Source organism: Bacillus sp. AK124, assembly GCF_053903085.1.
In genome coordinates, this window is sequence record NZ_CP096378.1 from 1060001 (window position 1) to 1175343 (window position 115343).

Here is a 115343-nt window from a genome sequence, read left to right on the forward strand (position 1 = left end):
TTTCATTGCAGTATTGGAGCCATTAGCTCAGTTGGTAGAGCATCTGACTTTTAATCAGAGGGTCGAAGGTTCGAGTCCTTCATGGCTCACCATTTTCATGCGGATGTGGCGGAATTGGCAGACGCGCTAGAATCAGGCTCTAGTGTCTTTTAAAGACGTGGGGGTTCAAGTCCCTTCATCCGCATTGCCAATCTATTTTGCGGAAGTAGTTCAGTGGTAGAACACCACCTTGCCAAGGTGGGGGTCGCGGGTTCGAATCCCGTCTTCCGCTTGATCATCTATGCGCCCGTAGCTCAATTGGATAGAGCGTTTGACTACGGATCAAAAGGTTAGGGGTTCGACTCCTCTCGGGCGCGCCATTATATAACGGGAAGTAGCTCAGCTTGGTAGAGCACATGGTTTGGGACCATGGGGTCGCAGGTTCGAATCCTGTCTTCCCGACCATTATTTGGGGCCTTAGCTCAGCTGGGAGAGCGCCTGCTTTGCACGCAGGAGGTCAGCGGTTCGATCCCGCTAGGCTCCACTTTGTTATCTTTAATATTCACCATGGCGGTGTAGCTCAGCTGGCTAGAGCGTACGGTTCATACCCGTGAGGTCGGGGGTTCGATTCCCTCCGCCGCTATTAAAGGACCTTTAGCTCAGTTGGTTAGAGCAGACGGCTCATAACCGTCCGGTCGTAGGTTCGAGTCCTACAAGGTCCACCATTGTTACGGAGGAATACCCAAGTCTGGCTGAAGGGATCGGTCTTGAAAACCGACAGGGGTGTCAAAGCCCGCGGGGGTTCGAATCCCTCTTCCTCCGCCATATATCTATTATTGTTTTGATCATCGCGGGGTGGAGCAGTTCGGTAGCTCGTCGGGCTCATAACCCGAAGGTCGCAGGTTCAAATCCTGCCCCCGCAACCAAATTTAAATTCATTGCCAAAATGGTCCGGTAGTTCAGTTGGTTAGAATGCCTGCCTGTCACGCAGGAGGTCGCGGGTTCGAGTCCCGTCCGGACCGCCATTTAATAAAGGCTCGGTAGCTCAGTTGGTAGAGCAACGGACTGAAAATCCGTGTGTCGGCGGTTCGATTCCGTCCCGAGCCACCATTTTACAATTTTATATATTGCGGCGGTTGTGGCGAAGTGGTTAACGCACCAGATTGTGGCTCTGGCATTCGTGGGTTCGATTCCCATCAACCGCCCCATGCGAAATGCGGGTGTAGTTTAGTGGTAAAACCTCAGCCTTCCAAGCTGATGTCGTGGGTTCGATTCCCATCACCCGCTCCATTTGCATATCATGGGCCTGTAGCTCAGCTGGTTAGAGCGCACGCCTGATAAGCGTGAGGTCGATGGTTCGAGTCCATTCAGGCCCACCATGATATTCCGCAGTAGCTCAGTGGTAGAGCTATCGGCTGTTAACCGATCGGTCGCAGGTTCGAATCCTGCCTGCGGAGCCATGGAGAAGTACTCAAGTGGCTGAAGAGGCGCCCCTGCTAAGGGTGTAGGTCGCGTAAGCGGCGCGAGGGTTCAAATCCCTCCTTCTCCGCCATTTTTTTAATAAGGCCCGTTGGTCAAGTGGTTAAGACACCGCCCTTTCACGGCGGTAACACGGGTTCGAATCCCGTACGGGTCATCATGTTAAACTCTGCATCATTATGATGCGGAGTTTTTTTATGCCTGTATGACTTCAGTCAATGTTCAAAAAGGATATTGTTGAACTTTGTCAATAAAAAGAAGCGCTTTCATGAAAGGGATCAAGCCATATTATGCGAATAAAAGAGTAATCTTTAAATATAGTGGCAGAAAGGATGAAATCAATGGCTGGTGTGAGTGCCTCGGATATTAAAGCGCATCTCTTTCATGACGGTCGGCTTTATGAATGCTACAGATTTTTCGGCGCTCATCAAATGGAACAGGACGGTCGCCAAGGTTTTCGCTTCTGTGTTTGGGCCCCTCATGCGAAGGAAGTTCGAATCGCCGGAACGTTTAACGGCTGGTCCGGTGCCCGGCATCAAATGGAGAAGCGTCATCAGGAAGGCATATGGGAACTGTTTATCCCCGGCATCGGAGAAGGGGAGCTGTATAAATATGAAATGATCACAGCCGCAAATGAAACAAAATTGAAGGCCGATCCCTATGCTTTTTTTTCTGAAGTCAGGCCGAAAACGGCATCGATCACTTATCAATTGGCCGGATACCCATGGGGCGACCGAAAGTGGCAAAAGAAAAAGAAACAAAAAAACGTATATGAAAAACCGATTTCCATCTACGAGCTTCATGTCGGTTCGTGGAAAAAGAAAGCGGATGGGCGTTTTTTCACATACCGGGAACTGAGCGAAACAGTCATTCCTTACGTTAAAGAACACGGATTCACACATATCGAGCTGATGCCGTTGACAGAGCACCCGTTTGACCGTTCATGGGGCTATCAGACAACGGGGTACTACAGTCCGACGAGCAGATATGGCGAACCGCATGACTTGATGTATTTTATCGACCAGTGCCATCAGCATGAAATCGGCGTCATTATGGATTGGGTTCCCGGCCATTTCTGCAAAGATGACCACGGCTTGTATTTGTTTGACGGTATGCCGCTGTATGAATATTCACATGAGCATGACAGGGAAAATTGGGAATGGGGGACCGCCAATTTTGACCTCGGAAAACGAGAAGTTCGCAGTTTTTTAATCTCGAATGCGTTGTATTGGATCGAGATGTATCACATAGATGGATTTCGAGTCGATGCAGTTGCAAACCTCCTGTATTGGCCAAACCGTCCTCAGGCTGAAGCGAACGGCTTTGCCGTCGAATTTATTCAAACTTTAAATGAACAGGTTTTTGCAAAAGATCCCCACTTTTTAATGATTGCTGAGGACTCCACAGACTGGCCGCTTGTGACGCATCCGACCTATGCAGGCGGTCTCGGGTTTAATTATAAGTGGAATATGGGTTGGATGAACGATGTATTAACCTATATGGAAGCTTCCCCAGAACAAAGAAAACACCTGCATCATCTTGTTTCATTCTCCTTAATGTATGCCTACTCAGAAAATTACATCCTGCCGTTCTCCCATGATGAAGTGGTATACGGCAAAAAGTCTCTGCTTCATAAGATGCCCGGCGATTACTGGCAGAAATTCGCCCAGTACCGCCTGCTGATCAGTTATTTTACGCTGCACCCGGGAAAAAAACTTCTCTTTATGGGCGGTGAGTTTGCTCAATTTGATGAATGGAAAGACGAAGAAGAGCTCGATTGGTTCTTGGACGATTTTGACATGCACCGCAAGGCCCGGATGTTTACAAAGGAGGCTCTTCACCTCTACAAAAAAAGCCGTATTCTGTATGAAAATGATCATCGGCAGCAAGGATTCGAGTGGATTGACGTCAACAATGCGGAACAGTCGATTGTATCGTTTATCCGCTATGGAAAACAGCCCGGTGAAGCGTTGATTATCGTCTGCAATTTTACGCCTTCCGTTTATCACGAATATCAGGTCGGCGTCCCTTTTCAAACCGGATATATCGAAGTGCTTAACAGCGATGATGCAAAATACGGAGGTTCACACCAAATCAACCCGAAACGCCTTCAAGCAAAAGCAGGCGTTCTGCATGGCAAACCATACAGCATCAGCATGACAGTCCCTCCGCTGGGAGCTGCGGTTTTCAGAGCAGTCAAAAAGAGAGGAGCGAAAAAGGGATGAAAGAACAATGTGTGGCTATGCTTTTGGCTGGCGGCAAGGGAAGCAGGCTGAATGCCTTAACGAAAAACCTCGCAAAACCGGCCGTTCCATTTGGCGGCAAGTACAGAATCATCGATTTTGCCCTCAGCAACTGCGCCAACTCGGGAATTCATCATGTCGGTGTGCTGACTCAATACCAACCGCTTTTATTAAACTCATATATCGGCATCGGCGAGCCATGGGATCTTGACCGCAATGACGGCGGGGTCTCCATTTTGTCCCCTTATGCAGAAGCGTCAGAAGTGAAGTGGTACAAAGGAACGGCAAGCGCGATTTATGAAAACCGCCATTTTTTAAAAGAGCTTCAGCCTGAACATGTACTCATCCTATCAGGAGATCATATCTACAAAATGGATTACGGAAAAATGCTCGAATACCACGTGGAGAAACAGGCTGACGCCACCATTGCCGTCATCGAAGTGAGCTGGGCAGAAGCCGGCCGTTTCGGTATCCTTCATACGAATGACAAGATGGAGATTACAAGCTTTGAGGAAAAGCCGAAATACCCGAAGAGCAACTTGGCATCGATGGGTGTCTACGTTTTCAAATGGAGCGTGCTTGAAGAGGCGCTTGAACGCGATGAAAAAAAATCCGGCTCAAGCCACGATTTCGGTAAAGATATCATACCGGCTCTTCTCGAGGAAAAGAAGCAGCTGAACGCTTATCCGTTTAAAGGGTACTGGAAGGATGTCGGTACGGTCAGAAGTTTATGGGAAGCTAATATGGATCTGCTTGGAGATCATCCTCCACTTGACCTGTTCGAACGGAACTGGCGGATTTATTCCGTCGCTCCGAACCTACCGCCGCAGTTTGTTGCCGAGCAGGCGGACATCAAAGAATCGCTCATTAGCGAAGGGTGCGCCGTATATGGGGCTGTCACCCGTTCGGTTATCTTTCAGCGCGTTGCAATCGGCAGACATTCCGCAATCAAACGTTCAGTCGTGATGCATGACGTTTCTATTGGAGAGCATGTTGAGATCGAAAATGCTATTGTATCGGCAGGAATTCGAATTCCGGACGGTTTTCACGCGAAGGCGGAAGATGGCGAAGTCCTGCTGATCACAGAGGAATATGTCAAAAAACATAAGGTTGTTTAAACAACACGGAGAGGCGGATGGTGCCAATGAATAAACAAATGCTGGGAATTATTGATGCAGCTGTCAACCAGCACTCTCTTCAGGATTTAACGGCCGGACGTTCGATCGGAGCCGTTCCATTTGCAGGAAGGTACCGGCTGATCGATTTTGCATTGTCAGGAATGGTTCATGCAGGCATTCGGAGTGTCGCTGTATTTTCCAAGTCTCCGTACCGTTCCTTGATGGATCATTTAGGATCGGGAAAAGAGTGGGATTTAAACAGGAAAAGGGACGGTCTTTTCTTTCTTCCGTCTTCGATTCCCCATGACGAGCATGTCGGGCTTGGTTCGTTTCGGCAATTTGCCGAGCATCTCGATTATTTTCAAAGAAGTACTCAGCCATATGCTGCTGTGGCAAACAGCTATACGGTCTGCCACATTCCTTTTCAAGAAGTGCTCAAACAGCACCTTGAATCCGGGTGTGATCTGACTGAAGTTTGTCAAGAAGGAAAACCTTTAGGTTTGTATGTCACGAAAAAAAGTCTGTTGAGAGAGATGGTTGAAGGGCATTGCGCCGGAGGAGCGCAATCTTTTGAGGAAGTCTGCCGGAAAGAGCGTGGTTCGCTATCCGTCAACAGCTATGAGCATTCGGGGTATACCGCCGTGATCGATTCCCCGGAAAGCTATCTCTTTCATAGTTTGAACCTCATTCAGCCCGTGTTTCGGGAGCAAATCTTTCATATGGGCCAGCCTGTCTACACAAAAATAAAAAACGATCCTCCTGTAAAATACGCTAAAAACAGCAGGGTAAAGCAATCGATTATCGCTAACGGCTGCGTCATCGAAGGTGAAGTTGAGAATTCGGTCTTGTTCAGAGGAGTTCACGTAGGAAAAGGAACGATCATTAAAAACAGCGTGATTATGCAAAAAACAAGGATTGGAGAAAACTGCCGGCTGGAGCACGTCATTTGCGACAAGGATGTCAAAATCGGCCATCATATCGAAATGTCCGGCACTATGAGCCTCCCTTTCATCATAAAAAAAGGAGCCGTACAAGGAGCGCTGATGAACTCTTGAAAGTCTTATTCGCTGTCTCTGAATGTGTGCCGTTTGTTAAATCAGGCGGGCTCGCCGATGTCGCCGGTGCGCTCCCGAAAGAACTCGCCCTTTTAGGAATAGAAACGGCTGTCATGATGCCGAAATACAGCTTGATTGCGGAAGATTTCAGAAGAAGGATGGTTAAAACGGCTGAATGCGAAGTTCGCGTCGGGTGGCGCAGGCAGTTTTGCGGCATTGAACACCTTGAACATGACGGAATTTCTTATTATTTTCTAGATCATGAGTATTATTTTAACCGGGATTCCCTCTACGGCCATTATGATGATGGAGAACGGTTTGCTTTTTTCTCGCGGGCCGTTTTGGAAGCATTATACGCGCTGAATTTTGATGCTGATGTCATCCATACCCATGATTGGCACGCAGGGATGATCAATTATTTATTAAAAGAGGAATATCAAAAAAAACCGTTCTATCAGCGCATGAAAAGCGTATTCACCATTCATAACCTTCAATTTCAGGGAATTTTTCCGAAGGAAGCGGTCCATGACTTGCTCGGCCTTGACATTTCCCACTTCACAACGGAAAAGCTCGAGTTTTATGGACACATCAATTATATGAAAGGCGGCATTATTGCCGCTGATCAGGTGACAACGGTCAGTCCGACGTACAGCAATGAAATTTTGACTCCATACTACGGCGAGCGGCTTGAAGGGGTGCTGGCAGACAAGAAGGATGTGCTGACCGGCATTTTAAACGGGATTGATGATGAGCTGTACGACCCTTTAAATGATCCTCACATCGATTATCATTACGATGCCGTCAACCGTGACGGAAAACGGAAAAATAAAGCTGTGATCCAGAAGACATTCGGTCTGCCGGTGAATGAAGACATTCCGCTCATCAGCATGGTGACAAGGCTGACGAAGCAAAAAGGCATCGATTTGATCAAGCGGGTATTGCACGAACTGTTTCAAGAAGAAGACATGCAGCTGCTCGTTTTAGGAACCGGAGAAGCGGAATATGAAAATTATTTTCGCTATATGGAGCAGGCTTTTCCGGAGCGGTGCAAGGCGTATATCGGTTTTCATGAACCGCTCAGCCGCAAGATTTATGCCGGCAGCGATCTTTTCCTGATGCCTTCAAAATTCGAGCCGTGCGGTCTTGGGCAGCTGATTGCCCTTAGATACGGAGCGGTTCCGGTTGTCAGGGAAACAGGCGGGCTTCACGATACAGTGACCGCTTACCAGGAAACAAACGGTGAAGGCAACGGTTTTACGTTCGCCCATTTTAACGCCCATGATATGAAGTATACGATTAAAAGAGCACTGTCTATATATCACCGGAAAGAAGAATGGGGCAGCATCGTTCAAAAAGCCATGACACATGATGTCAGCTGGGCTTTGTCAGCCCGTCAGTATCAGCAGTTATACAGCCGGGAGATAAAGGGGGAAGCGCCATGTTCTCGTGTAAAGAAGGCTTTAAACAATGCTTTTTGAAGCGTCTTGAACGGTTGTGCGGAAAAAGCTTTCGGGACTCTTCTACGCTTGACCAGTATCAGACGCTCGGCATCATGGTCAGGGAACATATCAGCGCAAACTGGATCAGGACCAATGAAAGGAGCCGCTCCAACCAAAATAAACAGACCTATTATTTATCGATTGAATTTCTTCTGGGCAGACTGCTCGGCCAAAACCTGCTCAACCTCGGCGTCCGTGAAGTTGTCCAAGAAGGTCTTTCCGAGCTTGGCATTTGTCTTGAAGACATCGAAGAGGCCGAAATGGATGCAGGCCTTGGCAATGGCGGATTGGGCAGGCTCGCGGCGTGCTTTTTGGATTCACTGGCTTCGCTCGACCTTCCCGGGCATGGGATGGGGATTCGCTACAAGCATGGCTTTTTCGAACAAAAAATCGTTGACGGTCATCAAGTCGAACTGCCTGAACAATGGCTCAAACATGGGTACGTCTGGGAAATCCGCAACGCCGATCAGGCTGTTTGTGTTCGTTTCGGCGGGCGGGTCAAGATGGCGCAGGAAGGAGGGCGCCTCCGCTTTTGGCAGGAAGAAGCGGAAGTGATGACAGCCGTGCCTTACGACATTCCGATCATCGGCTATGAGACCGAGACGGTCAATACCCTCCGGCTGTGGAATGCGGAGCCTTGCTCGCTCCATCATGAACCGAATATTTTGAAGTATAAGCGCGAGACAGAAGCTGTATCTGAATGCCTGTATCCGGATGACACGCATGACGAAGGCAAGATTCTCCGTTTGAAACAGCAATATTTTTTAGTATCGGCAAGCCTGCAAAGCATTGTGAAATGCTATAAGAAAAATCACCCGTCACTCCATGATTTTCATCAAAAAGTTGCGATCCATATCAATGACACCCACCCCGCTCTGGCTGTGCCGGAATTGATGAGAATTTTGCTTGATGAAGAAAAAATGACGTGGGATGAAGCGTGGCATGTTACCGTACATACGATTTCATATACGAATCATACGACGCTTGCCGAAGCGCTGGAAAAATGGAGGATCGATTTAATTCAACCGCTTCTGCCGAGAATTTTTATGATCATTGAGGAGATCAATGAGCAGTTTTGCGGCTGGCTGTGGGAAAAATACCCGGGTGAATGGGGAAGGATCGAAAAGCTAGCCGTCATCGCCCACGGCGAAGTGAAAATGGCCCATCTGGCGATCGTCGGAAGCTACAGTGTTAACGGCGTAGCCAACATTCATTCAACCATATTAAAAGAGCGGGAAATGAACGACTTTTATTCTGTATTCCCTTTTAAATTCAATAATAAAACGAATGGCATCTCACATAGAAGGTGGCTGTTAAAGGCAAATCCGCCGCTGGCGAACCTGATAACTGAAGCGATAGGAGACAGGTGGCTGAAAGAACCGGAAAGCCTCTTGGATCTTCGTCCGTTTGTGCACGATTCCGCGTTTCTTGAAGCATTTCAGCGCATCAAAAGGGAACGAAAGCAGCTTTTGGCAGACATGATGAAAGGCAGCATCGGATTCGCCATTAATCCTGACAGCATCTTCGATGTTCAAGTCAAGCGTCTCCACGCTTATAAGCGCCAGCTTTTAAATGTGCTCCATATCATGTATTTGTACAACAGGCTGAAGGAAGACAAAGGCTTTGCCATTTATCCGCAAACATTTATTTTCGGGGCAAAAGCATCGCCGACTTATCATTATGCCAAAAAGGTGATCAAGCTGATCCATTCAGTCGCAGATAAAATCAATCATGATCCGGATGTCAGACAATCGATCAATGTCATCTTTCTGGAAAATTACCGGGTATCAACCGCCGAGCGTATCTTTCCGGCGTCAGATGTCAGCGAGCAAATATCTGCGGCAAGCAAAGAAGCCTCCGGTACAGGAAACATGAAGTTCATGATCAATGGGGCTTTGACGATCGGCACGCATGACGGCGCCAATATTGAAATGCTTGAGAGGGTGGGGCCAGAGTGTATTTACACGTTCGGTTTAAAGGCGGATGAAGTGCTGAACTACACTGAAAAAGGCGGCTATCTGTCAAGGGAATACTATCAGCATGATGCAAGGATCAGACAAACGGCCGATCAGCTGATCAATGGTTTTTTCGAAGGGGAAGCCGGCGAATTTGAGCCGATTTATGACTCGCTGATCGCTTATAATGATGAATACTTTGTTTTAAAAGATTTTGCTTCTTATATTGAAGCGCAGGAACGGATTCAAAAAGACTACTTGAATAAGCGTTTTTGGGCCGAAAAAGCCGTCACAAACATCGCGCATGCCGGATATTTTTCAAGTGACCGCACGATCAGGGAGTATGCGGAAGACATTTGGAAAATTGAGCCGTATCACCGCCGAATTTAAAAACGCTAAGCCCCTGACCCGCGGGGCTTAGTCTTCTTCAGTATAAGGATCCTTTTCATAAGCCGGGAGATCACCGAAAGAGGTCATGATGCCTTCTTCATCAAGAAGGTCTTCATATTTTTCGTGTTCTTTCGTCGGGTAGACGGTTACTTCTTTTCCGGTAATGTCTGTTGCGGCATAGTTTTCGTAATCTTCGACATATCCGAGCGGCTCTTCATATTCCATGTACATCTGCCTGTATGAAAGCGGCGGAACGGCCAGATCCTGAGGTGTTTCAGAATTGCCGTAGCGTTCGACGTCCTGGTAAGCGTCTTCTGAATCGTATGCGACGTTTTCGTCGTCTTCGTCTTTTTCAAAATGTCCGAACGGGGGGTTCAGCACTTCTTCTTCAATCGGACGGTCTTTTGAAACGGAGACGGTTGACGAATGTTCGCTGCATGTCGTTGCGGTTGGCAGTACGGACAGCCTTTCATACGGGATATCCTTTCCGCATACCTCACAGCGGCCGTATGTTCCTTTTTCGATCAAAGCCAGAGCATGTTCGATATCGTGCAAATGCTCTCTTTCATGTTCAAAAAGAGCAAGATCTTTTTCGCGTTCGTACAGTTCTGTACCTTCATCTCCTGGATGGTTGTCATAAGCCGAAAGATCGCCCGTCGAGTTGAACGGATGCGTCACATCGATGCCAAAATGTCCGTTTTCTTTAAAGCGGCTGACGATCTGTTCTTTCCCGGCTTTCAGTTCATTTTCGAGTTTTGTCAACTGTTCTTTTGTTAGCACATGCATCGCCTCGTTTCTTTAAAGTGCTCGCGTTTTTAGTATGAACGAATTCAAACAGAACTTTCTTGTAAATAAAAGCAAAAAAAAGAGCCATAAAGGCTCCTTTTTTAAAAAATATACTGAATGAGCAGGGCAATGGCGAGCAAAAGGCCGAAAAAGGTGTTTGTCTGCGCCGTTGATTTCATGGCGACCATCAGATCCGCCGGTTTTTCTTTTTCCTTGAACTCCTGGATGGCTTTAATCGGTTTCGGCAGGCTTAATAGAACAATACAGCTCCACAGAGAAACGATCTCAAAGCCGATGTATATACCGATCAATATATAGGAAACAGCAAAAACCCAGCTCAAAATCTGTACGGCATTTTTTCTTCCAGCCAAAATCGGCAGCGTCTTCCTTCCGTTTTCTTTATCTCCGACCATATCGCGGATATTATTGGAAAGATTGATGCCTCCGACTAAAATCGTAATCGGAAGGGAGATCAGAAAGACGTTCCAAGTCAGCCCGCCAGTCTGAATATAATATGAAATCAGAATGATGACCATTCCCATAAAAACGCCCGACATAATTTCACCGAACGGCGTATAGGAGATTGGAAACGGTCCGCCCGTATAAAGATAGCCGACGGCCATGCATACCAATCCGATCAACGCAAGCCACCAGCTTGAAGAAGCGCAGATGTACAGGCCGAGTAAAACGGCTGCTCCAAAAAGTCCGTATGCCAGGTATAATACCGTCTTTGGCTTCATTCCATAGCGGACGATAGCACCGCCGATGCCGACCGAGTTTTCATTATCAAGTCCTCGTACAAAATCAAAATACTCATTGAATAAGTTCGTTCCGATTTGAATTAATATTGATGCGGCCAGCATAGCTAAAAACAGCCAGATATCAATTTTTCCCGATTCAAGGGACATTACGGTCCCGAGCGTTACAGGGACAAAGGCTGCTGTCAGTGTATGGGGTCTTGTTAACATCCACCATACGCGCCATTTTTCCGGCTTTATTTCAGAAACACTCCCTGAAAGTGATTGATGCTGCATATAGTATGACTCCTTTAGTTTTAATACGTACACGTCCATACTAAGTTTAGAAAAAGTTAAAAAAGGTGTCAATATAATGGGTGATATTGTTAGAAAAAAAGCGGCCGTCCAGCAATTCAAAAATATTAAATGACCTTGTCTTTTTCAATCGGCCGATTACGTTTATAATAGGTAAGGGCAGTTGTTAATAAAGTGTCGTTTTGTTGACACATACCGTTCACAGGTGTATGGTTATAAAAGCATTTTACGGATTTTGGAGGAATGTATCATGGTGACAACAGTGCAGCGCACTTTCCTAAGGGAAGCGCCTGAAGCATTAAACATCGTCAAAAAAGTCAACCATGCTGTTTTAATAAGTTATTCCAGAAAAATTGAGAGCATAGATGCTCTTTCCTTTTTCATAAATGGGGAAGAACAATTTGCCGGGAAACGGTTCTTCTGGTCTGATCCTGACGGCGGACTGACGCTTGTCGGATTGGGAAAGGAAATTTCGGTTTCCACAGACCTGAAGGATGCCGGACGTTATCAGGCTGTACATGAAAAATGGGAGCGCTTAAAAGAGAAAACCTTTCACTTCCACGAAGATCAATGCACGAGTCAGGCAGCGGTGGGGCCATTGCTGTTTGGCGGTTTTTCATTTGATCCGCTGGAAGATCGCAAGCAGCATTGGAACGGCTACCAGGAAGGCGCTTTTTTTATTCCTACCGCTATGCTGACACAGGACGGAGAGGAAACGTTCATTACGGTCAATAGATGGAAGGCTCCTGAAGAGGATGTGCGCAAAGTACTTGAAGAAATAAAGGGCGCTGCTTCACAGCTGATCAAGGCGGACGCTTCCCGTTATCCCGAAAACGGTCATGCGCGATTTACCGCCAAGGAGGAGCTTGATGTTCCTGAATGGCTTGAAGCGGTCCGGCGGGCGACTGACGACATTAAAAACGGGAAGTACGATAAAGTTGTGCTCGCCAGAGAGATCCTTTTAACGTTCGACCAGCCAGTCGAACTTCACAGAGTATTATTCAATCTGATGTCTGAACAAAAAACGAGCTATATATTCGCTATTGAAGAAAACGGCAAAAGTTTTGTCGGCGCGTCACCTGAACGACTGGTCAAAAAAGACGGAGACAACGTGCTGTCGACCTGCCTTGCCGGTTCAATCAAGAGAGGCGAAAGTGAGCAGGAGGACCGGATGCTCGGTCTTGAGCTGTTAAACGATGAAAAAAACCTTATCGAACACGACATTGTCGTCAATATGATCCATCAGGCGCTATTGTCAAATTGCAGCAATATCAAAAAGCCGGCCAAGCCGGGACTATACAAAACAAAAAATGTGCAGCATTTGTATACGCCGATTGTCGGCAAAATGAATGCGGAGTCCTCGCTTTTTGATTTAATCGAGAAGCTTCATCCAACTCCTGCACTTGGAGGAGCGCCTCAGCAAAAAGCGATTGAGGTCATCAGAGTGTTGGAGCCGATGTCAAGGGGCTGGTATGCGGCACCGGCGGGCTGGATCGACATGTCCGGCAATGGGGAATTTGCGGTGGCGATCAGGTCAGGACTTATCGATTCAAAAGAGGCCAGAATTTTTGCCGGCTGCGGGGTTGTGGCTGATTCCGATCCTCATATGGAATACGAAGAAACGCAAATTAAGATGAAGCCGATGCTGTCTGCACTTGGAGGCGATATCCGTTGACTGAAAATCCAATTACAAAATATATAGGGAATTTTATTGATGAGCTTTCTCTTGCAGGCGTGACAGAAGCGGTTATCTGCCCGGGATCAAGATCGACGCCCCTTGCGATTTTGGCCGCGAGTCATCCGGACATCAATGTTCATATTCATGTGGATGAAAGATCCGCTGCGTTTTTTGCAATGGGCATGGCAAAAGCTATGCGGAAGCCTGTCGCATTGATCTGTACATCCGGAACAGCTGCGGCGAATTTCTACCCGGCTGTGATCGAAGCTCATTATTCAAGAATACCGCTTATCATCTTAACGGCTGATCGGCCGCATGAACTGAGAGAAGTAGGAGCACCTCAGGCGATTGATCAGCAATTCTTATTCGGAAACTTTGTTAAGTTTTTCACAGACTCGGCTTTGCCTGACAGTCATCCCGAAATGCTGGCGTACATCCGTTCTTTGGCAGCACGCGCAGCCGGAGAAGCCAAAAAAGCGCCGCGCGGACCCGTGCATATCAACTTTCCGCTGAGAGAGCCGCTCATGCCGAACCTTGAGGATGAACCGTTTCAAAGGTTGAGAAACGGCAGTCATGTGGCGGTTGAAAGCGGCCGCTTTCGTGCTGACCGGCATCAGCTTGAAGCGCTGAGCGCTCTGATCAAAGAGACGGAAAAAGGCATGATCGTCTGCGGAGAGCTGCAAGATGATAACGCCAAAGCACATATTGTATCTCTCTCTCAGGCAGCGGGATATCCGATTTTGGCTGACCCGCTTTCAAACTTGAGAAACGGCAGCCATTCAAAAGAAACCATCATCGATGGATACGATTCATTATTGAAAGAAGAACAGCTGAAACGGGAGCTCATGCCTGAGCTAGTCATCCGCTTCGGCGCGATGCCGGTTTCAAAGCCGCTTTTTCAGCTGCTAAAGCAAAATCCGAGCATCAGGCAAATCGTTGTTGACCCAGATGGAGGGTGGCGCGATCCGACTCAGCTCAGTGCACATATGCTGCATTGCGCGGAAGAAGAGATTGCGGCTGCTGTGGCTTCCGCTGTCCATTCAGAAAAAAGATCAGACAGCTGGCTGGAGAAATGGCGGTTTGCCAACAGCCGCTTCCGAGCTCTTTTAAGAAATCTTGAAGCTGAGGATCTTACCTTTGAAGGAAATATCTACCGGAACCTGCAGCATTTGATTCCGGAAAACAGTTCCCTGTTTGTCGGAAACAGCATGCCGATCCGCGATGCGGATACATTTTTTGAAAATCAGGAGCGATCATTCCGGATTTTCGCCAATAGAGGGGCAAACGGGATTGACGGCGTTGTCTCGACTGCGCTGGGCATATATGCCGCAACGAAAGAACCGGTAACTCTTGTCATCGGCGATCTGTCTTTTTATCACGATTTAAACGGCCTTCTTGTCAGCAAAACGCTCGACATTCCGCTGACTGTCGTTCTCGTCAACAATGACGGCGGCGGCATTTTCTCATTTCTTCCCCAATCTGCTGAAGAAAGGTACTTCGAGCTCTTGTTCGGAACGCCGACGGGGCTCGAATTCGAGCATGCCGCCAAGCTGTATGGGGGACGCTATGTATGCCCTGAGTCATCCGCTCATTTTGCCGATGCGTATTTGTCCTCCGTCAACCGCCGCGGCTTGGATATCATTGAGGTGAAAACGAAGCGCGATGATCGTGTAGAGCAGCATCGCCGAATGCTTGATTCCGCAATGTATGAAATAAGAAAAGAGTGGCCGTTTTGAAATTAACACTGAAAGACGGCGTTTCCTATAAAATAGAAGACAATGGCCTGTCTGCGGAAAAAACGGCGGTGTTTTTGCATGGCTTTACAGGAAGTGCGGCAACATGGGACGGGATAGACGGCTATTTTCAGGGGCTGCGTCTGATCAAGCTGAACCTGCTCGGACACGGCGGAACAGACTCGCCGGCAGACAGCAGCCGCTACACAACAGAGAAGCAGGCAGCCGATCTGATCGAGATTTTTGATCAGTTAAATGTGAAACAGGCTTACCTCATCGGTTATTCAATGGGCGGCCGGCTTGCCTTATCAGTGGCGATGATTCATCCGGAGCGTGTGTCCGGTCTTGTGCTGGAAAGCAGTTCTCCGGGGCTTGATTCGCCGGAAGAAAGAAAAATGCGCAGGGAGCAGGACAGCCGGCTCAGCAGACGGATACTTGAAGAAGGAATCGAGTCTTTCGTAGATTATTGGGAAGGCATTCCGCTGTTTGCATCCCAGCTGTCAATGGACCCTTCGAAAAGAAAAAAAGTGCGTGAAGAACGTCTGAACAACAATCCGGTCGGGCTTCGAGGCAGCTTAATCGGAATGGGAACCGGATCACAGCCGTCCTGGTGGAACAGATTGAGCGGAATCGATGATCCGGTGCTTCTCATTGCGGGGAGCCTGGATCGGAAATTTATCGCGATCAATGAAAGCATGGCAAAGCGAATTCCAACTGCCCGCCTCGAGATTGTTGAACATACCGGTCATGCGGTTCATGTGGAAGAGCCCGATTTTTTTGGTAAAATAGTAAGTGAATTTATTTTAAAATAGGAGGTACACATCTATGACTGTAGAATGGAAAAGCGAACGTCAATACGAAGATGTATTATATGAAACATATAACGGCATCGCCAAAATCACGATCAATCGCCCTGAGGTACATAACGCATTTCGTCCAAAAACGGTTTCTGAACTGATCGATGCGTTTGCATATGCACGGGATGATGCCAATATCGGTGTCATTATCCTTGCAGGGGCCGGCGATAAAGCGTTTTGTTCAGGAGGAGACCAGAAGGTAAGAGGACACGGCGGCTATGTTGGCGAAGACGAGATTCCACGTCTGAACGTTCTTGATCTTCAGCGGCTGATCCGCGTCATTCCGAAGCCTGTTGTTGCGATGGTGTCAGGCTATGCGATTGGCGGCGGCCATGTGCTCCACATCGTATGCGATTTGACGATTGCTGCAGACAACGCAATTTTCGGACAAACAGGGCCGAAAGTCGGCAGCTTTGATGCAGGCTACGGATCAGGCTATCTGGCGCGTATCGTCGGTCATAAAAAAGCGCGTGAAATCTGGTATCTGTGCCGTCAATACAACGCTCAGGAAGCTAAGGAAATGGGCCTTGTCAATACGGTTGTACCGCTTGAAAAGCTTGAAGAAGAAACGATTCAATGGTGTGAAGAAATGCTTGAGAAAAGCCCGACAGCACTCAGATTTCTTAAAGCGGCCTTTAATGCCGACACGGACGGGCTTGCCGGCATCCAGCAGTTTGCCGGAGATGCGACACTGCTTTATTACACAACAGATGAAGCGAAAGAAGGCCGCGATGCGTTTAAAGAAAAACGCCGTCCAGATTTCGGACAGTTCCCGCGTTTTCCTTAAAAGACGGAAGAGAGAAACAGCTTAGTGCGACTGAGCTGTTTCTTTTATCATTCAAGATATTTTTTGGAGATGATGATATGCTGATGGACCATCCGAATTGGCTTAAACAGCGAGCAGAGCTGACTCCTGACAGGATGGCTGTGATTCAGGGGGATCACAAGCTGACTTTTAATCAATTATTTCATGAAGCAAAAAAAACGGCCGGGCAGCTGAAGAGCTTTGGTCTGAGGAAAGGGGATACAACAGCTGTACTTCTCACCAACCGGCTGGAGATGGTTATCGCCGTCCATGCCTGTTTTATTCTCGGAGTTCGCATCGTTTTGCTGAATACGAAGCTGTCAATGGCCGAACGAACATATCAAATTGAACACTCGGAAGCAAAGCTATTGCTTACAGAACAGCCTTTCCTGGAAGAGCATAGAGAGGGCAAGCCGGCCCGCGCTGTTGACATTGAAGACGTTCAAAACGCCGCCGCCCCTCCGGTTACGAAAATCGAGAGCATTCATTTGGACGATGCAGCCACAATTATGTATACGTCCGGAACGACAGGACGGCCGAAAGGGGTTATGCAGACATTTGCCAACCATTATTTCAGCGCGGTTTCATCCGCTTTGAATTTGGGGCTCCAAGAACACGATCGCTGGCTGATCGCCTTGCCGCTTTTCCACATCAGCGGCTTATCGGCTCTTTTTAAATCGGTCATTTACGGAATGACAGTTGTTTTACATCAAAGGTTTGACGCGGAAGAAGTTCTCCGTTCGATCAAAGACAATCAAGTAACGATTGCATCGGTCGTTCAGACGATGCTGTCAAGGCTTGCGGCAAAAGTCGACAGCCGCCCCGAATCATTAAGGTGCCTGTTACTGGGCGGAGGGCCTGCTCCGCTTTCTCTCCTTGAGGAATGCAAAAGAAAGAGGCTGCCTGTCGTACAGTCATACGGAATGACTGAAACGTGCTCACAGATTGCCACCCTCGCCCCAGAATACTCGATTGAAAAGCTCGGTTCAGCCGGCAAGCCGCTGTTTGCATCAAGCATTAAAATCGAAAAGAACGGCACGGAATGCCAACCCGGAGAACATGGAGAAATAACCGTAAAAGGGCCGACCGTTATGAAGGGCTACTTAAAAAATGAGGCGGCAGACAAAGCCTCATTCAATGATGGCTGGTTTAAAACCGGTGATATCGGGTATCTTGACGTTGACGGATTTTTATACGTGCTGGACAGGCGTTCAGACTTAATCATATCAGGGGGAGAAAACATCTATCCGGCTGAAGTCGAGGCCGTTCTTCTGTCACACCCCAAAGTTGCGGAAGCGGGGGTAAAAGGGGTCGATGACAAAACTTGGGGAAAGGTTCCCCACGCCTATCTTGTCGCCGCCAGCCCTGTTGATGAAGAGGAGCTGAGCGACTTTTGCAAAGAACGGCTTGCTTCCTATAAAGTGCCTAAAGCCTTTCATTTTGTCGGCAAGCTGCCGAGAAATGCTTCGAATAAACTGATGAGACATCAATTGTAGAAGGAGAGCGCCATGATTCAAATCAAACAGCTGACATTGTACCATCTCAGCATGCGGCTGAAAAAGCCTTTTAAATCAAGCTTGGAAACCTTTCAGGATCGCAAGTTTATCATCATAGAAGCTGCTGACCGGGAAGGGGTGACAGGCTGGGGGGAAGTATCCGCTTTTTCATCTCCGTGGTATACAGAAGAAACAACGGAGACATGTTACCACATGCTAAAAGATTTTTTGATTCCGGCTGTGCTGCGCGAATCATTCACACACCCTTCAGAAGTGCCCGAGACGCTTCGCGGATTCAAAGGCAACAGAATGGCAAAGGCCGGCCTTGAAGCCGCCTTTTGGGACATTTACGCCAGGAAAAAAGGGATCTCTTTAAGAGAGGCGCTGGGCGGAGTAAAAACAGAAGTTCCTGCCGGGGTCGTCGTCGGTCTTGCTCCATTGGATGATATGCTTGAGGAAATTGAACAATATGTAAAAGAAGGTTATCAAAGAATAAAAATCAAAATTCAGCCGGGGCAGGATATAGAGCTTTTAAAGGAAATACGCCGGCATTTTCCGAAGGTGCCGCTGATGGCGGATGCCAACTCTTCTTATGAATTAAAAGACATCAGCCGGATTAAAGAGCTTGACGCATTTAAATTAATGATGATCGAACAGCCTTTGGCGGATGATGATATCGTAGACCACCGCCATCTGCAAAAACATATCAAAACATCAATTTGTCTTGACGAAAGCATCCGTTCTGCTGATGATGCGCGAAAGGCAATCGAGCTCGGCAGCTGCAAAATTATCAATATTAAGCCGTCCCGAGTCGGCGGTTTGACAGAAGCTCTGAAAATCCATGACATCTGCAAAGAACATCAAATGCCTGTCTGGTGCGGCGGCATGTTTGAAACCGGTATTTCAAGAGCACACAATCTTGCGCTGAGTTCTCTTCCGCAGTTTTTGATTCCCGGGGATCTTTCTTCATCCTCAAGGTATTGGGAAGAGGATATCGTAAAACCGGAAATCCGCATCGAAGGCGGCTATATTCAGGTTCCAAGCCAACCGGGAATGGGCTTTGAAGTGGATACTCATGTTTTAAGAGAGAATTCATCTAAAATAGATGTTTTCAAACAGTAAAGGCTGTTTTAAACGCTGATTTCCAGATTTTCAAGCTTTGTTAAATGGAAGGCTTCTCATGTATATTAAAGCTGTACATTATTCCCTTCTCGTTTGGACCGGCTTTCAAGCCGGTTTTTTTAAAAATATGAAAAGAGCTGCCTTAATAGCAGCCCTTTCCTTTAATCGCCCAAAAGCAAATCTTCGTGTACGATCTGTCCGATCAGCCGGTCCGCTTGATCAGGCAGCCCGTCCAGACAGCCGTATTCATAATCCCATAAGTTCATGAAGGAGCAGGCGGCTTTTTGAAATGCGGTTTCGTCCGCCCCGTGGATTTCCTGATAAAAAGCCTGTAGCAGCGACTCTTTATTCATGACTGTCCCTCCTTCATTCATCCGCTTTAATGATGTTCAGGTTTAAATGTTTTACAATCCGTTTCTTCACTATTAGAAGCTTTTTCACCTTCAGCATGACTGACGACATAAATGGCGTCGGCTGTGCACTTGTTTCCCTGTCCCCAATAAGTGCAGTTGCTGACTTCACACAGTATTTTTTGTTCCATATCATTTTGGCCCCCTTTAAAAGTTGTACACATTTAGCTTAACCTTATTCATGCTGTTTGATGTACCTCTTGTCCTTCATGAACAATTTCCAGAAATAATAAAAGCCGGGGAATAAAATAATAAAACCGACGATATAGGAGATGAACAGCGCCCTGAATGTCTCCGGCGCGGTGAAGCCTGATTGAATCGTGACATCAGGATAGACCATGTAAGGAAGGTGCGCTCTCCCGTACACATAGCTCGCCGTAAAATACTGCAGCGTAATGGCGATGACGGCGAGGCGAGGCTTTCCCTGCCGGTCGCTGTTATGTCTGTTTGGCAGAAACAAAGCCGCAAATGCGACGAGAAACAGCAAAAACGATAAAATCAGCCACGGAAGCCCGTCCATCATTTTTGTATAAAGCCAGCGGGCTTCCGTCCTCATGGTCATCATGATGCTGAATGACATAAGCAAAGCGAGCGGGCCGGTGATTAAAGCGTTTCGGCGGTAGACCTGATACGCGTCTTTTTCTCCGGCTACATTTGAAAAATCAGCCAGCAGCAATGAAGACAGAAACAGCGTGCTGAAAATGGCAAAGCCCATAAAAGAATAGGCATGAGGGCTTAAAAACAAATTAATAAAATCCAATTGGTGGTTTCCGTCTACCTGATATACGAAGTTGCCGTGTGTCACGGGCAAGACAAGGATTAAAACAGCCGGAATGATAAAGCCGCTGATCCCTGAAACGTAAGTCAACGCCCTTTCATAATCTTTTGCAGCGTGCGAAAAGACCAAAAATCCGCTTCGAATCGCCAAAAGCAATAAAATAATGCTGCCAGGAAGCAAAAGCACCGTTCCCAGCACAAAAGTGCCGCCCGGGAAAAAGCTGAAAAGGGCCACGACGATTCCGACGATGAAAACATTGGTCACTTCCCAGGTCGGGGAAAGGTAGCGGTTTGCAATATTGGTTGCTTTCAGCTGTTTTTTATTCATATAGATCATCGACCAAAATCCCGCTCCAAAATCCATTGACGCCATCACAGCGTAGATAAATATAAATCCCCAGACGATCGAAATAGCCAGCAGGGCATCTGTTGTTCCATCCAGTTGCATCATATGACTTCCCTTCTGTTTTTTTGTGCATTCAGCTGCTTTTTAAATCTTCTTCGACAGGGTGGCGTTTAAAGTAATATTGCAATACGAACACCACCGCTGCTCCTAAAATGATGTAGACGATAAAGAACAAAAGAAACAATATGCCGATCGAGCCGGAGGATGTCACTACTTCGGACGTTTTCTGCATATGGTAAATGACCCAAGGCTGCCTTCCGGTGCAAGCGAACACCCAGCCCAATTCGATTGCAAGCAAAGCGAGCGGGCCGCCGGTTATAAACACGGCCAGCATCCAGCGGGGAAAGCGGTCTTTTTTCATGACTTTTCTCCAAATAAAACCGATAGCGGCATAAACAATCAAAAGGCTGCCGATAAAAACCATGCCGTTGAACAAAGTATGAATGAACAGAGGAGGCCACTCATCCCTTGGAAAGTCATTCAGTCCTTTTACAACGGTGTCAAAGCGGTTGTCGGCCAAAAAGCTTAAAGCCCAAGGAATCTCAATCGCCCATTTGACCGATTGCGTCTTTTCATCAGTAAATCCGCCGATCGCAAGTGGAGCGTGGGACTGAGTTTCAAAAAGCCCTTCTGCGCCCGCCAGTTTTTCAGGCTGGTAGCGGTGAAGAAGCTGTGCGGATTCGTGACCGCTCAGAGCCGTGACCAGAGAAAACGCTCCTCCGACAATCAGCCCGAGCAGCAGCGCTTTTCTATGAAGGGCGTAGACTTTTTCATCACCGCGGTTTCGGAGCATTTTGTAGGCGGCTATCGTCGCAATAATAAACGCGCCCGTCATAAAAGCGGAGACGACAACGTGTCCTGCTGTAGCCACAAAACTTTTGTTGAAGAACGCCGTCCACGGCTGAACATCTGTAATTTCGCCGTTCACGATTTTGAAGCCTTCAGGCGTTCCCTGGAAAGCGTGCACATTTGTAATTAAGATGGCTGATGCGGCTGCTCCGATAACGATAAAAATGACAGCTGTAATTCTCATAAGGGGAGTCAGCCGATCGGCTGCGTAAACATAAATGGACATAAATAATGCCTCAATAAAAAAAGCGTAGATTTCAATTTGAAATGGGAGGGACATGACTTTCCCGATCACTTCCATGAATCCCGGCCAAAGCAAGGCGAGCTGCGTTCCGGCAATGGTTCCGGTCGGTATGGCGACCCCGAGCAACACGGCCTGTGCCTTCGTCCATCTTTTTGCCATAATGGCGTAGTGGGGATCTTTCGTTCTTTGATAGATCAGCTCGGCCAGCAAAATCATTAAAGGAATTCCGACACCGAGCGAGGCGAAAATAATATGGAACCCCATCGTTGTTCCGAAAAGGCTTCTTGCAAAAATCAAGTCATTCATCCGGAAAACCACCTTTCATTTACACCATTTTGCTTTTTATTGTTTACCGCCTTTTTTAGATTATTCTTCCTGTGAGCGGTTAAAATGGATAAGGTGATCAAAACATGGCAAATGAACATTCATTTTTGACACAAACATATGAAAGGTATATAATAAAACGTAATTATTACGTTTTGTTAGGAGGAATGGCATATGAAACCAAATATTCATCCGAAAACTTATCAAGTGATCTTTCAGGATGTAAACAGCGGGTACCGTTTTTTAAGCCGCTCAACTAAAACTTCCGATGAGACGGCCGAGTGGGAAGACGGCAAGACGTATCCCGTTATAAAAGTTGAGGTAAGCTCAGACACCCATCCGTTTTATACCGGAAGACAGAAATTCAACGAAAGAGGCGGAAGGGTCGAACAGTTCAAGAAAAGATTTAATATGGATTAAATGAAAAAGACCGGATGTTTCCGGTCTTTTTTCGTCCATATAAAAAAAACAAGCGCATGAGGTCTCATGCGCTTGATCTTTGTTATTTGTTTGATAAAGCTTTTTTCAAGACGGTCAGGTTTTCTTTCATGATGGTAGTATAATCTTTGCCGCTTTCAATGTCTTCTTTTGTTACAGATTCAAGGTTTTTCATCGTCAGACTTTCGGCTCCGATTTCTTTTTTGATGATCTCGGAGATTTTGCTGCTGACATTGCTTTCAAAAATGACGTATTTAATATTATGTTCTTTCGCTGTTTTAACAATGTTTTCAAGCTGCTTTTGTGAAGGTTCCTCAGTAGGCGAAAGGCCGAGAACGCTTATTTGTTTAATGCCGTAGCGTTTTTCCCAGTAGCCGTAGGCGGCATGTGAGACGAGAATTTCTTTTTTATCAGCTTTGTCAACGGTTTGTTTAAAGTCTTTGTCAAGCTGCTCCAAATCTTTTTTTAGAGACTCATAGTTTTTCGTAAACGTTTTTTCGTGTTCCGGATCTAATTTTACTAGTTGGTCTTTAATGTTTTCGGCCATTTTTTCAGCAAGGACAGGATCAAGCCATACGTGCGGGTCATGATCTCCATGGTCGTGATGATGATCATGGCCTTCGGCTTCTCCGTGTTCATGTTCTTCTTCGTGAGCATGCTCATCGTGGTCACCATGTTCTTCTTCATGTGCATGGTCATCGTGTTCGCCTTCTTCTTCACGTGACAGAAGGTCAATGCCCTCTCCGGCTTTGACGATTTTGACGTTGCTGTTTTTTAATGTGTTTACAGCTTTGTCTGCGAATCCTTCTACACCGACTCCAGAGTATATAAAGGCATCCGAGTCGGAAATTTCCGCCATCGTTTTTGAGCTTGGCTCGTAAGTGTGCGCTTCAACGTTTGGCGGGTAAACACTTTTGACGTTCACATATTCTCCGCCGATCTTTTTGGTGAAGTCTTCAAGCGGATAAATGGTTGTATAGATATCCAGCGTGTCTTTATTTTCTTTTTGTTCACTGGAAGTGCCGTTGCTTGAACAACCGGCTGCTAATCCGGCAGCAAGAATGAATGCAGATGCTAATCCGAATGTTTTTTTCATGGTATTTCTCCTCTCAATGAAAAACTGTAATGGTTCCGATTTAATGGTCCTGTATCATTGTATCGTAATAATTACGATTTGAAAAGAGGAAATGATAGTTAAATATACTCAGGCAGTGAATCATGGAAGGCCGACCAGTCTGAATTCATTTCTTTATCTGTAAGAAGGGTCTGATCCAGGGAGCGGATCACGTCTTCCTGATTCATGTCAATGCCGATAAAAACGATTTCCGTTTTCCGGTCTCCGTATGTTTCATCCCAGTCCGTTTTTAAATGGGGATCCTCTTCAAACGCGAGCTTTTGTTCTTCCTCGGGAGACGCTGCAATCCAGGGGCCTGCGCTTTGGATCATCAGAGAAGAGCCTGCCTGGGACAGAAGGCCTGCTGTGTCATTTCGAGAAGCAAGCCAGAAGAAGCCTTTTGCTCTGATAATATGAGGCGGCCAGTTTTCAAGCCAGCGCTTCAGTCTTTCAGGATGGAAAGGCCTTTGTTTTTGATAGACGAAGGAAGAAATTCCGAATTCCTCTGTTTCAGGTGTGTGCTCTTCATTCAGTTCTTTGATCCACCCCGCTGATTGACTCGATTTTTCAAAATCGAACGATTTCGTATTCATGATGGCCGAAATCGGTACTTTTGCGAATGTCGAGGAAATGATTCTGCAGTCCGGATTCAGTTTTGTCAGAGACCAGAAAAGCTTTTCTTGCTCTTCTTTATTGAGTAAATCAGTTTTATTCAAAATGAGGACATCGGCAAATTCGATTTGCTCAATTAAAAGATCGGCCACTTCACGGCTGTCTGTTTCATCTGCCGCTTGTTTCCGTTCCAAAAGGCTTTCCCCCGAAGCGAAGTCCTCAAAAAAACGGCTGCCGTCGACGACGGTGACCATTGTATCAAGCCTGCAATATTTGCTTAAATCAATATCCAGCTCCTCATCTTTGTAAGTAAAGGTTTGGGCAACGGGAATCGGCTCGCTGATACCGGAAGATTCGATGAGAATATAATCGATTCCGCCGTTCTCCGCCAGCTTTTGGACTTCGATGAGCAGATCGTCTCTCAGCGTACAGCAAATGCAGCCGTTCTGCATTTCGACAAGCTTTTCATCCGTGCGGATAAGATCCCCTTTTTTCACGAGGGAGCCGTCGATATTAATTTCACTCATGTCATTGACGATCACGGCGATTTTCATGCCGTGCGCTTCATGCAGGACATGCTGCAGCAGCGTCGTTTTCCCGGACCCGAGATAGCCGCTTAAAACAGTGACAGGAATCAGGTTTTGCATCATGTTTTCACTTCCTTTAAAACGTAATTATTTCGATTTGCACAATGGAAATCTTACTTGACTTATGAAAAAAATACAAGAAATATGTTATATTTAGATATAAAAAGCGTTTAGAAAGGAAATGAGCCATGAAACTTTTGGAGAACATTCTACAGTTCAATCAACAGTTTGTTGAGCGGCAGGACTATCAAAAATACCAAACAAGCAAGTTTCCCGATAAGAGAATGGTGATTCTGTCTTGCATGGACACAAGGCTTGTCGAGCTGCTTCCTCATGCCATGAATATGCGGAACGGGGACGTGAAGATCGTTAAGAGCGCGGGTGCACTCGTGGCTCATCCTTTCGGGAGTATTATGCGGAGCATTCTCGTTGCGGTATACGAACTGAACGCTGATGAAGTATGCGTGATCGGCCACCATGACTGCGGAATGAGCAAGCTGAGCTGCGACAGCTTTTTGGATAAAGTCGTTAAGCGAGGCATTCCAAAAGAACGGATTGAGACGCTTGAGTACTCCGGCGTCGATTTTGAACAATGGCTGAAAAGCTTTGATTCTGTAGAGGACAGCGTCAGGGATAGTGTAAGCGTGATTCGAAACCATCCGCTGATGCCGGAGGAAGTACCTGTTCACGGACTTGTCATCAATCCGGAAACAGGCAGACTGGATCTTATTGTCAACGGATATCCGGAAGAGCGTTAATCCTTTTGCTTTTTTTCCGGAACGGGATCTATCCCGCCGGGATGGAACGGATGGCATTTCAGAATCCGCTTAATGGTGAGCCATCCGCCTTTACATGCGCCGTGCTTTTCGATCGCTTCACGGCCGTAATTGGAGCATGTCGGATAAAAACGGCATGTCGGCGGAAGAGCCGGTGATATCCATTTTTGATAAAAGCGGATGAGCAGCAGGAATAAGGTTTTCATGTTTTTCGCACCTTTTTTGTTTTGATCTTATTATAATATAAGCAAAAAACTCATAAAAAGGAAAAGCATTGACCTGAAAACTTATCGGTAAAGTATGATATAATACAAAAAGACCGATTAGAGGGGAGAGAGGAACCATGCCTTCAGTTGAAAGTTTTGAACTTGACCATAATGCAGTAAAAGCGCCTTACGTCAGACACTGCGGCGTCCATAAAGTGGGATCGGACGGCGTCGTCAACAAGTTTGACATCCGTTTTTGCCAGCCGAATAAACAGGCGATGAAACCTGATACAATTCATACTTTGGAGCATCTTCTTGCATTTACGATCCGCACGTATGCGGAAAAATATGACCACTTTGATATTATCGACATTTCGCCGATGGGCTGCCAAACAGGCTATTACCTGGTGGTGAGCGGTGAACCGAAAGTGGAAGAAATCGTTGATTTGCTTGAGGATACGTTCAAAGAAGCCGTTGAAGTGACTGAAATTCCGGCGGCTAACGAAAAACAGTGCGGCCAGGCAAAGCTTCACGATCTAGAGGGCGCAAAGCGCATGATGCGTTTTTGGCTTTCGCAAAATAAAGAAGATCTGCTCAAAGTGTTTGGATAAAACGTTTGAAAAAAACCGGCTCAGAAAAGAGCCGGTTTTCATTTTTTGTTCACAAAGAAAATAATGCCATATATCCCTGAACTTTGCTACACTTTATATTGTAATACATATCATAGAAGAAGGGTGATAGGATGCGTTTGGGAAAATGGTTTATTCTCTTATGTTTAGCAGTCGGTCTTTCAGCCTGCAGCCAGGGGGACAAGCAGGCGGCATCGGATGAGGAGCCCAAAGTGCTGACGGCAAAACTGGCGGCTCCAGAAGCGGCGGCCAAAAATGAAAAGGCTGTCATAAAAGCGACCGTGCGCTATGGGGACGAGCCTGTTGCAGATGCCGATGATGTGGAGTTTGAATGCTGGAAGGCCGGGAGCAAGGAAGATAGCGAGCTAATCAAAGCGAAGAATGAAGGAAAAGGCGTATACAGCATTGAAAAAGCATTTCCTGAAGATGGCCATTACAAAGTTCAAGTCCATGTCACGGCGAAAAAACAGCATACAATGCCGGTTGCAGACATTAAGGTAGGGAAAGCAACGGATGTGACTGAAGAAGATGAAAAAGAAGAAGCCCACCATCACTGATGAGGCTGTTCTTCTTCCCGCGACGGAAGGGGATCGACTTCATGCTTGTAGTCATAAGCTTTTGATGTTGTGACAAGCGATACGGCCAGAACGGCGCCTGTAATCAGAATTCCTACAATAATCCAAAAGAGGATCATCACTTACCTCCGAATAGCTTTTTCCAACAGTTTACCATATCAGGCAAAGAAAATCATGATAAAGAGTAAAAGAAATGTTTCCTGCACAAGCTAAACGGGTAAATCAAAAGTAAACGAAAAGGAGGACGACCTTATGTCTGAAAAATTGAAAGCAACCGTCAACAAACAAGTCGCAAACTGGACCGTTCTATATGTAAAGCTACATAATTATCATTGGTATGTGAAAGGGAAAGATTTCTTTACGCTGCATGAAAAATTTGAGGAACTTTACACAGAAGCTGCAGAGCATATCGATGATTTGGCTGAACGCCTTTTGGCTATACAGGGCTCCCCGGTCGGAACGATGAAGGAATGCCTGGAAATGTCCGCGATTAAAGAAGCGGACGGAAGCGAGTCTGCTGAACAAATGGTGCAAAATATTTATAATGACTTTTTAACGGTGGCTGAGGAGCTGAAAAGCGGAATGGAGCTTGCCGATGAAGTCAATGATGAAACGACGGGAGACATGCTGCTCGCGATTCATCAATCGATCGAAAAACACAACTGGATGCTGAAAGCCTACTTAGGGTAAGAATAGCTCGGGCAATGCCTGAGCTTTTTTTATTTTCGTTCTTTTTAAAGCCTTTTTTAGAAATTGTCAAACAATTCATCCAAGCCTTTCAAAGTCTTTTTTCATAGGATAAGCTATGAAAAGTCTTTTTTGAAAGGATGTTGAAGCATATGTTTAAGGACTTAAGCATCTTTTCGCTCTTTACAATCGGTTTATCAGCCATCGGATTTTTGTTTGGCCGAATCGAATATTTATTTATGATCTTAATAACGCTCATGGGAATTGAATTTGTCAGCAAAAGCTTGAACGAATGTGTGGAAGATCGCTTTACAATGAAGAGGCTGTTTACAAGGCTGGCGAAAAAATTGGTGACGCTCTTTCTTATATCCGTTGCCCACCTTTTTGATCAGATGCTGCAAACAGGCAGTTCGATCCGCGATTTTTCTATTATGTTTTATATTTTATATGAAGCGTTTCAAATCATAAGCACGGCTCATTCGTTAGGAATCCCCGTGCCGCAGATGTTATTGGATATTTTAAATACCATAAAGGAAAAACTCCGGGGAAAGCCGTAACATTTTAACACAACTGGTCATACTAACACGAAAAAGGATGATTGGCTTTGGAAAAAAGGACATACTATGTTTCGGTGCAAGATGGAATGATTTCACAGAGCTCAGACGCTTCCCCGTGGGAATTTCAAATTTCAGCGACAGATGATGACATCATTATATTAAGGGAATATTTTGATCAGCTGTATTCAGAAGACTGGATAAACTTTTTCAGAGCTCACGTGCCGGCAGTCGAATACCATTATGACAGTGCAAATGACAAAATGGACGAACTGCGCAAAGACATTTACTCGATGCTTTACCGTCTGGGCAATGAAGAAACCAAGTCGTTTATCAGTGAAAACGGCCTTGCTGAACTCAATTCAGCAGATTAAACGAAGCACCATCAAGCACGGAGTTACCCAGCCTTGCTGCCTTCTCACTCAGAAATGGACACTGAAGTTCCCGAGGGAACGATAAAATTACTGAGCTGAACTGGACAAAAACTCTACCGAAAGAACCAATATATGATATGATGAGTGGAAGAAGCAAGGAAACGGATAAGAGGGATTAGGATGTACGAATTTAAAGATTTTTACCGTAATACGGTTCAGCTTTCTTTTGAAAAGGAACCTTTTTCAAAAGAACCAAAGCATGTATGGGTGATCTGCCGTTACGAAGATCAATGGCTGTTGACAAATCATAAAGACAGGGGCCGTGAATTCCCAGGCGGCAAAGTCGAACCAAGCGAAAATGCTGAGGAAGCGGCTTTGCGGGAAGTAAAGGAAGAAACAGGCGCTGTCGTAAGAAAGCTGACCTATCTCGGACAATATAAAGTTCTTGGCAGAGAGAAAGTGATCGTCAAAAATATTTATTTTGCCGATATCGAAAAGATCGAAAAACAGCAGACATACTATGAGACAAATGGCCCTGTTTTGCTGAAGAGCCTCCCGAAAGATATCGCTAAAAACAGAAATTACAGTTTTATAATGAAAGATTCCGTCCTGACGATCAGTCTTGAAAAGCTGAAAAAGGCCGGCATCATCAAATAAAAAGCCCTGCATTTGCAGGGTTTTTTCATGTTATACTCTGCCTTTCATCCACTTTCTTTCCAACAGCTCGACACCCTGATACATCAATGTTGCAAAGACGGCGATGATCAGGAGGCTCAGCATGACGAGGTTGAAATTAAAGACTTGAAAGCCGTAGATGATCATATAGCCGAGGCCTTGAGCCGACACTAAAAATTCTCCTACGATGACGCCGACCCAGCTTAAGCCGACATTGACCTTCAGTGTAGATATGATTGTCGGAATGGAAGCGGGCAGAATGACTTCTTTGAAAATCTCGCGTTTCGTTGCACCGAATGTTTTCATGACTTTTAAATAGTTTTCATCGATTTCTTGAAAGGACGTGTAGACGACGATTGTCGTAATGATAACGCTGATGATGGCGCCCATTGCAATAATACTCGTCAAGCTGGGGCCGATCGCCACGATGAGAATGGGGCCTAGCGCCACTTTCGGCATCGCATTTAAGACGACAAGATACGGATCCAATATTTTGGAGAGCCTCGGGAACCACCATAGGAGGGCGGCCAGAAAAGTTCCAAGCAATGTTCCGGCCAGAAAGCCGAGGATGGTTTCAAATACGGTGACACCGATATGCCCCGGCAATGATCCGTCTCCCATCTTTTCGAGGAAAAGCGCCCAGACGGCTGAAGGAGAGCTGAAGATCAGCGGATCGATCCACGCCAGACGGCTTGCGGTTTCCCACAGTGAAAAGAAAACGATGAAAATCACGATTTGATAAAAGCGGACCCGCCTTTTTTCGGCTTGCTGCTCCTTTAAAAAATCCTCATGAAGGAAGTCAATTTTTGATTTCAGATGTTTGTTATTCAAGGTCATTGAGCTCCTTCCATATGTTCTGAAAGAGGGGCTGAAATTCCGGTTCCTGTCTCGCTTCAAACGGTGTCAGCTTCCTGATCGCTTCAGGAACGGCAAATGTTTTATGGATGGTGCCCGGCTGCTTTGAAAATAGCAATATCCGATCGCTCATCGCGATCGCTTCACCGATATCATGAGTCACGAGCACCGCTGTTTTTTGATACGTCTTTAACGTGTTGAACACCAAATCTTCGAGGTTTAGTTTTGTCTGATAGTCAAGGGCTGAAAAAGGTTCATCAAGCAGGAGGATATCGGGGTCGACAGCGAGTGTGCGGGCAAGCGCCGCCCTTTGTCTCATACCGCCTGAGAGCTCTTTTGGATACTTTTTTTCAACCTCGTAAAGCCCGAATTTTTTCAGCAGGCCGAGAGCGGTCTCCTTTGTTTCCGGTCCGAATTTTTTGGAAATATGCAAACCGATTAAGACGTTTTCCTCAATGGTTTTCCAGGGAAATAAATAATCCTGCTGGAGCATATAACCGATGTGCCGATCCTCTTCGTCAGGCGTGCGCCCTTCCACCAAGATGCGTCCTTCCGTGGGGGAAACGATGCCGGCGATGATCGATAAAAGTGTTGTTTTGCCGCATCCGCTTGGGCCGAGAAACGAAACAAATTCGCCCTTTTCGACTTCAATGCTGACGTTTTCCAGCGCTGCTGTTTTTTCCTTTAATGAAAAGTAAGTATGTGTGACATCCTGAACTTGCAAAAAAGACACTGCGGCCACCTCCTAGTGATTTTTTGTGACCTTTTCGGCGATCTTTGTATTGACCAGCTCTTGATGAGGGGTGCGCTTCGGCAGCTCGCCGGCTTCATCCATGATGGTTTGAAGCTGGTTCCATTCTTTTTCAGCCAAAACAGGCTCAAGGGCAAAAGACCGTTGTTGTTTATACCGTTCGATTGAAGATTCAATGATTGAAAGCTCGGTATCTTTAAAATAATCTTGAATGCTTTCGGCAGCTTCTTTTGCAGAGTGCGTCTCTACCCACTGCTGCGCTTTGTAAACCGCGCGGGTGAACTTTTCGACCGCTTCTTCGTTTTTTGTTAAGTAGCTTTGTTTAGCCATGAATGTCGTATATGGAATTCGGCCCGATTCTTTTCCGAAGGAGGCGACAATGCGGCCGATGCCTTCTCTTTCAAAAATGGAGGCCTGGGGTTCAAATAATTGAACATAATCGCCTGTACCAGATGCAAAGCTGTTTGCGATATTCGCGAAATCAATCGTTTGGATCAGGTCCACATCCTTTTTGGGATCAATGCCTTTCTGTTTCAGGACAAATTCGCCCGCCATCTGCGGCATTCCGCCTTTGCGCTGGCCAAGGAACGTTTTGTTTTTCAAATCATCCCAGCTGAAATGCCCCGCATCGTTCCTGGCGACGAGGAATGTTCCGTCCGTCTGGGTAAGCTGTGCAAAATTAATCACCGGATCGCTTGCGCCCTGGGCATTCACGTATATTGACGTTTCCGAGCCGACAAGCGCAATATCGGCACCGTTTGACAGAAGGGCAGTCATCGTTTTATCTCCACCCCATGTCGTTTTCAGTTCAACATCAAGGCCTTCTTCTTTAAACAAACCTTCAGACAAGGCGATATATAAAGGCGTATAGAAAACGGAACGGGTCACTTCCGCGAGACGGATCTTTTCGGGCTTTTGACCGCCGCATGAAGCGAGGATAAACAGCATCATAATGAAGGATAATATGGTAAAAAAGAAACGCTTCAAACCGATTTCCCTCCTTTGATTTCGGTTATTTTCGGCATAAAATAGTTTATGTTATATACTAAACAGGTGTGAGAGGCAGCTGCGGATTAAAAAAGAGGTGACGTGACGAATGTGGTTAGAAAAAAGAAGGTTTCCATCGCCGAACAAAAAGGTGCGTCTGTTTTCCGGCACATACCTTTCACAAGGACTCAAGGTTAAGGGGCTCTTGGCGGAACCGGCCGCTCCCGGACATTATGACGGATTTTTGTATTTGCGCGGCGGAATTAAAAACGTCGGGATGGTCAGACCGGGCCGAATCGTCCAGTTCGCTTCACAGGGCTTTGTCGTTCTTGCTCCGTTTTACAGAGGCAATCAAGGAGGAGAAGGCGATGAAGACTTTGCGGGTGATGACCGGGAAGATGCTTTTGCCGCTTTTCGTCTTCTGCAGAAGCATGACCTGGTAAAAGACGGACGCGTACACATTTTTGGCTTTTCCCGCGGCGGGATCATGGGTATCTTAACGGCAATCGAAATGAAAGAAGCTGCAGCTTCGTTTGTGTCTTGGGGCGGTGTCAGCGATATGGTTATGACCTATCGCGAACGCAAAGATTTGCGGCGGATGATGAAGCGGGTCATCGGCGGGACGCCTGAAAAGGTTCCTGAAGCGTACGAATGGAGGACGCCTTTTGACGAGCTGGAGAAGATCGAAGCGCCCGTGCTTTTGATCCACGGAGCAAACGATGAAAATGTCTCCATCGAGCATGCGCGGCGTCTAGAACGCGAACTTCTGCAAAGAAACAAGTCTGTGGATACGTGGTATTTCAGTCGATATACCCACTATTTTCCTCCGCGGGAAAATAGGCGGATTGTAAGAGAATTGTCTCAATGGATGAAAAGCCGGCCTTGGACAAGTTATGGTAAACTAAAAGAAAAGAGAAAGGGAGGGGGACTTTAGGTGGGAATGCCAGTTGAATTTAATACAATGATTGTGACAAAAGGAAAAGAAACACGGGTTGAGGAAAATGTGTTTACACTTGAAAAAGAAGGTTATCGGGTTTACCCTCTTCATGTGCCGCTTGAAGTCAGAAAGACTAAGCGGGGCGACATTACCGGCACCGCGCAGGCGGAGCGCCTTGAATGGTCAGACGGACGGACTCATTTAACATACAGGCTCGTATCATTAAATTCGACGAATTAAAGAAAGCCAAGGCGCGGATAGCGTCCTTGGCTTTTCTGTATTATGCAGGCACATCTTCCTCTTTTCCGATTCCTTTTTTGGAAGTCAGCCTGTGAATCAGCATGGTGAGAGCGCCGTCTCCTGTCACGTTCGTTGCTGTACCCAAGCTGTCCTGAGCAAGGTAAAGTGCGATCATCAATGATACGCTGGTTTCATTAAAGCCGAGCATCGACTGCAGCAGTCCGGCCGCGGCCATAACGGCACCCCCCGGGGCACCGGGCGCTGCGACCATTGTGACGCCAAGCATTAAAATGAACGGCATCATGATCGAAAAAGTCGGTGTTTGACCGTTTAGAATCATTACGCCCATTGCGCAGCTCGTCAGTGTAATCGTGCTACCTGACAAATGAATATTGGCCAGGAGCGGAACGGCGAAGTCAGCCACTTTTTGGCTTGCTCCCGTTTTTCTGACTTGTCTCAACGTGACGGGAATCGTTGCCGCTGACGATTGTGTGCCGAGCGCAGTGAAGTATGCCGGCGCCACGATTTTCAACAGCGACAGCGGATTTCTGCCGTTTGCAGCGCCCGCAACGGAGTACTGAATCAAAAGTATGACGAGGTGAAGCACGATAATCATCACGAAAACTTTAGCAAATACGGATAAGATTGTCTGCACCTGACCGCCGAACGTCATATTGGTGAAAATACCGAAAATATGAACAGGCAGTAACGGAATAATAATATATGATATCAGCTTTTCAACGATCGTTTGAAATTCATCGAATGCGTTTTTTAATGTTTTTCCGGGCAGATAAGCGATTCCGATTCCCATGATGAAAGCAAAAATCAGTGCGCTCATCACGCTCATAAACGGCGTCATTTCAATGGTGAAAAATCCTGCTTGCAAAACTTCTTCCGGATTTTTAAATTCCTGCAGCTGATGGCCGGAAATGATCGCGGGGAGAAGATTTGATCCGACAAGGTACGCCAGGAGGCCGGCAAAAATGGTTGACGTGTAGGCGATACCTGCTGTAATGCCAAGGATTTTTCCGGCGCCGCGGCCGATTTGTCCGATGCCGGGAATAATAAAAGCGATAATAATAAAAGGAATGACGAATTTAATGAAGTTTCCAAAAATATCATTGAAAGTAGCGGCTGTTTTGACAAACCAAAGCGGAGCAAAGCTTCCGACGATAACACCAAGAACAATTGCCGTCATAATTCTCGGCAGTAATCCAAATTTCATAGATGTGTCCTCCTGATATATACAAATGTTTTTATCATATTATCATATGAAAGATTTCTTTTGTTAAAAATAAAAAAAGTCTGTATTTTCAAATAATAACAGCCGCGAATTGGAAGCGTTTTATCACAGGCCGTGCTTGATTGTCGTTTTAATCATTGTCCAGAAAATGGCATCGGCCGCTGACAGGCGAAGCGGATTTTTAATAAACTGCAGCAGCGCAGAATACCTGCGCTGCTGCAAGCGGGTTGAGTTATACGAGCGGTCCTCCGGCTTTTTCAATGTTTTCGGTATTAGAGAATTTTTTGAAATTCTTTTTGAATGCATTCGCCAAGTGGATCGCTTTTTCCTCGTATTCGTTTTCATCTGTCCAAGTTTTAGCCGGGTCAAGCACTTGATCAGGCACACCCGGAACATGGACCGGTGAATGAAGTCCGAAAATGCGGTCAGTCTTCATTTCGGCGTTATCCAGTTCTCCTTCTATCGCAGCCTGAACCATCGCTCTCGTATAAGCGAGGCTCATTCTTTCCCCTGTTCCGTATCCGCCGCCGGTCCAGCCTGTATTGACGAGAAAGACGCTGACGCCGTGTTCATCGATTTTTCTTCCGAGCATTTCAGCGTACACATGTGCAGGGAGCGGAAGGAACGGGGAACCGAAGCAGGTCGAGAATGTGGCTTCAGGAGCGGTGATCCCGCGTTCGGTGCCGGCGAGCTTGCTTGTATATCCGCTCAGGAAATGATACATGGCTTGTTCTTTCGTTAACTTGCTGATCGGAGGAAGCACGCCGAAAGCATCTGCCGTCAGAAATACAATGGTCTGCGGGTGTGCTGCGATGCTCGGCTTGACGATGTTGTCAATCGCATCAATCGGGTAAGCCGCTCTCGTGTTTTCCGTATAGAATGCGTCGGAATAGTCCGGCTCCCCGGTTTTGCCGTCAACCACGACATTTTCAAGAACGGAACCGAAGCGGATCGCATTGTAAATCTGCGGTTCTTTTTCTTTGCTTAAGTTAATGCACTTGGCGTAGCAGCCTCCTTCAATGTTGAAAACGCCTGTGCTGGACCAGCCGTGTTCGTCGTCACCGATCAGCTTCCGTTTCGGATCGGCGGAAAGCGTCGTTTTGCCTGTGCCTGACAATCCGAAGAAGAGAGCTGTTCCGCCTTCCTCGCCAATGTTTGCCGAACAGTGCATCGGTAAAATGTTTTGTTCAGGAAGAAGATAATTCATAATAGAAAAAATCGATTTTTTCATCTCGCCGGCATATTCGGTGCCTCCGATTAAAATCGTACGCTTTTCAAACGACACGATGATAAATGTTTCAGATCTGGTCCCGTCAATGAGCGAATCGGCTTTGAAATGCGGAGCGGAAAGAATCGTAAACGGCTGTTCTTCAGGTTTTTTATCATGTTCTTCAGGTCTGATGAACAACTGTCTTGCAAACAGGTTGTGCCAGGCGAACTCGTTGACAACTGTAATCGGAAGCCGGTATTTTTCGTCTGCTCCTGCAAACCCTTCAAATACATACAATTCATCGCGTTCCTTTAAATAGCTGAGCACTTTTGTGTACAGCCGGTCAAAGGCGGCTTCTGAAATCGGCTGGTTTACTGCGCCCCAATCGATTTTGTCCTTTGTGCTCGCTTCTTCCACAATGAATTTGTCTTTTGGCGAGCGGCCGGTGTATGTACCGGTTGTAGCCCGCACGGCTCCGGAAGATGTTAAGACTCCTTCTTTGCGTTCAAGGACTTTTTCAACCAAAAGGGGAACGGACAAGTTCAGCTGAACGTTTTCGCCCATTAATAACGTTTGTAAGTCAGTTGTTAAATCTACAGAATTCATAAAAAACCTTCCTTTGCGTGTTTTTTAATGTGTATAACATTAATGTAGAATTAGTATAACACATTTACTCTTATAGTCTATACCGTTTCTTCATTTTTCGTTCGGGTTTTTTCTCGAAAGACAAGTTTAAATTTATTGCGGCCGATATTGACATAACAAGCCATTTTAAGATAAGATATTTCATTGAGCGGATACTCTTATCCCGAGCTGGTGGAGGGACAGGCCCAATGAAACCCAGCAACCGGTTTCTCTTATTAATGGAAAAAAACAGTTTCTGAGACAACTACGGTGCTAACCTGATGCAAGGTGTTCAATACCTTGAGCGATAAGAGTGAAAGGCACGCAATACCAGACCCTTTCCTCAGCGAATAGGAAAAGGTTTTTTTATTGCATAAATCGAGATCCAAAAATTGCTAAAAAAACTGCCTTCAGGAGGAAGGTACTCGGCGTTTTTCACAGGACGTGAAAGGTTTTAGCCGAGTATCAAGCAGGAGGAAGGTACTGGGCGTTTTTCACAGGACGTGAAAGGTCTAGCCGGGCAGCCAGTCAGGAAAAATTCTATTAAGAGGAATTTTGACTTAGAATCTCGTCAAGAATAGCATATGGAAATTGTTTCAAAACGAGAGCGTATGAAGCCCGAGTATCGTCATATAATCAAGAGGGACGAGATCCGTATCATACTTAAGATCACGGCTGATCTTCATATACAGGAGGAAACATAAATGAGCAAAAACCGTCGGTTATTTACATCAGAGTCAGTTACGGAGGGACATCCGGACAAAATTTGCGACCAGATTTCGGATAGTATATTAGACGAAATTTTAAAGAAAGATCCGAATGCCCGCGTTGCCTGTGAAACATCTGTGACAACCGGATTGGTGCTGGTAAGCGGTGAAATCACGACGTCCACTTACGTCGATATTCCGAAAACAGTCCGCGAAACGATTAAAGAAATTGGCTACACACGTGCAAAATACGGTTTTGATGCCGAAACTTGCGCGGTCTTAACGTCTATAGATGAACAGTCGCCAGATATTGCAATGGGAGTCGACCAGGCGCTTGAAGCGCGTGAAGGAGCAATGAGCGACGCTGAAATTGAAGCGATCGGAGCCGGAGACCAAGGTTTAATGTTCGGTTTTGCCTGCAACGAAACAAAGGAACTTATGCCTCTGCCGATTTCGCTTGCTCATAAATTGTCTCGCCGTTTGACAGAAGTCCGCAAAGAGGAAATTCTGCCGTATCTTCGTCCGGACGGAAAGACACAGGTAACTGTTGAGTATGATGAGAACAACAAGCCGATTCGCATCGATACAATTGTCATTTCGACTCAGCATCACCCTGAGATTTCGCTTGAACAAATTCAGCGCAATCTGAAAGAGCATGTCATCAACCCGGTAGTGCCAAAAGAGCTGATCGATGAAAACACGAAGTACTTCATTAATCCTACGGGCCGTTTTGTTATCGGAGGACCGCAGGGGGATGCCGGTTTAACAGGACGCAAAATCATCGTTGACACCTATGGCGGATATGCCCGTCACGGCGGCGGAGCGTTTTCCGGTAAGGATGCGACAAAGGTTGATAGATCTGCAGCTTATGCTGCGAGATATGTAGCGAAAAATATCGTCGCCGCAGGCCTTGCTGATTCCTGTGAAGTGCAGCTTGCCTACGCGATCGGTGTCGCACAGCCGGTATCCATTTCAATCGATACATTCGGTACAGGCAAAGCCAGTGAAGAAACATTGATCGAAGTGGTTCGCAAAAACTTTGATCTAAGACCTGCCGGCATTATTAAAATGCTCGATCTTCGCCGTCCGATTTACAAACAAACGGCAGCTTACGGACATTTCGGCCGCCTCGACCTCGATCTGCCTTGGGAGCGCACAGACAAAGCAGATCAGCTGAAGAAAGATGCATTAGGAGAATAACAACCGCATAGCCGCTTTCATAAGCGGCTTTGTTTTTCGATGGCAAAAAGCGGGCGGATGTGAAACGTTTTTCTTTAAACACTTGTCTAATCAAGAAGCAGACTTTGATTTCTGCACGAAATTTAAAAAATCGGAGGCAATACTATGTGTGGATTTGTAGGGGTATTCAATCATCGCCCATCATCCGAGACAGCAGCCCAGGAAGAACTGATTAAACAAATGAATGAAATGATTGTACACCGCGGTCCGGACGATGATGGGTACTATCATGATGAGCATGTAGGCTTCGGATTTAGAAGGCTCAGCATCATCGATGTGGAAAACGGAGGACAGCCTCTGTCTTATGAAGATGATTCCTATTGGATTATTTTTAATGGAGAAATCTATAACTATATAGAACTGAAAGACGAACTTATTTCAAAAGGATACGAGTTCAAAACCGATTCAGATACGGAAGTTTTGCTTGCGACTTACCGCCACTACAAACAGGAAGCTGCTTCCAAGCTGCGCGGAATGTTTGCTTTTTTAATCTGGGATAAAAAAGAACAGCTCCTATACGGAGCGCGCGATCCGTTCGGCATTAAGCCGCTCTATTTTACGAAAACGGACGGCCATGTTTATTTTGCGTCAGAAAGAAAGAGCCTGATGGCTGTTGATGCCGATTTGGAATTGAATGAAAAAGCGCTTCAGCAGTATACGTCATTCCAATTTGTACCAGAGCCTGAGACGCTTGACAAAAAGGTGCAAAAAGTAGAACCGGGCCATCAGTTTACTGTCCGCCCGGGCGAGGATATTCAATTTAAAACATACTGGAAAGTTCAATTCAAGCCTGTTCAGACCGAAGAAGACAAGCTTGTTCAGGAAGTAAGAGACGCGATCTTTGATTCCGTAAAAGTCCATATGCGAAGCGATGTACCTGTAGGTTCCTTCCTTTCCGGAGGCATCGACTCTTCTTTTATCGTGTCGGTGGCAAAGCAATTTCATCCCAACTTAAAAACGTTCTCTGTCGGCTTTGAACATGAAGGCTTCAGCGAAGTTGACGTTGCGAAAGAAACCGCTGATAGGGTCGGCGTGGAGAACTTCAGCGCGATCATTTCCCCTGAAGAATATATGAACGAGCTTCCAAAGATCGTCTGGCATCTGGATGATCCGTTGGCAGACCCTGCTGCAATTCCTTTGTATTTTGTCGCGAAGGAAGCGAAGAAGCAAGTTACGGTTGTTTTGTCCGGAGAAGGAGCAGATGAGTTGTTCGGCGGTTATAATATTTACCGGGAGCCGCTTTCATTAAAGCCGTTTGAACGAATTCCGTCCCCGCTGAAAAAGATGCTTCTGTACGTAGCTTCAGCGATGCCGGAAGGAATGAAAGGGAAAAGCTTTTTAATGAGGGGCTGTACACCTCTTGAAGAGAGATATATCGGCAACGCAAAGATTTTTGAAGAAGGCATGAAATCAAAACTTCTTCGCCAGTATGACAGCAACCTCTCTTACTGTGACGTGACAAAGCCATATTTTGAAGAAAGCAAGTCCTACAGCGAAATTAACAAAATGCAGTATGTCGATATCCACACATGGATGCGCGGTGACATTTTGCTGAAAGCCGACAAAATGACGATGGCCAATTCACTGGAACTCCGCGTTCCGTTTTTGGACAAAGTCGTATTTGAAGCGGCTTCCAAAATTCCGGAAGAGCTGAAAACGAAAAACGGCACGACAAAATATCTGCTTAGAAAAGCGGCGGAAGGCATCGTTCCAGATCATGTCTTAAACCGCAAAAAGCTAGGGTTCCCTGTGCCGATCCGCCACTGGCTGAAAAACGAAATGCATGACTGGGCCGTGAACATCATTAAAGAGAGCGAGACAGACGCATATATCCATAAAGATTACGTGCTTCAGCTTCTTGAAGACCACTGCGCCAACAAAGCGGATAACAGCCGCAAAATCTGGACGGTTCTCATCTTTATGATCTGGCACAGCATTTTCGTTGAAAAGCGCTTTGTACCGGAAGAACTGAACCATCAGCCAAAAGAAGTCATTATCGTTTAAGTCAAAAAAGAAGGTTTTCGTTAATCGAAAACCTTCTTTTTTTATGCCGGTTTTTCAGCTGATAAATCTGCTAGCACACGTTCACATTCGGAGAAGAGATTGTCAAAAATCACTTCCCACGACTGGGTAAGGGCATAGCTTCTCGCATCGTATGACATCCGTTTTTTTAACGGCACATTGGAGAGGACGCGCAATATATTTTCGGTGAATGCATCCGGATTTCCAGGTTCGGAAAGAAAACCGTTTCTTCCGTTTTGTATAAAGTCTTTCAGGCCGCCGGAATCTGCCCCGATAACAGGCGTCCCGCAGGCGAGCGCTTCAAGCGCGGAATTTCCGAAGGTTTCCGTCGGAGAAGGAAAGACGAACAAATCTGAGCTTGCATAAATGCTTGCCAGCTCTTCTCCTTTGACATAGCCGGCAAAAGTCATATTGAGGGGAGCCCGCTTCTCAAGCTCTTTTTTTAACGGGCCGTCTCCCGCGATCAGCCAGTGGACGCCATCTTTCAAATTGGGGTGACTTGCGATCTTGAGCAGCGTCTCCAAATCTTTCTCAGGTGCAAGCCTTCCGACATAGCTGAGGATATAGGTTTCCTTTATGCCGTATCGCTTGCGGATGTGTTCGGTTTGATGCGCCGGACTGAACAGCGAGCAGTCCACGCCGCGCTTCCAGATGGAGAGGTTCCTGAATTGTTTGGCTTTGAGCTGCATAAACGTTTCGCGCGAAGGGACAAAAATTTTTCGAAAATCTTTATGAAACCAGTGCATATATTTCCATAATAGTTTGGAAAACATTTGAAGATCATAATATGAGAGGTACTGGTCAAAATCGGTATGGTAAGAGCCTACGACAGGGATGTTCCATTTCTTCGCAAGCTTGAGCCCTGCCAGGCCGATATTAAAAGGAGTCGCGATGTGAATGAGATCGGGATTGAATTCGCGGAGTTCTGATTTCATTTTGATGAGATTAGGAAGAGCGACTCTGCACTCGGGGTATAAGAAGAACGGCATGCTCGTAAAACGGCGGATGCGGCTCGAAAATTGTGTTTCATGCGTGCTTTCCGGCGCAAATACTTTATAGGGCATCCCGTTTTTTTCAAGATAATCCGTATACCTTTTCAGCGTTCTGGCGCATCCGTTCACATCCGGTGTAAAAGTGTCCGTAAATATCGCAATTTTCATCGTTTCCCCTCCTGTTTGTGATGTGAAAAATCAGTGACGCTTTGGAAGAAACGGCCGGCTTAGAAGACCATCGCCGACAAAGTTCCGACTGATATCCCGAGGGCCGTGCCTGCCAGAACATCCGAAGGATAATGGAGCCCGAGATAAATTCTGGAGAGTCCCACACTGATGCCTACCGGAATTAATAAAAGCGTGAGTATCGGAAAGAATATCATTAGCGGTGTAATGACGGAAAATGCCGCGGTCGTATGGCCGGATGGAAAAGAATGATCCTTGAGCGGATTTTGCAAAACCTGTGTTTCCTTTAGCGTTAAATACGGCCGCTTTCTTGGATACAGCTTTTTGATCAGCATGACTTGAAGGTGGCTGACCAAAAGTGCAATGGCGCTGGCGATCCCCGCTGTACGAACACTTCCGGATCCGAACAGCAAGAGAGACAGGCTAGCGGAAATCGTGCAGAATGCCCCTCCCAGATGTGTTGAGGAACGAAAGTAACGGTTTAGTGCTTTTTGGTGAAATAAGCTGTTCATACCGAGGAAGACCCGGCATTCAAAGTTGTAGATGCCGACCATCAGTTTATTCAAATGTCATAACCCCCTTTACATGAATGGCTGCTTCATGTTTATTGTAAAAAATGAATGTTTAGCAAATGATAAGTATTTGTAAAGATTTCGGAAAAGAAAAAAGCCGCAGACGCGTGCGGCCGAAAAGGTTATTGCTTAAATTATCGGTGGAAAAATGGTAAAGTTGTAGCAAAGCTAATCTTTTTTTTGCAAGGATTTGTAGTATTGTCCTTTTTCAATATATTCTTTGCGAATTCTTTCCATTTCCTGTTTATCCTTGTCGGTTAACGGGCGGATGACTTTAGCGGGCCTGCCGAATGCGAGGTGCCCGGCCGGGATCTTTTTGCCAGGCGGGACAAGACTGCCTGCCCCGATAAAAGCGCCTTCCCCGACTTCCGCTTCGTCAAGAATAACCGACCCCATTCCGATAAGGGCATGCTTTCGTATCACGGAGCTGTGCAGTGTAACCTGATGGCCTACCGTCACACCGTCTTCAATCACAAGAGGGCGCTCAGGGCTTTGGTGCAGGCAGGAAAGGTCTTGAATGTTCACGCCTTTTCCGATCCTGACCGGGGCGACATCGCCGCGGATAACCGAAGAGAACCAGATGCTTGATTGCTCTCCGATTGTTACATCTCCGGTGATGACCGCGTTGTCGGCGATAAACGCCGTTTCATGAATAACGGGTTCCGTTTTTTTATAAGGGTAGATCATTGGTTTCATCCTTTCATTTATAAAATTGTGTGAGGTGGTCAGCATGTGGTGCATGGAAGCGGAAAGACCTGTTGCTTCAATCGTCATCATTCACGGTGCATGTGAGCATCACGGGCGGTATAAATGGCTGTCCGAAATGTGGCGTTCATCCGGGTTTAATGTCGTCATGGGGGATTTGCCCGGACAGGGAACTTCGACAAGAGAAAGAGGACATATACGCTCGTTTCAAGAATATATTGATGAAGTGGACAAATGGGTCGCCAGGGCGAAAGCATTTGAACTGCCTGTATTTATGCTCGGGCACAGCATGGGCGGCCTGATCGCGATCGAGTGGTTTAAGCAGCAGCAAAGCGGCATTGCCGGTCTCATTTTATCATCCCCTTGTCTCGGGCTGCAATTAAAGCCGAACAAATTTTTGGACTGGATTTCCAAAGGGCTCAACGTTTTGGCTCCGTCCATGCGGTTTGAATCCGGGATCACGCCTGATAAAGCGACGAGAAACAAAGAAGTCATCGAAATGGACATCAACGATTCATTATATATCACAAAAGTTTCTGTCAGATGGTATCAAGAAATGTTAAAAGCGTTGAAAAGCGCGATGGAGCCGACGGACGCCTTTCTCAACATCCCGCTCTTTGTCATGCAGGCGGGCACAGACTGGCTTGTCGACAAAAAAATGGTCGTCAAGTGGTTTAACGAGCTTGCTTCTCACAATAAGACGTACAGGGAATGGGAGGGCTTATACCACGAAATTTTTAATGAGCCTGAACGGGAAGACGTTTTTAAAGCGGCCAGAGCGTTTGCGGAACAGTATATGACATAATGGAGGTGCATTCTTTGGCAGTACCGGAGCATCCTTTTGGATTAATGGCTAAAGTATACAGAGAAGTTTTTCCCCTTGTTCATCAAGAGTTGGACAAGTGGAAACGAAAAGCTGAAACGATTCAAAATCCCGAGCTGAAAACGCAGGCGAAAGCCAGCATTAGGGATAAAACCTTTCACTGTGAAGGCGGCGGCATTATGGCCCTCCTTTCAGGCGACAAAATCGAGCAGTCGATCCGGTTTATTACGGCGTATCAGACGATAAGCGACTATCTCGACAATCTATGCGACCGGAGCACCTCGCTTGACCCTGATGATTTTTCCATGCTTCATCAGTCAATGAAAGACGCGCTGACCGTCGGGGCTGAATTGAAGAACTATTACCGGTTCAGGGAAGACCAGGATGATCAAGGCTATTTGCACGACTTAGTGAAAACGTGCCAAGACGTGCTTGCGGAAATTGAGAACTATGATCTGATCAAGCAGCACCTGCTTGAGCTTTGCAGCTATTACTGCGATCTGCAAGTTCATAAACACGTTGTGGAGCATGAGCGTGTCCCCCGGCTCGAAGCGTGGTTTGAGAATTATAGATCGGCCTTGCCGAAAATGGAATGGTACGAGTTCTCAGCCTGTGCGGGTTCAACGCTCGGCATCTTCTGCCTCGTATCGTATTCCGTCCGTTCCGATTTTACTGAATCGATGGCCGGAAAGATCCGCGACAGCTATTTTCCGTACATACAGGGACTGCACATCCTGCTCGATTATTTAATTGACCAGGAGGAAGACTTAATCGGAGGAGATTTGAATTTCTGCACGTATTACCCATCACATTCAGATATGATGGAAAGGCTCGAATATTTCATCGAAATGGCGGATGAACATTTGCGCGGGATTCCGCACGAAAACTTTCACCGTTTGATCAACAGAGGTCTTCTGGGTGTTTATTTATCAGACGATAAGGTCGCGGGTCAAAAGGAAATCGGCCGGCTGGCGAAGCGCCTTATTAAAGCGAGCGGAAAAACTTCCTACTTCTTCTATATCAACGGAAGGGCCTACCGCAAAATTCAAAAAATGCCGTGGATGAAAAGTTCATAAAGGAAAGCTCAAATCATTTGCTGATTTGAGCTTTTTTTTCAATGGCGATAATAAACGGAGGATCATTCCGCTGGTTTAGGTATTGATAACAGAGGACGCGCGCTTTATCCTGGTCAAGATTTGAGCAAAATTCGAGAAGGTCTTCCTTCTCTCTTTTTCCTTCTGGATGGCCGTGATAGACGACAAGCACGATTAGCCCTTCGTCTTTCAAGATGTGCAGCAGCTGTTCGATGCTCGAAATGGTGGACACGCTTCTTGTTGTCACTGCTTTGTCTCCGCCCGGCAAATATCCGAGATTGAAGACGGCTGCCGATACATGGCCGATCGCTTCAGGCGGAAGCGATTCAATCAGCTGATCGTGGCTTTTTTGAATCAGAGTGACGTTGCCGCGGTGCTTTTCTCCAAGCCTTTCCGCAGTATGGATCAGCGCCTCTTCCTGGATATCAAAGGCATAGACATGTCCGTTTTCACCGACAAGTTCTGCTAAAAAATACGTATCATGTCCGTTTCCCATTGTCGCATCAATGACGATGTCTCCTTCGCCTGCGGCTGTTTTCAGCAGTTCTTTCGCATACGGGAGGATCTTTTTGAGCTTCATGTGGCGATGCCTTCTTTCTCTTTGTTGAACCATTTCCCCTGATAGCTGCCGCGCCTTTCCAGTTCTCCATTGATGGCATTTAAGACTTCCCATTTATTGACGCTCCACATCGGTCCGACCATCAATTCGATCGGTCCGTCACCCGTAATCCGGTGAATGATCATTTCCGGCGGAAGAATTTCAAGCTGATCGCAAACAAGCTGGACATAATCATCTTGCGAAAGGAACGTTAATTTTCCTTTTTCATACTGCTTCACCATTGGCGTTCCCTTTAACAGGTGAAGCAGATGGATTTTAATCCCCTGCACATCCAAATCGGCGACCGCTTTTGCGGTTTCCATCATCATGCCGCGGTCTTCGAGAGGCAGCCCGTTAATGATGTGAGAGCAGACGCGGATACCGTGTTTCCTCAGCTTGTTCACGCCTTCTACATAGCAGTCGAAATCATGTGCGCGGTTGATCAAATCAGCCGTCCGTTCATGAACGGTTTGAAGGCCGAGTTCCACCCAGAGGTATGTTCGTTCATGAAGCTCGGCAAGATATTCGACAACATCGTCAGGAAGACAGTCCGGCCGGGTTGCGATTGAAAGGCCGACTACGCCGTCGAGGCCGAGGACCGTTTCGTATTTTTCGCGAAGAACGCTGACAGGAGCGTGCGTATTCGTAAATGCTTGAAAGTACGCCATGTATTTGCCGTCTTTCCATTTTTCATGCATTCTGTCGCGGACTTCATTAAATTGGGTCAGCAGATCGTCGGCTCGGTTTCCCGCAAAGTCTCCGCTCCCTGCGGCGCTGCAAAATGTGCATCCGCCGTGTGCGACCGTGCCGTCGCGATTCGGGCAGTCAAAGCCTCCGTCAAGGGCGACTTTAAACACTTTATGACCGAAATGATTTCGTAAATGATAATTCCATGTATGATATCGTTTTTCACTGTTCGTATATGGAAAAGGGTTGTTCTGATGCAAACAAAAGGACCTCCTTTTAGTATTACGCATCCTAAAATTGTAGCAAATAAACACGATAAGAACAAACCGATTCCCAATTATTTTCTTCAATGATCACGGCTGTGATGGCCAAACTAATCACGATGGATTTTTCCATTAAGGAGGGGTTTTCTTTGGCTACAAGACAATCCGTCGGAGAGCACATCCAAAGAAGCGAAGATGCTTATGATTATGCTTTATCTCAATTTGAAACTGCAAGCAGGCAGGAACATTACAATGAGACAGAGTACAGCGATGCGCAGCTGATGCTTGAAAACGCGGTCAATGAATTAAACAAGCTTTCGCTGTTTGCCAATGAGCAACAAAGGGAGGAAATTCACCGCAAAAGGCTTCAGCTGCAAACCCTTCAAAACAATATGATTCTGCAGAGATCGTATGAAAGATGAACCCTTTTTGAAAGGGTTCATTTTTTTGAAAAAAGTGATTGACAAAAAAGGACGATGTATTTAATGTATTAGGTGTACTATATCGAGTAATACAATTAACACACACATGTAAAGGAGCAACTCTCATGAGTGATAAACATAAAAAAATAACGCCGATGGTGGTCGTGGCGTTTATCATTGCCTGTTCGTTCTTGTTTGTTCTTGCGAAGCTGGGCTTTATAATTCAAGAAAATTTGGGATACGTGTTTTTTTAAAAGTGAATGACCTGAGATTGAACGAGAAAGAAGGGAGATAGATGATTCAAATCGATCCGAGAAGCTCTACCCCGATCTATGAGCAGATTATCCAGCAGATGAAAGAGCTTTGCTTAAAAGGGATAATCAAGCCTGGAGATAAACTTCCTTCTGTCAGAGAGCTTGCAACCATTATCATTGCAAACCCGAATACTGTCAGCAAAGCCTATAAAGAACTTGAACGGGAAGGAATAATTGAAACGTTGAGGGGGAGAGGAACGTATATTTCAGAAAACGCGAAAGTTACGCTTGATGAAGGGAAGATTGCGATGATTAAAGAGCAGTTAAAGCAGCTGATCATCGATGCGCATTACGCTGGGATCGACACTAAAAAGCTGCAGGAGTGGATGGCGGAAATCGACGAAGAAGTGAGAGGAGGGGAAGTGAATGATTGAGCTCAAATCTGTATCAAAAACGATTGACGGAAAACAAATACTCAAAAACATCTCCTTTAAGCTTGAGGAAGGAGAGATTTTCGGACTGCTCGGCAGAAACGGCTCAGGGAAAACAACGCTTCTCCGCCTGATTCAGCAAATCCTGCTGCCTGATGAGGGAGATATCTACTTCGGCAGCGTCAAGGTGAAGGACCATCCGCTCGTCAAGCGCAATATCGTCTATATGCCCGTTCAAAACACCTATTTCGAAAAATACAATTACAAACAGCTCGTCAATATTTTGCGAAACATTTATCCTGACTTTGATGTTACATACGCTAATGAATTAATGAACCGCTACGATATTCCTGAAACAAAAAAGTACAGGGAATTGTCTACAGGATTGAAAAAGCAAATGTCGCTGATCTTGTCATTTGCGATCCGGCCGGCGGTCATCCTGCTCGATGAACCGACAGACGGCATTGATGCCGTCACAAGACAAGATGTTCTCCAGCTGATGGTCGATGAAGTGGCTGAAAACAACACGACGATTCTCATCACATCCCACCGGCTTGAGGATATTGAAAGAATGTGCAACCGAATCGGTTTTCTCGAAGACAATACATTGTCGAACATCATGGATCTTGATGAACTGAAAGGCGATTTTATTAAAATCCAAATGGCATTTGAAGAAGATGTCAATTTGAAAATCAGAGAAAGGGAAATCCCTGTTTTGGATCACACCGGCGTCTTTTATACGGTGTTGATTCCGAAAGAAGACGATGTGAGCAAACAATTTCTTAAAAGTTTGTCTCCGAAAGTTTGGAACGAGCTTCCGGTCAGTCTTGAGGAAGTATTCATCGCGAAGTATGGAGGTAAGCGAAGATGGTAGACCGCGGACTTTTATATAAAGAGTGGAAACAGCATTTCTGGATTTTTTTAGTTGTGTTTGCAGCGGTGATGCTGAGTGAACCGCTTACGCTTTTGAATGATTATTTCCAGTACCAAGGATGCCTTGCAGAACTGAAAAAATTTCCCGATATGGAGTGTGTTTTATATAAAGATTATGAGATAGGCGGGGCTATGAGAATGTTCTGGGTTGGAGGAGTCGCGCTTGCACTCAGCCAGATCGGGTTTGAACGTAGCAGAGGAACGCTTGATTTCACACTCGGCCTCCCTTATAGGCGCGGCATCATTTTCAATACGAAATATGTCTTCGGCCTTTCAATTCTTTTAACAGCTCAGCTATTATCTTACTTATTATCTTACGCTTTGATTATTTTGTATAAGGTTGATGTCATTCATTTTCATGAGTATTTTATCGGGTCGGTCATTTTCTGCTTTATGGTCTACTCGCTTGTCATGGCGGCGGGCGCGATGACCGGCAATCCGCTGGCCCAGCTGGTCGTTGCATTTTCAACGTCGATCCTGCCGTATTTGCTGATCGGGCTTCCGTTGGCCAACCTTCGAATCATTCGGAGTTTCTTTGGAGGTCACTCTGCTTTCTTTTATGGTGAAACAGAACTATTGGATTATATAACGCCGATCATGTACCTCAACCATTTCGGCATTCAATACGGCAGCCTGGCCTTTACGCTTATTCCGCTCGCCATGGGGATTTTGTTTTATATGATCGGCTACTTCTGCTTTATCAGACAGCAGATTGAACGGAACGGACATTTTTTCCTTTGGGGAAAAATGGACCGGCCGATCCAAATTCTCGTGATTTTATTCGGCATCGGGGGATTCGGGACAGCCTCTGGCTCAAGCCTGTCCAGCTATATCTTCGGTATGTTGATCGGTTCGGCAGTCGGGTTTTTAATCAGTTACTTCTTGATTTTTAAAAAAATAAAACAGCTGTAACCCATAATGGAGAGGAGATTTACAAATGATCAGTGTAGAGCATATTCACCACTCGTTTAAAGTCGGCAAAAAGGGGAGGGAAAATGAAATTAAAGTGTTAAAGGATGTCTCGCTTACCGTCGAAAAAGGCGAAATCGCCTGCATTGTCGGACGGAGCGGTTCCGGAAAATCGACGCTGTTGAACTTGATTTCCGGCTATATCGCCCCGACAGAAGGTAAGATCGTCATTGACGGCACGAATGTCACGAATTACGGCGAAAAAGAATGGGCGGCATTCAGGCTTGAACATTTCGGCTTCATCTTTCAAAGTTTTCAGCTGATTCCGAGCCTGACGACTTTCGAAAATATCGAGCTGCCTCTGACTTTAAAAGGTGTTCATCCGTCTGAGCGGAAGCAACGCGTCAATGAGATGCTTCACCGCGTCGGCCTTGAAAACCACGCCGGCCACTATCCGAATGAGCTTTCAGGCGGACAGCAGCAGCGCGTCAGCATCGCCCGCGCTTTGATTTTGAATCCGTCAATCATTTTAGCCGACGAACCGACAGGAAGCCTGGACTCCGAAACAGAACAGGAAATTCTCGAATTCATTCGGCAGCTGAACAGGGAACGCGGGATTACATTTGTCATCATCACGCACGATGACGAAGTGGCATCGATCGCCAATACGAAATTTCAGTTATCTGACGGCGTGTTAGAGAAAGGGGAAGAGACTGTTGAAGTTTAAGGATCAGTTGAAGTTTATTAGAAGAAATATGAAGAAAAACCGCCTGCGTGTATTCATGACCATTCTCGCAACAACGGTGGCCTGCGCATTCTTAATCGTGCTCGCATCGGTCGGGTTCGGCCTGCAAAAATCGCTGACTGAACAGCTGATGAAAGAGCAAATCGTGACTGAGATAAATGTTGTCGGAAAAGAAGGGCAAAGCGATCAGAAAGTTCAAAAGAAAGACTTGAAAGAATTCGAAAATCGCAAAGATGTGTCCGCGATTATCGAGCGCACGCAGGTGTTCGCACCTGCTGAAGCAAAGTTGGGCAACAGGACAAACAATCAAATGTCGAATATCACGATTACTGACATGGCCGCTGAACAAAAAGCCAATATCAAACTCGATCGCGGCCGCGTAGCGAAAACACCGAATGAAATCGTCGTCGGCTACCATTTCGGGAAGAATCTCTGGACGAAAAAAGAAGCCCAAGATTATGAAAAGCAGATGGAAAATAATGCTGAGGAAGTAAAAGAACCAAAAGGATACGCAGAAGATATTCTCGGCAAAACAATTGAATTAAAGATCTCAAAAATGGATGAAAAAACAGGAGAAGAAGGGAAAGCGAAAACATATGATCTGAAAGTTGTCGGAGTTACGAAAAAACCTTCTTATGAATGGGCAAGCGATTCAACAGTCTATGTCAGCAACGACATGCAAAAAGACATCACCGGATTTCTGAAGGCGGACAAAGACAGCGGCACGATCGAAAAAAAGCTTTCGGTTTACGCGGATAACTTTGAACATGTCGGACAGCTGACAACAGATTTGGAGGATGAAGGCTACTACGTCGATTCAATAACGAAAAAACTCGAAAGCATTAATCTTTTTTTCATGGCTTTTAAAATCGGTCTGATCTTCGTCGGAGTCATTGCCGTCTTGATTTCAGCGATCGGCATTTTCAACACGATGACAATGGCGGTTACAGAGCGGACGCAGGAGATCGGCATTATGAAAGCGATCGGGGCAAGCCCGAACGTGATCAGGAAAATGTTTCTGCTGGAAAGCGCCTATATCGGTATCTTAGGATCTGTTTTAGGTGTTATCATTTCATACGGTGTCAGCTTTTTAGTGAACAAGATTATACCACCTATTTTATCATCGGTTTCAGAAGGAGGAGCGAGTGCGGCAGACTTCAGCATCACCTTCTCGTACATTCCGGTCAGTCTTGTCCTTATCGCGACCTTGATCAGTGCAGGCGTCGCCATTCTTTCAGGCCTGAACCCGGCCATTAAAGCGACAAGAACGAACGTGCTGACAGCATTAAGAAGAGAGCTTTAAGAAAAAAGCCGGCGGTATGCCGGCTTTTTTAACGTTTCGGAGGTCTGTACCCCGCATCACGCGCCTCCTGTTCTGTGCAGAACCAGCGGGCGACGTTTTTCGTGCGGTCATAATATGTACTTCCTGGTGTATGATAAATATGGTTGACGCTTCCTTTGATTTTGCACTCCTGTTTGCTTTCACCGCTGTTTTTCTTAGGGGAGGGCGCGCTGTGTGACGTTCCGGCCTGAGCGGTGGCGTTCTTTTCTTTTACAGTGGCTTCGGTACTGCCGCTTTTTTCTTCAGCCTTAGCCAGTTTTTCTGACAGCGATTTTGTTTTTTTCGTAAGCGAGTCTTTTTCTTTTGTCAGTTTTTCGTTTTCTTTTTTTAATGTGTCATTCTCCGTTTTGGCTGCCTTCAGTTTTTCGTTTGCTTGATTGAGCTGCTGCTTTAATGCGGTTTGCTCCTTTTGTACAGCGCTGTGTTCAGTTTTCAGTTCCTGAAGCTCGGTTGTCAGGTCCTCTGTTTTTGTCTCATCGACGGCATATGTTTCCTCACTGTAATAAGGCGCAGAGATGATCAGGAGGAGAAGTCCGCCTGCAAAACAAGGATAAAAGAGTTTTCTGGAAAACCTTTTGCCTGGAGAAAAGATTCTTCTGATCAAATGAAATACAAGGTAGCAGATGGAAAAAATAAAGGATAAAAACCCGATCAGCATGATAGATTCCATGATTCGTCTCCTTTCGTGTTTGATAACTATATTTTAGCTTAAAAAGAAAAAAATGTTTATACCAAAAAACTTCTTGCAAATCTAAATATTCAAACGTAAAATAAAGAAATCATTTAAAAAACTGAATATGCAGCTTATAAAGAGAGATGGAGGGACTGGCCCGGCGAAATCTCAGCAACCTGCAGCAGAGCAAGGTGCTAAATCCAGCAGAATGTCAGGCGCATTCTGAAAGATAAGTTGAACAACTCTTTCAGGCGCTGAAAGAGTTTTTTTTATTTTGGAGGAGGAGATGTACATGAACAAGATATTAAAATGGACTTCCGTGCTGGGACTGGCCTTGAGCATGGCGCTTCTGACCGCATGCGGAAACAATGCCGAAAGCGATGGTAAAACGATCAAAATAGGCGCTACTGCAGGACCGTATTACGATATGGTCAAAAAAGCGATTCAGCCTGAACTTGAGAAAAAAGGCTACAAAGTTGAAGTGGTCGAATTCACCGACTATGTACAGCCGAACACGGCGTTAAGCGAAGGCGAACTCGACGCCAATTTGTTTCAACATGAGGTTTTTATGAAATCATACAATCAAGAAAACAATAAACATCTTGCTGCACTCATTTCTGTGCCGACCGCTCCGATGGGTCTCTATTCTGCCAAATATAACGACTTGAACGATGTCAAAAACGGGGCGGAAGTGGCTGTTCCAAACGATCCGGCCAATGCCGCCAGGGCATTTTTAACGCTCCAGGATCAGGGGCTGATTCGGCTGAAAAGCGATGTCGACACATTGAAAGCCTCTGTGCAGGATATTGCGGAAAATCCGAAAAAGCTGACATTTAAACAGCTTGAATCTGCCAATCTTCCAAGAGCGGTCGATGACCTGGATATCGCGGCTGTCCCGGGTAATTTCGCTCTCTCCGCTAATATGAAGTTGCAGGACGCGCTGGCGCTTGAGAACATGCCTGACCGCTACCGCAATCAAGTGGTAGTGGATGAAAAAAACAAAGACAAGCCATTCGCCAAAGATCTCAAAGAAGCGGTAAAATCCAAAGCTTTCGAAGATGCGATCGATCGGGAATTCGCCGGTTTCGGAAAGCCAAAATGGATGACGCAATCATAAAAAAATTCCCCCTTTAAAAAGGGGGTTTTTTATGTTGAAAATCGAAATCGTGTCAATTGAAAAAAATGGGCAAAACGAATAGAATCTAGAGGGAATGCTAAAGAGAAAGAAGGAAACGCTATGCCGCGCACATTATGGCTATTGGTCATCGGAATGTTTATCAATGTCACAGGGGCATCTTTTTTATGGCCGCTGAATACCATCTATATCCATCAGCATTTGGGAAAGTCGCTGACAGCGGCCGGATTTGTGCTGATGCTGAACTCAGGGGCAAATGTGCTGGGCAACCTGTTCGGGGGATATCTATTCGATAAAATCGGCGGATTTAAAACCGTCGTACTTGGAATTGTGATCACGTTTGCGAGCCTTTCAGGCCTCGTCTTTTTTCACGAGTGGTTCCAATACATTCTTTTCTTAACACTGGCCGGTTTTGGATCAGGGATCGTGTTTCCGGCATGCTATGCAATGGCCGGCTCGGTTTGGCCGGAAGGCGGCAGAAAGCCGTTCAATGCTGTATACGTGGCGCAAAATGCAGGGGTGGCAGTTGGTTCAGCGCTCGGCGGAATTGTCGCGTCTTTTTCATTTACGTATGTTTTTCTGGCGAATGCAATGCTGTATGCCGTCTTTTTCATGATTGCGATTTTCGGATTTAGACGCATTCGGTCTGAAAAAGCCATGCAGTCTTCTGTTTTGGATCATGCCGATTCAGTCAGCGGGAAATCTAGATTCTCCGCGCTTTTGGTTATATGTACGGGCTACCTGCTCGGCTGGGTCGCTTATTCGCAATGGTCCTCGACCATCGCTTCACACACCCAGGAGCTGGGGATATCTCTTGGGCAGTACAGCGTACTTTGGACAGTGAACGGGGCGCTCATTGTTTTCGGTCAGCCGCTGATCGGTTTTTTTGTGAAACGGTTTGCCGAATCGCTGAAAAACCAAATCGTGATCGGATTTGTCATTTTTATGATGGCATACGGAATTTTGTTTGGCGCTGAACGGTTTCCGGCGTTTCTTGCCGCGATGGTTGTGCTGACCATTGGCGAAATGCTTGTATGGCCGGCTGTGCCGACAATCGCCAACCGTCTCGCTCCGAGGGGAAAAGAAGGGTTTTATCAAGGGTTTGTCAACAGTATGGCGACCGGCGGAAGAATGATCGGGCCGCTTTTTGGCGGAATGCTGGTTGATTATTTCAATATGCAGCTTTTGCTCGCGGTTTTGCTCGTATTGCTGCTGTTCGCAATAGGAACGGCGTTTTTATACGACAGGAAGGAAAAGCAGCTCTCCGCTCAATCAGATGCATAAGTGGTATAGAAAAAATAGGTAATTGTAATTATATGAAAATGAATCGAAGGAATCAAGATTATCAACCAAATCTTCACATATAATGGAAGAAACAAGCTTTTTTTCTTCTCAGACAGAACACATTTTCTGTATGGTAGTATCGAATATCATCGCAAGGGGTCTAGGGGGGCTGCTCGATGGCCTGAAGTCGCTTGACTAAACTAAGGGCTTTAGGAAGGTGATGAAGATGCTGCATCAAGTTTTGGTTGCTTGTTTGATTGGAGGGATTATGGGGGTTCTCGGGCACGTTAAAAAAAGAGGGCGCCTCGAGAAACCGAGAACAACGAAACGATTCATTTACCTTGGATTTTTTGAAGATATTCTTGTCGGAATGGTTGCTTCTATTTTGCTTGTTTTATCTGCGGAACCTGATTCTGGAATTCAGCTTGTCGTGTTATCGATCATTGCCGGCTACGGCGGTGAAGCTGTATTGAGAAGCTTTGACTTTGTCAGAGAACAGCAGGCAAATGTACAGAACTCCGAACGGCAAAACAAATCTCCACACGATTAAGATCCTCACTCTTACCCTTTTTTCAGCACATTCCCATTGTATACAAACCTGCTTGCACTTATGAACAGAATTCTATAAAATACAGATAAGATTACGGTTACGGCAAGAACAGTGAAGAGGAGCAGTAAGAAGCCCATTTTGTTTCAGAGAGTTGACGGCTGGTGAAAGTCAATCAAATGAGCTTCCGAACTCGCCTCAGAGTTGCAGCAGTGATGAGCTGCTGCCGCGTATCTGCGTTACAGATATCAAGTGAGTGTGCCGCATGCACACTAACAAGGGTGGTACCGCGGGAAATCTCTCGTCCCTTCTTAGGGATGGGAGAGTTTTTTTGATTTTAGAATAATCTGAATATAACGCTGCCAGTCCCGTCCATACTTGAATACAAAGAAGCCGTACTCATATTCAAAGGAGGTTTTTACAATTGAGTTTTGACCATCAAACAATCGAGAAAAAGTGGCAGGACTATTGGCTTAAAAATAAAACGTTCGCCACGCGTGAAGATAAATCCAAACCGAAATTTTATGCATTGGACATGTTTCCGTATCCGTCAGGCGCAGGCCTTCACGTCGGACACCCTGAAGGCTATACGGCAACTGACATTTTGTCCCGCATGAAACGGATGCAAGGGTACAATGTCCTCCATCCGATGGGCTGGGATGCATTCGGGCTTCCTGCGGAACAATATGCGCTGGATACGGGAAACGATCCTGCCGTCTTTACCGAACAGAACATTGACAACTTCCGCCGCCAGATCAGAGCGCTCGGCTTTTCGTATGACTGGGACAGAGAAGTCAATACAACAGATCCGGACTACTATAAATGGACGCAGTGGATTTTCTTAAAGCTTTACGAAAAAGGTCTCGCTTATGTAGATGAAGTCCCTGTAAACTGGTGTCCTGCGCTTGGAACCGTTCTTGCCAATGAAGAAGTCATCGACGGCAAAAGCGAACGCGGCGGCCATCCTGTAGAACGCCGTCCAATGAAGCAGTGGATGCTGAAGATTACCGCTTATGCCGACCGTCTCCTTGAAGATCTGGAAGAACTCGACTGGCCGGAAAGCATCAAAGAGATGCAGCGCAACTGGATCGGCCGTTCCGAAGGGGCGCATGTTCATTTTGCGGTCGACGGCACAGACGAAATGTTTACGGTTTTCACAACGCGGCCTGATACATTATTCGGTGCCACATATGCCGTTTTGGCTCCGGAGCACGATTTGGTTCAAAAAATCACGACGCCTGAACAGCAAGACGCGGTCGACGCCTATATCGAAGAAGTTCAATCAAAGAGCGACTTGGAGCGGACAGACCTTGCCAAAACAAAGACAGGCGTCTTCACAGGTGCTTATGCCGTCAATCCGGCAAACGGGGAAAAAATTCCGGTATGGATCGCGGACTATGTCTTGGCTACATACGGAACCGGAGCGGTCATGGCCGTCCCTGCCCATGATGAGCGGGACCACGAATTCGCATCAGCATTCGGGCTGCCGATCAAAGAAGTCGTCAAAGGCGGAGATGTTGAGAAAGAAGCTTATACAGGCGACGGCGAACACATCCATTCAGATTTTCTGAACGGCCTTGATAAAGCGGCTGCGATCGAAAAAATGATTCAGTGGCTTGAGGAAAACGGGAAGGGCGAGAAAAAGGTAACATACCGCCTCCGCGACTGGCTGTTCAGCCGTCAGCGCTACTGGGGCGAGCCGATCCCGGTCATCCATTGGGAAGACGGCACATCGACTCCGGTTCCTGAAGAAGAGCTGCCGCTGATCTTGCCGAAAACGTCGGAAATCAAACCGAGCGGAACGGGTGAGTCCCCTCTTGCGAACATTAAAGAATGGGTGGAAGTGACAGACCCTGAAACAGGCAAAAAGGGAAGACGCGAAACGAATACGATGCCGCAATGGGCGGGAAGCTGCTGGTACTTCCTGCGCTACATCGATCCGAAAAACCCGAACGAACTGGCTTCCCCTGAAAAATTACAGGAATGGCTTCCTGTCGATATGTATATCGGAGGTGCGGAACACGCCGTTCTTCACTTATTGTATGCGCGCTTCTGGCATAAATTCCTTTATGACATCGGGGTCGTTCCGACGAAAGAGCCGTTCAAACAGCTTTATAACCAAGGAATGATTCTTGGTGAAAACAACGAAAAAATGAGCAAATCCAAAGGCAATGTCGTCAATCCGGACGAAATAGTGGAGACTCATGGTGCGGACACGCTCCGGCTGTACGAAATGTTCATGGGGCCTTTGGATGCATCGATCGCCTGGTCAACGACAGGACTTGACGGCGCCCGCCGCTTCCTTGACCGCGTATGGCGTCTGTTCATCGATGACAATGGCGGGTTAAACGAGAAGATCGTTGAAGGAGCCGGCGAAACGCTTGAGCGCGTCTACCACGAAACGGTCATGAAAGTAACAGACCATTTCGAAGGTCTGCGCTTCAATACAGGTATTTCTCAGCTGATGGTCTTCATCAATGAAGCATATAAAGCTGATCAGCTTCCGAAAGAATACATGGAAGGCTTCGTGAAATTGCTGTCTCCTGTCGCGCCTCACTTGGCTGAAGAGCTGTGGAGCCGACTTGGACATGAGGAAACGATCACGTATGAAGCATGGCCTGTCTATGATGAAGCAAAGCTCGTTGATGACGAAGTCGAAATCGTCGTTCAGCTGAACGGAAAGGTGAAAGCGAAGCTGAACGTTCCAGCCGACGCCGACAAAGAACAGCTTGAAGAGCTGGCGAAAAACAATGAAAAAGTAAAAGAACAGCTCGAAGGAAAAACGATCAGAAAAGTGATTGCTGTACCTGGAAAGCTTGTAAATATTGTCGCAAATTAATGGAAAAGCCCCTTCAATCCGAAGGGGCTTTTCAGCGTGCCGACAAACCCGCGCATTCGTTGGCAGGCCTGCTAAGCCGGTGCTTACGATAGGAGAAAAGATCAGGCGGCTAACCGCCTAACACCGCCGTCACCACATCCTGTGGAAGACCGCTCCGATGCTCGGCTTTCCCAGACTGCAAGAATTGCGGGAAAAGGATGACAAAATCCCAAAACTAAAAGCCGTTTTGGGATTTTTTTAATAATCTGAAAGACCTGTCGTTCCGCCGAAAGGATGAAAATATTTCAGCCTTTCGCTTCGTTTCAAATGATCCGTGACCGCTTAAAATGGGAAAAAAGGAGATGATTAAGATGCATTTTTCCGATTTTTCCGCCGTACAGGTCAGAATCGCCCGGCCTACAGACCGTTTTGACGAAATCGTTGCGTTTTACGAAAAGGGGCTCGGCCTGAAAAAGCTTGGCGGTTTTTCCGGACATCAAGGGTATCATGGCGTCATGTTCGGCCTGCCGAATGTCCAATATCACCTTGAATTCACCTCCCATATCGGAGGCAGCCCTTGTCCGGCACCGACCAAAGACAATCTGCTCGTCTTTTATATTCCTGATCAGAAGGAAATCAAGAGTATTTTAAAAAGGCTCGCTGACATGGGCCATCACGAAGTGCCGCCTGAAAATCCGTATTGGAAGGACAAAGGAGCAACAGTGGAAGATCCGGACGGCTGGCGGATCGTGCTGATGAATACCGAAGGCATTTAGATATAGGAACGTTATGCCTGTGCCCAGTCTCTTGCTTTCGTGCGGACGATATCTGTAAAAGCCGCCATTGCAGGAGAAAGCCATTTGTTTTTATGATAAGCCATTTGAGTGGAAAACAGGGCGTCGCGGACAAGCGTGCCCTGAAGCTTTCCTTCTTCGATATCAGTGCGCGTTGTGATCAAAGGAAGAAGGGATACGCCCAAACCGCACATCACGCACTGTTTAATTGCTTCGACACTCCAAAACTCCATCGTATGGTCGGCAATGACTCCCCTTTGACGTAAATACTCCTCAAAAAAATCACGGTAGCTGCAGCCGTGCTCCGTATATAAAAACGTTTCATTTGCGGTAAAAGTCAAATCATCAAGGGCCTTTTGTCCTGCCGGGTGTTCCTTTGGAAAGATGAACACCATTGGCTCATTGACCAGCTTTTCAACATGAAGGTCGTTTTCTTTCCGATCGTTGTCCAAAAGAAAAGCGACATCGATTTTTCCCTGCTTCAATTCATCTCTCAGCTGCCAGCACGTGGAAGACTTTAATGTGACCGTGACCTGCGGATATTTGTTAGTAAATTCGTGAAGAATGGCAGGCAATCTGTAAACCGTTAAAGATTCCGAGGCGCCGATGATCAAGTTTCCCGACGGCTCCTGGTCGTTTTCCGGAATGTGCCTCGCTTTTTCATACAGTTCAACCATTTCTGCGGCATAAGGGAGAAGGTGTTTTCCTGCTTCTGTCAGCATCATTTTTTTCCCCAGCCTGTAGAACAGCGGCTTTCTTAATTCTTGTTCGATTGCTTGAACGTGCGAAGTCACAGTGGACTGCGCATATCCCAAATAATCGGCAGCACGGGTAAAACCGCCGATATCCACGATGGTTTTGAATGTTTTCAAATGTCGGATCTCCATCTCGTCATCCCCCTTTTTTATCTTATATCGAAAAATTCGAAGTTGCTGATCGATAATATCTATTTTACTGATGAATTAAACAAGATTACAATCATTTTAAACGACTTTGCGAAAGGATTGTATCAGTATGAGAGAAAAAAAGCTTGGCCCTTTATTATTAAGCGGGCTGATGACGGGGCCTATTTTAGGGTCGGGAATCATTCTGCTGCCGCCGATGATTCATCAGACAGCGGGGGACTATGCGATTTTTGCATGGCTGTTGATGTTGGGAATCGGTTTTTTATTTGCCTGGATTTTTGCCAGATTGAGCGTCGAGTATCCGAATGATGCCGGGATTGCTTATGCGGCTGAAAAAGCGTTCGGTTCCCGTGTTAAAAAGTTGGCAGTCTTTTATTTTATCATGGCTGCGAGCTTCGGCCCCGCCGCCGTATTAATGACGGCCGGCGAATATATTCATTCTCTTGCGGCCGGCACGGCATTTCCTGCTGAACTGTACGGCTTCATTTTTTTTATCTTTTGTATGGTAGTCCTTTGCTTTAATCTTTCATTTGTCGGCATGGTTGCACTCATTTTTTCCACTGCCGCGGCCCTCATTCTGTTTGGAAGCAGCGCAGCTTCTGTGCCTTACTTTCGTGAGGGGCCGCTCGTAGACGGAACATTTCAGTTTGCCGATTTTGGCCGCGGATTGCTGCTGCTGTTCTGGGCATTAGTCGGATGGGAAATCGTCGGCAACTACAGCATGGAAGTGAAAAACCGCGGGAAAACGATTCCCCGGGCCGTCGTGATCAGCAGCCTGACGGTAACGCTCATATATGTGGCGACTGCGGCAGCTGTTCAATGGATTGATCCGGGGTTCTTCGCAAACGGACAATTGAAGCTGGCGATGATGCTGACGCCGTTGTTCGGATCTTTTGCATTGCCGGTGATCGCTGTGCTCACCGCTGTTCTCTGCATGTGCGCTTATTTTCAGGTGACAGGCGGAGCAGCCAGGCTGGTGGCATCGCAGGCCGGCGGGCTGTTTGCCCGCAGATCAAGGGGAAATCAGCCGATGGCAGCACTGGGGCTTATGTTTTTCATTCATACCGTCGTTTTTGTCTGCCTGATGTTTCACTTTCTTAATGTTGAGACACTGGTCCTGATCGCAAACGCCTTTTTCATCTGCAACTCGCTGTGCGGTCTTGCCGCTGCTTACAAGCTGCTGTCCGGTCGCGTTTACAAAATAGGCTGCCTCTTTCTCATGGGGTGCTTCTCGCTGCTTCTTTTGTTTTCATCACCCTGGATATTACTGTTTATCATGCTGACCAGCGCCTTGTTTGTGGTGAACTTCCGTCAACTTATCATCTGGAAAAAGGTAAAACGCCCTTTCAAATCGTATTAATGAATCAAACGGAAAAAAGAAAGGGGAACACGATGCGCAGTCAACTTTTCAAACTGCTCGGCGATTTGCCGGAGAAAAAAAGCATTGATGTGAGTACTCTTAAAATTGAAGAAAAGTCATCTTTTATTCTTGAAACGCTTTTGCTTGATTTAAATGGAATTGAAGCGGTACCGGCCTATTTTGCAAAATCGAAACAGATGAACGGCAAGCGGCCGGCCGTGCTTTACTGTCATTCACACGGAGGACGTTACGAAAGGGGGAAGGAGGAGCTGATTGAAGGAGCGGATTACTTGCAAACGCCGCCGTTCGCCGAGGAATTGACGGCCTTGGGATTTTCCGTGCTTGCGATTGACCATTGGGCTTTCGGAGACAGGCGGGGCAAAACGGAGAGTGAGATATTTAAAGAAATGCTTTGGACAGGACGGGTGATGTGGGGAATGATGGTCTTCGACAGCATCAGAGCCATCGATTACCTGAGCATGCGTGAGGACACAGACGAAAGCCGCATCGCTTCACTCGGCATGTCGATGGGTGGTCTGATGGCCTGGTGGACTGCTGCATTGGATGAACGGGTCAGCGTATGCGTTGATATATGCGCGCAGGTGGACAGCGAAACATTAATCAAGACGCAGAATTTGGACCGTCACAATCTCTATTCGTATGTTCCAGGGCTGGTCAAGCACTTTTCAACGGCTCAAATCGAAAGCCTGATCGCTCCAAGGCCCCATTTAAGCCTGGTCGGAACCGCAGATAAACTAACGCCAGTTCAAGGAATTGACCTCATTGAAGAAAAGCTGTCCGATGTGTATAAAGAAAAAGGCGCCGGTGAACGCTATGAAGTGTTTCGCTCTCATTCAGGGCACTTCGAGACAGCCGGAATGAGGCATAAAGCGATCGGTTTCTTAAAAACATGGCTGTAAAACAGGAGGTGAATCACTGTGAAAAAGGTGACGATCATCGGAGGGAACGGCACGGTCGGCCGCGTGTTAGCGGGCGGATTGGCAGGCGAAGGATACGAGGTGACAGTGCTGGATTTAAAAGAACCGGATGAAAAGCCGGCTGTCCGGTTTGTCCGGGTGGATGCGGCAGATTACAATGAAGTCGTGAAAAGCATTCCTCTGAATACGGATGCGGTGATCAACCTTTTGGCTGTCAAACCGACAGGCGATTTGCTTGACCAGCGGGAGTTTGAGAAAATGACGGATATCTTTTTTAAAGCGACATATACGATTTTGCGGGCGGCGGCGGAGCTCGGCGTGCCGAAGGTGGTATTTGCAAGCAGCAACCATGTGACAGATGTGTATGAAAAGAACGGCGATTCTCTGCTGGGGAGGAAGATCAACACGGATGACTACCCGCAGTCCAAAAGCTTGTACGGCTTGCTAAAATTGGCCTCCGAAAATCTCGGCTATCTTTTCTCGCACCAATCAGACGCCAAGGTTTCCGTGATCAATCTGCGGATCGGGACAGCCGCTGAAAATGAGCAAGAAACGCTGCGCGCAAAACCGAGGAGCAAAAAAACGCTGTTATCCCACCCCGACCTCGTCCAAATCTTTAAAGCCGCAATCGAATCCGTCAAAACATACGGTACATATTATGCTGTCAGCGACAATAAGGGGCGGCCGTGGTCGATCGATTCCGCCATTCGGGAACTGGGGTTCAAGCCGAAAGTCAGCACCTCAGACATCCTTGATGAAGACTGACGTATCATCTTCTAAGGTGATGATCTTTTTCTCCGCTTTTCTGATCCTGCTTAAAAAATGATTATAGACGCTCTCCTTTCTGTTTGCTACATTTTAGACACGATATCGTAATATTTTGACAGCGCTTACAAGGAGGGGGAAATGACGATCAGGCATTCTGCTGGAAGCCGCGTGTTTGACATATTGAATTATTCATTTTTAACAGGGTTCGGATTGGTTTGTGTGCTGCCGTTCATTCATGTTATCGCAGCCTCTTTTGCGACAGTTGAGGAGGTCATTTCGAAAAAGTTTATCTTAATACCGACAACTTTTTCGCTGGATGCGTACAGGTATATTTTTTCAACTGACATTGTGTACAGAAGCTTAATCATTTCTATTCTTGTCACAGCCGCAGGGACGGCGGTCAGCATGTTTCTATCCTCTTTAATGGCATACGGGTTGTCGAGAAAGGAGCTGATGGGAAGGCGCGTCCTCATGTTCTTGGTCGTGTTCACGATGCTGTTCAGCGGAGGGATGATCCCAACCTTTCTCGTTGTAAAATCGCTCGGCTTGCTCGATACCTATTGGTCTCTGATTCTTCCGACGGCCATCAATGCGTTTAACTTGATCATTTTAAAGAACTTTTTTCAAAACATACCGTCAAGCCTCGAGGAATCCGCCAAAATCGACGGCTGCAATGACATCGGAATTTTCTTCCGCATCATTCTTCCGTTGTCTTTGCCGGCGATTGCGACAATTTCGCTGTTTTACGCCGTCACCTATTGGAATACGTACATGCAAGCGATTCTGTACTTGAGCGATGCGACAAAATGGCCGATACAAGTTTTGCTTCGCCAGATTGTCATCGTATCAAGCGGTATGCAAGGGGATATGACGGAGATGGGGGCAGCCGCGGCGCCGCCGGAACAAACGATCAAAATGGCGGTCATTGTCGTTGCAACCATACCGGTGCTGCTCGTGTATCCGTTTATTCAAAAGCACTTTGCAAAAGGCGCTCTTTTAGGGTCAATTAAAGGATAAAAACGGAGGGGACAATATGGGGAAAAAATGGCTGATAGCGATTTTTGCGTTCGCGCTTTTGGCCGGCGGACTGTTTGGCTGTTCGAAAAGCGGAGCAGATCAGGCTTCTACAAAGGATGAGAAAGTCGATCTGAACTCGCCTTTGGACTTGAGCTGGATGGTAATCCTTTATCATCAGCAGCCGCCGAAGGATACAGCGATTAAAAAAATCGAGGAGCTCACCAATACAAAGCTTGATTTAATGTGGGTGCCTGATGCAGTAAAAGAAGACCGCTTAAACTCAGCGCTCGCCGCCGGAAACCTGCCGAAAGTCGTCACCATTCAGGACATTAAAAATTCATCTGTCATGAATGCGTTCAGATCGGGGATGTTTTGGGAGGTTGGTCCTTATTTAAAGGATTATCCGAATTTAAGCAAGATGAACAAGCTGATCAATAAAAACGCTTCAATCGACGGAAAGCTTTACGGCATCTACAGGGAGCGCCCGTTATCAAGACAGGGGGTTGTCATCCGTAAAGACTGGCTTGACAACCTTGGGCTCGATATACCAAAGACGGTTGATGAACTTTACGAAACAGCGAAGGCATTTACAGAAAAAGATCCTGACCAAAACGGAAAGAACGATACGATCGGCTTTACCGACAGAAACGATTTGATCTACGGCGCCTTTAAAACATTGGGGTCCTATATGGGCATGCCGACTGACTGGGAGGAAAAAGACGGCAAGTTCACGCCTGACTTCATGACAAAAGAGTACATGGATACGATGAAATATATGAAAAAACTGTATGATGAAGGGCTGATCAACAAAGACTTCCCGGTTACGAGCAAAACGCAGCAGCAGGAGATGTTTTCACAAGGGAAAGCCGGCATTTATGTCGGAAATATGGTCGATGCCGTCAATTTAAGAGACCAGTCTGTCGATGATAAAATGGAGCTTGAGATCATCAATCGGATCAAAGGACCGGACGGAGAGGAACGCGTCTGGGCATCAGGCGGGCATAACGGAATCTTTGCCTTTCCGAAAACAAGCGTCAAAACAGAAAAAGAGCTGAAGAGGATTCTGGCCTTTTTCGACCGGATCGCCGAAGAGGATGTTTACAGCCTGATGACTTACGGGATCGAAGGGGTTCACTATAAAAAAGAAGGGGAAAAACAATTCAAACGAATTGATGAAAAACTGAAAGACTGGCAGGCGGAAATTCAGCCGCTCGTCTCTCTCGTCGGCATTGATAAACAATATTTGAAAAATACGGGAGATCCGCTCCGCACAAAATATGAAGAGCTGACAGAGGACAATAATGAGATCATCGTCTCAAATCCGGCCGAAAGTTTGTACTCACCGGCCGCATCTGAAAGAGGCGATGAACTGCAAAAGATCATTGATGATGCCACATATCAATTCATCCTCGGCAAAACGGATGAAAGCCAGTTCGAGAAAGCGGTTGAAAAATGGCGGACGAACGGCGGAGATCAAGTAATAGAAGAATATGAAGAGTCATTTAAAAAAGCAGAAAAATAGAAGGCAATCCCGGGAAGCCGGGATTGTCTTTTTATGCCGAATGAGTTTTCAGCTCGCGGTATTTGCCGGGCGTGATTCCTTCCAGCTTTTTAAATGAGCGGATGAAATTCTGCGGATTTTTGTATTTCAGTTTTTCAGAAATTTCTTTTACGGACAGCGTCGTTTCTGTCAGCCAGTTTTTCGCGACATGATGCCTGTAGGATGACAAGTATTCGCTGAACGATATTTTCATTTCTTTCCTGAAGATGCTGCTTAAATAGTTGGGGTTGTAATGAAGCCTTCCTGCGATCGATTCGAGCGTCAAGTCCGTGTCGAATTCCTGCTGGATAATATGGACGATTTTTTCTGAGATGTTTTTGTATTGTGATTCTTCTCTGATGCTGAGGGTATCGATCATTTTGACGATGATCTGCGCGTTCAGCCAACTTTCGATCTCCTCGATGGTCGTCAGCTCAAAGACGTCGTCGTACAGCATCGTATTTTCGTTCGGTTCAAAAATTTCGATTCCAAGCAAATGCATAAATTCAATCAAGTTGTTCAAGAGCCTTGCAATCGCTACCTGGCAGTGATGCGGATTCATGTTTTCAGAACAAATCGATTCAAGGAGAAGGTGAAGCTGTTCGGCCGCTTGTTTACGGTTGCACGTTTTAATAGCTTCAAACAGTTCATTTTGGATCTGCTTTGGAAACTGGGTTAAAAACGCTTTGTTACGGTCAAGATGCTCATAGAAAATCACCGCGTGTTTTCCTGATTTCAGACGGTATGTCAGCGCTTCAAGCCCTTCCAAATAAGCGCGCTTCGACATTGCAAGGCTTGTAAACGGCTGGCTGATGCCGATGCTGACGAACAATCCAAGCTCCTCATGAATTTTATCCCTGATGGATGATGCTGTATGCTCCAAGTCCTCCTGAAACCTGTCCAGCGGCTGTCCGCGGTTCAGCATGATGATGGTCTGCGTTTTATCAATGACAACCGGCGGGAGGCGCTTATTCTTGGGCACAGATCGTTCGACAAGGCTGTTGATCGCAAACAGCAGGACATCAAGATCCTTTTTATCATATGATGTGTCTTTCAATGTATCAATTTGCAAGGCAAAAACGGACAGGTGGCTCCAATCTTCAGGGAAGCCGAGCCCTGTAAAGCGGTCTTTGATTTCTTCTTCGCTCAGCTTGCCGAGCAAAAGCCTTGTTAAAAAATACTGCTTCAGCTGGGTGACCTGCTGTTCGACGCGCACCTTCAGATCATGGTTTTTATTTTTCATCTCTTTAATATTCCGTTCAATCAGTTCAAATTCGTTTTTCGGTTTCTCCTGGCCGGAAGCGGCCCCCGCAGAAAAGCCTGAGACGGATTCGTACAAAACCTTGATTGGCCTGTAAAAATGACGAGAACCAAACCAGGAAAATAGGTATGAAAGCGCTAACAAAATGACGCAGATCGTAAACGTAAACCAGCCGATTGATGCCGTCTGCTGATAGAGTTCCGGAATGGTCGTTAACGAAATGTATATCCAATTATTGTAATCTGATTTCTGGTATGTAATGTTATAGGCGGTGTCGTTGACTGTTGTATCAAACTGGCCGTTTTTTTCCTGATGCCGGCGGATCGTTTTGAAATAATCGTCTTGTTTGATCGATTGCCCAATCATTGACGGGTCTGAGTGAAGGATGATCCGTCCGTTGTCATCAAGCACCATCATGCTGTTTGTTTTTGAATGATGCGGCATGCGCTTGACAAGCGAACAAGAAGGAATACTTGCGATCGCAAGGCCTCTGTTTTCCATGCTGTTCAGCGGAAGCTGTTTGACCAGATTGACGTTGTACAGGCAGTTGCCCGAAGCCCCTTCTTTTGTGGCGACAAGGTCGTTGTTTTTTTCAAGCACCCAGCTGGAGCGGCTTTTTAAGGCGTTGTAAAGCGAGATCGTGATGGCTTGTTTTCCCTGATCTAAAGGATATAAACCGGAATTGTTGATATACCACTTTTTTTCTTGGCTGATCAGCGTGATATCCGACAGATCGGTATCGAATGTCTGCAGTTCGTTTAATTCCTTGTTGATTTGGTTATACAGCTGAAAGCGTTCTGGTGTAATGGTGCGGCTGAGTGTCTGAATTAAAGGATAGGAACGGACGTAATTGGTGAAGGAATGGTCAACCGTTTTTAAAATATGCTCGATATTTAGCTGTGTCTGGCCAACGGTTTGGAGCTTTTCGTTTGTAACGTTTTGTTCAATGGTTTCCGCTGATCTCTGATAGGAAAAAAAGCCGACGATGATGACCGGAATGGTGCTCAGAACGAGAAAGAAGGTCACCAGCTTATAGTAAAACTTATATTGTTTTCTCTTCATAAATTCCCCCCCAACAAATCTTCGTTTGAGTTGTTCATATATAATTAATCCGACTTTTGTGTGAATTTGTCAATAATCATTTTCTAACCATCGTTTCATTTTATTAGGTTTTGCCGGCTGCCGGGCGAGGTGGGGCCGATGTGATGATATGATTGTAGATTTATTTTTTCATGGTGGGATAAAGTGAAAGCAAACATCACGAAGGGAGGCCGTTTATGAAAGCAGCCGATGTCCAGACCGGAAAAAATCCGGCCCATATTGTTGAAAAAAAACGAAAGACGCGTTTTTGGGAAAAGCTTCTCCAGCAAAAATATTTATATTTGATGATTCTGCCGGGACTGATTTATTTTTTGCTTTTTAAGTATGTGCCGATGTGGGGGATTGTCATAGCGTTTCAGGATTACCAGCCGTTTCTCGGCATAACGGGGAGCGAATGGGTGGGTTTTAAGCATTTTGAAAGGCTGTTCACCGAACCGACGTTTTTTATGCTTCTGAAGAATACATTGATTTTGTTTTTCCTCAACCTTGTTGTATTCTTTCCGATACCGATTATTTTGGCGCTTTTATTGAATGAAGTCAGAGTCGCATTGTTCAAAAAGTTTGTCCAGACGCTGATCTATATTCCGCATTTTATGTCATGGGTCATTGTGGTATCGCTTTCATTCGTTCTGTTGACGGTTGACGGAGGATTGATTAATGAGATCATCGCCTACTTCGGCGGAGAAAAGATCAACTTTTTGCTGAATGAAAGCTGGTTCAGGCCGATGTACATTCTCCAGGTCATCTGGAGGGAAGCCGGCTGGTCGACGATCATTTATTTGGCGGCGATTACCGCTGTCGATCCGCAGCTTTACGAAGCGGCGAAAATGGACGGGGCCAATCGCCTGAGGAGGATGTGGCATGTCACACTACCTGCGATCAGAAGCGTCATCGTTGTTTTACTTATTTTGAAAATCGGCGATACGCTCGAACTCGGCTTTGAGCATGTGTATCTGCTTTTAAATGCAACGAACCGCGAAGTGGCCGAGATCTTTGATACGTATGTATACACGGCCGGATTAAAGCAGGGGCAGTTCAGCTACAGTACAGCCGTCGGTTTATTTAAAGCAGCTGTCGGTCTCATTCTTGTCATATTTGCAAACAGGATGGCGAAGAAGTTTGGAGAAGAAGGAATATATTAATATTTTTTGATGAAAGGAATTGAATGACATGAATCAATCTCTCATCACAAAAACGCCTCTTTACATTGCCAAAGAAGCGGCCAAAACAATAATGAAAGCGTATACACCAAAGGAGCTGCCGCCGGCCGGACGCTGGCACTACCATCAGGGTGTATTTCTGTGCGGCTTGATTCGCCTCTGGGAAGAAACGGGGAAAGAAGCATATTTCAACTATGTAAAAGAATACGCCAATGAGCTCATTGACGGCTGCGGGAATTTTTATTTCAGGAGGGATGAACTGGACGCCATACAAGCCGGACTTATCCTTTATCCTTTGTATGATGAAACGGGCGATGAACGCTACCGTAAAGCCGCCAAAAAGCTGAAGGGCCTTTTTGATACGCTGAATCAAACAGAAGAAGGCGGGTTTTGGCATAAAGATAAATATCCTTACCAAATGTGGCTTGACGGGTTGTACATGGGAGGGCCTTTCGCACTTAAGTATGCAAGAGCGTTCAGTGAGCCTGAAATGTACGATGTGGTCATCCTCGAAGAAAAACTGATGAGAAAACATACGAAAGACTGCCGGACGGGATTGTATCATCATGCGTGGGATGAAAAGAGGGAAATGCCCTGGGCCGACCCCATTTCAGGCTGTTCTCCCGAATTTTGGGGAAGGTCAATCGGCTGGTACGCGCTTGCACTGAGCGATATGATCGAACTGCTCCCGCAGGGGCATGACACGAGACAGGAGTGGACCCGGGTGCTTCAAGAGATGGTCAAAAGCATTGCCAATTTTCAAGATGAACGCACAGGGTTATGGCACCAGGTTGTCGATAAAGGCGGACTTCCGGACAATTGGCTTGAAAGCTCCTGCTCGTGTTTATATATGTACGCGATGACGAAAGGAGCTCGCATGGGCTATATCGATTCATCATATATTGATAGAGCCGCAAAGGCTTTCAAAGGACTCGTCGAAGAGAAAATCGAGCTGAGCGCAAAAGAAGGCTTGCTTTTAAAAGATATTTGCGTCGGAACTTCTGCAGGGACATACGATTATTATGTCGGGCGGGAAAAAAGCACCAACGATCTTCACGGTGTCGGCGCATTGATCATGGCTCTTGTAGAACTTGAAAAGACCGGCCGCTTTTCCCGCGAGGCAGCGAAGTGAAGAACTTCGCTTTCTCCGTCCTTCTATTTGCAGCAGTGCTTCTTTTTTCCTCATGCGGACAGGATGGGGGCCGGGGAACAGACGTATTGATCTTTTCGGCTGCACCGGCTGAAATAAAGGAAAACGTCCAGCGCGCAGCCGGGAAAGAACAGCTCAACATCACCGTTTTCCCGGCTGCACCGGAAAAACTTCTAGTTGAAATTGCGGCGAAAGAAGGAGATCTGTTTATCGTTCCAGAAGACATGTTTAAACCTTTTTACGATCCTGAAGGACTTCAGCCATTGAATGTTGCTTCGGAAGAAAAAGAGCCGTACAGCGCTCCGGGCAAAAACGGGGACGTACAGCTGTATGCGGCTGTAATTGAAAAAGGAGAAAAACGTTTGAACGGCTATACGTTTCAGCTGAATACAGACATGGCAGCTTTCATACCGGTCTATGCGAAGAAAACCCCTGAAGCGACGGAACTCATCGAAGCGCTTCGCTGAAAATGAAAGGGGGAGGAACCGATGAAAACATATGCGATATGCGGTCTGAGCGGCCGCGCTTTTAACATGTTTATCGAGCCTCTAGTGGGAAAATACGGGGAAGAACACCGCATCACCGCGCTCCTGGACAGCGATCCGCTAAGGGAAGAAGTCTGCAAAGACAGGTTTCCGGCGCTTCGTCCTGTCCCGTTTTTCAAGGAGAAAGCGTTTACCGAAATGCTTGATAAAATCAAGCCGGACGCCATTATTGTAGCAGGCCGTGATGATACGCATGTCCGCTATATATTGGGCGCTTTACAGGCGAATATCGATGTGGTCACTGAAAAGCCGATGGTGACAACGGCACGGGATGCGGCAGCCGTATTAAAAGCCGAAGCCGCGAGCAAAGGAAAAGTGACCGTTACGTTTAATTACCGCTGCAATCCGTACCACCGCAAGATCAAAGAGCTGATACTTGAAGGAAAGCTCGGCACGATTACGTCGGTTGACTTGAACTGGTACATCGATACGTATCACGGCGCAAGCTATTTTAAACGCTGGAACAGGATGAGAGCATACTCCGGCGGGCTTTCCGTCCATAAGTCAACCCATCATTTCGACCTTGTCAATTGGTGGCTTGCTCAAACGCCTCGCGAGGTTTTTGCCTATGGAGGCCTGTACTACTACGGACCCGGCGGCGAAATGAATCCTGAAAAAGGGGAAAAACGCTATTGCGGAACATGCCATGTCAAGAAGAATTGCCGCTATTATATGAGGTGGCAGGCAGGCGACCCGCAGGACGATCATGTCAAGACCAACGAAAGCCAGCATCTGCTCTATACCGATTACAGGCCTGACGCGTGTATTTTCGATGAAGAAATCGATATCGAGGACACGTATGCAGCCGTTTTGAAATACGACAAAGGGGCGCTGCTGAATTACTCCGTCCATTTTTCAGCCCCGTATGAAGGCTACCGGCTTGCAATCAACGGGACAAAGGGAAGGCTTGAAACGCAGGAATATCATGCGCCGGCAAGGGTTCCATTTGAAGTTCCCGAACAGACCATCGATTATTATCCGCTGTTTGAATCGAAAGAAACGATTCGCGTCGTCAGGCAGCCCGGCGGGCATGGCGGAGGAGATCCGCTGCTTTTGGAAGAGCTGTTTGGCGGAGGAGACCCGTTGAGGAATTACGACATTCTGGCCGGTGCCGAAGCAGGCGCCTATTCAATTGCAGCCGGCGAGGCAATATGGCGCTCCATCAAAGAAAAAAAGCCGATAGGAATCAGTGAACTTCTGTATACCCGGCAATATACATAAAGGGGGGGAATTCGTGGAACAAAGCGTCTCCATGGGAAGGGTGCTGAGTTTTTGTGAATGGGTGCTGAAGTTTTTTTACGCCAATCTGCTGTGGTTTGTTTTTACGCTGCTCGGCCTTGGCGTCTTCGGGTTTATGCCGGCGACGACTGCATTGTTTTCCGTGATGAGAAAATGGATTATGGGCAAAACCGATATTCCGATATGTAAAACGTTTTGGCAGGCGTACCGCGGCGAGTTTTTTCGTTCCAACGTCATCGGTCTTATTCTGGCGGCAGTTGGCATCATCATTTATGTTGACCTTGCTTTTATTTATCCGGAGCATTTCCTATTGCACGTTCTCCGGTTCGTCATTATGATTTTTGGGTTTTTGTTTTTAATTATGCTGTTTTATATGTTCCCGCTGCTCGCCCATTTCGATTGGAAGAAGCGGATGTATTTTAAGTTTTCGCTGATTCTGGGCATATCGTATTTACAGTATACATTAACAATGATGGCGGTTGCTGCCGTGCTTTATATCGCTTTTGCCTTTCTGCCCGGAATTGTTCCTTTTTTCAGCGTCAGCCTGCTCAGCTATGCGGTCATGTGGCTGGCATATCAAGTATTGAAAAAAGCGGAGGCCGTAGAACAGAGGGGAACTGTCGTAACGACAAGACACACCTGAACCTTTGCTTCAGGTGTGATGAGAGGAGATGGCCCACATGAGTGAAGAATTTGAAAAACGATATCTTCACTGGATTGATCAAGCTGTAAAGGAAAGCGAAAAGAAAGACGACTTCAAGTCCCTCCCCGGTTTTGGAAGACCGCTCAGTAAAGAGGCGCTCGAAGGGGATGCGCTTTCGTCAACTCTTAAAAACGCCCGTTATCTGCCGGAGTGGCTGAAGCTGCAAAAGGAAATTAAACAAGAGATTGAAAAAGCGATCAAATCGAATCAGCACGAAGCGCTGATCGATGCCATCAACCTAAAAATTAAAAAATACAACCTCACCTGTCCGAACCAATTCCAAAAAGGCCTTGTTTCAGCCAAAAACCTCGAAAGCCAGCTCAAATATTGGAGCTGATGCCACTCCTTGCACTTATTCATAAAAATAATTGCCAATAACAATTATTTTCTGTAAAATAAAGTTAATAAATGTAATTTTTATGTTTTTAAAAAGAAGAAAGGATGAATGAAGAAGTGGAAGCGAAAGCGGCATACGAAAAAGCGGCCGGGCTCTTGAATCAGTGGTACACCATGATCAAGCGCCATGAAGCGCTCTAGGCTGTATCTTTGAGATACGAGATCCGAAACCTGCTCTCTAAAATGGAGAAAAACAGAGATTTGGAGCTCTATTTTCAGCTTTTGGACTACCGCTGCAAATTGATGATGGAGCAGTTTGCAGAATCAGCCGAGCTCTTCCGGAAGATTAAAAGGCAGAAGGAAACGGTTAAGATCGCGGATGACATCATTCAGTACTATTTTTTCTTTTTTTCAGGCATGTATGAGTTTTATGAGAAAAACTATCTTGAGGCGATCAGCTGTTACAAAAAAGCGGAAATGAAGCTGCATAAACTGACCGATGAAATTGAAAAAGCGGAATTTTACTATAAGATCGCAACTGCCTACTACCAAATAGATGATCATTTCAGATCGTTGAACTACTCCGAAAAAGCGCTCTCACTTTTCAGCAAGCATAAAGAATACATAGACAAAACGATCGGGTGCGAAATGATTCTCGGGTCGGTTCAGTTTGAACTGTTCCGCATCAAACAAGCCGAGGAACACTACGGCCGGGCGCTTGATCAGGCCGTTTCCCTCCAAAACCGGCGAATCATCGGGCTGATCTATCATAATATGGGTCTGAACTACGCCAAATGCAGCATGCCGCTTTTGGCGGAGGAGCACTTTAGAAAAGCTCTTTCAATCGGTGTCCATGAGCAATCGGTCTTTGGCATTAACACCCTTTTTGAGCTGTCCCACCTCATGTACAAAAACGGTTCTCCCGAAGAAGCGAGACGTCTCTGCAAAGAGGGATTTACCAGAGCGGCGGAACAAGGAGAGGATGAATACGCGGCGAAATTCAGGCTGATTTTCGCCCTGTATGACGCGGGCCATCCGCTCGATATTGAACTTTCGCTTGAATACATGAGCGATAAACGGCTATGGCCTCATGTTGCCGAACTGACAAAAGATATAGCCGATTACTACATGAAGTCCGGCGACTATGAAAAAAGCGCGCTTTACCTGGAAAAATCGCAGCATGCCAAGAATCAAATATATAAAATGAAGGAGGGGCTCATATGAAAAAATCCATTTGTTTTTTCACCGTCATGCTTGTTTGTCTGATAGGGGGAAGCTTCACAGCCGATTCTGCAGCACAGGACGGATCGTTCCAGACATTGGGGAAATCAGTGTTTCCTGACAGTGGACGATAGAGAAAACCTGCTGAAATAGAAATTGCCTCCCGACTTTTGCTATAATAGTCTCACCTAAAGGCAATTGAAGGGAGCAGTAACGATGACGATAAAAGAGATTTCGGCTGATGAGCTGAAAGACAGGCTTGCAAAAGGAGAAACGCTGAACATTATTGACGTCAGAGAAGATGAAGAAGTGGCTGAAGGAATGATCCCTGAAGCCGTTCACATTAAAATGGGGGATATTCCTGAAAAACTCGATGTCTTCCAAAAGGAGCAGCCTTATATTTTTGTCTGCCGATCAGGCAAGCGCAGCGAAAATGTCTGCCTCTATTTGCAGGATAAAGGCTTTGATGTCACCAATATGGTCGGCGGCATGCTCGAATGGACCGGAAACACAAAGCCGAAAACAAAATAAGCGGGTCCGGCTTCTTATCTGTACAGATAAGAAGTTTTTTATTTATCACATGTCAGGAAACGCTCGGAGCCTCCTGCCGGCGACCTTCAAGGTTCTTTCGATCAGGATTTTAAGCATAACTTCGGCTGTGTGCGAATACCTTTCATTATAGAAAGGAGAGAGCGTATGCTGAAGGTAGCCGTATTTGATGAAGAACACGAAAAAGATTTGCAGCATGAGATCAATGAATTCTTAAAAAAGCTGTCGGAAGACCAGCTGGTCGATATAAAATATGACGTATCAGCCGCATGCGATCCTCAAGGCGAACAGCTTTACTGTTTTTCTGCGTTAATTTTATACAGGACATAAAAAAACAGCTCTTCAAAGGAAGAGCTGTTTTCGTTTATGCTTTTTTCACCCTCGGGCTTCTTGGCTTCTGGAATTTCTCAGCCTGTTTAATTTCTTTCCGCTCTTGTGACAGAGATTTATACAACGATACAAGCATGAAAATCACGACGACTGAGAACGGCAATGCGGCCAGGATGGCGGTGTTTTGCAGGGCCGATAGTCCGCCTGAATACAGAAGCGCCGCAGCCATTGCTGACTGGATGATGCCCCATGATACCTTGACCGAATTCGCAGGATTCAGTGAACCGTAAGTCGTTTGCATGCCGAGAACAAATGTTGCCGAGTCTGCGGAAGTGATAAAGAATACGGCAATGAGCACCAAGGCAATGATAGATGTAATCATCGCCAGCGGATAGTGGTCAAACATGCCAAACAGCATCGTGTCTGTAGACAGTTTTGCAACGTTAAAAGTCCCTTTTTGCTGAAGATCCATCGCTGAAACCCCGAAAATTGAAAACCATAGAAACGCCAGCACAGTAGGGGCAAACAATACGGCAATCAAAAATTCCCTGATTGTGCGCCCCCTTGATACGCGGGCGATGAAAATACCGACAAACGGCGACCAGGAGATCCACCAAGCCCAGTAGAAAATCGTCCATGAATTGATCCATTCACGGCTGTCCGGATCATTAGGCGCAAGGCGGAAGCTCATTTGCACCACGTTGGAGATATACGTTCCGATCGTGTCCGTAAACGAGTTCATAATCAACACTGTCGGTCCCACGAACAGCATAAAGATCATCAGGATGCCGGCCAGCACCATGTTCGTATTGCTCAAGTACTTGATGCCTTTTCCGATACCGCTCCATGCGGAAATTAAGAACAGCACGGTAACGACTGCAATAATTGCCAGCTGCACTTGAAAGCTGTTCGGCACTCCGAATAGATAATGGAGTCCGCCGTTGATCTGCGTGGCGCCGATTCCGAGGCTTGTTGCTACACCGACGACGGTTGCAAAGACAGCGATGCAGTCAATCCCTTTTCCAAGCGGTCCGTTGACTTTGTCGCCGAAGACCGGAAACAGCGTCGCGCTGATCAAGCCAGGCGCGTCTTTTCTGAATTTAAAGTACGCGATGCAAAGAGCAACGATCGCATAGATCGCCCATGCATGCAATCCCCAGTGGAAAAATGTATACCTCAGAGAATCTCTGAAGGCCTGGGCTGTTTCTGTTTCACCTGATGGAGAGCTAATGGCAAAATGGCTGATCGGTTCAGCCGCGCCATAAAATACGAGACCAATGCCCATACCTGCGCTAAAAAGCATGGCAAACCAAGATAATCGAGAGAATTCAGGTTTTTCTTCAGGTTTCCCTAATTTGATCTTTCCGATCGGACTGAAGATCAAAAAGATGCTGAATGCGACAAACAGAGAAACCACCAATAAATAATACCATCCGAGTGTGTTCGTAACATAACCTTGAATCGAAGTCGTTAACGCCTGAAGGTTATCAGGAGCAACGATTCCCCATAATACAGCTGCTGCTGTGATAACAATCACAATCCAAAAAACGCTTGAAATATTTTTCAAAATCATCCTCACCCTCTAATCATTTTTCGTCCTTACTCCCATCATTATGTTTAGTATGAGTTGCACATATAAAATTCATTCTCTCTCAGGAAGTTTGACCTAGCTTCCCCTATTACCCCACAATCAGGTGAAACAAAACTCTTTAACCGTAACATACTTTTCAAAAAAGGCACAAGTCTCAGCACTGCGCTGAAACTCTGCCATTCCACATTTGTCAAGGGTTTGGAGCAATTTTATTTTTTTCTTCGGCAAAGTGAAAATTCGCCTGCATTCATGCCTGCAAGTCTGCCTGTGACAAGCGCGGATGTGATATTGTACCCGCCCGTATAGCCGTGAATATCGAGGATTTCCCCGCAGAAATAAAGCCCCTCCTTTTTTTTGGACGCCATTTTTTTTGGATCGATTTCTTTTACGGAAACCCCTCCGCCGGTCACAAAGGCTTTGTCAAGCGAAAGAGTGCCGTTCACGTTGACGGTAAACTCTTTACAGTCTTTGACGAAAGCTCTGAAACGGTCTTTGGAAAGGGATGAAAACGTTTCAGAAGGATCAATCTTGTTGCGCTCGAGAAGAAACAGCAGATACCTTTCCTGCATCCAAGGCTTCAGCATGTTTTTGAGTGATTTTTTCGGAGCGTCCTTTAATTCTTTATGCATGTTTTGAAAAAGCTGTTCTTCATGAATGTCAGGGAACAAGTCGATTTTCAGCCTGACTTTTTCCTGCTTTTTCAACTCTTTAACGACAAATTGGCTGCACCTGAGGACAGCGGGCCCAGAAAGTCCAAAATGGGTAAAAATCATATCCATTTGGTGGGTGATGACCGGTTTTCCTTTTTTGTTCAATACGCTGAGAGCGACGTTTCTCAATGATAGGCCCTGCAATGTTTTCTGCTTGATAAAAGGCTCGTCAGACGTAACCGGAACTTCTGTCGGGAACAGTTCCGTAATCGTATGGCCGGCTTTTTCCGCCCATTCATAGCCGTCTCCGGTCGATCCTGTATGCGGGACGCTTTTCCCGCCGACAGCGATAACGACAGAGCCCGCTCCCATTTCTTCGCCGCTGCCTGTCACGATCCCGCACGCTTTTTCTTCATTGTATAGGACTGTTTTCACTTTTTCGTTTGTCCGCACGCTTACATGAAGCTGTTCAAGCCTTGTTAAAAGTGCATCCACTACGCTCTGCGCCTTGTCGGAGACAGGAAACATTCTTCCGTGATCTTCCTCTTTCAGCTTGACGCCAAGGCGCTCAAAAAATTTGATGATGTCCTCGTTGTTAAATTCAGAAAAAGCGCTGTACAAAAAGCGTCCGTTTCCGGGAATATGCCGGATGATCTCATCAACCGGCAAGCGGTTCGTCACATTGCACCGTCCGCCTCCCGAAATGGCCAGCTTGCGGCCGAGTTTGTTTCCTTTGTCAATCAAAAGAACGTCCGCCCCCTGTTCACCGGCCGCGATGGCGGCCATCAGCCCGGAGGGGCCTCCGCCGATGACGATGACATCAAAATACTTCATACCAATATCCTCAACTTTCCTGTCTTGTAGAGCCTGCATTCTGTGCAGGCGGGAGGGATTTCATCAGATAATATCCGCGCTCCATCTTCTTATTATAACGAAAGATCGGCTGGATGAAAAAACGTTAAAACATGGGGATGTTAAAATTTAGCCATGTTATTATTACCTGAGTAATGCGCCTGTATGTTAAAATAGAAAAGTTGAATCTATTGAAGAAAAATGGTGATTGGGAACATGTCAAGCAAACTGTTAAGAGGCACCTTTGTATTAACGCTTGGTACCTATATTTCAAGGATCCTCGGAATGATTTACTTGATTCCGTTCGGAGCCATGGTCGGTGCCACCGGCGGTGCCCTGTTCCAGTACGGTTATAATCAATATACGATTTTTTTAAGCATTGCGACCATGGGATTTCCGGCGGCCGTGTCCAAATTTGTTTCAAAATATAACTCGATGGGCGATTATGAAACAACGAGAAGGATGCTGCGCGCCGGAATGTCGATGATGCTCGTCACAGGCATCATTGCTTTCTCCATTCTATATTTGTCTGCCCCGTTTTTTGCGGAGATGGCTCTCGGCGGAACAGAAAACAACGGGCTGACGATTGAACATGTCGTGTATGTCATTCGCATGGTCAGTCTCGCTTTACTTGTTGTGCCGATCCTGGCGCTGATCAGAGGCTTTTTCCAAGGTCACCAGATGATGGGGCCGACAGCCGTTTCACAGGTCGTTGAACAAATTGCCAGAATCGTCTTTCTATTAACGGCTACTTATTTGGTGATCAAAGTATTAGACGGAGGGCTTGTCGTAGCTGTCGGCTATGCGACTTTTGCGGCTTTGATCGGCGCATTCGCCGGGCTGTTCACGCTTTATTTTTCCTGGCAGAAAAGAAAAGGGGCGCTTTTGGCGCTGAAGCCGAACCTGGTTCCTTCCGCCAATATTACGTACCGGCAGATGTTTAAGGAGCTGTTCAGCTATGCCGCCCCATACATCTTTGTCGGATTGGCGATACCGCTTTACCAGTACATTGATACGAATACGTTTAATAAAGCGATGATTGCAGCCGGCTATCAAAACATCAGCCAGGATTTGATGGCGATCGTGACGCTGTACGTGCCAAAGCTTGTGATGATACCGGTATCTCTCGCGACGGCATTCGGCCTGACATTGATCCCGGCGGTGACTGAAAACTTTACCAACAAAGATTTCCCTGCTTTAAATAAACAGATTGATCAGGCGATGCAGATCATTCTTTTTATCGTTCTTCCTGCATCAGTCGGTATGGCTCTTTTATCGGGTCCGGTTTACACGTTCTTTTACGGCTCGGAAAGCCTGCTCCCTGAAATGGGACGAGATATTTTGTTCTGGTACGCGCCCGTGGCGCTGTTATTCTCGCTCTTCACCGTCAACGCTGCGATTTTGCAGGGGGTGAACAAGCAGAAATTTGCGGTTGTCAGCCTGATGATCGGGATTGTGATCAAAATTGGGCTTAACGTTCCGCTCATCAAGCTGTTTCAAGGAAGCGGATCGATTTTGGCAACGGCGCTCGGCTATTCAGCGTCACTCCTGTACGGATTTATTATGATTAAACGTCATGCCGGCTATTCGTATCGCAAACTGTTTAAACGGTTTTTGCTGATGCTGATCCTGACGGCGGTCATGGGCATCATGTTGCTGCTTGTTCAGGCGCTACTCAGTCTGTTTATTTCATATGAAGGCGGGCAGATCAAATCTGCTGTCGTCATTTTCATCACAACCGCGGTCGGCGGATCGGTTTATCTGTACTTGGCTTACCGTGTGAAACTGCTCGAAAAAATGTTCGGTCAGCGGTTGAATCGCTTTTTCAAAAGAAAGGCCTCCTAAAAAGGGCTTTTCTTTTTATGTAAAAAAAGGGAGTGTCTTCATGAGATTGGATAAACTGTTGTCAAACAGCGGCTACGGTTCGAGAAAAGAAGTCAAAAAAATGCTGAAAAACGGGGCGGTACGCGTGAATGATCAACTGATCAAAGACGCAAAAGAGCATGTAGACCCGGAATCAGACGACATCACGGTTTACGGCGAATCCGTCGTTTATCAGGAATTTATTTACTTGATGATGAACAAGCCGCAAGGCGTGCTGTCAGCGACAGAAGACAGCCGCCAGGAAACGGTTGTTGATTTGCTCGATCCGGAGCTGCTGAGGTTTGAGCCGTTTCCGGTCGGAAGGCTTGACAAGGATACCGAGGGCCTGCTGCTTTTAACGAATGACGGCCAGTTGGCACACCAGCTTTTATCGCCGAAAAAACACGTGCCTAAAACGTATGAAGTACATGTCGATAAGCCGATTGATCAGGCGGCTCTCGATCAGCTTGAAAAAGGGGTCGATATCGGTGAAGGATATGTCACAAAACCGGCTGAAGCGTCGCTTTTGGCAAGCAAAAACGGCGTGGAACGTCTGCTTTTGACAATAACGGAAGGAAAATTTCATCAGGTTAAAAGAATGCTGAAGGCGGTCGGCCGTGACGTCATCTATTTAAAGCGGCTGAAAATGGGGGATGTCGATCTTGATGGAGAGCTTTTGCCGGGGGAATACAGAGAGCTCTCTGAGCACGAGCTTGCCGCATTGCAAAACAAAAAGACACTCTGATTCGTCGAGTGCCTGTAGAGCTGGTTTATGGGGCATCAAACTTCATCGGGTTTGATGCTTTTTATGTTTGATGGCTGTCCTATATGATATTCAGCGCTAAAGTTCAATTTTTCAGAATATTACTATGAGGAGATTTTTACTTTTTTTCTTGTAGTCTCCCATTTGCCTCTGCTGGGGCTGTGTACTAGATCGTTGTATGCCAACACATTCAGATCACGCTGGATTGTTCTCGGTGTAGTGCCAAATTCATCAACCAGTTCCTGGGTTGTAACGAGTCCTTTTTCTTGAATGAACATGTATACTGATTTGATCCTGGTTAGCATTCGGTTTGTTGAAGGTTTCAAACAACCACTCCCTATCGTATGATCGAATGGACTTGACTACCACAACTTACGACTCCAAAATGCAGCATGGACGGTTAGCGACCATTTCTTGAAAATGATCAATAAATATTATACACGATCTCTTTGCCAAATATCCAGAAAAAAGCCGGAGCCAAATTAATGAAAAAATGAAAATCGTGAGCAGAACATGCAGTACGATCACGTTTTTTTGCCAAAAAAATTTTAAACTTTTTCTAGCTTCATACGTAGTAAAAGAGAGGTGGTAAAGATAATGAAATTAAAAGTGCATATTGAAAAATCCGGTTATGAAGAAAAGGAATCGGCGATCGAAAATATATCGTTTACTGTGGGGGAAGGCGAGCTTGTCGGATTAATCGGACCGAATGGAGCGGGGAAAAGCACGACAATTAAAACGATACTCGGTTTAACAAGGCATATGGCCGGGCAGGTTGAATGGGCTGAAACGTCAAACTATGCATACATACCTGAACAGCCCAGTTTTTACGACGAATTGACTTTATGGGAGCATATCACGGCTTTAGGGACGTTTTTGCAGGAGGACGAGTCCTCGTTTTTGCCGAGGGCGAATCGGCTCATCGAGCGATTCTCGCTGGAGCATGCGCTTCATGATTATCCGGGGAGCTTTTCGAAAGGGATGCAGCAAAAGCTGATGCTGATCCATGCTTTTCTCATGCAGCCTGATCTATATATTATCGATGAACCGTTTATCGGGCTCGACCCGATCGCAAGCCGCCTCTTTTTGGATATGCTGAAAGAAGAGCAGAAGCGGGGAGCGGGTATTTTGCTTTGTACGCATGTGCTGGATACCGCCGAGAAGATCTGTGACCGTTTTTTGCTGATTTCAAATGGCCGTCTGATGCTGGAAGGTACGCTCGAAGAGCTGCAGGAGAAAACCGGCCTTTCGGGTGGCTCGCTGCTTGACTGCTTTTACTTTGCTGTAAAAGGTGCTCCCGCATGAGCGGCCGGGCTCTGTTTATCAGCAGGCTGAAAGCGGACTGTCTTTATCAGCTCCGGATCATCAAACTGGTCATCGATTGGACGGTTGCGCTGTATATTGTACTGCCTGCGGCTGGAATCGGCGTTTATCAATATATCAAATGGCTGAATGGAGGGTCGTTTGATAACGGATGGCAGGCCGGATTGATTGTGCTTGCTCCGGCCGTTTTTACGCTGTTTGGGTCTGTGAGGACATTTTTAATGGAAGCTGATCAGCTTTATTTGTTGCAAAAAAAGACACTCGTGCTGGACATGAAAAGGTGCGGCTATTTATATTGTCTGTTTATCCAGTTTTGCAAATGGCTGTTGGCGGCGGCCGTGTTTACTCCTCTGTTCGTCAGACAATTTGGGATTGAACTGCCCGCTTGTCTCGCCGTATTCTTTTTTTATTTCTGTCTCAATTCCTTGATCACCGTCTTGAAGAGGCGGAACATCGGATGGCAGTACAAGCTGAAACACCGGGTGCTGAACGCCGGACTGATCTTTTTCGTGTGGCTGTCGGCTTGTGCAGTTGTTTTGTTGTTTTCCTGGCCGGTTGTAATCTTGAGCGGCATGGTGCTGTCTGTGGCCGCGCTGAAGACCGCCGGCGGCACTCTCGGCAACATGTATCTATTTTATGAAGAGGTTGAATTTGATAACAGAAGAAAGCTGAGACTCGCAAAATTTTTCCTGTCGCTGAACCTGGATGGAAGCGTGCCGAAGCAGGGGAAACGAGGGGCAAAAGGGCCGCGGCTGTTCTTTAAAAAATCTCGGAACATCTTTAAAGCCCGTACAGTGCAAAATGGCCTTAAGGAAATCTTTTTTAAAGTGATGCTGCGCCATCCGGACTATAAAAGACAGGTTATGCAAATGATCGGCATTTTTACGGCGCTGATCATGGTTGGACCGATCTGGATGAAAGCGGGCGCTCTCCTGGTTTTTGCCTTCGCTTATCGAAGTCTGTTGTCCGTCCATTTTGACAAGGTGATGGAACGCGTTTTTTTGCTGGGGGCAGACAAAGAAAGCAACGCTTTTTATGAAGCCAGGCGGAATTCCATTGACTGGTTTTTCTATCCGGGGTTGATCTGGTGCTGCCTCGTCATCGCGCTCAGCCTGATGCTGAAAACCCCGTCTTTTTAAAAAAGACGGGGTTCAGTCGTTTAATGCCCTTCCAAAAAGAAGAGGTGTATGAAAAAGAGAACGGCAAACACGAAGACAAGCGGATGAATTTCGCGCCATTTGCCTTTCGCGGCTTTGACAATCGGATAAGAAATAAACCCGAGGGAAATGCCTGTCGCAATAGATGATGTCAGCGGCATTGTCAAAATGACGAGAAAGGCCGGGAATGCTTCGTCAAGCTCTTTCCAGCGAATGTTGGTGACAGCGCCGATCATCATGCTTCCTACAATGATCAATGCCGGCGACGTAATCGCCGAGATCCCGGAGACCGCGCTCACAAGCGGGCTGAAAAACAGCGCCGCTCCGAAAAGCACAGCGACTGTTAAAGACGTAAGCCCTGTTCTTCCGCCTGCGGCCACCCCTGCGGATGATTCGATATAAGCGGTCGTCGGGCTTGTCCCGAACATTGCGCCGATCGTCGTCGCTGTCGAATCGGCAAGAAGGGCTTTTCTTGCATTCGGCAGTTTGTTGTTTTTCATGAGTCCGGCTTGTTCGGCGACACCGATCATCGTTCCTGTCGTATCAAAAATCGTGACGAGCAGGAACGAGAAGACAACCGAATAAAGGCCGTAGTGGACGACATCTCCAAAAGCGGCGAAAGGGTTTGTGACGATCAGTTTTTCCGGCAGATGAGGCATTGACAGAATCCCTTTGGTAAACTCAAGCTGGCCGGTAAAAAAGGCGATCAGGCCGGTTAAGATCATACCGAAAAATAGAGCGCCGTTCACATTCATGACCATCAAAACGACGGAGAAAGCCAAGCCGATTAGTGCCAGGATCACTCCGGCCGAGTGCAGATTGCCGAGTCCGACCAAATTGGATTCATTGGCGGTAATGATTCCGGCTCCTCTCAGACCGACAAAAGCGATAAACAAGCCGATTCCGGCGGTAATCCCGTATTTTAGGTTAGCCGGAATGGCTTCGATCAGTTGTTTTCTAAGAGGTGTTAGCGATAAGATAATAAAGAGGATACCGGCCGCGAAAACAGCGCTGAACGCTGTCTGGTAAGAAATTTCGCCGTTGGACGAGCCGACGACTGACACTGCAAAATACGCATTCAACCCCATCCCGGGTGCAATCGCGATCGGAAAGTTGGCGGAAAGCGCCATCCAAAGCGTTCCGACGACGGCAGCAATGATTGTGGCAGTGAACACTTGATCAAACGGGACGCCTGTACCGGATAGGATACTAGGGTTGACCACGACGATATAAACCATTGTAAAGAAGGTTGTAATACCGGCGAGGATTTCTTTTTTGACTGTGGTTTGGTTTTCTTTTATGTTAAACATCATTTCCTCCAATAACGAACATTATAGCAAAACAATATCTATATTATTCGTTATCGGGTGTTTTTGCAAGGGTTTTTGGCTAAACTGAAAAAAGAAGGGGCGAAATTATGAACTGGGAACAGGAAGTGTCAAAAAGACGGAATGAGATCGTAGAGGATATTCAAGGTTTTTTAAAAATCAACAGCGTCCTTGATGAAGAGACGGCGGGTCCGGGTCGGCCGTTTGGAAAAGGAATTCAAGAATGCCTGACAGCGCTTTTGAATAAAGGGGAAGAAAGCGGATTTACGGTCAAAAATCTTGACGGGTATGCAGGCCATATCGAATGGGGGAAAGGCGAGGAGATCATCGGCGTGCTTTGCCATATTGATGTCGTTCCGCCCGGAGATGGCTGGACGAGTGATCCGTTTGCTGCAGAAATTAGAGACGGCCGCATCTATGCAAGAGGAGCGCTTGATGATAAAGGGCCGACAATGGCCGCGTATCATGCATTAAAAATTGTCAAAGACTCCGGCCTCCCATTATCAAAGCGAATCAGAATGATTATCGGCACTGATGAAGAAAGCGACTGGCGCTGTGTGGAGCATTATTTTAAACACGAAGAGATGCCTTCGGCCGGTTTTGCGCCTGATGCTGATTTTCCGATTATCTATGCGGAAAAAGGCCTGATTGACGCGGCTTTAAAAATTGAAACTGATCAAGCGGAAACAGGTGCGGACTTAACATTGGAGACTTTCCGGTCCGGCCGGCGTCTGAACATGGTGCCTGATGACGCCGAAGCCGTCCTAGAGGGGTCTGCCCCATCAGGTTTTGAAGAGTCATTTGTCCGGTTTGTAAAAGAAAAGCGTGCAGAAGGGCGTATTTTTCAAGAAGACGGCAGACTGACATTAACCGTGTACGGCAAATCAGCTCACGCCATGGAGCCTAATAACGGTGTCAATGCCGGCCTCATTTTGTCCGAGTTTTTACATACCCAATCCCTTGACAGAGCCGGGCTCCAGTTTGTTCAAACGGTTAGCGGGGCTTTTGCCGGAGATACGAGAGGGAAAAAAATCGGCATCGGCTGCCGCGATGACATCAGTGGAGAGTTGACGTTGAATGTCGGCCGGCTGCAGTATGAACAGGAAAAAGGCGGAGAAGCCCATATTAACATCCGCTATCCTGTGACTGAAGAGAGCGATCGGGTGAAATCCGGGCTTTCGCAAATAAAGGGCGCCCGGCTGGTGAGCTTTAAAGACAGCAAGCCCCATCATGTAGCAAAAGACCATAAGCTGATCCAAACGCTGCAGCGGGTCTATGAGGAGCAGACAGGGGAAACGGCACAATTAATTTCGATCGGAGGGGCGACATATGCACGGTCACTGGAAGCCGGCGTGGCATTTGGACCGCTGTTTCCAGGCCGTCCCGACGTTGCCCATCAGAAAGACGAGTATATGGAAATTGATGATCTGCTGAAGGCTGTATCGATATATGCACAGGCCATTTATGAATTGGCGAAGTAGCAAAGAGAGTGATGACATGAGTCATAAGCGAGGCGTTTTATTTGAAATCCCGAACGGGTACGGGCGCTTTCTTCTCGATATGCTGAAGCCGGTTGAACCGGCCGATTTCAATTGGCTGCTTGCCGATGGCGAATGCTATCTCGTGGAAAACGGTGAATTGTCAGATGAAAATCTTTTTCCTCAAGATCCGCAGGTGATGACAGGAGAAGCATTTAAAAAAAGGCTGGAAGACGCAAGGTACTATCTCATCTTCGCCGATCTGAAGGCTTTTCCGAAGGATGGCCATCCTGAAGATGTCAGCACATATGAATCATATATGAAAAGCAGCTGCGAGCTGATTGTGCTTACAGCCGATTCGAGTTTTGTCACGATATACTGCAAAGATCAAAAAAAACTGGAGCTTCTATATCAAAATGCAAAGGACTGCGGTTTCAAGCGGATTGAATATATAACGGATCACAACGATGCCAGGACAGGAATGTATGTGTAGCATAACGAAGACGGCCGCTCTCTAGAGCGGCTTTTTTGCTGTTAAACATTGCTGTTTTCAGGAGAGGGGCTTTTTGAAGCAGGAAAAGGAATTGCTGCATGTGAGGAAACGGTTTTATTCATTTTATTTTTTGTTCTTTTTCGGTTACGGGCGTTTTATCCGCTTCTTTCCGTGTCGTCAGACCCTCGCATTCGTTGTCAGGCCTGCTAAGTCGGTGCTCACGAACAAAAGAGAAACGGCGGCTAACGGAGCAGGCGTCGTCCTGCCTGAACACTGCCGTCATCACAATCCTGTGAAAACCAGCTCCAATGCTCGGCCTTCCTAGACTGCAAGGGTTGCGGTTCACGCTAAAAAGATGAAAAAATCCCAAAACGTCTCTTAGCTTTGGGATTTTTTCAACAATCTGAGCCTGATTTCACAACAGAAACCAGGCTTTTCTCTCTTAATCAAATTGAAATAAATCGCTTGATAAATAGCGTTCTCCTGTATCGGCTGTCATACAGACGACCACTTTGTCGGGAGGGAGCTTCTTAGCTGTTTCAACAGCGGCGAAGCAAGCGGCCCCAGAAGAAGGGCCGACAAGGATTCCTTCTTCCCGCGCCAATCTGCGCGTCATCTCATAGGCTTCTTCGTCCTTGATCTTTAAGATTTCGTCATAGACGTTTTCGTTTAAAATGTTTGGAATAAATCCCGGACTTGTCCCGACAAGCTTGTGCTTTCCCGGTTTGCCCCCGGATAAAACAGGCGACCCTGCAGGTTCTGCCACATGAACGGTTATCCCCGGAAATAACGCTTTCAGCTTTTCGCCTGTTCCGGTAATCGTTCCCCCTGTTCCTGCTGTTGCAACAAATGCGGCAAGTGGTTTGCCGATTTCTTCTATTGCCCGGGCAATTTCCAGAGCGGTTGATCTCCGGTGAGCCTCCGGATTGGCTTCATTATCAAACTGCATCGGAATAAAGCTGCCCGGAATTTCCCGAGCAAGCTCCTGCGCTTTTTTGATGCTGCCCGGCATCCTTTCATCCCCCGGCGTCAGGACGACCTCAGCTCCGTACGCTTTCAGAAGGTTGATCCGCTCTTTTGTCATCGTATCAGGCATAACAAGAATGGCTTTGTAGCCTCTTGCCGCAGCGTTCATCGCAAGGCCGATGCCGGTGTTTCCGCTCGTCGGTTCGATGATGGTTGAACCCGGTTTCAGCAGGCCTTTTTCTTCGGCATCCACAATCATTTGGTAGGCCGCGCGGTCTTTCACGCTTCCGCTCGGATTAAAAGATTCAAGCTTGATATAAACTTGGGCTGCGTTTTCGGGCTGAACGCGGTTCAACTTGACAAGGGGCGTTTCCCCGATTAATTCTGCAATATTGTGAACGGCTTTCACGGCTGTGCACCCTTTCCAAAAAACATGATTCTGTCATTATCCTATCATAAGGCCTCGGAAAGTGGAAAATAGAGAGGTTATAAGTCCTTATATTTTTTGTTAAAATATAGAGAAGACGAATGAGGAGGAAGCCATACATATGTCAGTCAAACCGCATTACTTTATTGGAATTCCAATTCCGGCGGAGCTTAGTGAGCCGCTTTATCGAACAGTCAGCAGCCGTCCGGAATTTTCTTTTCATAGATGGGTGCATCCTTTGGACTATCACATCACCCTCGTGTTCCTCGGCTCCGCTGAAGAAGAGCAGCTGGCTATGCTTGCTGACAGCCTCAAGCTGATCTCCGCTGAGACGGCTCCGTTTCAGATTGCCTTGAAACGTTTCGGAACCTTCGGCAAGCCGTCGGAGCCGAGAATTCTTCATGCGGAACCGGAATACTCAGACGCTCTCTTTCACGTGAGGGAACGGGTGAAGCATGCTGCAGATGCGGCGGGATTTGAAATTGAAAAACGGCCTTTTCATCCACATATGACGGTTGCTAGAAAGTGGAATGGATCGGCTTCTTTTAACGGCCGCCTGGAGCCTCTTGAAGACGCGGTGTCTTTTATGGCCGGGCATTTCACCATCTTTCAAACTCATTTAGACAGGCTTCCCAAATATGAGCATCAAGCCGTTTTCCATTTCGGTGAACGGCCGGCTGCAGAAAAGCAAGATTCGGAGATGAACGCAGATGGCACAGATTATTAAAATACAGGATTGCATTTCAAGGTATGAACAGGATCCTTATCATTATATCAACCAGTTTATCCGCTTGAAAAAGCAGCGCTGGCAGTCAATTAAAGAGATGGCTGAGAAAAAGAAAGACAGCCTTCATTACGATAAAGAAGCCGCCGATGATGAAACGGTCGGAAAAAGAAAGAAGACATTTACATTAAAGAGAAAAAAAGAAGCATCCGATATTAATAAAGGAAAAGAAGCCGATGAATGGTTTAACGGACTGGACGGAGAAACGGATGAAAGCTTGATTGCAAGAATTCCTGCGGCACGGGAGGAACTCGTGTCGTTTTTCAAAGAATACGTGTACGAGTTTCAGCTGAAATGGGCAAGCTCGACAATCTCTGACATATCCAGGCTTTCCCGGGAAATAAAAAGCGATAAAATCCTGCACATTTTGGCACAGCAGCTGCCGGATTCATATTTCATCATGTATCGGCCGGTGCTGCAGGTAAATCAGGCTGCGGTAGAGCTCAGCGTCTTGATTCTCACACCTCTTGAGATCTACTGTATATCATTTCTCGAAGGCGAGAAGGACAGCGCATTTATCGGTTCCAAAGATCGTTTTTGGAAAGAAAAAACGGTAAGGGGAAGGGAACGGTCACTGTTAAATCCGGCTGTTGAGCTTCTCAGGACAGGCACGGTTCTTTCCGGCTTGTTAAAGGGATCGGGAATTGAACTGCCTGTGCGCAAAGTTGTTGTCAGCCGGACATCGTATATCGATTATCCGGAACCTCCTTACGGAATCGGCATTTGCGACAAAAGACACTGGAAAGAGTGGCTGGAGAAGCAGCAAAAGAACTTCGCCCCGATTAAAAGCCAGCAGCTGAAAACGGCGAAAATTCTGTTGTCGCACGGCGTCTCCGACTCGATGCGGAGACAGGAATGGCTGAGCTGACCGCCAGAACGTTATCCCGGCTTTTTCATACTATAAAATGGAGAATGGAATCATGAGCGATTGGTATATCATCATAAATCCAAAGGCGGGAAATGCGACGGCCTTCAGAGTATGGAAATCATTGCAGAAAGACCTTCAAAAGGCAAATATATCGTACCGCTCATTTATGACCCAGCATCCCGGGCATGCTGAAGTGTTGGCAAGGCAAATATCAACGATGCAGGATGACAGGCTGAAGCGTCTGCTGGTGATCGGCGGGGACGGAACCGTCCATGAAGTGCTCAACGGCTTAGTCAGCTTGCGGGATATTCAGCTGAGCGTCATCCCGTCGGGCTTAAATAATGATTTTAAACGCGGCTTTGCCGTGAAAAAATCGAATGTCATTAAAGAAATGAAGCGAAAAGGGCAATCGCTGACCCGGACCTATGCCCTCGGAAGCTTTCATACGAAAGACAGTGAAAACGAACTCTATTTTGCCAATCATCTCAGCCTAGGATTTGATGCCTGCGCCGTCAAAAAGATGACTGCTTTGCCGAAATGGACGGCTGCTCTCAGGCTGAATCATTTGATTCAGCCGCTGATTTTCTTTGTTACGGCGTTTACGTTTAAACCGTTTGTTCTTTCGTATGAGAACGGGGATGACAAGCGTACGTTTAAAAAAATCTGGTTTGCGTCGGTTTCAAATCACCCCTACTATGGCGGAGACATGAAGATTGCACCGAACGCGAATCCGCGGGATGAGTTTTTAGACGTGATCATTATTGAAGACCGCTCCGTATTGAAAAAAGCCGGCCTCTTGTTTGCAATGATATTCGGCAAACACATCGGTAAAAACGGTGTTACGGCGTTTAAGACGAAAGAAATTTATTTTCATACGAATGAGCGGGTGCTCTTTCAAGCGGATGGAGAGGTGATCGGCTGGGCGCCCGTTTTCATCAAAACAGGGACCGAATCTCTTCGGTTAAGAGCATAAATCTTTCGAATGAAGGAGAGACTGAGATGCCGGGTATCAGCCGCCCCTTTGAAGCTTATCTCGATGAAATGAGAACGATCACTGTTTTAGTTCCGAAGAGCCGCGCCTCAAGCTGCAGCCCCCCTTTTCTACTTGAAGATGATCAAGGAGGGAAGATAGAGCTTTCGGTAAAAGCGACGGAGGAGCTTGAGGAGAAATTCAAGTATGTTCTCGAAAGCAGCCGCCCCGTTCCATTCGGAAGAGTTCATAAAGTATGCTGTGAAGAAAGCGTCTGGACAGACCTGCAAATTGGTTCTGTTACGCGAAGTGCGGCGTTTGACAAGGCTTTTTTTTATGACGGCCGTCTCGGTGCTTTTTATTCAAAAGAGCGTACTTTATTTAAGGTATGGGCGCCGACCGCGAGTACGGCAGCGATCAAGCTGGAGAGCCCTGATTTGCTTCAAACAAATACTTTTCAAATGATGCGCAGAGAAAAGGGTGTTTTTGAGGTAACGGTCGAAGGCGATCTGAACGGCTGGTCCTATTTATATAAGCTTTATGTAAACGGGACGCCGTTATTGACAGTCGATCCTTATGCGAAAGCTGTTACGGTAAACGGGGAAAAGGGCGTTGTAATAGATCCTGAGGAAGTCAAAGTGAAAAAATACCGTGCGCCAAGCCTTCACAGTCCGTGTGATGCGATTATATATGAGGTTCACATCCGCGATTTTTCGATTCATGAAGACAGCGGTATGCGCCATAAAGGCAAATATCTTGCTTTTACAGAGGACGGAACTGAAACGTCCGGCGGCTTCTCAACGGGAATTGCCTATTTGAAAGAGCTCGGCGTCACCCATATCGAGGTTCTGCCCTTTCACGATTTTGCCGGAGTTGACGAGCTGTCTCCGGACCAATCCTATAATTGGGGCTATAACCCTCTTCATTTTAATGCGCCTGAAGGAAGCTATTCGCTCGATCCGCAGAACCCCAAAAGCAGAATCGCCGAGCTGAAAACGATGATTCAGACGCTGCACAAACACGGCTTCTCCGTGATCATGGATGCCGTATATAATCATGTGTACAAGAGGGAAACATCCCCTTTTGAAAAAACGGTTCCCGGGTATTTTTTCAGACATAATGAATACGGTTTTCCAGCCGACGGAACAGGCGTCGGAAATGACATTGCATCTGAGCGGCTGATGGTGCGAAAATATATTCTCGATTCTGTCCGCTATTGGCTTGAAGAATATGATGTCGACGGAATTCGTTTTGATTTAATGGGCATTCTTGATATTGAAACCGTCCGCCAAATCAGTAAGCTTGCCGAGAATGTGAAGCCGGGCGCGCTCCTGTTCGGAGAAGGCTGGGATTTAAATACCCCGCTTGAAAGCGGGCAAAAAGCAACATTGCAAAATGCCGGGAAAGTTCCGGCGGTCGGCTTTTTTAATGATCGGTTCAGAAACGCAGTCAAAGGGAGTACATTTGAGCTCGGTGACCGCGGATATGCTTTAGGGGACACTGGAAAAAAAGCTGAGCTTCAACATGGAATTGCCGGCTCACCGGGATTCTTGCTGCCGCCACAGTCAATCAATTATGCGGAGTGCCATGACAATCATACGTTTTGGGATAAGATGGCCTTCTGTTCGGAAGAAGATGCCTGCACAAAACGGATCAGGCAAAGGCTCGCGCTGTCGATCGTCCTGCTTTCGCAAGGCGTTCCATTTCTTCATGCCGGGCAGGAATTTTGCCGAACAAAGAATGGGGACAGCAACAGCTACAGGTCGGGAGATGGCATCAACAGGCTCGATTGGGAAAAGCGGGCGGAGCTTTGCGAGGAAGTCGAATATGTGCGCCAGCTGATCAGGCTGCGGAGAAGCCATCCCGCTTTTCGTCTGCAAAAAGAGGAGGAAGTCAAGGAACATCTTTCTTTTATGAGCGGTACAGGAGAAGTGACGGCCTACAAGCTGAAGAACATTGCAGCATTTGATCCCTGGAACGAAATCATAGTGGTGCATTGTCCGTCTGCAAAAAAGGAAACGCTTGAGCTGCCCGCCCAGAAACAGTACTTGCTGCACTGCGATCCTTTTACGTTCTTCAATGGGAAGGTTCAAGCGGAAAAAAGGCTTCGGCTGAACGGTATCGGAACCTATGTTCTATACGAACCAAAAGGGATTTTTTAGTTTTGCTTGACGAAGTTTGGCGTCTAGCGCTAAAATTTAAAAGACGGCTATTGTTTAGCACAAATGACTCTCAATAGCCGTCTTTTTATTTGAATATAAAGAGACGACAATACAAGCGGTTTGCTGCCCGCTCTAGGGAGCAGATGCTTTTTAAAATCTTTTAATGAAATGATGGGTTGAAAATCGATATGAACTGGTTGGGACAATTACTAGGTAGCGAATGGGAGATTTCCCCCGCAGGAGGAGCTACAGGAGACGCATATTATGCAGAACATAATGGACAGCAGCTTTTTTTAAAGCGCAACAGCTCTCCTTTTTTGGCTGTCCTGTCCGCGGAAGGAATTGTTCCTAAGCTCGTTTGGACAAAACGAATGGAAAACGGGGATGTGATTACAGCACAGCACTGGCTCAAGGGAAGAGAACTGAAGCCGAAGGATATGAACAGCCAGGCGGTGGCTGAGATGCTTCGGAAAATTCACAGCTCCAAAGAGCTTTTAGACATGCTGAAGAGACTCGGCAAGCAGCCTTTTCAGCCAAACTCTGTAATTACTCAATTGAAGCAGTTTATCCAGGCCCGGCAATATCCGATACCGCAGCTTGACCAAGCCCTTTTGTATCTGGAGCACCATCTCGATGATGTACAGTCCGGAGAAAAGGTCGTCTGTCACTGCGATGTGAATCATAACAATTGGCTTCTTACAGATCAGAACCAGCTTTATTTAATCGATTGGGATGGAGCGATGATTGCAGACCCCGCGATCGATCTGGGGCCGCTTCTTTATCATTACGTTGAAGAGCGGGAATGGGGAAGCTGGCTCGAACGCTACGGCTCTTCGTTAACGGACAATCTCAGGCTGAGAATGGCCTGGTACGTATTGGCGGAAAAAGCAATGACAACACTCTGGCAAGAAGCGAAAGGCAATCAGGAAGGCTTTCACCAAGGGCTGGAACAGCTTCACGCATTAATGAAGCGTCTCGCCGGAGCTTCATGAAAATGAGCCGATATCTTCCACCCATTGTGTGAGATGATCCTGGTGTTCCTGAATGTGGCTGTTGATTGAAGCGGACGATTTTCCCCTCTGGCTGTACAAATAAATGTCTTCGAGAACGCCTTTCAGGCCGGCGTCAAGATTCGTATTTGCCATTAAAGACTTGATAATCCGCTCCATCTGTTCGCACTCAGCGACGGTTCCGGTGCAGTCTGCCTGATGGTCTGAGAGAATATCTTTTAATAGATGAATCTGATTTTGCTGATTTAAGCCCATAATATTGGCACTTCCCTTCATTCTCGGAGTATATGGATTAAAATGTTCAGAAAGCTGTAATTTATACGCGAAAGACCCGGAGGCCGATCTTCGGTCTTTTTTGCTTTGGAAGAGGCCTTGCGGGATTCCGGGATTTCATGGTATGTTGTAAGACGATATAACAAATAGAGGTGTAGTACATGCGAATGCGTCACAAGCCTTGGGCGGATGACTATCTGGCTGAAAACTCTCATATTGTGATCAGCGAGCCGTCTCAATGTAAAGGGAAATGGCATTCCATTTTTGGAAATGACAACCCGATCCACATCGAAGTAGGAACCGGAAAAGGGCAATTTATTTCAGGAATGGCCCTGCAAAATCCGGATGTAAACTATATCGGAATCGAATTATTTAAAAGCGTCATCGTAACCGCTGTTGATAAAGTAAAGCAGACAGAGGCGCCGAATGTAAAGCTTTTGAACATTAATGCCAATATGCTTTCAGACGTTTTTGCAGATGGGGAGGTCGACCGGGTCTATTTGAATTTTTCCGACCCGTGGCCGAAAAAACGCCATGCAAAGCGCCGTCTGACCAATCAAGCGTTCTTGAAAAAGTATGAGCAGGTGCTCGGAGGCAAGGGAGCGATTCATTTCAAAACCGATAACCGCGGGTTATTTGAGTACTCCCTTACCAGTTTTTCCGAATACGGACTCGTTTTGACGTTCGTCAGCCTTGATCTGCATCAAAGCGATTTTCAAGGAAACGTGATGACCGAATACGAAGAAAAGTTCGCCGCTAAAGGCCAGCCGATCTACAGAGTAGAAGCTGAATGGCGAACATAAAAAACAGACTGCTTCCGGCGGTCTGTTTTTTTGCTTTCAAATGAAGCTTCGGGTTGCGTTTTTTGCTACGATAGGAGAAGGAGGGATGATCATGGAAACTTTAACAATCGGACGAATCAAGCTGACATGGCTGAACGGAGGCGTCACACACATGGACGGAGGCGCCATGTTCGGCGTTGTGCCCAAGCCGCTTTGGTCTAAAAAGTATGACGTCAATGAGAAAAATCAGATCGAACTGAGAACAGACCCTATACTTGTTCAGAAAGACGGCACAAATTTGCTGATCGATTCCGGTATCGGACGCGGCAAACTGACGGATAAGCAGAAACGAAATTACGGGGTCACCGAAGAATCGTCAATTGCTAACTCGTTAAAAGCACTCGGGCTCTCAACGGAAGATATCAACGCCGTTCTGATGACACATCTCCATTTTGACCATGCATGCGGATTGACGCGCTATGAGGGAGAAAGCCTTGTTTCCGTGTTTCCGAATGCAGCGATTTACACGTCTGCGATCGAATGGGAAGAGATGAGAAATCCGAATATCCGCTCCAAAAATACATATTGGAAAGAAAACTGGGAAGCAGTTCAGCATCAAGTGAGGACCTTCGATGAGAAGCTCGAAGTTTTGCCGGGAATTACGATGCATCATACAGGCGGCCACAGCGACGGTCATTCCGTGATCGTTCTTGAGGATGCCGGCGAAACGGCCCTTCATATGGCTGATATTATGCCGACGCATGCCCATCAGAATCCTCTCTGGGTGCTGGCGTACGACGATTATCCGATGACATCGATTGCGGCGAAGCAAGCATGGCAGGCGAAAGCCGCCGAGAAAAACGCCTGGTACATTTTTTACCATGACGCCATTTATAGGGCATTAAAATGGGATGAAAACGGCGAGATTGCAGAGTCAGTAAAGAGAGAAAGGCGCTAAGCTATTTTGGTGAATGGTTTGCTTTGTAGTTATCCATCCTAAGGATAACTAACTTTTGAAAGGAAGACGACGGGTGAGCCACAATAATCTGAATGAACAAGTGATCGAGACGCAATTAAGAGGATTTGAAGTCCTTGCAACGCCCCTGCTGAACAAAGGGGTTGCCTTCCCTCCGGAGGAAAGGGAAGCTCTCGGCTTGACAGGATTGCTTCCTCCCAAGGTGCTGACGCTTGAAGAACAGGCAAAACGGGCGTATAAACAGTTCCAATCACAACCTGATGACTTGAGCAAAAACGTCTATTTAACGGCGCTTCATGACCGAAATGAAGTGCTGTTCTACAGGCTTCTGAACGACCATATGACAGAAATGCTGCCGATTGTTTATACCCCGACTGTCGGAACGGCAATCCAGCAATACAGCCATGAATACAGAAAGCCGCGGGGGCTGTTTTTGTCGGTTAATGACCCTGAAGGCATGAAAACGGCATTTGAAAATCTGGCCGCTAAAAAAAGCCGGATCGATTTGATTGTGGCCACTGATGCTGAAGGGATTCTCGGAATCGGGGATTGGGGAGTCGGAGGCATCGCCATTTCGATCGGAAAGCTTGCCGTTTATACTGCGGCTGCGGGCATCGATCCTAACAGGGTCCTTCCCGTTGTCATTGATGCGGGGACGAACCAGGAAAGGCTTCTCAATGATCCGCTTTATGTCGGGAATCAGCATTCAAGAATCAGAGGCGAGCGTTATGAATCGTTTATTGATCAATACGTTCAAATCGCAACCGAGACGTTTCCGGGCGTTTTGCTGCATTGGGAAGATTTCGGAACGCAAAATGCACGTCAGATTTTAAAAAAATACAAAGACAAAATTTGCACCTTTAACGACGACATTCAAGGCACAGGAGCAGTCACCCTTGCAGCGGTGCTTGCGGCCGTCAAAATATCGAAAATGCCCCTAAAAGATCATAAAGTGGTCATATTCGGAGCGGGGACGGCCGGGATCGGCAACGCAGAGCAAATTCGCGCCGCTCTTGTTCAAGAGGGGGTGTCGGAAGAGGAATCATACCGCCGTTTTTGGTGTGTTGACCGGAACGGTTTGCTGACAGATGATATGAACGACTTGCAGGACATTCAAAAGCCGTATGCACGGCCTGCCGACGAGGTCAAAGACTTTAGCCGGAACGGCCCGGGGGATACAATCGATCTGCTTGAGGTGGTAAAACAAGTGCAGCCTACCATTTTGATTGGAACCTCTACTGTATCGGGCGCATTTACAGAAGAAATCGTAAAAGAAATGGCAAAGCATGTGAAACGGCCGGCTATATTTCCGATGTCCAATCCGACGCCGTTATCTGAAGCAAGACCAGAAGATTTGATCAAATGGACGGAAGGGCGGGCGCTCGTCGCCACAGGAAGCCCGTTTGCGCCTGTCGATTACAACGGCATCCGTTATGCGATCGGCCAGGCGAACAATGCCTTTGTATTCCCCGGTCTCGGTCTCGGAACGCTCGTATCAAAAGCAAGGCTGATTACGGACAACATGTTTTACGCCAGCGCAGCTGCGATCGCGGGTATGGTTGACACCGGACGGCCCGGCGCAGCGCTCCTTCCGGAGGTTGAGGATTTGCGCACGGTTTCCGCAACAGTGGCAACGGCTGTCATTAAAGCAGCCATAAAAGACGGAGTTGCAGAAAATGAGCCGGGCGATGTGATTCAAGCTGTGCAGGATGCGATGTGGCATCCGGTCTACCGGCCGATTCGCGCCATATAAAAAATGCGGCCATTTCAGGCCGCATTTTTTTGATGCTATGCTGCGGTATCAATCACATCTACGATCATGCCTGTCTTCGCATCAACCATGACTTCGTACTGTTCAAGCTCTCCGAAAGCAGAACGTGTAATGCCTGTTTTGTACACCATGACGGTTTCGCCGTTTACGGTATAGGCTTCCGGAACGGTATATATCCATGAACCGTCGATCGGGCCTCTCTGTTTAAAAGCGGACTTGACGATGCGCAGCGCTTTTTCAGAAGAAATGTAAGGCTGCATGACATATTGTTTGACAACAACGGCCGCGGCAATGCCGATGCCGGCCCCAAGAAGAAAATGGCGCAGTTTCATCTTTTCAGCACCTCCAAAGCTTGTTTTTTTCATTATACAGAACATGTCCGTCCGTGTTAAGGATAGGCTCTCTTCTGGAAACACATCGCACACTTATGTAAAATGTAGAGAGATACATAAGAAAAGAGGGAAACAGATGAATCAGGAAACGAGAACGCTTTTTCAAACGCTGACGGAGCTCCCCGGCGCCCCGGGAAATGAACATCTAGTCCGCCGTTTCATGAAAAAAGAGCTTGAAAAATATGCTGATGAGATCCTCCAGGACAGACTGGGAAGCGTGTTCGGCGTTAAACATGGACCTGAAGACAGTCCGAAAATTATGGTGGCCGGCCATATGGATGAAGTGGGATTTATGGTGACATCAATCACCGACAACGGACTGCTTCGGTTTCAAACACTGGGCGGCTGGTGGAGCCAGGTTTTATTGGCTCAGCGGGTGGAAATCCATACGGACAACGGGCCGATCCCCGGCGTCATCGCGAGCACGCCTCCTCATCTTTTAACAGATGAGCAGAGGAGACGTCCAATGGATATCAAAAACATGATGATTGATATTGGTGCGGATGACAGGGAAGATGCCGAACGCATCGGTGTCAAACCAGGCCAGCAAATCGTGCCGATCTGCCCGTTTACCCCGATGGCAAATGAAAAGAAGATCATGGCGAAAGCATGGGATAACCGCTACGGCTGCGGACTCAGCATTGAGTTGCTGAAAGAACTGCAGGGAGCAGAACTTCCGAACACGCTTTACTCAGGCGCGACCGTTCAGGAAGAGCTCGGCACAAGAGGCGCGCAAACTGCGGCCAATATGATACAGCCTGACTTGTTTTTCGCGCTTGATGCAAGTCCGGCAAACGATGCGAGCGGCGACAAAAATCAATTTGGCCAGCTCGGCAAAGGGGTGTTGTTAAGGATTTTCGACCGGACGATGGTGACGCACAGCGAAATGAGAAATTTTGTGCTGGATACGGCAGAGACTCATGACATCCCGTATCAATATTTTGTTTCCCCTGGAGGAACCGATGCCGGTCGCGTTCACATCTCAAATGAAGGCGTTCCTTCGGCCGTGATCGGCATTTGTTCAAGATATATCCATACATCTGCTTCCATTATCCACGTTGATGACTACCTTGCTGCAAAAGAATTGCTGCTCAAGCTTGTCAAAGCTTGCGACAGTTCTGCCGTACAATCGATTTTGCGAAATGATTGAACAAAGAGACCCTGTGCCGCTTTACGCACAGGGTCTCTTTTTGATGATACAGCTACCGGCTTTCAAATACGTACGACAACGATTTAATCGCCTGATTGACAGTTTCTACGGTAATGTTCGCTTTGTTTGACAGTTCTTTTAACGGATGATGGAGTGACTCAGGACGGATGATGATCAGCGGCTTGCCTTTGGCAATCGCGTATGAAGCATCCATCGCCGTGTTCCATTGCTTGTATTTTTCCCCGAAAAGAGCGATGACCACATCCGCTTTGTTCATTAAAACGGAAGTTCGAAAATTATTCAAATCCGAGGCTGCATCATCTTTCGCGATCGAATCAGCCTGCTTGCCCATAATTTCTTCACCGATGTTGTCGGAGCGGTCGTGATTTTCCATCGGTCCGACAAACGTGATCGGCAGCTTGAGCGATTTTGCTTTTTCCTTCACTTCTTCACGCCAATTGCTATGTATTTCTCCGGCAAGATAAACGATAAATTCCATACATGCTCCTCCTGACTGTCATGGGATCACGGCGCAAGGCGCCTTAACGGATATTTTTACCCTATTACTTACCATGTTAAACGAGAATGGCTTGATAAAGCAAAAAAATTATGCTTATGATATGAAAGAGGATCGGATCGTTAAGATTTTCCCTTTTTAAAACGGGTAAGATACATAAAGAATCGTCCATCTTTTAAAAAAGCAGGTGGACAGCAAAAGGCTGGATATGGAGCCGGTTGTCTGGTATGATCCGAATGGATGATAAGAACATATATTGGAGGCGTTGAGTGATGAAAACAATCGAGACGAATGAAGAACTGCAAAAAGTTGTGAAAGACGATTTATCCTTGTTGATGTTTTCGGCTGACTGGTGCCCGGACTGCCGTTTTGTAGAACCGTTTTTGCCCGAGCTTGAGGCGAACTATCCGGAATTTACATTCTATTATGTTGACCGTGACAAATTTATTGATACGTGCGCGGAGTGGGACATTTTCGGAATCCCGAGCTTCCTCGTATTTAAAGAAGGAAACGAAATCAGCCGCTTTGTCAGCAAAGACCGAAAAACGAAAGAGGAAATCGAGCAATTTTTGACAGATTCCCTGAATAAGTAGCCGAAAGGAGAGTTCCTCTATGAAAATGACGTCAAGGAAACTTTCCGATATATTAAAAAAACGTTTGCAAAATGACAACTGGTCCTTTCATTTCGACAGGGAAAAAGACACCTTGAGAATCGAGGATAAAAATACAGGAAAAGGCATTACACTCGAACTCCCGGGGATCATCGCCAAATGGGAGCAGAAAAAAGATGATGCGATTGACGAAGTCGTCTATTATACTGAGGAAGCACTCAATGCCATGAAAGGCCAGTCGCAGGAAATGGAAGGGCGGGAAAGTCTCATCTATCCCGTCATCCGCTCGACTTCCTTTCCCGAGAAATCCAGCGCAGGCGTTCCCTTGATTTTTGACGGCCACACGGCTGAAACACGAATATACTACGCGCTCGATCTTGGCAACACATACCGGCTGATCGACGAAAAAATGCTGGAAAAAGAGGGCTGGACAAAGGAAAGGATTCGGGAAACGGCTTCCTTTAACCTTCGCTCGCTCCAAACCGTTGTCAAAGAAGACGCAGTCGCCGGCAATCACTTCTACTTTTTCAGAGCAAATGACGGCTATGACGCCAGCAGGGTGTTGAACGAATCGATTCTCGCAGAGTATGAGAAAAGCGCGGAAGGGACACTGGCGGTGTCAATCCCGCACCAGGATGTGCTGATTATTGCCGACATCCGCAACAATGCCGGATACGATATTCTCGGGCAAATGTCGATGAGCTTTTTTGCAAACGGAACAGTGCCGATCACTGCGCTTTCTTTCCTTTATGAGGATGGAAAGCTTGAACCGATCTTTATTCTGGCTAAAAACCGCCCTAAAAAGAAATGATAGAAAGGAATTTTTCTCATGAACGCATTTTATAATCCAGAAGGCGTAGGCGATACGCTGCTCATCTCATTGAACGATATTCCGCGCGAAGAGATCGCTTTTGAGCGCTGCGGAGACGTCGTGAAAATTTTTCATAAAGACACAAAGGAAACAGGAGGCTATAACATTTTTAATGTTTCCTCATATTTAAGCATTGAGGAAAGCGGAGCTGTTGCGCTTTCCGAATCCTTTGTCCAGGATGTGAATGAAATCCTGGTCCGCAACGGTTTGAAAGATGAGCTGACCGTCGATCTTTCTCCGAAGTTTGTGGTCGGATATGTCGAAGAAAAAGAAAAGCATCCGAATGCCGATAAACTGAGTGTCTGCAAAGTGAATGTAGGGAGCGATACGCTGCAAATCGTCTGCGGAGCTCCTAATGTTGAAGCCGGCCAAAAAGTCGTCGTAGCCAAAGTTGGAGCCGTGATGCCGAGCGGTATGATTATTAAAGATGCGGAACTTCGCGGAGTGGCGTCAAGCGGTATGATTTGTTCTGCCAAGGAACTGAACCTCCCAGACGCGCCGAAGGAAAAAGGCATTCTTGTCCTTGATGACAGCCGTAAAGCAGGAGAAGCTTTTACATTTTAACGGCATAAAATGAACAAAACTTTCGAATAGATGTAAAAAAGAAGCCGCTGGGTAGACAAACTTGGCGGCTTTTTTATTCGGAGGGCGGACACATGAGAAGGACTTGTCCTTTTCTGGGTGGGGAAGCAGTGGTATACTTAAAACCGTCCCCGAAAAATTTAAGGGAGTTAGAGAGTGATGATTCATGAGCTGGTTTAATAAAATGTTCAGCCTGTTTTTAGGCGATGATGAAGATAATGAAAAACAAAAAAAGCACATAGATGAGTTTGAGGCGGATTCATTTATAGAGAAAGACGAAGAAATGCCGCAAATTTCCGACGCAAAAGTCGTATATGAATATCCAAAAGGGAAATTCCGCTTCCCGGTTATACCTGATCAAAACTCGCGGCCGCGGGAAAAGGATGACAGCCGCGAACAAAGGACCCGCCGCCCGGCAAGCCGGCACACAGCTTCTCAGCCGAAACCCGGAAATTCCTATCATCATGAAGAGAAAGCGGCGAAAAAACCCTTTAGGCCGTCCGTCATCCCGTCACCGGTTTACGGCTTTCATGAACAGAAAAGAGCCAAACCGGAAAATTATACATATCGTGCAAACAAACAAATGGAAGCGCGTGTCACGCTGTTTAACGAAGAAATTGAAAAAGAGCAGAAGGTTGCCGGAAATAAGCAGCCGGTACGAGAAGAACCTTCCTTGCAAACTGAAAAGAACGGCCGTCCGCTGACTAAAAGCGAGAGTCGCAATCCGACATGGCGAGCCGAATTTGAAGATGTCCCGCATATGTCGGAGGAAACGGATTTCCGCCGAGAGCAAATCACAGAAGGTGGCGAAGCCGCTGAAGAAAAAGCGCTGCGGCATGAATCCGAACGAACGGAAACCCCTGTCTCAACACGTACTCCGGAAGAAACGGAAATCCGCCAAGAGCGAATGACAGAAGACTCTGGGCTCGCCGAAGAGAAAGCGCTGCGGCATGAATCCGAACGAACGGAAACCCCTGTCTCAACACATACTCCGGAAGAAACGGAAATCCGCCAAGAGCGAATGACAGAAGATTCTGGGCTCGCCGAAGAGAAAGCGCTGCGGCATGAATCCGAACGAACGGAAACCTCTGTCTCAACGCATACTCCGGAAGAAACGGAAATCCGCCAAGAGCGAATGACAGAAGGCGGCGGGCTTGCCGAAGAGAAAGCGCTGCGGTATGAAGCTGAAGAAGAGACAGCCACCGCATCATGGAACATAACGGAAGAAGAAGCAATTCCCGCCGAGCAAACGCCGGAACAAATCGAAAAGCTTTTGGATCAGATCGAGGAAACCGGAGAAGAGAAGGAAACTGCAGAGGATGCAGAAACCATCGTAGAAGAACATGGGGAGACTAACGGCTCGGACGAAATGCTGCCTGACCCGGAAGCTTCAATTCCAGAAAAGCAGTACACTGGCCGCAGTTCTGAAGTATCCGACCAGAGCGATGGTCCTTCCGATAACAAAAACCGGACAGATTCCAACACGCCGGCTGACGCTCGTGAAGAAACAAGCGGAAGCAGCCAGGCTGGCTGGAGACATGAGCATGCATCATTTTCACCGGAACCGGAAGAGACAGCGTCAAGCGCTGGTGAACCCGAAAACAGCGAACAGGACCGGGAGAGTACAGGGACAGTTGAGGGGCGGCCTGAGGCTCCGCGGAAACGGGAAACAGGAGCTGCTCCGGGATCGAAGAAAGGCTCTGTTCCGTTTAATGTCATGATGCTTTCATCAGATAAACAAAAAGAAAAAGCGCCTCAAGGATATCAGTTCCCGAATATGTCTTTGCTTGATGTGCCTCCGGCGCAAAAGCAGGATGATCAGGCCTGGATACACGAGCAGCGCGAGCTGTTGGACGTCACGCTTGAGAACTTCAATGTCAAAGCAAATGTCGTTCATGTCACCCAGGGGCCTTCTGTGACAAGATTTGAGGTGCATCCTGAACCCGGAGTGAAAGTCAACAAAATTACAAATCTGTCAGATGATATTAAACTCAGCCTGTCAGCGAAAGATATTCGGATCGAAGCGCCGATTCCGGGAAAAAATACGATCGGAATTGAAGTGCCGAATCTGCATAGTAAAATGGTTTATTTGCGCGAAATGATCAGAAGTTCGGAATTCAGAACGAATCCGTCCCCTCTGACCGCAGCCCTCGGACTCGACATTTCCGGAAAGCCCGTCGTGGCAGATCTGAAAAAAATGCCCCACGGGTTGATTGCCGGGGCTACGGGATCAGGGAAAAGCGTATGCATCAACACGATCTTAGTCAGTCTGCTGTTCAAATCGGCGCCGAGGGATGTCAAGCTTCTGCTTATCGATCCTAAGATGGTGGAGCTTGCTCCGTATAATAAAATTCCTCATCTCGTCAGTCCTGTCATCACAGATGCCAAAGCGGCAACTGCTGCATTAAAATGGGTTGTCGAAGAAATGGAGCGGCGCTATGAATTATTTGCCCATTCCGGTGTTCGGGAAATTGAACGATTTAATGAAAAAGTCCGGGAACAGAACATGGGTGAAAAACTTCCTTATCTTGTTGTCGTGATTGATGAACTTGCCGACTTAATGATGGTCGCTCCGAATGAAGTGGAAGAAAGCATCTGCCGAATCGCACAAAAAGCAAGAGCGTGCGGCATCCATCTTCTGATCGCGACGCAGCGGCCTTCAGTTGATGTCATTACCGGCTTGATTAAAGCCAATATACCAACAAGAATAGCGTTTTCTGTATCAAGCGCCGTCGATTCAAGAACGATTATCGATATGGCGGGAGCTGAAAAGCTGCTTGGAAAAGGGGATATGCTGTTCCTGGAGAACGGTTCAGGCAAACCGGTCCGCCTGCAGGGCAACTTTGTTTCCGACCGGGAGATTGACCGTGTCGTTTCACATGTCAGACGGCAGCAGGAGCCGAACTATTTATTTGAACAAGAACAATTGGTCAGACAAAATCCGGCCGGATTTGATCAGGATGAACTGTTTCTGGAAGCGTGCGAATTTGCCGTGGAACAAAACAGCGCCAGCACTTCAAGCCTGCAGCGGCGCTTTCGCATCGGCTATAACAGAGCTGCCAGATTAATCGATATGATGGAAAGGGAAGGCATGATTTCTGAGGCGAAAGGAAGTAAGCCGAGAGAAGTCCTGATTACAAAGGCCGAGCTGGAACAGTTAATAGAAAGTAGTTCACTTTTCGGCTAAACATGGTATGATAGCAGATGGGCGTGTTTTTTTTAGAGCGCCGCATATTAAAGCGCCGGCAGCGGCGTTTTAATCCGTTTTTAAGAGCACTTCCGTGAAAGGGTTCAAAAAAATCCTTTACGCAGGAGGTTTATTCACTCTTGAAAATGTCTGATACTGAATATAATGATGACTTTGAAGAAAACGATGCGGCCGAGCTTAGGTTGCAAATTGAAATAAGCGTCATATACTGGGAAGCAGATAGACGTTTGTTGGAGGTACAATTATGACTGTTTATCATTTTGTCGGAATAAAAGGGACAGGTATGAGTCCGCTTGCCCAAATTCTCCATGATAATGGATATAATGTCCAAGGATCGGATATCGAAAAGTACATTTTTACACAAACCGCTTTAGAGGAGAGAAATATCCCGATATATCCGTTTGATCCGGAAAATATCAAGCCGGGAATGATTGTTATTGCCGGAAATGCTTTTCCCGACACCCATCCTGAAATTGAAAAAGCGCGAGCCGAAGGCCTGCAAGTCGTGCGGTATCATAAATTCCTCGGTGACTATCTGAAGAAATTTACGAGTATTGCCGTGACAGGGGCACATGGCAAAACGTCAACGACGGGTCTTTTATCCCATGTCATCCAGAAAGCAAAACCGACATCTTATCTGATTGGAGACGGGACTGGAAAAGGCTGCGAAAACAGCGAGTACTTTGTGCTTGAAGCCTGTGAATACAGAAGGCATTTTCTGAGCTATCAGCCTGATTATGCGATCATGACAAATATTGATTTTGATCATCCCGATTATTTCGCGAATATCGATGATGTATTTGACGCATTTCAAACGATGGCATTACAGGTGAACAAGGGAATTATCGCATGCGGCGACGACGAATATTTGATGAAAATCCATGCGAACGTTCCAGTCGTATACTACGGCTTTGCCGAGGAAAACGATTTTCAGGCGAGAAATGTCATCAAAAATACCGAGGGCACAACGTTCGATGTTTTCGTCAGGAACACATTCTACGATACCTTCTATATACCGGCATACGGCAGCCATAACGTTCTGAACGCTTTGGCCGTTATCGCACTCTGCCATTATGAACAGGTCGATGTCGATATCATTAAAGAAGGATTGCAAACCTTTGGCGGCGTTAAACGCAGATTTAACGAAAAACATGCCGGCAGCCAAGTGTTGATTGACGATTATGCCCATCATCCGACTGAAATCACGGTGACGATTGAAGCAGCCAGACAGAAGTATCCGGAACGGGACATTGTCGCAGTATTTCAACCGCATACATTTACGCGCACGCAGTCGTTCCTGAATGAGTTTGCCGAAAGCCTCAAGAAAGCCGATTATGTATATCTTTGCGATATATTCGGATCTGCCCGGGAAAATGCAGGAAAGCTGACGATCGGCGATTTGCAGGAGAAAATCCCGCAGGCGAAGCTGATCGATGAAAATGACACATCGATTTTAAAGGAGCATGAAAATGCAGTGTTAATTTTCATGGGCGCAGGTGACATTCAAAAGTATTTAAAAGCATATGAAAATGTATTAGCATAATGAGAAAAAGGCAGTGTGAGTCAATCCGCTGCTTTTTTGTACATATGGAGCCGGGAGTTTCTGTTAAAGGAATTCTCTCGTGCGTGTAGAAAAAGTAAATATAAAGGTTTACGATTTAAACAATTGGGTATACATCAATTGTAAGACCTTAGCTCGAGGAGGATAAGATGATTATTATTCTATATTTAAGCGCCGCACTCATCGCTGTCAGCTTTCTTATTCTGGTTATCTATTTATCAAAAACATTAAAATCGCTTCAAGTCACACTCAATCATGTTGCCGCAACGCTGGAAGGTGTTGAAGGACAAATGAAAGGCATCACAGCTGAAACAACGGAGCTCCTGAATAAGACGAATCGGCTCGCTGATGATATTCAGGAAAAATCTTTGAAGCTGAATACGGTCGTGGATGCCGTTCAGGAAGTCGGCACATCGGTCAGGCAGTTTAACAGCTCCATTCAGCAGGTTTCAGAGTCCGTCACATCAGCCGCAGAGCAAAACCGTGAAAAAATTTCTCAAGTTGTCAGCTGGAGCAATGCAGCTTTGGAAATTTGGAATAGATGGAAACAAAAGAAGATGAAGGAGGAATAATTTATGAGTAAAGATGGAATGAATACTAAGGATTTTTTAATCGGCACGTTTGTAGGCGGAATCATCGGGGCAGCCGCAGCTTTATTTTTAGCACCGAAGTCAGGGAAAGAGCTTCGCGATGACCTCGGAAATCAGGCTGTCGTTTTAAAAGATAAGACCGGAAAGCTCACAAGCGAAGCGAGGGAGAGAGGTTCTGAGTACGTCAGCATCGCCAAAGAGAAGACATCTTCGATTTCACAGCTTGTTGCCGACCAGTCTTCACAGATCATGGATAAAGTCAAAGACTTGCGAAACAAAGGTGCTGAAAAAGCTGATGAACTAAAGGAAGAAGCATCGACTAAAATCGAAGAACAGGCTGAAGAAGCCAAAAATGAAATAGAAGATGAAGCAAGGGAAACAGCGGATACCGTCCAGAAATAATGGAGGAAAGGGAGATCACCGTGTCGAAACAGCTCATTCAAACAGAGGATGAATTTAAAAAGCTTGCAGAAAACAACGATACATTTATCTTTTTGAAACATAGTGTGACATGCCCGATCAGCAGGCGCGCGTTTGAAGAATTTGAATCATTCGCCAATCAGCATGAAGACATACCGGCTTATTATTTAAAAGTGCAGGAAAGCCGACCGCTGTCAAACTATATCGCTGAGCAGTACGGAATTAAACACGAAAGTCCTCAAGCCTTCATTTTTACAAACGGGAACGTGAAATGGCACGCCTCCCATTCGCAAATTACAGCTCAAGCACTTGCGGAAAACAGCAGATAATCCGCAGGTGAAAACGGCCAAGACGTATAGCGTTTTGGCCGTTTTCTATGTTGTTATGATGCTTTTGCCTCATGGAAATGCCTTTTTAGGAAAATGTATCGTTTGATCCATGGTTGTACGTTATAATTAATAAAACAGGAGGTGATGAGTTGAACACTGAATTAAAGGACATGCTTCAATCCGTTCTAAAAGAAGAATTGAGTCCGATCAATCAGCGTCTTGATGGAATCGACAAGCGCTTAGACAAAATCGACGCACGCTTCGTTGAGGTCGACAAGCGCTTCGATGAAGTGGATGCACGCTTCGCTGAGATCGACAAGCGCTTCGATGAAGTGGACGCACGCTTCGTTGAGATCGACAAGCGCTTCGATGAAGTGGACGCACGCTTCGTTGAGATAGACAAGCGCTTCGATGAAGTGGACGCACGTTTCGTTGAAGTAGAATAAGCGCTTTAACGCAATCGACAAGCGCTTCAAAGAAATAGACGGGCGCTTAAACAAAGTAGAAAACCGCTTAAACGCAATGGACAAGCGGCTGAATCGGCTTGAAACAGATATAGATGAACTGAAAAGAGGACAGGAGAGGCTCCCGAAAACGATCATCGAGAACATCGGACAATTTACGGAGAACATTGTCGAACATGCCGATGATAAGGCGGCTGCCTTGAATGACAGGGTTTTTAGCGTCGAAACGGCAATACAGAGAATATACAGGTTATCAAGTTAAAGAATCAAACAGGATTCTTTTTTTTTATTCTTCCGACAAACACCCGCACAGCAAGGGATAAACTGCATATAATGCTTTATCGCTTAAAAGCGTTTTGGTAATAAAGAATTTTTTCGTGACATTTTAAGAAACATTGTTTATAATAAACCCTAATCAATTGAATCATTCTTATTCTCATAGAGGGTGAAGTTAAAAAGAAAGGATGGATAACATGAGCAACACTGAACTTGATTTGCTGAGGCAGCAGGCGAATGAATTAAACTTGCAAATATTAAAGCTGATTAATGAGCGAGGAAGAATCGTTCAGGAGATTGGAAAAGCGAAGGAAGCGCAAGGCATCAACCGCTACGATCCAGTCAGAGAAAGAGCGATGCTGAACGAAATTATTGAAAATAATGACGGACCGTTTGAAAACTCGACGATCCAGCATATTTTCAAAGAGATTTTCAAAGCTGGACTTGAGCTTCAGGAAGACGATCACAGCAAAGCACTGCTCGTTTCCCGCAAGAAAAAGCCTGAAAATACGATCGTTGATTTGAAAGGCGAAAAGATCGGCGACGGAGAACAAAGATTTATCGTCGGTCCGTGTGCGGTTGAAAGCTATGAGCAAGTAGCCGAAGTTGCAGCCGCAGCTAAAAAGCAAGGCTTGAAACTGCTTCGCGGCGGAGCCTTCAAACCCCGTACAAGCCCGTACGACTTCCAAGGCCTCGGTGTTGAAGGCCTACAAATCTTAAAGCGTGTTGCTGATGAGTATGATCTTGCCGTCATCAGTGAGATCGTGAATCCGCAGCATATTGAAGAAGCCATTGATTACATTGATGTTATCCAAATCGGCGCCCGCAACATGCAAAACTTCGAGCTCTTAAAAGCCGCCGGTTCAGTGAAGAAGCCGGTTCTGCTGAAGCGCGGACTTGCCGCAACGCTGAAGGAATTCATCAATGCAGCGGAGTACATCATGTCACAGGGCAATGATCAAATCATCCTTTGCGAACGCGGAATCAGAACGTATGAGACAGCGACTAGAAATACGCTTGATATCTCAGCTGTGCCGATCCTGAAGCAGGAAACTCACCTTCCTGTATTCGTGGATGTCACTCATTCTACCGGACGCCGCGACTTGCTGCTTCCGACAGCAAAAGCAGCGCTTGCGATCGGAGCTGACGGCGTCATGGCCGAAGTTCACCCTGATCCTTCTGTCGCGCTTTCCGACTCTGCTCAGCAAATGGATATCCCGGCATTTGAAAAATGGTTAAATGAACTGAAGCCGCTCGTTCAAGTAAAAGCATAAGATTCGTTTATGGACCGCTTTCGAGCGGTCCTTTTTTTAGTTGTCATCAAAAATTGTCGAAAAAATGTCTTATTTTTAATTAAAAAGCTGTTTATTCTTATTTAAATTAATTATAAAAATAAAGGGAACGTTTTCATATTAGGTAAAACCGTGTATAATTTCAGAGAGCCCCTTTTGTTTTGGCAGGTTATGAAAAATAATGTAAACTTGAGTTCTGTTTATTTTACATAAAGTTTTACATTTTGACATTTCTCTACATGAAAATGTTTATGCTATAGGAAAAGAAAAGTGTACCCAGTTGAAGGAGTGGTAAAAATGAGTAATGTGACAATATATGATGTAGCACGCGAAGCAAATGTAAGTATGGCAACCGTTTCCAGGGTTGTGAACGGAAATCCGAACGTCAAGCCGACGACGAGAAAGAAGGTGCTTGAAGCCATCGAGCGTCTTGGCTATCGTCCAAATGCCGTGGCAAGGGGCCTTGCAAGCAAAAAGACGACGACTGTCGGTGTGATCATTCCCGATATTTCCAGCATCTTTTATTCAGAGCTGGCGAGGGGAATCGAAGATATCGCAACGATGTACAAGTACAATATTATTTTGAGCAACTCCGACCAGAATATGGACAAAGAACTTCATCTTTTGAATACGATGCTGGGAAAACAAGTTGACGGTATCGTCTTTATGAGCGGAAATGTCACTGAAGAGCATGTGGAGGAGTTTAAGCGGTCACCAGTTCCGATCGTGCTTGCGGCATCTGTTGAAGAAAAAGGGGAAACGCCGTCGGTTGCGATCGATTATGAACAGGCCATTTATGATGCGGCTACCATGCTGATTGAAAAAGGCCATAAGCGCCTTGCGTTTGTATCAGGACCTATGACTGAGCCGGTCAATCAAGCGAAAAAACTTCAAGGCTTTAAAAGAGCGCTTGAGGATAAGGGGCTGACATTTAAAGAAGAGTATGTCGCAGAAGGCGATTATACGTACGATTCAGGAATGGAAGCGCTGGAGGCGCTAATGAAGCTGGATGAAAAACCGACGGCCGTCCTGTCAGCGACAGACGAAATGGCACTCGGCGTTATTCACGCAGCACAGGATAAAGGACTGGCTATTCCGGATGACCTTGAAGTGATCGGCTTTGACAATACAAGGCTTTCATTAATGGTTCGACCGCAGCTGTCGACTGTCGTCCAGCCGACGTATGATATCGGTGCCGTAGCGATGAGACTTCTGACAAAGCTGATGAACAAAGAGGAAGTCGAAGAGCATATTGTCCAGCTGCCGCATCGCATTGAACTCAGACAATCAACAAAATGATCATGATTAAATAAACGAGAAAGAAAGCAAGTGTTCACAGCTTTTTTCGTGAATTGCTTGCTTTCTTTTCCTTGAGCTGGAGAGATTATGAAAAAATGAAACGATTTGATTATCTGACACCGGTCGGTTTGATTTTGGGTATTTTCATTTTAGTAATCGGCGTTGTCTCTGGAGCGGGGCTTTCCGGTTTTTATTCGTTTATCGATTTGACGTCTTTCTTTATCGTGACGGGCGGATTGTGTGCAGCTGTTTTCATCAGCTTTTCCCCGAAAGATTTAAAAAGAGCGCCGGCTGTGCTGAAGCAGGTCTTTATTTCGGAAGAAGACGATGTACGCGACTTGGTCAAAACCTTTGTCAGCCTGTCTGAACAGGCGCGCAAACAAGGAATTTTATCATTGGACGCCAATATCAATGAAATGAAAGACCCGTTTTTGAAAAAAGGTCTGCTTCTTGCCATCGACGGATGGGACGAGGAGACGATCCGCAATGTGATGAACTCGGAAATCGCCGCGATGGAAGAAAGGCACAGAAAGGGAAGAAGAATCTTTGAAAAAGCGGGGGAATTTGCCCCTGCATGGGGAATGATCGGAACCCTTGTCGGACTCGTCATGATGCTCAAAAACCTGAACAAGCCGGAAACGCTCGGTCCGAATATGGCGATCGCCCTTTTGACGACGCTTTACGGATCCCTTTTAGCCAACATGCTGTTTATACCGATCGCCGCAAAGCTTGAAGAAAAGACTGAGAATGAAATCTTTAAGAAGCAGGTCATGATCGAAGGCATCATCGGCATCCAGTCGGGAAGAAATCCGCGAAATCTGGAAAGCCAGCTTGTCGTTTTCAGTTCAAAAGAAGAATGGGCAAAAAAGCGGGCGGATCATATAAAACAAAAGGACAGGGCTCATGAAGCTTAGACATGAACGAAGAAAGCGCGAGCAGGGTCGCAAATCGTCAAACTGGATCATCACGTTTTCGGATTTGATTACGCTCATCCTCGTGTTCTTTATTTTACTGTTTTCGATGTCGCAAATCGATTTAAACAAATTTAAAGCAGCAGTCGGTTCATTTCAAGACAGGGCCGACGGCAAATCCGCCGCAGAGCTGAAAAAAGAAAACGCGGACGATCAGAAGGCTGAAAAAACGGCTAAAAGCCAAGAAGATTTATTAAAGAAAATCAACGACTATATTGAAAAAAATGAACTGTCAAGTTTGATAGCGGCCAAGCGTGATGAACGGGGCATCATCCTCGTCCTTCAGGAAGCGGTTTTGTTTGATTCGGGAAAAGCGGATCTGAAAGACCAGGCTCACCCGCTTTTGCATAAAATCGCCGTCCTTCTCAAATCAGTGTCCAACCCGATCCGTGTGGAGGGGCATACGGACAGCCGCCCGATTTCGACTTACCGTTTTCCATCCAATTGGGAGCTTTCTGCGGCAAGGGCGAGCACTGTGATCGGCTACTTTACGTCGAAAGAAAAGCTCGACTCTTCACGTTTTCTTGCCATCGGTTATGCCGATACAAAACCGGTCAAGGACAACCGCACAGAGAGCCATATGAAGGAAAACAGGCGCGTTGAAATTGTCATCGCAAAAAAATAAATGAGAAGAAAGCAAGGTCTTGCATAAAAGCAAGGCCTTTTCTGTACGCCGGGATTTTTCGCATTAAGTGGCGCGCTTGGCAGAGCGAATCGGATAAAGAGCTTTGGCAACGGTTTGGGCGTTTTTTTCCGTTATTTCGGATTTTCTTGGAATCGAAGGATACAAATCTGCCGGGTCGGACCAGTTGGCAGGAAGTCGGACAGATGCCTGCTTCCCCCACTTTTTCAGCCATTTTTCAGGCATCTTATCCTCAGGTTTCATTCCTTTCATTTCAAGCCAGATTCTTGCCCATGCCCTCGGTACGACGCGCCAAATGTCGTACCCGCCTCCGCCGACAGCGATCCATCTTCCGTTGCAATAGGTGTGTGCAAGTTCGTGAGCGAGCTTTGGAATCTCTTCGTAAATCTTCATCGTCGTGCACAAGTGTGTCAGCGGATCGTAGTAATGCGCGTCAGCTCCGTTTTGCGACAAAATAACGTCCGGTTTGAAAAACTCGGCTATTTCAGAAACAGCCGTCCGGTAGGATTCAAGAAAAGACTCATCTTCTGTGAAGGCATCGAGCGGGATATTAAAAGCGTAGCCGTAGCCTTCGCCATGACCTCTTTCCTGTACTTGCCCCGTTCCCGGGAAAAGGTAGCGGCCGGTTTCATGAATCGAGACGGTACACACGGAAGGATCATCATAGAACGTAAACTGCACCCCGTCGCCGTGATGGGCGTCCGTATCAATATATAAAACCTTCGCATGATATTTTTTCTGCAAATATCGTATCACAACTGAACTGTCGTTATAGACGCAAAATCCTGAAGCTCTTCCTCTGAATCCGTGGTGAAGCCCGCCTCCGAGATTGAGGGCGTGTCTTGCTTTGCCCGTCATGACATAGTCTGCAGCTGTCAGTGTTCCGCCCACCAAAAGGGAGGCGGCTTCGTGCATCCCGGCAAAGACAGGGGTATCTTCTGTTCCAAGCCCGTAGTTTTCGCTTTCGGCTGCCAGGAGTTTTCCCGCCCCTGCAAGCTGGACAGCCTTGATATAATCGCCTGTGTGAACAAGGCCGAGCTCGGCTTCTGTCGCTATGCGCGGAGCAATCGTTTCTCCCGGTTCAAATGCGCCGACCGTATTCAAAAGATCGTATGTTACATAGACTCGCAGCTGATTAAACGGGTGATCTTGATGAAATTGATAGGTTTGGTAAGAGGGAGAAAAAATAAATACGCTGTCCTTCATGGCAAATCCCTTTGAACAGCCGGCCAAAGAACCTGATACCCTTTGGACTTCACGTCTTTGATGATAGAGGCGGGATTCATTGTTTGAACGCGAAACACGAGTATTTTCGAATCATCTTCATCACCGGGATATACGAGCACGCTCAATATGGCGATTTGGCGCCTGCTGAAAATGGCGCTGATATCAGCGAGGCTACGGGCGATATGATCGGTTTTGATTTCGATTTGGGAGCCTGGAAAATGGGCTCCTGTCAGCTGGACGAACGTATGCAGCAAATCGGATTTTGTCACAATGCCGACAAGCTTCCCGTTTTTTACGATCGGGAGGCAGCCGATTTCGTGTTCGAAAAAAATAGCTGATATTTCTTCGGCAAAATCAAGCGGGTGACCGGTGATCACTTCTTTTGACATAATCAGTTCCACCGGCTTTTTTAAATCTTCGTCAGATCTGTTTTGGGCAAAAATACTCGGACTTGCTGTTTTGACGTCCCTGTCCGTGACGATGCCTATGACCGTTCCCCGTTCATTGATGACGGGAAGGTGTTTAATATGAAATGTTCGCATGCGTTTGATCGCTTCTTCAATCGTATCCGTTCTGGAAAGTGTCACAACATCCCGTTTCATGATTTTTTCAACAATCATATTCAGGTCCCCTTTGCTCCCTTAATACATAAAACGATTGTGGAATCTGAGTCTGTCAAAACGCTCGATCGACTCCTGACTGACCTCTTTTCCGATGCGGGCCATTAAACAGTTGGCGGGATGGGAGCTGATTTCCGGATCGTCTGTCGCAAACCAGACAAGCCCTCCGGCATTCATCATTTTCTCCATCATCTTTCTGTATTCCCAAACATCTTTATTAGTCCCCTTTAGATCCCAATGCCAGTAATATTCAGTCGTGATGATGATATATTTTTCCATCTGTGGATCCATCATGCTGACCGCAAGCAGCGTCTTCCCGACAGAGTGACCCCTGAACGCCGGAATGACTTCGATGGCTCCAAGCTCAATTAAATTTTCCATGTTTCCTTCAGACCATCTTTCAAGCGGGTCTGGATAAACATATGTCACATAGCCGACAATGGTTTGCCGGAAACGGGCGATGATGATCCGTCCTTCGGGAAGCCCTGCGATTTCGATTAATGCTTCATGTTGTTTTTGAGATGGGCGAAAGGCTGTAAGCTCGTTGTGAAATTCATATTGTGCGAGTTTTTCGGGACTGATAGGGCCCTCTATCAGCACGGAGCCTTTCTCGGTCTGCAATTCTTTGGCATGATAAGTTTTGTGATGGTCCACGTATCCACCGCCTTACATCTTAGTTGAAGTCTTTTATACATAACATACCAAAATATTAAGCGTTTTCATAGGATGGAAGAGTATTTTTTAAAAATTGAGAAAATAAAAAATCTATACTATAATATATTTTGATGAGCGAACAAAGGGGGATGGGCATGGAATTGAAAGCGTTGCCAGCAGAAAAGGGAAACTACAACTTGAAAGACTATGATGAAGCATACCGGACATTTGACTGGAAGGATGCCGAAAAACATTTTTCATGGCACAAAACGGGAAAAATCAATGCAGCTTATGAAGCGATCGACCGCCACGCTGAGTCAAATTTGAAAAATAAAGTGGCATTTTACTACAAAGATCCGGTCCGCGAAGAAAAGTACACCTTCAGAGAGATGAAAAATGAAACGAATAAAGCCGGGAATGTCTTAAAGCAGCATGCCAATGTGGGAAAGGGAGACCGTGTGTTTGTTTTTATGCCGAGATCACCCGAGCTTTATTTTATTCTTCTCGGCGCTGTCAAATTGGGAGCGATCGTCGGGCCGTTGTTTGAAGC

117 protein-coding genes, 18 tRNA genes, 2 riboswitches and 1 other annotated feature (1 of these 138 cut by a window edge) are annotated in these 115343 nt (G+C 46.5%); of the genes, 100 read left to right on the forward strand and 35 right to left on the reverse strand.

The features are described 5' to 3' along the window. Positions 1-16: 16 nt before the first annotated feature. The 23 genes from M1E06_RS05255 (at position 17) to M1E06_RS05365 (ending at position 9718) form a co-directional block, all read left to right on the forward strand. Positions 17-92, forward strand: a tRNA-Lys gene (locus M1E06_RS05255). Positions 93-99: 7 nt separating this feature from the next. Further along, positions 100-184: transfer RNA gene (locus M1E06_RS05260), tRNA-Leu, on the forward strand. Positions 185-199: 15 nt separating this feature from the next. Beyond that, positions 200-271: transfer RNA gene (locus M1E06_RS05265), tRNA-Gly, on the forward strand. An 11-nt stretch (positions 272-282) separates the two neighbouring features. Continuing rightward, positions 283-359: transfer RNA gene (locus M1E06_RS05270), tRNA-Arg, on the forward strand. Between the two features lie 8 nt (positions 360-367). Further along, a tRNA-Pro gene (locus M1E06_RS05275) sits at positions 368-444 on the forward strand. Between the two features lie 6 nt (positions 445-450). After that, positions 451-523 (forward strand) — tRNA-Ala (locus M1E06_RS05280). Between the two features lie 25 nt (positions 524-548). After that, positions 549-622 (forward strand) — tRNA-Met (locus tag M1E06_RS05285). Between the two features lie 5 nt (positions 623-627). After that, positions 628-704 (forward strand) — tRNA-Ile (locus tag M1E06_RS05290). A gap of 7 nt (positions 705-711) precedes the next feature. Continuing rightward, a tRNA-Ser gene (locus tag M1E06_RS05295) sits at positions 712-804 on the forward strand. A 24-nt stretch (positions 805-828) separates the two neighbouring features. After that, positions 829-905, forward strand: a tRNA-Met gene (locus tag M1E06_RS05300). A gap of 22 nt (positions 906-927) precedes the next feature. Then, positions 928-1004: transfer RNA gene (locus tag M1E06_RS05305), tRNA-Asp, on the forward strand. 9 nt (positions 1005-1013) lie between these two features. Then, a tRNA-Phe gene (locus tag M1E06_RS05310) sits at positions 1014-1089 on the forward strand. A 22-nt stretch (positions 1090-1111) separates the two neighbouring features. Then, a tRNA-His gene (locus M1E06_RS05315) sits at positions 1112-1187 on the forward strand. An 8-nt stretch (positions 1188-1195) separates the two neighbouring features. Beyond that, positions 1196-1269: transfer RNA gene (locus M1E06_RS05320), tRNA-Gly, on the forward strand. 12 nt (positions 1270-1281) lie between these two features. Next, a tRNA-Ile gene (locus tag M1E06_RS05325) sits at positions 1282-1358 on the forward strand. Positions 1359-1364: 6 nt separating this feature from the next. Further along, a tRNA-Asn gene (locus M1E06_RS05330) sits at positions 1365-1439 on the forward strand. 1 nt (position 1440) lies between these two features. Further along, positions 1441-1531 (forward strand) — tRNA-Ser (locus tag M1E06_RS05335). 12 nt (positions 1532-1543) lie between these two features. After that, positions 1544-1615, forward strand: a tRNA-Glu gene (locus M1E06_RS05340). A gap of 184 nt (positions 1616-1799) precedes the next feature. After that, positions 1800-3683, forward strand: a complete 1884-nt coding sequence (gene glgB / locus M1E06_RS05345) for a 1,4-alpha-glucan branching enzyme (protein WP_020452703.1) — start codon at positions 1800-1802, stop codon at positions 3681-3683. Then, positions 3680-4819: a glucose-1-phosphate adenylyltransferase gene (locus M1E06_RS05350; protein ID WP_020452702.1), complete on the forward strand. Its 1140-nt coding sequence runs from the start codon at positions 3680-3682 to the stop codon at positions 4817-4819. Before glgB ends, M1E06_RS05350 begins: the two co-directional genes overlap by 4 nt. Positions 4820-4845: 26 nt before the next feature. Continuing rightward, positions 4846-5874, forward strand: coding sequence for a GlgC family sugar phosphate nucleotidyltransferase (locus M1E06_RS05355; RefSeq protein WP_025810959.1), 1029 nt, complete (start codon positions 4846-4848; stop codon positions 5872-5874). Next, on the forward strand, positions 5871-7352 hold the full coding sequence (gene glgA / locus M1E06_RS05360; RefSeq protein WP_020452700.1) for a glycogen synthase GlgA: 1482 nt from the start codon (positions 5871-5873) through the stop codon (positions 7350-7352). Before M1E06_RS05355 ends, glgA begins: the two co-directional genes overlap by 4 nt. Then, positions 7313-9718 carry a glycogen/starch/alpha-glucan phosphorylase gene (locus tag M1E06_RS05365; RefSeq protein ID WP_216904372.1) on the forward strand — a complete coding sequence of 802 codons (2406 nt, stop codon included), beginning with the start codon at positions 7313-7315 and terminating at the stop codon, positions 9716-9718. Before glgA ends, M1E06_RS05365 begins: the two co-directional genes overlap by 40 nt. Before the next feature lie 27 nt (positions 9719-9745). Here M1E06_RS05365 and M1E06_RS05370 read toward each other — a convergent pair whose 3' ends face one another. Both M1E06_RS05370 and M1E06_RS05375 read right to left on the reverse strand, forming a co-directional pair. Continuing rightward, entirely contained in the window at positions 9746-10498 is a 753-nt protein-coding gene (locus tag M1E06_RS05370) for a TraR/DksA C4-type zinc finger protein (RefSeq protein ID WP_216904374.1), read from the reverse strand. Between the two features lie 107 nt (positions 10499-10605). After that, positions 10606-11538 carry a 1,4-dihydroxy-2-naphthoate polyprenyltransferase gene (locus M1E06_RS05375; protein ID WP_020452697.1) on the reverse strand — a complete coding sequence of 311 codons (933 nt, stop codon included), beginning with the start codon at positions 11536-11538 and terminating at the stop codon, positions 10606-10608. A gap of 268 nt (positions 11539-11806) precedes the next feature. Between M1E06_RS05375 and M1E06_RS05380 the strand changes: the two genes are divergently transcribed. The 6 genes from M1E06_RS05380 (at position 11807) to menC (ending at position 19247) form a co-directional block, all read left to right on the forward strand. Further along, entirely contained in the window at positions 11807-13231 is a 1425-nt protein-coding gene (locus M1E06_RS05380; protein ID WP_023855811.1) for an isochorismate synthase, read from the forward strand. After that, entirely contained in the window at positions 13228-14970 is a 1743-nt protein-coding gene (gene menD, locus M1E06_RS05385) for a 2-succinyl-5-enolpyruvyl-6-hydroxy-3-cyclohexene-1-carboxylic-acid synthase (RefSeq protein WP_020452695.1), read from the forward strand. Before M1E06_RS05380 ends, menD begins: the two co-directional genes overlap by 4 nt. Continuing rightward, complete coding sequence (gene menH / locus M1E06_RS05390) at positions 14958-15779, forward strand: 2-succinyl-6-hydroxy-2,4-cyclohexadiene-1-carboxylate synthase (protein WP_025810960.1); 822 nt, start codon at positions 14958-14960, stop codon at positions 15777-15779. The genes menD and menH overlap by 13 nt, the downstream gene beginning before the upstream one ends. Before the next feature lie 13 nt (positions 15780-15792). Continuing rightward, a complete protein-coding gene (menB, locus tag M1E06_RS05395) occupies positions 15793-16611 on the forward strand; it encodes a 1,4-dihydroxy-2-naphthoyl-CoA synthase (protein WP_020452693.1) in 819 nt (272 codons plus the stop codon). Between the two features lie 77 nt (positions 16612-16688). Then, positions 16689-18125, forward strand: coding sequence for an o-succinylbenzoate--CoA ligase (locus M1E06_RS05400; RefSeq protein WP_145608112.1), 1437 nt, complete (start codon positions 16689-16691; stop codon positions 18123-18125). Positions 18126-18137: 12 nt separating this feature from the next. After that, positions 18138-19247, forward strand: coding sequence for an o-succinylbenzoate synthase (menC, locus tag M1E06_RS05405; RefSeq protein ID WP_128823578.1), 1110 nt, complete (start codon positions 18138-18140; stop codon positions 19245-19247). A 161-nt stretch (positions 19248-19408) separates the two neighbouring features. On the opposite strand, the gene M1E06_RS05410 is transcribed toward menC, so the two are convergent. Genes M1E06_RS05410 through M1E06_RS05425 form a run of 4 tightly spaced genes read right to left on the reverse strand, consistent with a single transcriptional unit; the run spans position 19409 to position 22239 of the window. After that, entirely contained in the window at positions 19409-19600 is a 192-nt protein-coding gene (locus M1E06_RS05410) for a hypothetical protein (protein WP_020452690.1), read from the reverse strand. Positions 19601-19626: 26 nt separating this feature from the next. Next, on the reverse strand, positions 19627-19788 hold the full coding sequence (locus tag M1E06_RS05415) for a DUF1540 domain-containing protein (RefSeq protein WP_020452689.1): 162 nt from the start codon (positions 19786-19788) through the stop codon (positions 19627-19629). 44 nt (positions 19789-19832) lie between these two features. Continuing rightward, a complete protein-coding gene (locus tag M1E06_RS05420) occupies positions 19833-20876 on the reverse strand; it encodes a cytochrome d ubiquinol oxidase subunit II (protein WP_025810962.1) in 1044 nt (347 codons plus the stop codon). 37 nt (positions 20877-20913) lie between these two features. After that, complete coding sequence (locus M1E06_RS05425) at positions 20914-22239, reverse strand: cytochrome ubiquinol oxidase subunit I (protein ID WP_020452687.1); 1326 nt, start codon at positions 22237-22239, stop codon at positions 20914-20916. Positions 22240-22431: 192 nt separating this feature from the next. On the opposite strand from M1E06_RS05425, the gene M1E06_RS05430 reads away from it, so the two are divergent. Further along, positions 22432-22677 carry a type B 50S ribosomal protein L31 gene (locus M1E06_RS05430; protein WP_003184624.1) on the forward strand — a complete coding sequence of 82 codons (246 nt, stop codon included), beginning with the start codon at positions 22432-22434 and terminating at the stop codon, positions 22675-22677. 82 nt (positions 22678-22759) lie between these two features. On the opposite strand, the gene M1E06_RS05435 is transcribed toward M1E06_RS05430, so the two are convergent. After that, positions 22760-23791, reverse strand: coding sequence for a metal ABC transporter substrate-binding protein (locus M1E06_RS05435; protein WP_020452686.1), 1032 nt, complete (start codon positions 23789-23791; stop codon positions 22760-22762). A 98-nt stretch (positions 23792-23889) separates the two neighbouring features. Beyond that, positions 23890-25071, reverse strand: a complete 1182-nt coding sequence (locus M1E06_RS05440; RefSeq protein ID WP_020452685.1) for a GTP-binding protein — start codon at positions 25069-25071, stop codon at positions 23890-23892. 125 nt (positions 25072-25196) lie between these two features. Between M1E06_RS05440 and M1E06_RS05445 the strand changes: the two genes are divergently transcribed. After that, a complete protein-coding gene (locus M1E06_RS05445; RefSeq protein WP_020452684.1) occupies positions 25197-25766 on the forward strand; it encodes a beta-class carbonic anhydrase in 570 nt (189 codons plus the stop codon). On the opposite strand, the gene yidD is transcribed toward M1E06_RS05445, so the two are convergent. Beyond that, positions 25763-25990 (reverse strand): membrane protein insertion efficiency factor YidD, encoded by a 228-nt coding sequence (gene yidD, locus M1E06_RS05450; RefSeq protein ID WP_020452683.1) that lies wholly within the window; start codon positions 25988-25990, stop codon positions 25763-25765. The two genes, M1E06_RS05445 and yidD, sit on opposite strands and share 4 nt — an antisense overlap. Before the next feature lie 137 nt (positions 25991-26127). On the opposite strand from yidD, the gene M1E06_RS05455 reads away from it, so the two are divergent. Further along, a complete protein-coding gene (locus M1E06_RS05455) occupies positions 26128-26601 on the forward strand; it encodes an S-ribosylhomocysteine lyase (RefSeq protein ID WP_020452682.1) in 474 nt (157 codons plus the stop codon). Between the two features lie 131 nt (positions 26602-26732). Then, a complete protein-coding gene (locus M1E06_RS05460) occupies positions 26733-27176 on the forward strand; it encodes a FixH family protein (RefSeq protein WP_020452681.1) in 444 nt (147 codons plus the stop codon). Here the strand turns inward: M1E06_RS05460 and ytzI are convergent. After that, positions 27170-27313 carry a YtzI protein gene (gene ytzI / locus M1E06_RS05465; RefSeq protein ID WP_020452680.1) on the reverse strand — a complete coding sequence of 48 codons (144 nt, stop codon included), beginning with the start codon at positions 27311-27313 and terminating at the stop codon, positions 27170-27172. The genes M1E06_RS05460 and ytzI overlap by 7 nt on opposite strands. Before the next feature lie 133 nt (positions 27314-27446). Here ytzI and M1E06_RS05470 point away from each other — a divergent pair, with 133 nt between their 5' ends. From M1E06_RS05470 to ytkD, 4 genes are all read left to right on the forward strand, one after another. After that, positions 27447-27884, forward strand: a complete 438-nt coding sequence (locus M1E06_RS05470; protein ID WP_003184609.1) for a Dps family protein — start codon at positions 27447-27449, stop codon at positions 27882-27884. A gap of 149 nt (positions 27885-28033) precedes the next feature. After that, positions 28034-28438 (forward strand): phage holin family protein, encoded by a 405-nt coding sequence (locus M1E06_RS05475; RefSeq protein WP_020452679.1) that lies wholly within the window; start codon positions 28034-28036, stop codon positions 28436-28438. A gap of 47 nt (positions 28439-28485) precedes the next feature. Further along, positions 28486-28809 carry a hypothetical protein gene (locus M1E06_RS05480; protein WP_020452678.1) on the forward strand — a complete coding sequence of 108 codons (324 nt, stop codon included), beginning with the start codon at positions 28486-28488 and terminating at the stop codon, positions 28807-28809. 180 nt (positions 28810-28989) lie between these two features. Further along, entirely contained in the window at positions 28990-29466 is a 477-nt protein-coding gene (gene ytkD, locus M1E06_RS05485; RefSeq protein ID WP_020452677.1) for an RNA deprotection pyrophosphohydrolase, read from the forward strand. Positions 29467-29496: 30 nt separating this feature from the next. Here the strand turns inward: ytkD and M1E06_RS05490 are convergent, their stop codons facing one another. The 3 genes from M1E06_RS05490 to M1E06_RS05500 are packed head-to-tail and all read right to left on the reverse strand — an operon-like array spanning position 29497 to position 32041. Further along, positions 29497-30321: an ABC transporter permease gene (locus tag M1E06_RS05490; RefSeq protein WP_031304951.1), complete on the reverse strand. Its 825-nt coding sequence runs from the start codon at positions 30319-30321 to the stop codon at positions 29497-29499. Then, positions 30308-31072: an ABC transporter ATP-binding protein gene (locus M1E06_RS05495; protein ID WP_020452675.1), complete on the reverse strand. Its 765-nt coding sequence runs from the start codon at positions 31070-31072 to the stop codon at positions 30308-30310. The genes M1E06_RS05490 and M1E06_RS05495 overlap by 14 nt, the downstream gene beginning before the upstream one ends. Before the next feature lie 12 nt (positions 31073-31084). Next, the gene (locus M1E06_RS05500; RefSeq protein ID WP_229029934.1) at positions 31085-32041 is read right to left on the reverse strand and encodes an ABC transporter substrate-binding protein; all 957 of its coding nucleotides are present in this window, start codon (positions 32039-32041) and stop codon (positions 31085-31087) included. 145 nt (positions 32042-32186) lie between these two features. Between M1E06_RS05500 and M1E06_RS05505 the strand changes: the two genes are divergently transcribed. Continuing rightward, positions 32187-33011 (forward strand): alpha/beta hydrolase family protein, encoded by an 825-nt coding sequence (locus M1E06_RS05505; RefSeq protein WP_216904376.1) that lies wholly within the window; start codon positions 32187-32189, stop codon positions 33009-33011. Continuing rightward, positions 33012-33254 (forward strand): DUF2584 domain-containing protein, encoded by a 243-nt coding sequence (locus tag M1E06_RS05510; protein WP_009329422.1) that lies wholly within the window; start codon positions 33012-33014, stop codon positions 33252-33254. Positions 33255-33294: 40 nt separating this feature from the next. Here M1E06_RS05510 and M1E06_RS05515 read toward each other — a convergent pair whose 3' ends face one another. After that, positions 33295-34479 carry a dicarboxylate/amino acid:cation symporter gene (locus M1E06_RS05515; protein ID WP_020452671.1) on the reverse strand — a complete coding sequence of 395 codons (1185 nt, stop codon included), beginning with the start codon at positions 34477-34479 and terminating at the stop codon, positions 33295-33297. 250 nt (positions 34480-34729) lie between these two features. After that, positions 34730-36313, reverse strand: a complete 1584-nt coding sequence (gene pckA, locus M1E06_RS05520; protein ID WP_216904378.1) for a phosphoenolpyruvate carboxykinase (ATP) — start codon at positions 36311-36313, stop codon at positions 34730-34732. 194 nt (positions 36314-36507) lie between these two features. Then, a riboswitch (SAM riboswitch) is annotated at positions 36508-36645 on the forward strand. 390 nt (positions 36646-37035) lie between these two features. On the opposite strand from pckA, the gene metK reads away from it, so the two are divergent. Continuing rightward, on the forward strand, positions 37036-38238 hold the full coding sequence (gene metK / locus M1E06_RS05525; protein ID WP_003184586.1) for a methionine adenosyltransferase: 1203 nt from the start codon (positions 37036-37038) through the stop codon (positions 38236-38238). A gap of 144 nt (positions 38239-38382) precedes the next feature. Further along, positions 38383-40281: an asparagine synthase (glutamine-hydrolyzing) gene (gene asnB, locus M1E06_RS05530; protein ID WP_020452669.1), complete on the forward strand. Its 1899-nt coding sequence runs from the start codon at positions 38383-38385 to the stop codon at positions 40279-40281. A gap of 41 nt (positions 40282-40322) precedes the next feature. On the opposite strand, the gene M1E06_RS05535 is transcribed toward asnB, so the two are convergent. The 3 genes from M1E06_RS05535 to M1E06_RS05545 all read right to left on the reverse strand — a co-directional run bounded on the left by M1E06_RS05535 (position 40323) and on the right by M1E06_RS05545 (position 42736). After that, entirely contained in the window at positions 40323-41459 is a 1137-nt protein-coding gene (locus M1E06_RS05535; RefSeq protein WP_020452668.1) for a glycosyltransferase family 4 protein, read from the reverse strand. A gap of 59 nt (positions 41460-41518) precedes the next feature. Continuing rightward, a complete protein-coding gene (locus M1E06_RS05540; protein WP_373370873.1) occupies positions 41519-42031 on the reverse strand; it encodes a phosphatase PAP2 family protein in 513 nt (170 codons plus the stop codon). 186 nt (positions 42032-42217) lie between these two features. Then, the gene (locus tag M1E06_RS05545; RefSeq protein WP_020452666.1) at positions 42218-42736 is read right to left on the reverse strand and encodes a gamma carbonic anhydrase; all 519 of its coding nucleotides are present in this window, start codon (positions 42734-42736) and stop codon (positions 42218-42220) included. A 43-nt stretch (positions 42737-42779) separates the two neighbouring features. On the opposite strand from M1E06_RS05545, the gene M1E06_RS05550 reads away from it, so the two are divergent. Together M1E06_RS05550 and M1E06_RS05555 are read left to right on the forward strand one after the other, a co-directional pair. Further along, positions 42780-43559, forward strand: a complete 780-nt coding sequence (locus tag M1E06_RS05550) for an alpha/beta hydrolase (RefSeq protein ID WP_020452665.1) — start codon at positions 42780-42782, stop codon at positions 43557-43559. A 14-nt stretch (positions 43560-43573) separates the two neighbouring features. Continuing rightward, positions 43574-44653 carry a tetraprenyl-beta-curcumene synthase family protein gene (locus tag M1E06_RS05555; RefSeq protein ID WP_020452664.1) on the forward strand — a complete coding sequence of 360 codons (1080 nt, stop codon included), beginning with the start codon at positions 43574-43576 and terminating at the stop codon, positions 44651-44653. A gap of 13 nt (positions 44654-44666) precedes the next feature. Here M1E06_RS05555 and M1E06_RS05560 read toward each other — a convergent pair whose 3' ends face one another. Both M1E06_RS05560 and M1E06_RS05565 read right to left on the reverse strand, forming a co-directional pair. Further along, a complete protein-coding gene (locus M1E06_RS05560) occupies positions 44667-45251 on the reverse strand; it encodes a tRNA (mnm(5)s(2)U34)-methyltransferase (RefSeq protein WP_020452663.1) in 585 nt (194 codons plus the stop codon). Further along, positions 45248-46216 (reverse strand): TIGR01212 family radical SAM protein, encoded by a 969-nt coding sequence (locus M1E06_RS05565; protein WP_020452662.1) that lies wholly within the window; start codon positions 46214-46216, stop codon positions 45248-45250. The genes M1E06_RS05560 and M1E06_RS05565 overlap by 4 nt, the downstream gene beginning before the upstream one ends. A 152-nt stretch (positions 46217-46368) precedes the next feature. Here M1E06_RS05565 and M1E06_RS05570 point away from each other — a divergent pair, with 152 nt between their 5' ends. From M1E06_RS05570 to M1E06_RS05600, 7 genes are all read left to right on the forward strand, one after another. After that, positions 46369-46641, forward strand: a complete 273-nt coding sequence (locus M1E06_RS05570; RefSeq protein ID WP_003184568.1) for a YtzC family protein — start codon at positions 46369-46371, stop codon at positions 46639-46641. 125 nt (positions 46642-46766) lie between these two features. Further along, the gene (locus tag M1E06_RS05575) at positions 46767-46895 is read left to right on the forward strand and encodes a hypothetical protein (protein ID WP_020452661.1); all 129 of its coding nucleotides are present in this window, start codon (positions 46767-46769) and stop codon (positions 46893-46895) included. A gap of 41 nt (positions 46896-46936) precedes the next feature. Next, entirely contained in the window at positions 46937-47329 is a 393-nt protein-coding gene (locus M1E06_RS05580; RefSeq protein ID WP_003184565.1) for a GntR family transcriptional regulator, read from the forward strand. Next, positions 47322-48200, forward strand: coding sequence for an ATP-binding cassette domain-containing protein (locus M1E06_RS05585; protein ID WP_020452660.1), 879 nt, complete (start codon positions 47322-47324; stop codon positions 48198-48200). Before M1E06_RS05580 ends, M1E06_RS05585 begins: the two co-directional genes overlap by 8 nt. Continuing rightward, entirely contained in the window at positions 48194-49171 is a 978-nt protein-coding gene (locus tag M1E06_RS05590) for an ABC transporter permease (RefSeq protein ID WP_020452659.1), read from the forward strand. The genes M1E06_RS05585 and M1E06_RS05590 overlap by 7 nt, the downstream gene beginning before the upstream one ends. 25 nt (positions 49172-49196) lie before the next feature. Next, positions 49197-49895, forward strand: coding sequence for an ABC transporter ATP-binding protein (locus tag M1E06_RS05595; RefSeq protein WP_020452658.1), 699 nt, complete (start codon positions 49197-49199; stop codon positions 49893-49895). Next, on the forward strand, positions 49885-51216 hold the full coding sequence (locus M1E06_RS05600; RefSeq protein WP_020452657.1) for an ABC transporter permease: 1332 nt from the start codon (positions 49885-49887) through the stop codon (positions 51214-51216). Before M1E06_RS05595 ends, M1E06_RS05600 begins: the two co-directional genes overlap by 11 nt. A gap of 28 nt (positions 51217-51244) precedes the next feature. On the opposite strand, the gene M1E06_RS05605 is transcribed toward M1E06_RS05600, so the two are convergent. Further along, positions 51245-51925 carry a sunset domain-containing protein gene (locus M1E06_RS05605; protein ID WP_020452656.1) on the reverse strand — a complete coding sequence of 227 codons (681 nt, stop codon included), beginning with the start codon at positions 51923-51925 and terminating at the stop codon, positions 51245-51247. 131 nt (positions 51926-52056) lie between these two features. After that, positions 52057-52164, forward strand: a riboswitch (SAM riboswitch). Between the two features lie 56 nt (positions 52165-52220). Here M1E06_RS05605 and M1E06_RS05610 point away from each other — a divergent pair. The 5 genes from M1E06_RS05610 (at position 52221) to M1E06_RS05630 (ending at position 58488) form a co-directional block, all read left to right on the forward strand. Further along, positions 52221-53045: a MetQ/NlpA family ABC transporter substrate-binding protein gene (locus M1E06_RS05610; RefSeq protein ID WP_020452655.1), complete on the forward strand. Its 825-nt coding sequence runs from the start codon at positions 52221-52223 to the stop codon at positions 53043-53045. A gap of 120 nt (positions 53046-53165) precedes the next feature. Beyond that, on the forward strand, positions 53166-54347 hold the full coding sequence (locus tag M1E06_RS05615) for an MDR family MFS transporter (RefSeq protein ID WP_020452654.1): 1182 nt from the start codon (positions 53166-53168) through the stop codon (positions 54345-54347). A gap of 220 nt (positions 54348-54567) precedes the next feature. Further along, complete coding sequence (locus tag M1E06_RS05620; RefSeq protein ID WP_016885609.1) at positions 54568-54897, forward strand: DUF4257 domain-containing protein; 330 nt, start codon at positions 54568-54570, stop codon at positions 54895-54897. A 102-nt stretch (positions 54898-54999) separates the two neighbouring features. Then, positions 55000-55206, forward strand: a binding site (T-box leader). 112 nt (positions 55207-55318) lie between these two features. Next, the gene (gene leuS, locus M1E06_RS05625) at positions 55319-57733 is read left to right on the forward strand and encodes a leucine--tRNA ligase (RefSeq protein ID WP_020452653.1); all 2415 of its coding nucleotides are present in this window, start codon (positions 55319-55321) and stop codon (positions 57731-57733) included. Positions 57734-58083: 350 nt separating this feature from the next. Then, on the forward strand, positions 58084-58488 hold the full coding sequence (locus M1E06_RS05630) for a VOC family protein (RefSeq protein WP_020452652.1): 405 nt from the start codon (positions 58084-58086) through the stop codon (positions 58486-58488). A gap of 11 nt (positions 58489-58499) precedes the next feature. On the opposite strand, the gene M1E06_RS05635 is transcribed toward M1E06_RS05630, so the two are convergent. Then, complete coding sequence (locus tag M1E06_RS05635) at positions 58500-59393, reverse strand: LysR family transcriptional regulator (RefSeq protein WP_020452651.1); 894 nt, start codon at positions 59391-59393, stop codon at positions 58500-58502. Positions 59394-59520: 127 nt separating this feature from the next. Between M1E06_RS05635 and M1E06_RS05640 the strand changes: the two genes are divergently transcribed. The 5 genes from M1E06_RS05640 to M1E06_RS05660 all read left to right on the forward strand — a co-directional run bounded on the left by M1E06_RS05640 (position 59521) and on the right by M1E06_RS05660 (position 65016). After that, positions 59521-60771: an APC family permease gene (locus tag M1E06_RS05640; RefSeq protein WP_095290793.1), complete on the forward strand. Its 1251-nt coding sequence runs from the start codon at positions 59521-59523 to the stop codon at positions 60769-60771. A gap of 32 nt (positions 60772-60803) precedes the next feature. Further along, positions 60804-61691, forward strand: coding sequence for a dienelactone hydrolase family protein (locus tag M1E06_RS05645; RefSeq protein ID WP_216904384.1), 888 nt, complete (start codon positions 60804-60806; stop codon positions 61689-61691). An 18-nt stretch (positions 61692-61709) separates the two neighbouring features. Continuing rightward, positions 61710-62474, forward strand: a complete 765-nt coding sequence (locus M1E06_RS05650; protein ID WP_105980024.1) for an NAD-dependent epimerase/dehydratase family protein — start codon at positions 61710-61712, stop codon at positions 62472-62474. Between the two features lie 141 nt (positions 62475-62615). Further along, a complete protein-coding gene (locus M1E06_RS05655) occupies positions 62616-63494 on the forward strand; it encodes a carbohydrate ABC transporter permease (protein WP_020452647.1) in 879 nt (292 codons plus the stop codon). Positions 63495-63510: 16 nt separating this feature from the next. Continuing rightward, on the forward strand, positions 63511-65016 hold the full coding sequence (locus tag M1E06_RS05660; protein WP_039072931.1) for an extracellular solute-binding protein: 1506 nt from the start codon (positions 63511-63513) through the stop codon (positions 65014-65016). 31 nt (positions 65017-65047) lie between these two features. On the opposite strand, the gene M1E06_RS05665 is transcribed toward M1E06_RS05660, so the two are convergent. Beyond that, on the reverse strand, positions 65048-67357 hold the full coding sequence (locus M1E06_RS05665) for a helix-turn-helix domain-containing protein (RefSeq protein ID WP_026579047.1): 2310 nt from the start codon (positions 67355-67357) through the stop codon (positions 65048-65050). 215 nt (positions 67358-67572) lie between these two features. Here M1E06_RS05665 and M1E06_RS05670 point away from each other — a divergent pair, with 215 nt between their 5' ends. The 10 genes from M1E06_RS05670 (at position 67573) to M1E06_RS05715 (ending at position 74629) form a co-directional block, all read left to right on the forward strand. Next, positions 67573-68538: an ABC transporter permease gene (locus tag M1E06_RS05670; RefSeq protein WP_020452644.1), complete on the forward strand. Its 966-nt coding sequence runs from the start codon at positions 67573-67575 to the stop codon at positions 68536-68538. A gap of 28 nt (positions 68539-68566) precedes the next feature. Continuing rightward, a complete protein-coding gene (locus M1E06_RS05675; protein WP_025810976.1) occupies positions 68567-69688 on the forward strand; it encodes a glycoside hydrolase family 88/105 protein in 1122 nt (373 codons plus the stop codon). Then, entirely contained in the window at positions 69685-70173 is a 489-nt protein-coding gene (locus M1E06_RS05680) for a hypothetical protein (protein ID WP_033155089.1), read from the forward strand. The genes M1E06_RS05675 and M1E06_RS05680 overlap by 4 nt, the downstream gene beginning before the upstream one ends. Positions 70174-70194: 21 nt before the next feature. Continuing rightward, positions 70195-71472: a Gfo/Idh/MocA family oxidoreductase gene (locus M1E06_RS05685; RefSeq protein ID WP_025810977.1), complete on the forward strand. Its 1278-nt coding sequence runs from the start codon at positions 70195-70197 to the stop codon at positions 71470-71472. Positions 71473-71485: 13 nt separating this feature from the next. Next, complete coding sequence (locus tag M1E06_RS05690; RefSeq protein ID WP_023855529.1) at positions 71486-72133, forward strand: YesL family protein; 648 nt, start codon at positions 71486-71488, stop codon at positions 72131-72133. 37 nt (positions 72134-72170) lie between these two features. Continuing rightward, the gene (locus M1E06_RS05695) at positions 72171-72530 is read left to right on the forward strand and encodes a DnaJ family domain-containing protein (protein WP_025810978.1); all 360 of its coding nucleotides are present in this window, start codon (positions 72171-72173) and stop codon (positions 72528-72530) included. A 209-nt stretch (positions 72531-72739) separates the two neighbouring features. After that, the gene (locus tag M1E06_RS05700) at positions 72740-73753 is read left to right on the forward strand and encodes a hypothetical protein (protein ID WP_230368249.1); all 1014 of its coding nucleotides are present in this window, start codon (positions 72740-72742) and stop codon (positions 73751-73753) included. Continuing rightward, on the forward strand, positions 73750-73884 hold the full coding sequence (locus M1E06_RS05705; protein WP_023855526.1) for a hypothetical protein: 135 nt from the start codon (positions 73750-73752) through the stop codon (positions 73882-73884). Before M1E06_RS05700 ends, M1E06_RS05705 begins: the two co-directional genes overlap by 4 nt. An 82-nt stretch (positions 73885-73966) precedes the next feature. Further along, entirely contained in the window at positions 73967-74281 is a 315-nt protein-coding gene (locus M1E06_RS05710) for a rhodanese-like domain-containing protein (protein ID WP_020452637.1), read from the forward strand. Between the two features lie 165 nt (positions 74282-74446). Next, positions 74447-74629 (forward strand): sporulation protein Cse60, encoded by a 183-nt coding sequence (locus tag M1E06_RS05715; protein ID WP_003184510.1) that lies wholly within the window; start codon positions 74447-74449, stop codon positions 74627-74629. A 34-nt stretch (positions 74630-74663) separates the two neighbouring features. Here the strand turns inward: M1E06_RS05715 and opuD are convergent, their stop codons facing one another. Then, positions 74664-76199: a glycine betaine transporter OpuD gene (gene opuD / locus M1E06_RS05720; protein WP_025810979.1), complete on the reverse strand. Its 1536-nt coding sequence runs from the start codon at positions 76197-76199 to the stop codon at positions 74664-74666. A 230-nt stretch (positions 76200-76429) separates the two neighbouring features. Then, complete coding sequence (locus tag M1E06_RS05725) at positions 76430-77704, reverse strand: BaiN/RdsA family NAD(P)/FAD-dependent oxidoreductase (protein WP_216904386.1); 1275 nt, start codon at positions 77702-77704, stop codon at positions 76430-76432. A 234-nt stretch (positions 77705-77938) separates the two neighbouring features. Here M1E06_RS05725 and M1E06_RS05730 point away from each other — a divergent pair, with 234 nt between their 5' ends. Then, positions 77939-79567, forward strand: coding sequence for a putative polysaccharide biosynthesis protein (locus M1E06_RS05730; protein WP_020452634.1), 1629 nt, complete (start codon positions 77939-77941; stop codon positions 79565-79567). Between the two features lie 40 nt (positions 79568-79607). Next, positions 79608-80330, forward strand: a complete 723-nt coding sequence (locus tag M1E06_RS05735) for a pseudouridine synthase (RefSeq protein ID WP_105980033.1) — start codon at positions 79608-79610, stop codon at positions 80328-80330. Between the two features lie 122 nt (positions 80331-80452). On the opposite strand, the gene M1E06_RS05740 is transcribed toward M1E06_RS05735, so the two are convergent. After that, positions 80453-80674, reverse strand: coding sequence for a DeoR family transcriptional regulator (locus M1E06_RS05740; RefSeq protein WP_003184500.1), 222 nt, complete (start codon positions 80672-80674; stop codon positions 80453-80455). A gap of 271 nt (positions 80675-80945) precedes the next feature. Here M1E06_RS05740 and M1E06_RS05745 point away from each other — a divergent pair, with 271 nt between their 5' ends. Together M1E06_RS05745 and M1E06_RS05750 are read left to right on the forward strand one after the other, a co-directional pair. Then, complete coding sequence (locus tag M1E06_RS05745) at positions 80946-81653, forward strand: ABC transporter ATP-binding protein (RefSeq protein ID WP_020452632.1); 708 nt, start codon at positions 80946-80948, stop codon at positions 81651-81653. After that, positions 81650-82810: an ABC transporter permease gene (locus tag M1E06_RS05750; protein WP_025810982.1), complete on the forward strand. Its 1161-nt coding sequence runs from the start codon at positions 81650-81652 to the stop codon at positions 82808-82810. Before M1E06_RS05745 ends, M1E06_RS05750 begins: the two co-directional genes overlap by 4 nt. A gap of 20 nt (positions 82811-82830) precedes the next feature. Here the strand turns inward: M1E06_RS05750 and M1E06_RS05755 are convergent, their stop codons facing one another. After that, positions 82831-84138, reverse strand: coding sequence for an NCS2 family permease (locus M1E06_RS05755; RefSeq protein ID WP_025810983.1), 1308 nt, complete (start codon positions 84136-84138; stop codon positions 82831-82833). 107 nt (positions 84139-84245) lie between these two features. Between M1E06_RS05755 and pepV the strand changes: the two genes are divergently transcribed. The 3 genes from pepV (at position 84246) to M1E06_RS05770 (ending at position 86452) form a co-directional block, all read left to right on the forward strand. Further along, positions 84246-85637: a dipeptidase PepV gene (gene pepV / locus M1E06_RS05760; RefSeq protein ID WP_020452629.1), complete on the forward strand. Its 1392-nt coding sequence runs from the start codon at positions 84246-84248 to the stop codon at positions 85635-85637. 16 nt (positions 85638-85653) lie between these two features. Then, positions 85654-86127 (forward strand): DUF2691 family protein, encoded by a 474-nt coding sequence (locus M1E06_RS05765; RefSeq protein ID WP_025810984.1) that lies wholly within the window; start codon positions 85654-85656, stop codon positions 86125-86127. 73 nt (positions 86128-86200) lie between these two features. After that, complete coding sequence (locus tag M1E06_RS05770) at positions 86201-86452, forward strand: hypothetical protein (RefSeq protein WP_025810985.1); 252 nt, start codon at positions 86201-86203, stop codon at positions 86450-86452. A gap of 117 nt (positions 86453-86569) precedes the next feature. Here M1E06_RS05770 and cysK read toward each other — a convergent pair whose 3' ends face one another. Continuing rightward, complete coding sequence (cysK, locus tag M1E06_RS05775; protein WP_020452626.1) at positions 86570-87502, reverse strand: cysteine synthase A; 933 nt, start codon at positions 87500-87502, stop codon at positions 86570-86572. A gap of 139 nt (positions 87503-87641) precedes the next feature. On the opposite strand from cysK, the gene thpR reads away from it, so the two are divergent. From thpR to M1E06_RS05800, 5 genes are all read left to right on the forward strand, one after another. Beyond that, the gene (thpR, locus tag M1E06_RS05780) at positions 87642-88247 is read left to right on the forward strand and encodes an RNA 2',3'-cyclic phosphodiesterase (RefSeq protein WP_025810986.1); all 606 of its coding nucleotides are present in this window, start codon (positions 87642-87644) and stop codon (positions 88245-88247) included. Continuing rightward, positions 88231-89172, forward strand: a complete 942-nt coding sequence (locus tag M1E06_RS05785; protein WP_025810987.1) for a hypothetical protein — start codon at positions 88231-88233, stop codon at positions 89170-89172. The genes thpR and M1E06_RS05785 overlap by 17 nt, the downstream gene beginning before the upstream one ends. A 52-nt stretch (positions 89173-89224) precedes the next feature. After that, a complete protein-coding gene (locus M1E06_RS05790; protein ID WP_025810988.1) occupies positions 89225-90145 on the forward strand; it encodes a YegS/Rv2252/BmrU family lipid kinase in 921 nt (306 codons plus the stop codon). A 26-nt stretch (positions 90146-90171) separates the two neighbouring features. Then, positions 90172-92304 carry a type I pullulanase gene (gene pulA, locus M1E06_RS05795; RefSeq protein ID WP_075213779.1) on the forward strand — a complete coding sequence of 711 codons (2133 nt, stop codon included), beginning with the start codon at positions 90172-90174 and terminating at the stop codon, positions 92302-92304. Between the two features lie 188 nt (positions 92305-92492). Next, entirely contained in the window at positions 92493-93296 is an 804-nt protein-coding gene (locus tag M1E06_RS05800; protein ID WP_025810990.1) for a phosphotransferase family protein, read from the forward strand. Here the strand turns inward: M1E06_RS05800 and M1E06_RS05805 are convergent. Next, positions 93291-93569: a YtzH-like family protein gene (locus tag M1E06_RS05805; RefSeq protein WP_020452620.1), complete on the reverse strand. Its 279-nt coding sequence runs from the start codon at positions 93567-93569 to the stop codon at positions 93291-93293. The genes M1E06_RS05800 and M1E06_RS05805 overlap by 6 nt on opposite strands. 179 nt (positions 93570-93748) lie before the next feature. Between M1E06_RS05805 and trmB the strand changes: the two genes are divergently transcribed. The 3 genes from trmB (at position 93749) to M1E06_RS05820 (ending at position 97098) form a co-directional block, all read left to right on the forward strand. Then, positions 93749-94390, forward strand: a complete 642-nt coding sequence (gene trmB / locus M1E06_RS05810) for a tRNA (guanosine(46)-N7)-methyltransferase TrmB (protein ID WP_023855521.1) — start codon at positions 93749-93751, stop codon at positions 94388-94390. Positions 94391-94481: 91 nt separating this feature from the next. Continuing rightward, positions 94482-95327 carry a YtnP family quorum-quenching lactonase gene (locus M1E06_RS05815; RefSeq protein ID WP_146873363.1) on the forward strand — a complete coding sequence of 282 codons (846 nt, stop codon included), beginning with the start codon at positions 94482-94484 and terminating at the stop codon, positions 95325-95327. A 73-nt stretch (positions 95328-95400) separates the two neighbouring features. Beyond that, positions 95401-97098 (forward strand): NAD-dependent malic enzyme, encoded by a 1698-nt coding sequence (locus tag M1E06_RS05820; RefSeq protein WP_186826136.1) that lies wholly within the window; start codon positions 95401-95403, stop codon positions 97096-97098. A gap of 35 nt (positions 97099-97133) precedes the next feature. Here M1E06_RS05820 and M1E06_RS05825 read toward each other — a convergent pair whose 3' ends face one another. Further along, the gene (locus tag M1E06_RS05825; protein ID WP_020452616.1) at positions 97134-97448 is read right to left on the reverse strand and encodes a PepSY domain-containing protein; all 315 of its coding nucleotides are present in this window, start codon (positions 97446-97448) and stop codon (positions 97134-97136) included. 136 nt (positions 97449-97584) lie between these two features. Here M1E06_RS05825 and M1E06_RS05830 point away from each other — a divergent pair, with 136 nt between their 5' ends. Continuing rightward, entirely contained in the window at positions 97585-98658 is a 1074-nt protein-coding gene (locus tag M1E06_RS05830; protein WP_020452615.1) for a M42 family metallopeptidase, read from the forward strand. Positions 98659-98710: 52 nt separating this feature from the next. Here M1E06_RS05830 and M1E06_RS05835 read toward each other — a convergent pair whose 3' ends face one another. After that, positions 98711-99157: a YtoQ family protein gene (locus tag M1E06_RS05835; protein ID WP_020452614.1), complete on the reverse strand. Its 447-nt coding sequence runs from the start codon at positions 99155-99157 to the stop codon at positions 98711-98713. 290 nt (positions 99158-99447) lie between these two features. Between M1E06_RS05835 and M1E06_RS05840 the strand changes: the two genes are divergently transcribed. The 8 genes from M1E06_RS05840 to ytxJ all read left to right on the forward strand — a co-directional run bounded on the left by M1E06_RS05840 (position 99448) and on the right by ytxJ (position 107347). Further along, on the forward strand, positions 99448-99768 hold the full coding sequence (locus tag M1E06_RS05840) for a thioredoxin family protein (RefSeq protein ID WP_003184462.1): 321 nt from the start codon (positions 99448-99450) through the stop codon (positions 99766-99768). A 19-nt stretch (positions 99769-99787) separates the two neighbouring features. Next, the gene (locus M1E06_RS05845; protein ID WP_020452613.1) at positions 99788-100597 is read left to right on the forward strand and encodes a DUF1444 domain-containing protein; all 810 of its coding nucleotides are present in this window, start codon (positions 99788-99790) and stop codon (positions 100595-100597) included. An 18-nt stretch (positions 100598-100615) separates the two neighbouring features. Further along, the gene (gene ytpR / locus M1E06_RS05850) at positions 100616-101221 is read left to right on the forward strand and encodes a YtpR family tRNA-binding protein (RefSeq protein WP_128823562.1); all 606 of its coding nucleotides are present in this window, start codon (positions 100616-100618) and stop codon (positions 101219-101221) included. Positions 101222-101405: 184 nt separating this feature from the next. Beyond that, on the forward strand, positions 101406-104426 hold the full coding sequence (locus M1E06_RS05855) for a DNA translocase FtsK (protein WP_216904388.1): 3021 nt from the start codon (positions 101406-101408) through the stop codon (positions 104424-104426). A 265-nt stretch (positions 104427-104691) separates the two neighbouring features. Then, positions 104692-105990, forward strand: coding sequence for a UDP-N-acetylmuramate--L-alanine ligase (gene murC, locus M1E06_RS05860; protein ID WP_023855512.1), 1299 nt, complete (start codon positions 104692-104694; stop codon positions 105988-105990). A 167-nt stretch (positions 105991-106157) separates the two neighbouring features. Further along, positions 106158-106580 (forward strand): DUF948 domain-containing protein, encoded by a 423-nt coding sequence (locus tag M1E06_RS05865; protein WP_020452609.1) that lies wholly within the window; start codon positions 106158-106160, stop codon positions 106578-106580. Positions 106581-106583: 3 nt separating this feature from the next. Further along, positions 106584-107000, forward strand: a complete 417-nt coding sequence (locus M1E06_RS05870) for a YtxH domain-containing protein (RefSeq protein ID WP_020452608.1) — start codon at positions 106584-106586, stop codon at positions 106998-107000. A 20-nt stretch (positions 107001-107020) separates the two neighbouring features. Continuing rightward, on the forward strand, positions 107021-107347 hold the full coding sequence (gene ytxJ, locus M1E06_RS05875; RefSeq protein WP_020452607.1) for a bacillithiol system redox-active protein YtxJ: 327 nt from the start codon (positions 107021-107023) through the stop codon (positions 107345-107347). 239 nt (positions 107348-107586) lie between these two features. On the opposite strand, the gene M1E06_RS05880 is transcribed toward ytxJ, so the two are convergent. Beyond that, on the reverse strand, positions 107587-107847 hold the full coding sequence (locus M1E06_RS05880; protein ID WP_254114953.1) for a hypothetical protein: 261 nt from the start codon (positions 107845-107847) through the stop codon (positions 107587-107589). Positions 107848-107869: 22 nt separating this feature from the next. On the opposite strand from M1E06_RS05880, the gene M1E06_RS05885 reads away from it, so the two are divergent. The 5 genes from M1E06_RS05885 (at position 107870) to motS (ending at position 112274) form a co-directional block, all read left to right on the forward strand. Further along, a complete protein-coding gene (locus tag M1E06_RS05885; RefSeq protein ID WP_229029919.1) occupies positions 107870-108073 on the forward strand; it encodes a hypothetical protein in 204 nt (67 codons plus the stop codon). 211 nt (positions 108074-108284) lie between these two features. After that, on the forward strand, positions 108285-109361 hold the full coding sequence (locus tag M1E06_RS05890) for a bifunctional 3-deoxy-7-phosphoheptulonate synthase/chorismate mutase (RefSeq protein ID WP_095323543.1): 1077 nt from the start codon (positions 108285-108287) through the stop codon (positions 109359-109361). A 315-nt stretch (positions 109362-109676) separates the two neighbouring features. After that, positions 109677-110678: a catabolite control protein A gene (ccpA, locus tag M1E06_RS05895; RefSeq protein WP_020452605.1), complete on the forward strand. Its 1002-nt coding sequence runs from the start codon at positions 109677-109679 to the stop codon at positions 110676-110678. 95 nt (positions 110679-110773) lie between these two features. Continuing rightward, positions 110774-111592 carry a flagellar motor protein MotP gene (gene motP, locus M1E06_RS05900; protein ID WP_020452604.1) on the forward strand — a complete coding sequence of 273 codons (819 nt, stop codon included), beginning with the start codon at positions 110774-110776 and terminating at the stop codon, positions 111590-111592. Further along, positions 111582-112274 (forward strand): flagellar motor protein MotS, encoded by a 693-nt coding sequence (gene motS, locus M1E06_RS05905; RefSeq protein WP_020452603.1) that lies wholly within the window; start codon positions 111582-111584, stop codon positions 112272-112274. The genes motP and motS overlap by 11 nt, the downstream gene beginning before the upstream one ends. Before the next feature lie 63 nt (positions 112275-112337). Here motS and M1E06_RS05910 read toward each other — a convergent pair whose 3' ends face one another. From M1E06_RS05910 to M1E06_RS05920, 3 genes are read right to left on the reverse strand one after another with little or no spacing between them, the layout of a single operon-like run. Beyond that, positions 112338-113498, reverse strand: a complete 1161-nt coding sequence (locus tag M1E06_RS05910) for an acetoin utilization protein AcuC (protein ID WP_023855508.1) — start codon at positions 113496-113498, stop codon at positions 112338-112340. Beyond that, complete coding sequence (locus M1E06_RS05915; RefSeq protein ID WP_020452601.1) at positions 113495-114139, reverse strand: acetoin utilization AcuB family protein; 645 nt, start codon at positions 114137-114139, stop codon at positions 113495-113497. The genes M1E06_RS05910 and M1E06_RS05915 overlap by 4 nt, the downstream gene beginning before the upstream one ends. A 21-nt stretch (positions 114140-114160) precedes the next feature. After that, the gene (locus tag M1E06_RS05920; protein ID WP_020452600.1) at positions 114161-114793 is read right to left on the reverse strand and encodes a GNAT family N-acetyltransferase; all 633 of its coding nucleotides are present in this window, start codon (positions 114791-114793) and stop codon (positions 114161-114163) included. A 155-nt stretch (positions 114794-114948) separates the two neighbouring features. Here M1E06_RS05920 and acsA point away from each other — a divergent pair, with 155 nt between their 5' ends. After that, on the forward strand, positions 114949-115343 hold the beginning of the coding sequence (gene acsA / locus M1E06_RS05925; RefSeq protein WP_020452599.1) for an acetate--CoA ligase. Its footprint extends 1324 nt past the window's final position; 395 of the gene's 1719 nt are visible here — the first part of the coding sequence; it begins with the start codon at positions 114949-114951; its stop codon lies beyond the right edge, outside the window.

Coding starts and splice junctions, on each gene's coding strand:
- pepV (WP_020452629.1), top strand. CDS start 84,246: ATGAACTGGGAACAGGAAGTGTCAAAAAGACGGAATGAGATCGTAGAG.
- M1E06_RS05635 (WP_020452651.1), bottom strand. CDS start 59,393: ATGGAGATCCGACATTTGAAAACATTCAAAACCATCGTGGATATCGGC.
- pulA (WP_075213779.1), top strand. CDS start 90,172: ATGCCGGGTATCAGCCGCCCCTTTGAAGCTTATCTCGATGAAATGAGA.
- motP (WP_020452604.1), top strand. CDS start 110,774: ATGAAACGATTTGATTATCTGACACCGGTCGGTTTGATTTTGGGTATT.
- ccpA (WP_020452605.1), top strand. CDS start 109,677: ATGAGTAATGTGACAATATATGATGTAGCACGCGAAGCAAATGTAAGT.
- M1E06_RS05885 (WP_229029919.1), top strand. CDS start 107,870: ATGGACAAGCGGCTGAATCGGCTTGAAACAGATATAGATGAACTGAAA.
- M1E06_RS05845 (WP_020452613.1), top strand. CDS start 99,788: ATGAAAATGACGTCAAGGAAACTTTCCGATATATTAAAAAAACGTTTG.
- M1E06_RS05815 (WP_146873363.1), top strand. CDS start 94,482: ATGGAAACTTTAACAATCGGACGAATCAAGCTGACATGGCTGAACGGA.
- M1E06_RS05750 (WP_025810982.1), top strand. CDS start 81,650: ATGAGCGGCCGGGCTCTGTTTATCAGCAGGCTGAAAGCGGACTGTCTT.
- M1E06_RS05415 (WP_020452689.1), bottom strand. CDS start 19,788: ATGGAACAAAAAATACTGTGTGAAGTCAGCAACTGCACTTATTGGGGA.
- ytzI (WP_020452680.1), bottom strand. CDS start 27,313: ATGATCCTCTTTTGGATTATTGTAGGAATTCTGATTACAGGCGCCGTT.
- metK (WP_003184586.1), top strand. CDS start 37,036: ATGAGCAAAAACCGTCGGTTATTTACATCAGAGTCAGTTACGGAGGGA.
- M1E06_RS05640 (WP_095290793.1), top strand. CDS start 59,521: ATGAGAGAAAAAAAGCTTGGCCCTTTATTATTAAGCGGGCTGATGACG.
- M1E06_RS05620 (WP_016885609.1), top strand. CDS start 54,568: ATGAAGATGCTGCATCAAGTTTTGGTTGCTTGTTTGATTGGAGGGATT.
- M1E06_RS05585 (WP_020452660.1), top strand. CDS start 47,322: ATGATTGAGCTCAAATCTGTATCAAAAACGATTGACGGAAAACAAATA.
- M1E06_RS05630 (WP_020452652.1), top strand. CDS start 58,084: ATGCATTTTTCCGATTTTTCCGCCGTACAGGTCAGAATCGCCCGGCCT.
- M1E06_RS05840 (WP_003184462.1), top strand. CDS start 99,448: ATGAAAACAATCGAGACGAATGAAGAACTGCAAAAAGTTGTGAAAGAC.
- M1E06_RS05545 (WP_020452666.1), bottom strand. CDS start 42,736: ATGATCTACCCTTATAAAAAAACGGAACCCGTTATTCATGAAACGGCG.
- M1E06_RS05825 (WP_020452616.1), bottom strand. CDS start 97,448: ATGAAACTGCGCCATTTTCTTCTTGGGGCCGGCATCGGCATTGCCGCG.
- M1E06_RS05890 (WP_095323543.1), top strand. CDS start 108,285: ATGAGCAACACTGAACTTGATTTGCTGAGGCAGCAGGCGAATGAATTA.
- M1E06_RS05410 (WP_020452690.1), bottom strand. CDS start 19,600: ATGAATAAAGAGTCGCTGCTACAGGCTTTTTATCAGGAAATCCACGGG.
- M1E06_RS05675 (WP_025810976.1), top strand. CDS start 68,567: ATGAATCAATCTCTCATCACAAAAACGCCTCTTTACATTGCCAAAGAA.
- M1E06_RS05500 (WP_229029934.1), bottom strand. CDS start 32,041: ATGATGCTGTTTATCCTCGCTTCATGCGGCGGTCAAAAGCCCGAAAAG.
- M1E06_RS05375 (WP_020452697.1), bottom strand. CDS start 11,538: ATGCAGCATCAATCACTTTCAGGGAGTGTTTCTGAAATAAAGCCGGAA.
- M1E06_RS05785 (WP_025810987.1), top strand. CDS start 88,231: ATGGCACAGATTATTAAAATACAGGATTGCATTTCAAGGTATGAACAG.
- M1E06_RS05665 (WP_026579047.1), bottom strand. CDS start 67,357: ATGAAGAGAAAACAATATAAGTTTTACTATAAGCTGGTGACCTTCTTT.
- M1E06_RS05515 (WP_020452671.1), bottom strand. CDS start 34,479: ATGAAATTTGGATTACTGCCGAGAATTATGACGGCAATTGTTCTTGGT.
- M1E06_RS05610 (WP_020452655.1), top strand. CDS start 52,221: ATGAACAAGATATTAAAATGGACTTCCGTGCTGGGACTGGCCTTGAGC.
- M1E06_RS05425 (WP_020452687.1), bottom strand. CDS start 22,239: ATGAATGACTTGATTTTTGCAAGAAGCCTTTTCGGAACAACGATGGGG.
- M1E06_RS05595 (WP_020452658.1), top strand. CDS start 49,197: ATGATCAGTGTAGAGCATATTCACCACTCGTTTAAAGTCGGCAAAAAG.
- asnB (WP_020452669.1), top strand. CDS start 38,383: ATGTGTGGATTTGTAGGGGTATTCAATCATCGCCCATCATCCGAGACA.
- M1E06_RS05855 (WP_216904388.1), top strand. CDS start 101,406: ATGAGCTGGTTTAATAAAATGTTCAGCCTGTTTTTAGGCGATGATGAA.
- M1E06_RS05865 (WP_020452609.1), top strand. CDS start 106,158: ATGATTATTATTCTATATTTAAGCGCCGCACTCATCGCTGTCAGCTTT.
- M1E06_RS05605 (WP_020452656.1), bottom strand. CDS start 51,925: ATGGAATCTATCATGCTGATCGGGTTTTTATCCTTTATTTTTTCCATC.
- M1E06_RS05915 (WP_020452601.1), bottom strand. CDS start 114,139: ATGATTGTTGAAAAAATCATGAAACGGGATGTTGTGACACTTTCCAGA.
- M1E06_RS05365 (WP_216904372.1), top strand. CDS start 7,313: ATGTTCTCGTGTAAAGAAGGCTTTAAACAATGCTTTTTGAAGCGTCTT.
- M1E06_RS05695 (WP_025810978.1), top strand. CDS start 72,171: ATGAGTGAAGAATTTGAAAAACGATATCTTCACTGGATTGATCAAGCT.
- menC (WP_128823578.1), top strand. CDS start 18,138: ATGATTCAAATCAAACAGCTGACATTGTACCATCTCAGCATGCGGCTG.
- M1E06_RS05765 (WP_025810984.1), top strand. CDS start 85,654: ATGAGTCATAAGCGAGGCGTTTTATTTGAAATCCCGAACGGGTACGGG.
- M1E06_RS05430 (WP_003184624.1), top strand. CDS start 22,432: ATGAAACCAAATATTCATCCGAAAACTTATCAAGTGATCTTTCAGGAT.
- M1E06_RS05380 (WP_023855811.1), top strand. CDS start 11,807: ATGGTGACAACAGTGCAGCGCACTTTCCTAAGGGAAGCGCCTGAAGCA.
- M1E06_RS05685 (WP_025810977.1), top strand. CDS start 70,195: ATGAAAACATATGCGATATGCGGTCTGAGCGGCCGCGCTTTTAACATG.
- yidD (WP_020452683.1), bottom strand. CDS start 25,990: ATGAAAACCTTATTCCTGCTGCTCATCCGCTTTTATCAAAAATGGATA.
- M1E06_RS05470 (WP_003184609.1), top strand. CDS start 27,447: ATGTCTGAAAAATTGAAAGCAACCGTCAACAAACAAGTCGCAAACTGG.
- pckA (WP_216904378.1), bottom strand. CDS start 36,313: ATGAATTCTGTAGATTTAACAACTGACTTACAAACGTTATTAATGGGC.
- M1E06_RS05615 (WP_020452654.1), top strand. CDS start 53,166: ATGCCGCGCACATTATGGCTATTGGTCATCGGAATGTTTATCAATGTC.
- M1E06_RS05645 (WP_216904384.1), top strand. CDS start 60,804: ATGCGCAGTCAACTTTTCAAACTGCTCGGCGATTTGCCGGAGAAAAAA.
- M1E06_RS05715 (WP_003184510.1), top strand. CDS start 74,447: ATGCTGAAGGTAGCCGTATTTGATGAAGAACACGAAAAAGATTTGCAG.
- M1E06_RS05730 (WP_020452634.1), top strand. CDS start 77,939: ATGTCAAGCAAACTGTTAAGAGGCACCTTTGTATTAACGCTTGGTACC.
- M1E06_RS05735 (WP_105980033.1), top strand. CDS start 79,608: ATGAGATTGGATAAACTGTTGTCAAACAGCGGCTACGGTTCGAGAAAA.
- ytpR (WP_128823562.1), top strand. CDS start 100,616: ATGAACGCATTTTATAATCCAGAAGGCGTAGGCGATACGCTGCTCATC.
- M1E06_RS05575 (WP_020452661.1), top strand. CDS start 46,767: ATGAGTGATAAACATAAAAAAATAACGCCGATGGTGGTCGTGGCGTTT.
- M1E06_RS05745 (WP_020452632.1), top strand. CDS start 80,946: ATGAAATTAAAAGTGCATATTGAAAAATCCGGTTATGAAGAAAAGGAA.
- M1E06_RS05660 (WP_039072931.1), top strand. CDS start 63,511: ATGGGGAAAAAATGGCTGATAGCGATTTTTGCGTTCGCGCTTTTGGCC.
- M1E06_RS05445 (WP_020452684.1), top strand. CDS start 25,197: ATGAAACTTTTGGAGAACATTCTACAGTTCAATCAACAGTTTGTTGAG.
- M1E06_RS05755 (WP_025810983.1), bottom strand. CDS start 84,138: ATGTTTAACATAAAAGAAAACCAAACCACAGTCAAAAAAGAAATCCTC.
- M1E06_RS05550 (WP_020452665.1), top strand. CDS start 42,780: ATGTGGTGCATGGAAGCGGAAAGACCTGTTGCTTCAATCGTCATCATT.
- M1E06_RS05705 (WP_023855526.1), top strand. CDS start 73,750: ATGAAAAAATCCATTTGTTTTTTCACCGTCATGCTTGTTTGTCTGATA.
- M1E06_RS05490 (WP_031304951.1), bottom strand. CDS start 30,321: ATGACCTTGAATAACAAACATCTGAAATCAAAAATTGACTTCCTTCAT.
- M1E06_RS05475 (WP_020452679.1), top strand. CDS start 28,034: ATGTTTAAGGACTTAAGCATCTTTTCGCTCTTTACAATCGGTTTATCA.
- M1E06_RS05870 (WP_020452608.1), top strand. CDS start 106,584: ATGAGTAAAGATGGAATGAATACTAAGGATTTTTTAATCGGCACGTTT.
- thpR (WP_025810986.1), top strand. CDS start 87,642: ATGTCAGTCAAACCGCATTACTTTATTGGAATTCCAATTCCGGCGGAG.
- trmB (WP_023855521.1), top strand. CDS start 93,749: ATGCGAATGCGTCACAAGCCTTGGGCGGATGACTATCTGGCTGAAAAC.
- M1E06_RS05435 (WP_020452686.1), bottom strand. CDS start 23,791: ATGAAAAAAACATTCGGATTAGCATCTGCATTCATTCTTGCTGCCGGA.
- M1E06_RS05830 (WP_020452615.1), top strand. CDS start 97,585: ATGAATCAGGAAACGAGAACGCTTTTTCAAACGCTGACGGAGCTCCCC.
- M1E06_RS05400 (WP_145608112.1), top strand. CDS start 16,689: ATGCTGATGGACCATCCGAATTGGCTTAAACAGCGAGCAGAGCTGACT.
- M1E06_RS05455 (WP_020452682.1), top strand. CDS start 26,128: ATGCCTTCAGTTGAAAGTTTTGAACTTGACCATAATGCAGTAAAAGCG.
- M1E06_RS05560 (WP_020452663.1), bottom strand. CDS start 45,251: ATGAAGCTCAAAAAGATCCTCCCGTATGCGAAAGAACTGCTGAAAACA.
- M1E06_RS05535 (WP_020452668.1), bottom strand. CDS start 41,459: ATGAAAATTGCGATATTTACGGACACTTTTACACCGGATGTGAACGGA.
- ytkD (WP_020452677.1), top strand. CDS start 28,990: ATGTACGAATTTAAAGATTTTTACCGTAATACGGTTCAGCTTTCTTTT.
- M1E06_RS05670 (WP_020452644.1), top strand. CDS start 67,573: ATGAAAGCAGCCGATGTCCAGACCGGAAAAAATCCGGCCCATATTGTT.
- M1E06_RS05805 (WP_020452620.1), bottom strand. CDS start 93,569: ATGGGCTTAAATCAGCAAAATCAGATTCATCTATTAAAAGATATTCTC.
- menB (WP_020452693.1), top strand. CDS start 15,793: ATGACTGTAGAATGGAAAAGCGAACGTCAATACGAAGATGTATTATAT.
- M1E06_RS05590 (WP_020452659.1), top strand. CDS start 48,194: ATGGTAGACCGCGGACTTTTATATAAAGAGTGGAAACAGCATTTCTGG.
- M1E06_RS05540 (WP_373370873.1), bottom strand. CDS start 42,031: ATGGTCGGCATCTACAACTTTGAATGCCGGGTCTTCCTCGGTATGAAC.
- M1E06_RS05355 (WP_025810959.1), top strand. CDS start 4,846: ATGAATAAACAAATGCTGGGAATTATTGATGCAGCTGTCAACCAGCAC.
- glgB (WP_020452703.1), top strand. CDS start 1,800: ATGGCTGGTGTGAGTGCCTCGGATATTAAAGCGCATCTCTTTCATGAC.
- M1E06_RS05460 (WP_020452681.1), top strand. CDS start 26,733: ATGCGTTTGGGAAAATGGTTTATTCTCTTATGTTTAGCAGTCGGTCTT.
- M1E06_RS05835 (WP_020452614.1), bottom strand. CDS start 99,157: ATGGAATTTATCGTTTATCTTGCCGGAGAAATACATAGCAATTGGCGT.
- M1E06_RS05800 (WP_025810990.1), top strand. CDS start 92,493: ATGAACTGGTTGGGACAATTACTAGGTAGCGAATGGGAGATTTCCCCC.
- M1E06_RS05580 (WP_003184565.1), top strand. CDS start 46,937: ATGATTCAAATCGATCCGAGAAGCTCTACCCCGATCTATGAGCAGATT.
- M1E06_RS05350 (WP_020452702.1), top strand. CDS start 3,680: ATGAAAGAACAATGTGTGGCTATGCTTTTGGCTGGCGGCAAGGGAAGC.
- motS (WP_020452603.1), top strand. CDS start 111,582: ATGAAGCTTAGACATGAACGAAGAAAGCGCGAGCAGGGTCGCAAATCG.
- M1E06_RS05710 (WP_020452637.1), top strand. CDS start 73,967: ATGACGATAAAAGAGATTTCGGCTGATGAGCTGAAAGACAGGCTTGCA.
- M1E06_RS05910 (WP_023855508.1), bottom strand. CDS start 113,498: ATGAAGGACAGCGTATTTATTTTTTCTCCCTCTTACCAAACCTATCAA.
- M1E06_RS05790 (WP_025810988.1), top strand. CDS start 89,225: ATGAGCGATTGGTATATCATCATAAATCCAAAGGCGGGAAATGCGACG.
- murC (WP_023855512.1), top strand. CDS start 104,692: ATGACTGTTTATCATTTTGTCGGAATAAAAGGGACAGGTATGAGTCCG.
- M1E06_RS05505 (WP_216904376.1), top strand. CDS start 32,187: ATGTGGTTAGAAAAAAGAAGGTTTCCATCGCCGAACAAAAAGGTGCGT.
- M1E06_RS05725 (WP_216904386.1), bottom strand. CDS start 77,704: ATGAAGTATTTTGATGTCATCGTCATCGGCGGAGGCCCCTCCGGGCTG.
- M1E06_RS05655 (WP_020452647.1), top strand. CDS start 62,616: ATGACGATCAGGCATTCTGCTGGAAGCCGCGTGTTTGACATATTGAAT.
- M1E06_RS05440 (WP_020452685.1), bottom strand. CDS start 25,071: ATGATGCAAAACCTGATTCCTGTCACTGTTTTAAGCGGCTATCTCGGG.